At 47.1% G+C, this 115,343-nt stretch carries 101 protein-coding genes and 3 pseudogenes (2 of these 104 running past the window's edge); 56 read left to right on the top strand and 48 right to left on the bottom strand.

All coding sequences use genetic code 11. The features are described from left to right. Window positions 1-1,182, top strand: partial view of a phosphatase PAP2 family protein gene (locus DW033_RS00725; protein ID WP_229036829.1) — the 3' portion only. 45 nt of this gene lie to the left of the window's left edge; only the last 1,182 of its 1,227 coding nucleotides appear in the window; its start codon lies beyond the left edge, outside the window; its stop codon occupies window positions 1,180-1,182. Between the two features lie 9 nt (window positions 1,183-1,191). On the opposite strand, the gene panB is transcribed toward DW033_RS00725, so the two are convergent. Next, a complete protein-coding gene (gene panB, locus DW033_RS00730; RefSeq protein ID WP_005857401.1) occupies window positions 1,192-2,013 on the bottom strand; it encodes a 3-methyl-2-oxobutanoate hydroxymethyltransferase in 822 nt (273 codons plus the stop codon). A 45-nt stretch (window positions 2,014-2,058) separates the two neighbouring features. Next, window positions 2,059-2,505 (bottom strand): cold-shock protein, encoded by a 447-nt coding sequence (locus tag DW033_RS00735; protein ID WP_005857403.1) that lies wholly within the window; start codon window positions 2,503-2,505, stop codon window positions 2,059-2,061. A 245-nt stretch (window positions 2,506-2,750) separates the two neighbouring features. Between DW033_RS00735 and DW033_RS00740 the strand changes: the two genes are divergently transcribed. The 5 genes from DW033_RS00740 (at window position 2,751) to DW033_RS00760 (ending at window position 9,197) form a co-directional block, all read left to right on the top strand. Next, complete coding sequence (locus DW033_RS00740; RefSeq protein WP_005857406.1) at window positions 2,751-3,329, top strand: 3'-5' exonuclease; 579 nt, start codon at window positions 2,751-2,753, stop codon at window positions 3,327-3,329. A 77-nt stretch (window positions 3,330-3,406) separates the two neighbouring features. Continuing rightward, a complete protein-coding gene (locus DW033_RS00745) occupies window positions 3,407-4,396 on the top strand; it encodes an N-acetylmuramoyl-L-alanine amidase (protein WP_008779768.1) in 990 nt (329 codons plus the stop codon). 180 nt (window positions 4,397-4,576) lie between these two features. Continuing rightward, window positions 4,577-5,263, top strand: coding sequence for a response regulator transcription factor (locus DW033_RS00750; RefSeq protein ID WP_005857410.1), 687 nt, complete (start codon window positions 4,577-4,579; stop codon window positions 5,261-5,263). A 14-nt stretch (window positions 5,264-5,277) separates the two neighbouring features. Beyond that, window positions 5,278-7,047, top strand: a complete 1,770-nt coding sequence (locus DW033_RS00755) for an ATP-binding protein (RefSeq protein WP_048928423.1) — start codon at window positions 5,278-5,280, stop codon at window positions 7,045-7,047. An 80-nt stretch (window positions 7,048-7,127) separates the two neighbouring features. Next, the gene (locus DW033_RS00760) at window positions 7,128-9,197 is read left to right on the top strand and encodes a sensor histidine kinase (RefSeq protein WP_048928422.1); all 2,070 of its coding nucleotides are present in this window, start codon (window positions 7,128-7,130) and stop codon (window positions 9,195-9,197) included. On the opposite strand, the gene DW033_RS00765 is transcribed toward DW033_RS00760, so the two are convergent. From DW033_RS00765 to DW033_RS00850, 18 genes are all read right to left on the bottom strand, one after another. Further along, window positions 9,192-9,956: a LytTR family DNA-binding domain-containing protein gene (locus DW033_RS00765; RefSeq protein WP_122382291.1), complete on the bottom strand. Its 765-nt coding sequence runs from the start codon at window positions 9,954-9,956 to the stop codon at window positions 9,192-9,194. The two genes, DW033_RS00760 and DW033_RS00765, sit on opposite strands and share 6 nt — an antisense overlap. Continuing rightward, entirely contained in the window at window positions 9,953-11,014 is a 1,062-nt protein-coding gene (locus DW033_RS00770) for a sensor histidine kinase (RefSeq protein ID WP_122382292.1), read from the bottom strand. The genes DW033_RS00765 and DW033_RS00770 overlap by 4 nt, the downstream gene beginning before the upstream one ends. Further along, on the bottom strand, window positions 11,011-11,937 hold the full coding sequence (locus DW033_RS00775; RefSeq protein ID WP_048928420.1) for an efflux RND transporter periplasmic adaptor subunit: 927 nt from the start codon (window positions 11,935-11,937) through the stop codon (window positions 11,011-11,013). The genes DW033_RS00770 and DW033_RS00775 overlap by 4 nt, the downstream gene beginning before the upstream one ends. 18 nt (window positions 11,938-11,955) lie before the next feature. Beyond that, a complete protein-coding gene (locus tag DW033_RS00780; RefSeq protein WP_122382293.1) occupies window positions 11,956-16,266 on the bottom strand; it encodes a CusA/CzcA family heavy metal efflux RND transporter in 4,311 nt (1,436 codons plus the stop codon). Window positions 16,267-16,480: 214 nt separating this feature from the next. After that, window positions 16,481-17,374, bottom strand: coding sequence for a 4-hydroxy-tetrahydrodipicolinate synthase (gene dapA / locus DW033_RS00785; RefSeq protein WP_122370351.1), 894 nt, complete (start codon window positions 17,372-17,374; stop codon window positions 16,481-16,483). A 52-nt stretch (window positions 17,375-17,426) separates the two neighbouring features. After that, entirely contained in the window at window positions 17,427-17,948 is a 522-nt protein-coding gene (locus DW033_RS00790) for a hypothetical protein (protein WP_005857421.1), read from the bottom strand. Then, complete coding sequence (gene ligA / locus DW033_RS00795) at window positions 17,949-19,943, bottom strand: NAD-dependent DNA ligase LigA (RefSeq protein WP_005857423.1); 1,995 nt, start codon at window positions 19,941-19,943, stop codon at window positions 17,949-17,951. A 1-nt stretch (window position 19,944) separates the two neighbouring features. Then, window positions 19,945-20,928, bottom strand: coding sequence for a PCMD domain-containing protein (locus tag DW033_RS00800; protein WP_005857426.1), 984 nt, complete (start codon window positions 20,926-20,928; stop codon window positions 19,945-19,947). Window positions 20,929-20,964: 36 nt separating this feature from the next. Continuing rightward, window positions 20,965-22,068: a sulfotransferase gene (locus DW033_RS00805; RefSeq protein ID WP_005857428.1), complete on the bottom strand. Its 1,104-nt coding sequence runs from the start codon at window positions 22,066-22,068 to the stop codon at window positions 20,965-20,967. Window positions 22,069-22,071: 3 nt separating this feature from the next. Then, the gene (gene cysN / locus DW033_RS00810; RefSeq protein WP_005857430.1) at window positions 22,072-23,514 is read right to left on the bottom strand and encodes a sulfate adenylyltransferase subunit CysN; all 1,443 of its coding nucleotides are present in this window, start codon (window positions 23,512-23,514) and stop codon (window positions 22,072-22,074) included. 12 nt (window positions 23,515-23,526) lie between these two features. Continuing rightward, on the bottom strand, window positions 23,527-24,435 hold the full coding sequence (cysD, locus tag DW033_RS00815; RefSeq protein ID WP_005857432.1) for a sulfate adenylyltransferase subunit CysD: 909 nt from the start codon (window positions 24,433-24,435) through the stop codon (window positions 23,527-23,529). 8 nt (window positions 24,436-24,443) lie between these two features. Further along, a complete protein-coding gene (gene cysC, locus DW033_RS00820) occupies window positions 24,444-25,055 on the bottom strand; it encodes an adenylyl-sulfate kinase (protein WP_005862790.1) in 612 nt (203 codons plus the stop codon). Then, a complete protein-coding gene (locus DW033_RS00825; RefSeq protein ID WP_005862792.1) occupies window positions 25,043-26,596 on the bottom strand; it encodes an SLC13 family permease in 1,554 nt (517 codons plus the stop codon). Before DW033_RS00825 ends, cysC begins: the two co-directional genes overlap by 13 nt. A 138-nt stretch (window positions 26,597-26,734) precedes the next feature. Further along, window positions 26,735-27,148, bottom strand: a complete 414-nt coding sequence (locus DW033_RS00830; protein ID WP_122382294.1) for a D-Ala-D-Ala carboxypeptidase family metallohydrolase — start codon at window positions 27,146-27,148, stop codon at window positions 26,735-26,737. A gap of 161 nt (window positions 27,149-27,309) precedes the next feature. Then, window positions 27,310-27,507 (bottom strand): hypothetical protein, encoded by a 198-nt coding sequence (locus tag DW033_RS00835; protein WP_036611555.1) that lies wholly within the window; start codon window positions 27,505-27,507, stop codon window positions 27,310-27,312. A gap of 13 nt (window positions 27,508-27,520) precedes the next feature. After that, window positions 27,521-27,730 carry a DUF4248 domain-containing protein gene (locus DW033_RS00840; RefSeq protein WP_122382295.1) on the bottom strand — a complete coding sequence of 70 codons (210 nt, stop codon included), beginning with the start codon at window positions 27,728-27,730 and terminating at the stop codon, window positions 27,521-27,523. A 113-nt stretch (window positions 27,731-27,843) separates the two neighbouring features. Continuing rightward, window positions 27,844-28,302, bottom strand: a complete 459-nt coding sequence (locus DW033_RS00845) for an HU family DNA-binding protein (protein ID WP_122370513.1) — start codon at window positions 28,300-28,302, stop codon at window positions 27,844-27,846. Between the two features lie 94 nt (window positions 28,303-28,396). Continuing rightward, on the bottom strand, window positions 28,397-28,861 hold the full coding sequence (locus tag DW033_RS00850) for a hypothetical protein (protein ID WP_122382296.1): 465 nt from the start codon (window positions 28,859-28,861) through the stop codon (window positions 28,397-28,399). A 368-nt stretch (window positions 28,862-29,229) separates the two neighbouring features. Between DW033_RS00850 and DW033_RS00855 the strand changes: the two genes are divergently transcribed. From DW033_RS00855 to DW033_RS24805, 6 genes are read left to right on the top strand one after another with little or no spacing between them, the layout of a single operon-like run. Next, complete coding sequence (locus DW033_RS00855) at window positions 29,230-29,979, top strand: hypothetical protein (RefSeq protein ID WP_147423660.1); 750 nt, start codon at window positions 29,230-29,232, stop codon at window positions 29,977-29,979. A 53-nt stretch (window positions 29,980-30,032) separates the two neighbouring features. Further along, entirely contained in the window at window positions 30,033-30,512 is a 480-nt protein-coding gene (locus tag DW033_RS00860) for a hypothetical protein (protein WP_122382298.1), read from the top strand. Between the two features lie 4 nt (window positions 30,513-30,516). After that, window positions 30,517-30,792 carry a hypothetical protein gene (locus tag DW033_RS00865; protein WP_036611587.1) on the top strand — a complete coding sequence of 92 codons (276 nt, stop codon included), beginning with the start codon at window positions 30,517-30,519 and terminating at the stop codon, window positions 30,790-30,792. Beyond that, window positions 30,767-31,084: a hypothetical protein gene (locus DW033_RS00870; RefSeq protein WP_057327318.1), complete on the top strand. Its 318-nt coding sequence runs from the start codon at window positions 30,767-30,769 to the stop codon at window positions 31,082-31,084. Before DW033_RS00865 ends, DW033_RS00870 begins: the two co-directional genes overlap by 26 nt. A 34-nt stretch (window positions 31,085-31,118) precedes the next feature. Beyond that, window positions 31,119-32,018, top strand: coding sequence for a DUF4373 domain-containing protein (locus DW033_RS00875; protein ID WP_051635675.1), 900 nt, complete (start codon window positions 31,119-31,121; stop codon window positions 32,016-32,018). Then, window positions 31,999-32,685: a hypothetical protein gene (locus tag DW033_RS24805; RefSeq protein ID WP_233554115.1), complete on the top strand. Its 687-nt coding sequence runs from the start codon at window positions 31,999-32,001 to the stop codon at window positions 32,683-32,685. The genes DW033_RS00875 and DW033_RS24805 overlap by 20 nt, the downstream gene beginning before the upstream one ends. Window positions 32,686-32,783: 98 nt before the next feature. Here the strand turns inward: DW033_RS24805 and cysQ are convergent, their stop codons facing one another. Continuing rightward, a complete protein-coding gene (gene cysQ / locus DW033_RS00885; RefSeq protein WP_122382299.1) occupies window positions 32,784-33,593 on the bottom strand; it encodes a 3'(2'),5'-bisphosphate nucleotidase CysQ in 810 nt (269 codons plus the stop codon). Window positions 33,594-33,952: 359 nt separating this feature from the next. Between cysQ and DW033_RS00890 the strand changes: the two are divergent. From DW033_RS00890 to DW033_RS00910, 5 genes and pseudogenes are all read left to right on the top strand, one after another. Continuing rightward, window positions 33,953-34,357 (top strand): annotated as a pseudogene (locus tag DW033_RS00890) (Arm DNA-binding domain-containing protein); the annotation flags it as partial. A gap of 278 nt (window positions 34,358-34,635) precedes the next feature. Then, complete coding sequence (locus tag DW033_RS00895; RefSeq protein WP_122382300.1) at window positions 34,636-35,460, top strand: serine protease; 825 nt, start codon at window positions 34,636-34,638, stop codon at window positions 35,458-35,460. A 484-nt stretch (window positions 35,461-35,944) separates the two neighbouring features. Next, window positions 35,945-36,292, top strand: a pseudogene (locus tag DW033_RS00900) (helix-turn-helix domain-containing protein); the annotation flags it as partial. A 58-nt stretch (window positions 36,293-36,350) separates the two neighbouring features. Further along, entirely contained in the window at window positions 36,351-36,665 is a 315-nt protein-coding gene (locus DW033_RS00905; protein ID WP_005862799.1) for a nucleotidyltransferase domain-containing protein, read from the top strand. Then, window positions 36,662-37,069: a HEPN domain-containing protein gene (locus DW033_RS00910; RefSeq protein WP_122382301.1), complete on the top strand. Its 408-nt coding sequence runs from the start codon at window positions 36,662-36,664 to the stop codon at window positions 37,067-37,069. The genes DW033_RS00905 and DW033_RS00910 overlap by 4 nt, the downstream gene beginning before the upstream one ends. Before the next feature lie 13 nt (window positions 37,070-37,082). On the opposite strand, the gene DW033_RS00915 is transcribed toward DW033_RS00910, so the two are convergent. Both DW033_RS00915 and hypD read right to left on the bottom strand, forming a co-directional pair. Then, window positions 37,083-37,988: a glycyl-radical enzyme activating protein gene (locus DW033_RS00915; protein WP_122382302.1), complete on the bottom strand. Its 906-nt coding sequence runs from the start codon at window positions 37,986-37,988 to the stop codon at window positions 37,083-37,085. A gap of 3 nt (window positions 37,989-37,991) precedes the next feature. Further along, window positions 37,992-40,424: a trans-4-hydroxy-L-proline dehydratase gene (hypD, locus tag DW033_RS00920; protein ID WP_122382338.1), complete on the bottom strand. Its 2,433-nt coding sequence runs from the start codon at window positions 40,422-40,424 to the stop codon at window positions 37,992-37,994. A 345-nt stretch (window positions 40,425-40,769) separates the two neighbouring features. Here hypD and DW033_RS00925 point away from each other — a divergent pair, with 345 nt between their 5' ends. Next, the gene (locus DW033_RS00925) at window positions 40,770-43,217 is read left to right on the top strand and encodes an ABC transporter permease (RefSeq protein WP_122382303.1); all 2,448 of its coding nucleotides are present in this window, start codon (window positions 40,770-40,772) and stop codon (window positions 43,215-43,217) included. Window positions 43,218-43,291: 74 nt separating this feature from the next. Here the strand turns inward: DW033_RS00925 and xylE are convergent, their stop codons facing one another. The 4 genes from xylE to DW033_RS00945 all read right to left on the bottom strand — a co-directional run bounded on the left by xylE (window position 43,292) and on the right by DW033_RS00945 (window position 48,537). Next, window positions 43,292-44,839 carry a D-xylose transporter XylE gene (gene xylE / locus DW033_RS00930; RefSeq protein ID WP_122382304.1) on the bottom strand — a complete coding sequence of 516 codons (1,548 nt, stop codon included), beginning with the start codon at window positions 44,837-44,839 and terminating at the stop codon, window positions 43,292-43,294. Window positions 44,840-44,935: 96 nt separating this feature from the next. Further along, window positions 44,936-46,264, bottom strand: a complete 1,329-nt coding sequence (gene xylA, locus DW033_RS00935; RefSeq protein WP_121956782.1) for a xylose isomerase — start codon at window positions 46,262-46,264, stop codon at window positions 44,936-44,938. Window positions 46,265-46,299: 35 nt separating this feature from the next. After that, window positions 46,300-47,784: a xylulokinase gene (locus tag DW033_RS00940; protein WP_005862812.1), complete on the bottom strand. Its 1,485-nt coding sequence runs from the start codon at window positions 47,782-47,784 to the stop codon at window positions 46,300-46,302. A gap of 12 nt (window positions 47,785-47,796) precedes the next feature. Continuing rightward, window positions 47,797-48,537 carry an NUDIX domain-containing protein gene (locus DW033_RS00945; protein ID WP_048928412.1) on the bottom strand — a complete coding sequence of 247 codons (741 nt, stop codon included), beginning with the start codon at window positions 48,535-48,537 and terminating at the stop codon, window positions 47,797-47,799. 240 nt (window positions 48,538-48,777) lie between these two features. On the opposite strand from DW033_RS00945, the gene DW033_RS00950 reads away from it, so the two are divergent. After that, window positions 48,778-50,598 (top strand): TrkH family potassium uptake protein, encoded by a 1,821-nt coding sequence (locus DW033_RS00950; RefSeq protein WP_048928411.1) that lies wholly within the window; start codon window positions 48,778-48,780, stop codon window positions 50,596-50,598. Between the two features lie 12 nt (window positions 50,599-50,610). Next, window positions 50,611-51,297, top strand: coding sequence for a TrkA family potassium uptake protein (locus DW033_RS00955; protein ID WP_122369387.1), 687 nt, complete (start codon window positions 50,611-50,613; stop codon window positions 51,295-51,297). A 69-nt stretch (window positions 51,298-51,366) separates the two neighbouring features. Here the strand turns inward: DW033_RS00955 and DW033_RS00960 are convergent, their stop codons facing one another. Both DW033_RS00960 and DW033_RS00965 read right to left on the bottom strand, forming a co-directional pair. Continuing rightward, window positions 51,367-52,248, bottom strand: coding sequence for an aldose 1-epimerase family protein (locus DW033_RS00960; RefSeq protein WP_048928409.1), 882 nt, complete (start codon window positions 52,246-52,248; stop codon window positions 51,367-51,369). Beyond that, a complete protein-coding gene (locus tag DW033_RS00965; RefSeq protein ID WP_048928408.1) occupies window positions 52,248-53,027 on the bottom strand; it encodes a hypothetical protein in 780 nt (259 codons plus the stop codon). Before DW033_RS00965 ends, DW033_RS00960 begins: the two co-directional genes overlap by 1 nt. 237 nt (window positions 53,028-53,264) lie before the next feature. Between DW033_RS00965 and DW033_RS00970 the strand changes: the two genes are divergently transcribed. Genes DW033_RS00970 through DW033_RS00985 form a run of 4 tightly spaced genes read left to right on the top strand, consistent with a single transcriptional unit; the run spans window position 53,265 to window position 58,067 of the window. Next, on the top strand, window positions 53,265-54,197 hold the full coding sequence (locus DW033_RS00970; RefSeq protein WP_005862822.1) for a DUF362 domain-containing protein: 933 nt from the start codon (window positions 53,265-53,267) through the stop codon (window positions 54,195-54,197). Window positions 54,198-54,203: 6 nt separating this feature from the next. After that, window positions 54,204-55,802: a 4Fe-4S dicluster domain-containing protein gene (locus tag DW033_RS00975; RefSeq protein ID WP_048928407.1), complete on the top strand. Its 1,599-nt coding sequence runs from the start codon at window positions 54,204-54,206 to the stop codon at window positions 55,800-55,802. A gap of 36 nt (window positions 55,803-55,838) precedes the next feature. Continuing rightward, window positions 55,839-56,969, top strand: coding sequence for a tRNA guanosine(34) transglycosylase Tgt (gene tgt, locus DW033_RS00980; RefSeq protein ID WP_005857473.1), 1,131 nt, complete (start codon window positions 55,839-55,841; stop codon window positions 56,967-56,969). Between the two features lie 12 nt (window positions 56,970-56,981). Further along, complete coding sequence (locus DW033_RS00985; RefSeq protein ID WP_005857475.1) at window positions 56,982-58,067, top strand: LptF/LptG family permease; 1,086 nt, start codon at window positions 56,982-56,984, stop codon at window positions 58,065-58,067. A gap of 91 nt (window positions 58,068-58,158) precedes the next feature. Here DW033_RS00985 and DW033_RS00990 read toward each other — a convergent pair whose 3' ends face one another. Next, complete coding sequence (locus DW033_RS00990) at window positions 58,159-59,163, bottom strand: DUF4925 domain-containing protein (protein ID WP_122297265.1); 1,005 nt, start codon at window positions 59,161-59,163, stop codon at window positions 58,159-58,161. A gap of 163 nt (window positions 59,164-59,326) precedes the next feature. On the opposite strand from DW033_RS00990, the gene DW033_RS00995 reads away from it, so the two are divergent. After that, window positions 59,327-59,716 carry a putative quinol monooxygenase gene (locus DW033_RS00995; RefSeq protein WP_048928253.1) on the top strand — a complete coding sequence of 130 codons (390 nt, stop codon included), beginning with the start codon at window positions 59,327-59,329 and terminating at the stop codon, window positions 59,714-59,716. A gap of 73 nt (window positions 59,717-59,789) precedes the next feature. On the opposite strand, the gene DW033_RS01000 is transcribed toward DW033_RS00995, so the two are convergent. Beyond that, window positions 59,790-61,115, bottom strand: coding sequence for a PhoH family protein (locus DW033_RS01000; protein ID WP_005857480.1), 1,326 nt, complete (start codon window positions 61,113-61,115; stop codon window positions 59,790-59,792). A 167-nt stretch (window positions 61,116-61,282) separates the two neighbouring features. Here DW033_RS01000 and DW033_RS01005 point away from each other — a divergent pair, with 167 nt between their 5' ends. Continuing rightward, entirely contained in the window at window positions 61,283-61,894 is a 612-nt protein-coding gene (locus DW033_RS01005; protein WP_005857556.1) for a MarC family protein, read from the top strand. 76 nt (window positions 61,895-61,970) lie between these two features. On the opposite strand, the gene DW033_RS01010 is transcribed toward DW033_RS01005, so the two are convergent. Then, a complete protein-coding gene (locus DW033_RS01010; RefSeq protein WP_048928251.1) occupies window positions 61,971-64,337 on the bottom strand; it encodes an outer membrane beta-barrel family protein in 2,367 nt (788 codons plus the stop codon). 183 nt (window positions 64,338-64,520) lie between these two features. On the opposite strand from DW033_RS01010, the pseudogene DW033_RS25265 reads away from it, so the two are divergent. The 5 genes and pseudogenes from DW033_RS25265 to DW033_RS01035 form a co-directional block, all read left to right on the top strand. Beyond that, window positions 64,521-64,601, top strand: a pseudogene (locus tag DW033_RS25265) (cysteine hydrolase); the annotation flags it as partial. Between the two features lie 295 nt (window positions 64,602-64,896). Further along, on the top strand, window positions 64,897-65,778 hold the full coding sequence (locus DW033_RS01020; RefSeq protein WP_005862871.1) for an AraC family transcriptional regulator: 882 nt from the start codon (window positions 64,897-64,899) through the stop codon (window positions 65,776-65,778). Between the two features lie 95 nt (window positions 65,779-65,873). Next, window positions 65,874-68,255 (top strand): response regulator, encoded by a 2,382-nt coding sequence (locus DW033_RS01025; RefSeq protein ID WP_121960740.1) that lies wholly within the window; start codon window positions 65,874-65,876, stop codon window positions 68,253-68,255. An 83-nt stretch (window positions 68,256-68,338) separates the two neighbouring features. Then, the gene (locus DW033_RS01030; protein ID WP_005862875.1) at window positions 68,339-69,859 is read left to right on the top strand and encodes a sensor histidine kinase KdpD; all 1,521 of its coding nucleotides are present in this window, start codon (window positions 68,339-68,341) and stop codon (window positions 69,857-69,859) included. A gap of 24 nt (window positions 69,860-69,883) precedes the next feature. Further along, window positions 69,884-70,567: a response regulator transcription factor gene (locus tag DW033_RS01035; RefSeq protein WP_005862877.1), complete on the top strand. Its 684-nt coding sequence runs from the start codon at window positions 69,884-69,886 to the stop codon at window positions 70,565-70,567. Here the strand turns inward: DW033_RS01035 and DW033_RS01040 are convergent. Next, on the bottom strand, window positions 70,557-70,814 hold the full coding sequence (locus DW033_RS01040) for a TIGR03905 family TSCPD domain-containing protein (RefSeq protein ID WP_005862879.1): 258 nt from the start codon (window positions 70,812-70,814) through the stop codon (window positions 70,557-70,559). The genes DW033_RS01035 and DW033_RS01040 overlap by 11 nt on opposite strands. An 83-nt stretch (window positions 70,815-70,897) precedes the next feature. Between DW033_RS01040 and DW033_RS01045 the strand changes: the two genes are divergently transcribed. Next, the gene (locus DW033_RS01045) at window positions 70,898-72,214 is read left to right on the top strand and encodes a folylpolyglutamate synthase/dihydrofolate synthase family protein (RefSeq protein WP_121960741.1); all 1,317 of its coding nucleotides are present in this window, start codon (window positions 70,898-70,900) and stop codon (window positions 72,212-72,214) included. A 23-nt stretch (window positions 72,215-72,237) separates the two neighbouring features. Beyond that, window positions 72,238-73,653 (top strand): MFS transporter, encoded by a 1,416-nt coding sequence (locus tag DW033_RS01050; RefSeq protein WP_005862883.1) that lies wholly within the window; start codon window positions 72,238-72,240, stop codon window positions 73,651-73,653. A 148-nt stretch (window positions 73,654-73,801) separates the two neighbouring features. Here DW033_RS01050 and DW033_RS01055 read toward each other — a convergent pair whose 3' ends face one another. Beyond that, the gene (locus DW033_RS01055) at window positions 73,802-74,206 is read right to left on the bottom strand and encodes a hypothetical protein (protein WP_005862885.1); all 405 of its coding nucleotides are present in this window, start codon (window positions 74,204-74,206) and stop codon (window positions 73,802-73,804) included. A 272-nt stretch (window positions 74,207-74,478) separates the two neighbouring features. Between DW033_RS01055 and DW033_RS01060 the strand changes: the two genes are divergently transcribed. The 6 genes from DW033_RS01060 (at window position 74,479) to DW033_RS01090 (ending at window position 82,395) form a co-directional block, all read left to right on the top strand. Beyond that, on the top strand, window positions 74,479-74,871 hold the full coding sequence (locus tag DW033_RS01060; RefSeq protein ID WP_121960742.1) for a helix-turn-helix domain-containing protein: 393 nt from the start codon (window positions 74,479-74,481) through the stop codon (window positions 74,869-74,871). Window positions 74,872-75,503: 632 nt separating this feature from the next. Continuing rightward, complete coding sequence (locus DW033_RS25270) at window positions 75,504-76,757, top strand: DIP1984 family protein (protein WP_306439183.1); 1,254 nt, start codon at window positions 75,504-75,506, stop codon at window positions 76,755-76,757. 387 nt (window positions 76,758-77,144) lie between these two features. Continuing rightward, window positions 77,145-77,960, top strand: a complete 816-nt coding sequence (gene ispE / locus DW033_RS01075; protein WP_122382305.1) for a 4-(cytidine 5'-diphospho)-2-C-methyl-D-erythritol kinase — start codon at window positions 77,145-77,147, stop codon at window positions 77,958-77,960. After that, on the top strand, window positions 77,957-78,538 hold the full coding sequence (locus DW033_RS01080; RefSeq protein ID WP_048928246.1) for a class I SAM-dependent methyltransferase: 582 nt from the start codon (window positions 77,957-77,959) through the stop codon (window positions 78,536-78,538). Before ispE ends, DW033_RS01080 begins: the two co-directional genes overlap by 4 nt. A gap of 11 nt (window positions 78,539-78,549) precedes the next feature. Next, window positions 78,550-81,042 (top strand): prolyl oligopeptidase family serine peptidase, encoded by a 2,493-nt coding sequence (locus tag DW033_RS01085; protein WP_122382306.1) that lies wholly within the window; start codon window positions 78,550-78,552, stop codon window positions 81,040-81,042. A gap of 198 nt (window positions 81,043-81,240) precedes the next feature. Then, window positions 81,241-82,395: a carboxymuconolactone decarboxylase family protein gene (locus DW033_RS01090; protein ID WP_121960854.1), complete on the top strand. Its 1,155-nt coding sequence runs from the start codon at window positions 81,241-81,243 to the stop codon at window positions 82,393-82,395. 84 nt (window positions 82,396-82,479) lie between these two features. On the opposite strand, the gene DW033_RS01095 is transcribed toward DW033_RS01090, so the two are convergent. Then, window positions 82,480-83,481, bottom strand: coding sequence for a malate dehydrogenase (locus tag DW033_RS01095; RefSeq protein ID WP_005862899.1), 1,002 nt, complete (start codon window positions 83,479-83,481; stop codon window positions 82,480-82,482). Between the two features lie 154 nt (window positions 83,482-83,635). Here DW033_RS01095 and DW033_RS01100 point away from each other — a divergent pair, with 154 nt between their 5' ends. Next, window positions 83,636-85,486: a YgiQ family radical SAM protein gene (locus DW033_RS01100; RefSeq protein WP_121960744.1), complete on the top strand. Its 1,851-nt coding sequence runs from the start codon at window positions 83,636-83,638 to the stop codon at window positions 85,484-85,486. Window positions 85,487-85,612: 126 nt separating this feature from the next. Here DW033_RS01100 and DW033_RS01105 read toward each other — a convergent pair whose 3' ends face one another. The 3 genes from DW033_RS01105 to DW033_RS01115 are packed head-to-tail and all read right to left on the bottom strand — an operon-like array spanning window position 85,613 to window position 87,407. Further along, window positions 85,613-85,993 carry a RidA family protein gene (locus DW033_RS01105; RefSeq protein ID WP_005862903.1) on the bottom strand — a complete coding sequence of 127 codons (381 nt, stop codon included), beginning with the start codon at window positions 85,991-85,993 and terminating at the stop codon, window positions 85,613-85,615. A 27-nt stretch (window positions 85,994-86,020) separates the two neighbouring features. After that, window positions 86,021-86,767: a 23S rRNA (guanosine(2251)-2'-O)-methyltransferase RlmB gene (gene rlmB / locus DW033_RS01110; protein ID WP_036628747.1), complete on the bottom strand. Its 747-nt coding sequence runs from the start codon at window positions 86,765-86,767 to the stop codon at window positions 86,021-86,023. A gap of 49 nt (window positions 86,768-86,816) precedes the next feature. After that, window positions 86,817-87,407 carry a thymidine kinase gene (locus DW033_RS01115; protein WP_005857603.1) on the bottom strand — a complete coding sequence of 197 codons (591 nt, stop codon included), beginning with the start codon at window positions 87,405-87,407 and terminating at the stop codon, window positions 86,817-86,819. A 283-nt stretch (window positions 87,408-87,690) separates the two neighbouring features. On the opposite strand from DW033_RS01115, the gene DW033_RS01120 reads away from it, so the two are divergent. From DW033_RS01120 to DW033_RS01140, 5 genes are read left to right on the top strand one after another with little or no spacing between them, the layout of a single operon-like run. Then, a complete protein-coding gene (locus tag DW033_RS01120; protein ID WP_122382307.1) occupies window positions 87,691-88,731 on the top strand; it encodes an efflux RND transporter periplasmic adaptor subunit in 1,041 nt (346 codons plus the stop codon). A 5-nt stretch (window positions 88,732-88,736) separates the two neighbouring features. Continuing rightward, complete coding sequence (locus DW033_RS01125) at window positions 88,737-91,778, top strand: efflux RND transporter permease subunit (RefSeq protein ID WP_122382308.1); 3,042 nt, start codon at window positions 88,737-88,739, stop codon at window positions 91,776-91,778. A 10-nt stretch (window positions 91,779-91,788) separates the two neighbouring features. Next, window positions 91,789-93,099 (top strand): TolC family protein, encoded by a 1,311-nt coding sequence (locus DW033_RS01130; RefSeq protein WP_121960844.1) that lies wholly within the window; start codon window positions 91,789-91,791, stop codon window positions 93,097-93,099. A gap of 3 nt (window positions 93,100-93,102) precedes the next feature. Next, window positions 93,103-94,143 (top strand): sensor histidine kinase, encoded by a 1,041-nt coding sequence (locus DW033_RS01135; protein WP_005862913.1) that lies wholly within the window; start codon window positions 93,103-93,105, stop codon window positions 94,141-94,143. Continuing rightward, on the top strand, window positions 94,136-94,915 hold the full coding sequence (locus tag DW033_RS01140; protein WP_199712360.1) for a LytTR family DNA-binding domain-containing protein: 780 nt from the start codon (window positions 94,136-94,138) through the stop codon (window positions 94,913-94,915). Before DW033_RS01135 ends, DW033_RS01140 begins: the two co-directional genes overlap by 8 nt. Here DW033_RS01140 and DW033_RS01145 read toward each other — a convergent pair. The 10 genes from DW033_RS01145 to rpmB form a co-directional block, all read right to left on the bottom strand. Continuing rightward, on the bottom strand, window positions 94,912-95,544 hold the full coding sequence (locus DW033_RS01145) for a hypothetical protein (RefSeq protein ID WP_005857615.1): 633 nt from the start codon (window positions 95,542-95,544) through the stop codon (window positions 94,912-94,914). The two genes, DW033_RS01140 and DW033_RS01145, sit on opposite strands and share 4 nt — an antisense overlap. A 75-nt stretch (window positions 95,545-95,619) precedes the next feature. Further along, entirely contained in the window at window positions 95,620-97,284 is a 1,665-nt protein-coding gene (gene recN, locus DW033_RS01150; protein WP_005857617.1) for a DNA repair protein RecN, read from the bottom strand. A 7-nt stretch (window positions 97,285-97,291) separates the two neighbouring features. Beyond that, a complete protein-coding gene (locus DW033_RS01155; RefSeq protein ID WP_008772391.1) occupies window positions 97,292-98,203 on the bottom strand; it encodes a DUF4835 family protein in 912 nt (303 codons plus the stop codon). Next, window positions 98,200-99,405, bottom strand: a complete 1,206-nt coding sequence (gene coaBC / locus DW033_RS01160) for a bifunctional phosphopantothenoylcysteine decarboxylase/phosphopantothenate--cysteine ligase CoaBC (protein ID WP_034531317.1) — start codon at window positions 99,403-99,405, stop codon at window positions 98,200-98,202. The genes DW033_RS01155 and coaBC overlap by 4 nt, the downstream gene beginning before the upstream one ends. A gap of 49 nt (window positions 99,406-99,454) precedes the next feature. Beyond that, a complete protein-coding gene (locus tag DW033_RS01165; RefSeq protein ID WP_087344867.1) occupies window positions 99,455-100,606 on the bottom strand; it encodes an iron-containing alcohol dehydrogenase in 1,152 nt (383 codons plus the stop codon). Between the two features lie 4 nt (window positions 100,607-100,610). Then, window positions 100,611-101,381, bottom strand: coding sequence for a 3'-5' exonuclease (locus DW033_RS01170; RefSeq protein ID WP_005857624.1), 771 nt, complete (start codon window positions 101,379-101,381; stop codon window positions 100,611-100,613). Window positions 101,382-101,391: 10 nt separating this feature from the next. Beyond that, on the bottom strand, window positions 101,392-102,516 hold the full coding sequence (gene dnaN, locus DW033_RS01175) for a DNA polymerase III subunit beta (RefSeq protein ID WP_005857626.1): 1,125 nt from the start codon (window positions 102,514-102,516) through the stop codon (window positions 101,392-101,394). 219 nt (window positions 102,517-102,735) lie between these two features. Next, a complete protein-coding gene (locus tag DW033_RS01180; protein WP_005638125.1) occupies window positions 102,736-102,888 on the bottom strand; it encodes a DUF4295 domain-containing protein in 153 nt (50 codons plus the stop codon). A 16-nt stretch (window positions 102,889-102,904) separates the two neighbouring features. After that, a complete protein-coding gene (rpmG, locus tag DW033_RS01185) occupies window positions 102,905-103,093 on the bottom strand; it encodes a 50S ribosomal protein L33 (RefSeq protein ID WP_005857628.1) in 189 nt (62 codons plus the stop codon). Window positions 103,094-103,112: 19 nt separating this feature from the next. Continuing rightward, window positions 103,113-103,352, bottom strand: coding sequence for a 50S ribosomal protein L28 (gene rpmB, locus DW033_RS01190; protein WP_005857630.1), 240 nt, complete (start codon window positions 103,350-103,352; stop codon window positions 103,113-103,115). A 234-nt stretch (window positions 103,353-103,586) separates the two neighbouring features. Between rpmB and DW033_RS01195 the strand changes: the two genes are divergently transcribed. From DW033_RS01195 to htpG, 11 genes are all read left to right on the top strand, one after another. Then, a complete protein-coding gene (locus DW033_RS01195) occupies window positions 103,587-104,189 on the top strand; it encodes a nitroreductase family protein (RefSeq protein WP_036615787.1) in 603 nt (200 codons plus the stop codon). Between the two features lie 14 nt (window positions 104,190-104,203). Next, the gene (lpdA, locus tag DW033_RS01200) at window positions 104,204-105,553 is read left to right on the top strand and encodes a dihydrolipoyl dehydrogenase (protein ID WP_122382339.1); all 1,350 of its coding nucleotides are present in this window, start codon (window positions 104,204-104,206) and stop codon (window positions 105,551-105,553) included. A 28-nt stretch (window positions 105,554-105,581) separates the two neighbouring features. Then, complete coding sequence (locus DW033_RS01205) at window positions 105,582-106,325, top strand: lipoate--protein ligase family protein (RefSeq protein ID WP_122268214.1); 744 nt, start codon at window positions 105,582-105,584, stop codon at window positions 106,323-106,325. A 104-nt stretch (window positions 106,326-106,429) separates the two neighbouring features. Further along, on the top strand, window positions 106,430-107,764 hold the full coding sequence (locus DW033_RS01210; RefSeq protein ID WP_036630459.1) for a dihydrolipoamide acetyltransferase family protein: 1,335 nt from the start codon (window positions 106,430-106,432) through the stop codon (window positions 107,762-107,764). A gap of 23 nt (window positions 107,765-107,787) precedes the next feature. Beyond that, window positions 107,788-109,821: a thiamine pyrophosphate-dependent enzyme gene (locus tag DW033_RS01215; RefSeq protein WP_122369407.1), complete on the top strand. Its 2,034-nt coding sequence runs from the start codon at window positions 107,788-107,790 to the stop codon at window positions 109,819-109,821. Between the two features lie 33 nt (window positions 109,822-109,854). After that, window positions 109,855-110,358 (top strand): flavodoxin, encoded by a 504-nt coding sequence (locus DW033_RS01220; RefSeq protein ID WP_005857641.1) that lies wholly within the window; start codon window positions 109,855-109,857, stop codon window positions 110,356-110,358. A 324-nt stretch (window positions 110,359-110,682) separates the two neighbouring features. After that, window positions 110,683-111,123 (top strand): MarR family winged helix-turn-helix transcriptional regulator, encoded by a 441-nt coding sequence (locus DW033_RS01225; protein ID WP_005857644.1) that lies wholly within the window; start codon window positions 110,683-110,685, stop codon window positions 111,121-111,123. Next, the gene (locus DW033_RS01230) at window positions 111,104-112,423 is read left to right on the top strand and encodes a TolC family protein (RefSeq protein ID WP_008772398.1); all 1,320 of its coding nucleotides are present in this window, start codon (window positions 111,104-111,106) and stop codon (window positions 112,421-112,423) included. The genes DW033_RS01225 and DW033_RS01230 overlap by 20 nt, the downstream gene beginning before the upstream one ends. A 15-nt stretch (window positions 112,424-112,438) precedes the next feature. Continuing rightward, entirely contained in the window at window positions 112,439-113,509 is a 1,071-nt protein-coding gene (locus DW033_RS01235) for an HlyD family secretion protein (protein WP_122382310.1), read from the top strand. Then, window positions 113,506-115,110, top strand: a complete 1,605-nt coding sequence (locus DW033_RS01240; protein WP_199712361.1) for an MFS transporter — start codon at window positions 113,506-113,508, stop codon at window positions 115,108-115,110. Before DW033_RS01235 ends, DW033_RS01240 begins: the two co-directional genes overlap by 4 nt. Window positions 115,111-115,280: 170 nt before the next feature. Further along, window positions 115,281-115,343: the beginning of a molecular chaperone HtpG gene (htpG, locus tag DW033_RS01245; protein ID WP_122114934.1), read on the top strand. The gene runs 1,992 nt beyond the window's last position; 63 of the gene's 2,055 nt are visible here — the first part of the coding sequence; it begins with the start codon at window positions 115,281-115,283; the stop codon falls past the right edge of the window.

Here is a 115,343-nt window from a genome sequence, read left to right on the forward strand (position 1 = left end):
AAAAATGAGGACGATCATTTTCAGAGTTTGCGCAATACATATATTCCAAATTTCCGATACCATTACGACGATTACCTGCAATATCTACCTGCCGTAGCGATGCTTGGCTTAAAAATAGGCGGTGTACAAGGAAGAAGCTCTTGGTCCCGAATGCTCGTATCCGAAGCCATCACCGCCAGTATCATGGGAGCAACCATCAATACGGTGAAACATACGGCAAATGTCACCCGTCCGGATGGTTCGAACAATCATTCTTTCCCTTCCGGGCACACGGCCATGGCATTTATGGCCGCCACCATGTTGCATAAAGAATACGGGACGACCCGTAGCCCTTGGTATAGTATAGGAGGCTATACGGTAGCGACCGCCACGGCCGTATCCCGTATGCTCAATAACAAGCACTGGCTATCGGATGTAATGGTTGGTGCCGGAATCGGGATCTTATCGACCGAGGTCGGATATTTTCTAACGGATCTGATCTTCAAGGACAAAGGTATCACCCATAGCTATCTGGGATTCGAGACATTCAAATACCAGCGAAATCCCTCTTTTTTCGGAATCTATATGGGGTTTAGCTTGATGCCGACAAAGTTTAATCTGGCTCCGGATGTGCGATTAAAAGCATCGCCGGGAAGTACGGCCGGATTTGAAGGCGCTTGGTTCATGAATCGTTATATAGGCTTCGGCGGACGCATCTCGGCGACAAGCATGCCTTTATCCCTTACGAAACCCTTAGCGAATCCGACAGTTCCCGGTACGACCTATCAAGTGAACGCCCTAAAATCCGATCCTCTCGACATGATCGGCGGATACATCGGCTCCTACCTATCGTATCCGGTGACCAATCGATTTCTCTTGGGCACGAAACTGCTAATCGGATGTAATTACAGCCCAGCCTCCCGAATATCAGCATTGGGCGTGGAGGAAGGCAAACCGGAAACGATTGAGAAAGAGATCGTAAACACGAATAAAGCGTTTAATATAGGATATAGCACAAACTCCTCTTTCTCATACATATTGCATCCTAATCTAAATGTGCGGGTATTTCTCGATTATACTTTTATCCCCTCACGATTCGTATCATACATAGCCAACCCCAAAAAAGAAACCGATCGCTTCGAGCATCATAAGACCTTACAGGCCTTGACGCTCGGAGCATCGGTAAATATCATGCTTTGGTAGATTTAAAAATCAATATTGCTCCTTCTCGTTCGGGAAATCTTGAGATTTCACGTCCTCGATGTACGCTTGTACGGCACGGGTAATCTCCTCCCCTAAATTAGCGTAGCGACGTAAGAAACGGGGAGAAAAGCCTTGATTGATACCGAGCATATCATGCATAACCAACACTTGACCATCTACGCCTCCACCGGCGCCAATGCCGATAACCGGGATCGTAAGCTCCGAAGCGACACGAGCCGCCAACTCCGCCGGGATCTTCTCCAACACCAAGGCGAAACAACCTATCTCCTCTAGCAAATGGGCATCCTCGATCAGTTTATTAGCCTCGGCCTCTTCACGGGCACGTACCGTATACGTACCGAATTTATTGATCGATTGCGGCGTCAATCCTAAATGTCCCATAATTGGAATACCGGCACACAAGATACGTTCGATAGATTCCCGAACCTCAGCCCCGCCTTCCAACTTGATACAATCGGCATGCGTCTCTTTCATCACCCGGATAGCGGAGGCCAAGGCTTCTTTAGAGTTTCCTTGGTACGTACCGAAAGGCAGGTCTACCACCACCAGCGCACGATTCACCGCTTTCATGACCGATTTACCATGGTAAATCATCTGGTCGAGCGTAATCGGCAAAGTGGTCACGTTTCCAGCCATTACGTTAGAAGCGGAGTCTCCCACCAAGATCACATCCATTCCTGCTTGATCGATCAATTTCGCCATCGAATAATCATAGGCGGTAAGCATGGATATTTTCTCGCCACGCTGCTTCATCTCTATCAGGCGATGCGTGGTCACCTTTCTATTATCATCTACTTTTGCGACAGACATATTATATTTTTTTATTAATTGTTTCGGCCGCAAAGGTAAGTATTATTATTTATTTTCAAGACAAACATTCACGGCACTTAAGCCTCTGTCGCCACGTTCAAGGTCGAACGTCACGATATCGTTCACGGAGATATCATCCACAACATTGTTCACGTGAAAGAAATACTTTTCCGTCCCCGACAAGTCACGGATAAACCCGAACCCTTTTGCCTCATTAAAATAGTCTACCCTGCCCCTTAAGATAACGGGAGCCACATCCTCTTTCTTAGGAGTCGAGATCAAGATATCTTCCTGATTTATCTCTTCTTTTTGACGAAGTTCGGGAGGGACAGAGGTGATCATCCCATTTTCATCCACATAAGCGATCATATCCTCAAAGCTAGTCGCCTTACCGGATGATTTTCTTTCCTCTTTCCTGTTCTGTTTCTCTACTCGGCGGGCTTGTTTCTTTTTCTCGTTTTCACGTTTACCAAATGATGCGTATTTTGCCATACAGTCGATTTTAATTTATACTAGGGCCTCACGTTCCGTGAAGCGTTGTTTATACTAACTTAGCGTGAGAATTGATGATTAAAGGTGAGATCCGCTTAATAATAATATAAAAAGAAGAACTATGTCGATAATGATTCTAGACTCAAACTTTCGCAAAGATAATAAAATAAACGGAGAAAACCTTATAGATCCTCTCATTTAAGAATAAAAAAACTTACTTTTGCATCCTATACCAAAAAGCATTTATGAAACTACTTTTTTTTGATTTAGAGACTACCGGCATAAAATACTGGAGAAATGGCGTCCACCAAATAAGTGGGGAGATCGTAATTGATGGGGTTACGAAGGAATCTTTTAATTTCAATGTCTGCCCACATCCCCAATGTGAGATAGAGGAAGAAGCGCTTCGCATTTGCAACGTGTCCAAGGAACAGATACAAGCTTATCCTCCCATGCGAGAGGTGTACGTTAAATTCGTGAACATGCTGTCCAAATACGTGGACAAGTTTGATAAAAAAGACAAGTTCTTTCTCGTAGGATACAACAACGCCTCTTTCGATAATCACTTCTTGAAAGCCTTCTTCGTACAGAACGGAGATAATTATTTCTACTCATGGTTCTGGGTGAACTCGATCGACGTAATGGTATTGTCTACCCAGCATTTGATGCGCAAACGGCATGAGATGACAGATTTCAAGCAGGAAACAGTGGCAAGGGCTTTAGGCATACAAATAGATTCCGCTAAATTGCATGACGCATCCTATGATATTCAATTAACCAAAGAAATTTATAATAGGATATCCTCCCTCTCATTTATGGGTTGATTGATTCTTTTTATAAATTATCGTTTTTGACTATAGGTTGATTTAATTATCTTTACGGCGTAGAATCAATTTTTAAGATGTCTGTGAAACATAGTATCCGTATTTTCTTCTTTATTATCGCTCTCGTATATACAGGTTCCTTGACTGCCCAAGAAAAGGCGTATCCGAAAAACGGAGAGGGCATCACTCTTTTTCTCAAACGCTTCAACCGTACCGGCGGGACGTATCAGAAAGAGTTTATCGAGCTTAATAAAGGGAAGTTGGGTAAAAATAACACTCTGCGCATGGGCGTAAAATATACCTTGCCTCCGCTCGCCTCCGCCCCTCAGAAGAAGAATTATCAGCCCCTATTCGGCAAGTCGCTAGCCAGTTACAAAGTAACCTCTTCCGATTTAAAGGGAGCTTGCTTTTATCTGGTCAGCGGTCATGGCGGTCCGGACCCCGGAGCGATCGGTAAAATGGGCTCCCATGAATTGCATGAGGATGAATACGCTTACGACATCATGCTACGTCTGGCACGCAATCTTTTAACGCGAGGCGCAAAGGTACATATTATCATCCAAGACGCAAAGGACGGAATACGTGACCAGCAATTTCTCAATAACAGCAAACGGGAAACTTGTATGGGTAGTCCGATCCCCCTCAGCCAAGTAAGCCGTCTGGATCAGCGTTGCGCCAAGATAAACAGCTTGAGCCGGAAAGATAAAGAAACTTATAAGAGAGCGATATTCATCCATGTGGACAGCCGGAGCCGGCATCAAAGGACCGATGTCTTTTTCTATCATAAGCCCAAGGATCAAGCGAGCAAGCGCTTGGCTAAAACGATGAAATCCACTTTCTCGCGCAAATACAACCGCCACCAGCCGGGCCGGGGATTCTCGGGCACGGTAGACGATCGTAACTTATATGTATTACGTCACACGACCCCGACCTCCGTATTCGTCGAATTGGGCAACATACAAAACCAATACGACCAACAACGGATCATCCTCAGCAACAATCGGCAAGCCTTGGCCAACTGGCTTTGCGAAGGTTTTGTCACGGATTATAATTATTATAGGAAGTAGCATCCCTAATGATCTATTATACTAACACATATCCTGCGGCAGAAATGTTATATGAGCGATCTTAACAGCAATGTAACATATATTTCATTTCTCCGAAATAAGAATATCCGTTCTTTGCCAAAAATAATTATATTTGTATATGGAGAGCCGTAAGGCACTCTTTTAAAAACAGAACAGCTTATGGCAACAACTCGTATTCTTGTAGTGGATGATGAAGAGGATTTGTGTGAGATCCTTAAATTCAACTTAGAAATAGAAGGTTATGAAGTAGATACCGCCTATAGTGCGGAAGAGGCATTAAAAAAGGATCTGACCGTTTACAATTTATTATTGTTGGATGTCATGATGGGAGAAATCTCCGGTTTCAAGATGGCACGTATCCTGCGACAAGATGAGAAGACGGCCAATACCCCTATCATCTTCCTCACGGCCAAAGATACGGAGAACGATATGCTCACAGGGTTCAATCTCGGGGCGGATGACTATATCTCCAAGCCTTTCTCCATCCGCCAAGTGATAGCGCGTGTTAAGGCCGTACTAAGAAGAACTTCCGAGAAATCAAAAGAAAAAGAGATTGAGAAACTCGAGTATGAGACATTAGCTCTTGATACGAAACGCATCAAGGCTACGGTAGACGGGGTGGAAGTTCCATTGACCAAAAAAGAGTTTGAGATACTAAAACTTCTATTGGAAAATAAAGGGAACGTCTTCTCCAGAGAGGAAATACTATCTCGCATCTGGAAAGACGAGGTATATGTTCTAGACCGTACCATCGATGTCAACATCACCCGGTTACGTAAGAAAATAGGTCCTTATGGAAAGAACATCGTAACTCGCTTAGGTTTCGGTTATTGTTTTGAATGCTAATATTGTCGTGAATCATGGTAAAGATAGATGGTGAGAAAAGACACCGGATACCGTTTAGCCAACGGCTTTTCTGGTCGGTCTTTTTTATGTTCTTGGGCTTTACGGTCTGTTTCCTGCTATTCCAATATCAGCGGGAAAGGGAGTTCGCGCAAGAAAAGTTGAACAATGTGTTGAGTAACTATAATTACCAATTATTCCGCAAATGCCAACAAAGTACGGACATCAACAAGACCGTAATAAGTTTCATGGACGATATCCCTCAAAAGGATTTGCGGGTAACCATTATAGATCCATCCGGCGACGTATTGTTTGATAATAGCGGGACGGACGAGTTTAATAACCATAACGACCGGAGCGAGGTACGCAAAGCCCGATTATATAATGAAGGGTTCGCTATCCGTTCCTCGGAATCTACGGGAAAAAGGTATTTCTATTCGGCATCAAATATAGGAGGTTATATTTACCGCTCAGCCCTGCCCTATGATCCATATGTAAGAGGGATATTGACGGTAAACAAGGACTTCATTTATTTCATGGCATTGATGACCTTGATTTTCTTCTTTGTCCTTTCCCGTTTTACTTTCAGCATAGGTAAAACGATATCCAAACTAAGGGATTTCGCCTTAAACGTAGAGAAAGATCGAATGCCTGCGGTCGATTATGTTTTCCCGAATGATGAGCTAGGTGATATCTCACAGAATATCGTAACCTTATACCATCGGCAACAGAAAGCGAAAAACGAGTTATCCATGGAACGGGAAAAGCTTATCAAACATTTCCAATATTCCAAGGAAGGCTTCGCTATGTTTACAAGTGAAGGGCGGGAGATTCTTTCTAACATCCTATTCATTCAATTCATAAATGTCATATCCGACACCCAGATCCACCAAGTGGAAGACGTTACTGATATAGCCGAATTAGAACCAATCCGTACCTTCTTGAATAAGAATATCCGGAATCTGAATCGGAAAAAGAAAGTATTAAGAGAGTCCGTGACTATTGACAAGAACGGTAAAATATTCTTGATCGAATGTATTTTATTCCTCGATAATAGTTATGAGATCTCTATTAATGATATATCCCGTCAAGAAGAAGAAAGCCGGATGAAACGACAGCTTACGCAGAACGTCTCTCACGAGCTGAAAACACCGGTCAGCAGCATTCAAGGGTATTTGGAAACAATCCTATCCAACCCAGATTTGAGTTCGGACAAACGTCAATTTTTCTTGGAACGCTGTTATTCCCAAAGTACCCGCCTTACAGGATTATTACGAGATATTTCCGTATTAAACAGACTTGACGAGGCATCCGAGATGTTCGACCTCACGGAAGTAAATATCACGAAGCTTATCGCCGAGATACAAAAAGAATGCTCCCAAGATATGGAAGAAAAACACATCACGTCGGAAATTATCCTCCCGGGAGATCCGACCGTGTTCGGGAATAACTCCCTACTCTATTCCATATTCCGGAATCTATATGACAATGCGATCGCTTATGCGGGAGAAAACATAAGGATTACCGTCAACTGCTATAAAGAAGATCCTAAATATTATTACTTTAGCTTCTCCGATAATGGAGTGGGTATCCCGGAAGAACATATCAATCGCATATTCGAGCGCTTCTACCGGGTAGACAAGGGACGCAGTCGTAAGATCGGAGGAACCGGATTAGGATTATCCATCGTTAAAAACGGGGTTAATTTTCATAAAGGACAAATATCGGCGAAGAGCAGTCCGGGAAAAGGGGTTACTTTTTTCTTCACTTTGAAAAAGAAACTATAAGGCAGACCTCTAAAATTCCATAACATACGCTTGATATTTAATATTAAAATGTATTTTTGTATTGAACATCATACAATATCATGAGAAATACCTATTTAGTATTATTTATCTATTTAATGATCCCAATGTTTTCTTTAGGGGAAAACACCTATACTACCCAACAAAGGGAAGACAGCCTTTTATCCCTATTAAAGTCCTCGCCAGCCATAAATGAACAGATCGAGTTATATAAGGATTTAGCGACAATGTACAGGCAAATGCCCAAGGAGATTGTTTACCTAAACAAAATGGCAGATGTGGCAAGCTCCACTTCGAAAGGTCATGCTTCCTTATATTACGCATGGGCCAATTTATCCCGCCATTATTACAATATACAAAACAGGGATAGCCTGATTTACTGGTCGCATAAGATAGATTCATTGGCCGCGGCCAAGAATGAGGTTCCGGACGCATTATTCGATGCGCGAGGATTCATTTGCCAAATGGATCTATGGGACGGCAATTATGAGTTAGCGATGAACGGGGCGATCAGCCTATACAACTATGCCCGTGATACAAAGAGTGAATATGGATTGATTTGTTGCAATGAGAACTTAGGTTTAATCTATCAAGAAATACATCGGGATAGTGACGCGATAGTAGCTTATCGGGAAGGTCTCGATTTATTACAGAAACGAGGTGACAATCCGAAATTCGAGATGCAATACATGGGAAACCTCATCGAATCTTATCTACGAACCGATCATTTCACCGAGGCCGAGGAATTATTAACCCGTTACGATGAAATGATCCAAGATAGGGAAAGAGAGAATGAAGAACAAGGCACCGCATTCCCCGTGGATCGTTGCCGTGCGCTAATGTATGTTTTTTATGCGGATATGTATGTCCTTCAAGACAAGCCCAAGAAAGCATTGGAGACCTTGTTGAAGGCGACACCGATCGTAGAGAAAACCGGAGATGATTATACGGAATTCTGCTACAACTTCGTTTTCGCCAAGTATTACTATTTAATAGGTAAGTATGGAAAGGCGCTGAATATCATAGACACAAATAAATTAACAGAAGAAGATATACGAACCTCGGAGCTGAAAGTCGAGATACTCGAAGCATTGGGACGTTATAAAGAAGCGCTCGCATTTAGTAGAGAAGTTGTAGAACATACCAAGATGTTGCATGACGAGGCCTTCAACCGGCAGATCAATCAGCTCCGGACATTACATGATCTAAACAATCAAGAGATGCAGGCATACGAGCTACAGCTACGTGAACAACAACTGCATACCCAAAGGTTGTTAATGATTATTCTACTCGTAGTATCGATCGTTCTTTTAGTGATGCTATACATCGTATACAAGTCCTATCGCTCCGCACGCCGCTACCAACGAGAACTTATGGAAGACAAGGAAGCCTTAGTAGAGTCCGAGCGTCAACTTCGTACAGCCAAAGAGATAGCGGAACACGCCAACCAGATGAAAAGCACGTTTATCGCCAATATCAGCCATGAGATCCGTACGCCGCTTAACGCGATTGTCGGCTTTTCGGAATTAATATCCGATGAATCTATTTCCGCTGGCGAAAAGAAAGAGTTTTTCTCCATTATCAACAATAACTCTTATTTATTACTTAATCTGATAAATGACATTCTTGACCTTTCTCGCCTAGAATCCGGGAATATGAAGTTCATTATAGAGAAGACAAACTTATCGGATTGTTGCCGGAACGCTTTAGCAAGTGTAGAGCACCGGGTCTTTCCGGGTGTTCAATTGACCTATACACCTTCTGAAGACCCCTTACATATCCAGACAGATTCGATACGTCTCCAACAATTATTGATAAACTTATTGACCAATGCCTGCAAGTTCACGAAAGAAGGAGAGATCAACCTATCTTATCAAATAGATGAGGACAAGCAGCATGTACGTATCACCGTAACCGATACCGGATGTGGAATACCGGAGGATAAGCAGAAAGCCATATTCGAGCGTTTCGAAAAGGTAGATGAATACGCGCAGGGTACAGGCTTAGGGTTATCCATCAGCCAAACAATTATCGAGCATTTAGGTGGCTCCATTCAATTAGACCCGACGTATAAGCATGGAGCCCGGTTCATCGTACTCCATCCCTACAACCCTCTTGATAATCCATCATGACGTAAACCACGTCTTGAAATCCGGCACTCTCGCCTTGCTAACCAATATACGGTCCAAGGTCGGTACGATCAAATTGATCGCAAGGCGTCCGTTAAACCAGAGATCGATATCTTGCACCGCCTTTCTGGATATCAAGTATTGACGATTGATCCGGAAGAACAAGGCGGGATCAAGGCTATCGGCGAGCTCATCCAAGGTCTGCGTGAAAAGGTATTCTTTCCCGTCCGTCATCACTGCCTTTACATTTCCGTCCGCTATATAGAAAAATAAGATCATATCCACGGAAACAGGTAGCAGCTTATCCCCTTTCATAGGGATCAAGAAATGCGTTTTATATCCTTCCACCCGCTTCAAGGCTTGCATGACAGCGGAATAATCGATCGCTTCTTTCTCCACAGCCGTCGATTGTAACCGTGACAGCTTATCCAAAGCTTTCCGTATATCATCCGCGTCGATCGGTTTCAGCAGATAATCTACGCTATTCACTTTAAACGCTTTCAGCGCATATTCATCATAGGCTGTCGTGAAAATGACCGGGCAAGAGATATCTACATGACCGAAGATCTCAAAGGCCGAACCATCCGCCAAATGGATATCCAGAAAGATAAGTTCCGGCATTGGACGCGATTGAAACCATTCAACACTATCCGTAATACTATCTAGGACATCGATCACCTCGATATCCGGATCAACCTCTCCCTGCAATGCCATCAAATTACGGACAGCCGCTTTCTCGTCTTCTATTATCAAAGCTTTCATATCAAAGGGATTGTTACGCTGAATATACTAGCATCTTCTTTTATGGAAATATCTTTCTTATACAAGAGGTTATAACGTTTACTCAGGTTCACCAAGCCAATACCGGTGCCTCCGCTATGTGTCAATTTCGGTTGGATGGGATTGCTAACCGTCAAGGAATCATGGTCCGAACGAACGGATATGGTCAATGAATGGCGGTTGCTGATCTCGTTATGCTTCACGGCGTTCTCGATCAAAAGCTGCACCGACATAGGAGGCAGTTGCTTAGACTCGTGCTCCTTCCCTAAGTCTATATCGAAGACCAGATTATCCTCATAGCGCATTTTCAAAAGGAAGATATAAGCGTTCACGAAATCCATCTCCTCCCGTAAAGTAACACTACGGCACTCATTCTCTTGCAAGGTATAACGTAAGACACGGGATAACTCCTGCAAATATTCTTGTGCCTTCCCGGGAGTCTCCCGGATCAAGGAACGGAGCGTATTCAAGGAATTAAATAACATATGAGGATTAAGCTGACTCTTCAACGCCTCATATTGGTTCAATAGATTCTCCGCCCGCAATTGCTGGTTCTCGACCTGTACTTGCTGGCTTTGACGAATCAGGTAAATCATATAGCAACTACCCGTAACGACACACGACATGATAAAATCCCTCAACGGATGCAGATAATGATGTACCAAGGCGTCGATCGCCGGAATATCAAACTGATGGTGCAAGAACACGAAACCTTTTCCTAATAAATTATTCACGCACCAAGTCATTACGAACGAGAGAAGGACCTTCTGCCAAGAGATACGCGCTTTCTGCCGATTGAAACCAAAGACATACGTGTTCATCGCAAATAGCAGCAAGAGGGACACGAAGGTGAAAAAGACCTCATTCGCTACATCCAATACCGACATATCCGGGAAAAGAGCGTTCTGCCCGGTAACGTCAAACAACGACACCAATTCCGGGAAATGGATCAAGAAGGCCACCATGATCGATATGATGACCAACGAGAACACATATTTATTCTTTATATTCATTTTCTTCATGAAGACAAAGATAGTCATTTCTTCTCTACCCGTGCGGAAACATACATACCGGGACGAAAACGGGGATTCGTCTCTTTCACCCGAGCGTACATTTCCAAGGAACGGCTCGTCTCGTCCACCTCCTGTCCGATCGAGATCAAGACCGCATGGAAGGTCTCCTTCCCCATTCCATTCACCCGGAACTGCACTTGGTTCCCAATGGATAAGTCCGCTAAATCCTTCTCATAAGCGGTCAGGCAAAGAAGAGTCTCGCCTTTATCGATCACATCACAGATCGGTTCGCCCGCGTTCACGTATTTACCGAGATTAATGGACAGCCCGGCGACATAACCGCTCAGTGGCGCTTTTACCTCCAAATAAGGTTGGATACCGTCTTCCAGAAGATCGCCGGCGGAGACACCTAGGATAGCAAGTTGCGCGGCGGCGGCATCTTGACGGCTCTTCATGGAAAGATAATCCGCCTTGCTTTGCTGGAAACGTTTTTGCGAGGCCGCTTCTTGCTCACTCAAACGCTGTTGCCTTTTATACTCAGCCTCTAAGTATTCCGTTTGGGCATGGGCATCCAAATAGGTCTGTTGCAACGTGATAAAATCCGGATTCTCCAAGCTGACGATCACCGAGCCCTTCTTCACATAATCGCCCGGAAGCAGCGTAGTAGCATGAACCGTGCCTCCCATCGTCAACGTAACCGTAGCCTGCCGCTGCGGGGGAACTACCATGATCCCGTTGAAAGAGGAGTGATTCGGAAGGGCCGTTGCCGAGGAAATCCCATCCACCTCTACGCTATCCACGGATGGTTCGGACGGTACGCTTTCCGCTACTTGAGTAATAGCGGGCCGGGCAGTTATGTCTTGCGAATCGCCCTGTCCTTTCTCCGCGTTGTTTGTCATACTGCATGCGGCCAATGCCATAAGAGCCGCAGGAATCCATATCTTTTTCATCTTATACTATTTTTCTGGTTATCTACTATACAACTCCAACTCAAGCGCCGATATATTATAGGCATATACGGCCTCGATATATCCCCGCCGGATCTCCCGGGCGGCGTTCAGGCTTTGAACAAACTGCGTGATATCTGTCTCGCTCTCTTTGAACTGTACCGTCGCGCTCTTCAACAAAGCATCCGCTTCCGGTAAAGCGCCGGTCGTATAATAGCGGATATGCTCTCCTTCCTTACGAAGCGCGACGCTCAACTCCTCCACCTTATTGTTCAACTGACGGATGTTGCTCTCCGCTTCCGTGCGGGCGATATAGGAATCGATCTTCGCTTGCCTTACCCGGCTATGCTGCGGGAAGAACAATACCGGGAACGAGATCCCGACCATCCAAGAGTCCAGACCGCTCAACGGGGCTATTTTCTGACGCACATATCCTACCGATAGTTCCGGGAAGAAACGGCTTCGTTCGATACGAAGCATGGCTTTCTTCTCATCGGCCACGCTCCGGAAGTAATTCAGATGGATATCGGACGGAGCGATCTCGGCTACGCGAGCGGGGAATAAAACCAATGTCGTATCCATAGGCAGCAATGGGGAATCCGAATAACAAGTCCATGAGAAACGACGGGCAGCCAATTGCAACTCCTCCTCCGCCTGCGACAAACGGGTTTGCAGATCGGCGACCAAGGTAGATGACATATTCCGCTCCAATAGCGTGATATCCCCTTGCTCATAACGCAACTGACTTGCCTTTCGCAAACGTCCGGCCCACTCGATCTGCTCTTTATACAAGGCACATAGATGAAAGGCATATTGATAATAAGCCCATGCCCGTTTTACCTCGGCCGTAATCTCCTTCTTCACCAAGTCCCGGTAATATTCTCCCGTGGCGACTTGACGGTTCACCAAGGCGTTCTTATAAAATGGGGTCAATAGAGAGCCTAAGGATTGCGTGATCTCCATCTGATTGTCGTTTCGTGTCTCACCGTTGATCTGTCCCCATGAATAATTAAAGGTGGTCGGTGACACCTCCCAGCTCTCTCCCCGTGAAGCACGACTACGTTCAATGGATGCCGTGGCAGTCTTCAGGCGAGGATGATTCTCCAAGGCGATCGTCACGGCTTCTTCCAACGACACCGTCTGTTGGGCATGCGTGGGGAATAAGATACCTAAAAAAAGAAGAAACGGCAATAGGCGCTTCAACCAGCGTTGGCGCTTCCAAGCGGCCGAGCTATTTACCAACCGATAAAATACCGGGATAATAATCAACGTCAAGATCGTGGAGACAATCAAGCCTCCGATCACGACCGTCGCTAACGGACGTTGCACCTCCGCACCCGCGGACTTCGCTATCGCCATCGGCACGAATCCTAGAGAAGCTACCAAGCCGGTCAAGAATACGGGGCGAAGTAGATGCGGACATCCTTTTGCGAGGATACGGTTCGTTGTCATTTGATATTTAGTTTGTTTCCGTAAGTTATTAAAATGATTAATCATTAATATACCATTCAAAACCGCTACGCCAAACAAGGCGATAAAGCCGACCCCCGCCGATATACTGAATGGCAACCCTCGTAACCAAAGGGCCAGAATACCCCCTATCAAGGATAACGGGACGGTAGAAAATACCACCAGCGAGTAGGTAACACTCTTAAAGGCAAAGAACAATAGCAATAAGATCAATGACAAGGCAACCGGTATCACGATCGTAAGCGTATCGATCGCGTTCCGCAAGTTCTCGAACTGGCCGCCATACTCAAAGTAGTATCCCGGTTCCAGCTTGATATGCTTGTCAAGGGTTTCTTGGATAGTACGCACGACTTTCTGGATATCAGCGTCACGGACATTCACCCCGATCACGATACGGCGTTTCGTGGCATCCCGGTTAATCTGTAGAGGCCCGTTGACCAACTCGATCGTAGCGACCTCGCTAACCGGGATCTGGATTCCCTCGGCAGTCCGTACAAAGAGCTTATCCAAATTCAGATCCGCCACTTTATCGTTATCCAGACGAAGCACCAAGTCGAAACGTCGCTCATTCTCGAAAACGACACCCGCCGCCTCTCCCGCATAAGCCGTACGGATGATCGTGTTCAACTCCTCTATATTCATCCCGTAACGGGCGATCTTGGCACGATCGTAGTGTACGACCAATTGCGGTAGCCCCATCGCCTGCTCCACGATCACATCGGCGGCTCCCGGTACTTGCTCCACGAAAAGAGAGGCTTCCTTCGCCTTCTTATAAAGCTCCGCCATATCCTCTCCATATAGCTTGATCGCGATATCCGCCTTGGCTCCCGTCATCAATTCATTGAAGCGAAGCTGGATCGGCTGGCTGAAATTAAACTCCGCCCCCGTAATCGGTTCCAAGGAGGCCTTCATCTTCTCCACCATCTCCGCACGGCTGGAGGCCGAGGTCCATTCCTTGAAAGGTTTCATCACGATCATGATATCCGCGTCTTCCACCGCCATCGGGTCGGTCGGAACCTCGGCCGTTCCGATCTTGGCTACCACATGCTTGATCTCCGGGAAATTCTTCATCAAGGTCTCTTCCGCTTGCTTCGATAGCTCGATACTATGCGTCAGGGAACTACCGGCGGGAAGCGTCATCTGCATGGCGAAATCCCCCTCATCCAGCGTAGGGATAAACTCCGCCCCTAACCTCGTGAATAAGAAAAGGGACACAGCCAGAGCCGCGAAAGAACAAGCGATCGTTCCCCAGATATGACGCAGACAGAAATGAAGCGTACGCCTGTAAACCCCGTTTAATTTCCCGAAGAAACGATCGGCGAATGTAGGCTTCGAAGAGATCGTACGCTTTAGGAACAGGGAGGCCATCATCGGCACGTAGGTGAGCGAAAGGATCAAAGCCCCGATAATACAAAACACCAAGGTCTTCGCCATGGGGGTAAAATATTTGCCCTCTATCCCGGTCAGCGTAAGTAGCGGGAAGAAGACGATCAAAATGATCAATACGGCAAAGGTAGCGCTCCGGGCGACATGACCGGCTCCGGCCTCGACCTCCCGGTCCATCTCCTCGGCAGAGAGCGTACGCCCCATCAACCGCCTCGAATAGATATGCGCCAATATCCCCTCCAATATAACGATCGATCCATCGACCACGATACCGAAATCGATGGCCCCTAAACTCATCAGGTTGGCGGAGACCCCGAAAACACGCATCAAGATAAAAGCGAAAAGCATCGCCAACGGGATCACGGAAGCCACGATCAAGCCGGCCCGCACATTCCCCAAGAAGATGATCAATACGATAAAGACGATCAACGCTCCCTCTATCAAGTTACGGATCACGGTGGATATATTTCGGTCTACCAATTCGGAACGATTCAAATAAGGTTCTACACGAACACCTTCCGGCAACATTTTCTGTACCCTTTCGACCCGTGCCTCCAGTTCCTTGGTCACGACATTGGCGTTCGCACCCTTCAACATCATGGCGATACCGCCCACGCACTCTCCCTCGCCATCCTTTGTCATGGCGCCAAAACGCTTGGCGGAACCAAAGCGAACCGAACCGACATCGCTTATATGAATCGGTATCCCTCCACGGTTCGTGATCACAATGCGCTCGATGTCCTTTATCTTGCCGATCATTCCCTCGCTACGGATGTAGTAAGCCTTATTGATTTTCTCGATATAACTGCCCCCTGTATTCTGGTTATTCCGGTTGAGTGCCTCGAACACCTCGCCGATCGTAATATTCAAGGAATAAAGGGCATCCGGATCTACCGCCACCTCATACTGTTTCAGATAGCCGCCAAAGCTATTGATCTCCACGATACCCGGTATACCGCTCAGTTGCCGTTTCACGATCCAGTCCTGAATGGTACGGAGTTCCATGGCGTCGTATTTCTCCTCATAACCGGGCTCCACGCTCAATACATATTGATAAATCTCGCCCAAGCCGGTCGTGATAGGCATCAGCTCCGGCGTACCCAGTTCCGTGGGGATTTCTCCCGCCACGGTTTGTATCTGCTCGTTTATAAGTTGGCGGGCATCCAAGGTAGGCACGCTTTCCTTAAACACGACCGTTACCAATGACAGGCCAAAGCGGGAAACGGAGCGGATCTCTTCCACGTTCATGATATTACTCATCGCTATCTCGATAGGCATGGTGATCAATTGCTCTACCTCTTGCGGGGCCAAGGTTGGCGATACCGTCACGATTTGCACTTGATTGTTCGTTATATCCGGTACGGCATCTATCGGTAAAGTCATCATGGCATAGATTCCCCCCAGAAGCAGAAACAAGGTTGTCAACCCAACGAATAGTTTCTTCTGAATAGAAAAATGGACAATCGCTTTAAACATCACTTCATTTATTTAATATAATGGTTACAAAAATAAAAGGTAAGCGTTTGCCTGCCCGACATAAAATAATGAAGTGACCGAAATCAAGGTTGAAGTATCGGTATGAGGAGTTGGAGCATATCTATAGAAAAAGGCTTCACATGCCCTCTATGACACATGAAGCCCCTTTTGTTATCCTATATAAATAATAAGAATCGTTGCCGTTAAAAGCGGATCAGCACTTAATGCTCAACTGTCGCAACACCTCACGGATCTTCTCATACGTGACGATACGTGTAGGAACCAAAGGCAAACGAAGCTTATTCTCGATAAAGCCCATCATATTTAACATACTCTTCGCTCCGGCAGGATTTCCATCCACGAACAACAGGCTGAACAGCTCCGTGAAGCTATGATGGATCGTACGTGCGCTATCATAATCACCCGCCAAGGCCAGACGTACCATACGGCTAAACTCACGAGGGAAGGCGTTACCGATCACGGAGATCACTCCCACCGCACCTAATGTCATTAAAGGGAAAGTAATACCATCGTCACCGGAGATCACGTTGAAACGGGCCGGCTTGTTCTTGATGATATCATCCATCTGGGTGATATTGCCGGAAGCCTCTTTCACGGCGATCACGTTATCGAACTCACGGGCGATACGAAGCGTAGTCTCGGCCGTCATGTTCACACCCGTACGCCCCGGTACGTTATAGAGTACGATCGGTAAATGAGTAGCGTTGGCGATCGCCTTGTAATGCTGGTAAATCCCTTCTTGGGAAGGCTTATTATAATAAGGTACGACCGAGAGGATAGCGTCGATACCCTCGAAATTATCTGTCTTCAATTTCTCGACAACCGACCGTGTACAATTACCTCCCACGCCTAATACGATAGGGATACGGCCCCGTACACGAGTCACTACCAAGTTTATAATGTTTTTCTTTTCTTCTTCCGTAAGTGTAGGGGTTTCCGCTGTAGTTCCCAGCACTACCAAATAATCCGTACCGTTCTGCACCTGATAATCCACCAGCTTGCCTAACGCCTCGTAATCTACACTCTCATCTTCCTTGAATGGCGTGATCAACGCCACACCCATTCCTTTTAAATTTATGTCTGCCATGGGGAAAATATTCCTTTTTGTTATTTAGCACTGCAAAAATAAGGAAATTATATCATTTAGCACGGATGGAACGCAAATAAAATAATATCTGTCCGAATAAATACTGAATATCGTCCTTATCTGTTACAGTCAAGCCTAAGTCGTACCATTCTTGGCCCGGATACTTAATCCCGACCTTGAAGGCGGATGGATGCCGGAGAGCGATGTATTGCAAGGCATAACAACCCGGCCGGGTGATATCGATCAAGATATCCGCCTTGAGAGCGCCCACCTTTTCCAAGACACTATCTGAAGGGAATCCCCACGCGTTGAGATCGCTCTTTGAATGTACAGGAATATTGGAATCGTCGAAAGGAATATCCGCTCCTCCGGACGGCACATACACACACGTCTTGATATCCTTCTTCGCCTTGCGCAAAGGCTCCAAGGCCCTCATGACGTCCTCGTGATCCTCTATATTATACAAGACCAAAAGCGAACGTGCCTCATCCAAGGAAAGGGAACGATGCGGACGCCCCCCAGCGTCCGACACTAAAGCCTGTATCTTCTTCTTGATAAAATAATTGGTGAACATTTATTCCAGCATATTTAAGAACGCATCCTCGTTGATAATCTTCACACCCAGCTTCGCCGCTTTCTCCAGCTTGGCCGGTCCCATATTCTCGCCGGCAAGGATATAATCGGTCTTCCCTGAGACGGAGCCGCTATTCTTGCCGCCATGTTGCTCAATCATCGCCTTATACTCGTCACGTGAATGCTTGGAAAATGTCCCGCTGATCACGATCGTCAATCCTTTCAACTTCTCGGAACGGTTCGCCAATTGCTCCTCGGAAACCGCCATCCGCAAGCCCTGTTCCTTTAATCGGTTCACCAACGTACGGTTCTTCTCGTCCGAGAAATAACTCAATACACTCTGGGCGATCCGCTCGCCGATCTCGTCCACGGCTACCAAATCCTCTAAGGACGCCTGCTCCAATGCCTCGATCGAATGGAAAGCCGAGACCAAGCGTTTAGCGACCGTCTCTCCCACGAAACGAATCCCCAGACCGAACAAGACCCTCTCAAAAGGAACTTGCTTGGATTCCTCCAGACTCGACATCAGATTCTGGGCGCTCTTCTCCGCCCACCGTTCCAGACGCAATAAATCGGCAACCGTCAACGTATATAAGTCCGCCGAGTCTTTGACATAACCGGCGTTGTACAAATCCTCCACCGTTTCCGGGCCTATATTGATATTCATCGCCTTCCGGGTCACGAAATGCTCTATACGCCCCTTGATCTGAGGAGGACAGCCCGACTCGTTCGGACAGTAATGCGCCGCCTCTCCCTCCGGACGCACCAAAGGAGTCCCGCACTCCGGACACACACGGATAAAGCGGACCTTATCCCCCATCAGCATCGAACGAGCCTCCACGTTCACTCCCACGATCTTCGGGATGATCTCCCCGCCTTTCTCCACATACACTTGGTCGCCGATATGCAAGTCAAGCCCCTCGATAATATCGGCGTTATGCAAGGAAGCCCGCTTCACCACCGTCCCCGCCAACAATACGGGCTCGAGGTTCGCCACCGGAGTGACCGTCCCCGTCCGTCCCACTTGGAAAGAGACCGAGTTCAAGCGAGTCTCGGCACGCTCTGCCTGAAACTTATAAGCGATCGCCCAGCGAGGGCTTTTCGACGTAAAACCTAAGTTCCTCTGCTGACGAAGCGAGTTTACCTTCAACACGATTCCATCCGTCGCCACGGGCAGGTTCTTACGTTCCACATCCCAATAAGCGATATAATCGAATATATCCTGTAGGCTCTGGCATTTACGGATCACGTCCGGAATCTTAAAACCCCATGCGCGAGCCGCCTGCAAATTCTCATAATGCCCTTCGGCCGGCAGGTTCTCACCCAATAAATAATAGAAATAAGCATCCAGCTTACGGGAGGCCACGATAGCCGGATTCTGCTGTTTCAACGTACCGGAAGCGGCATTGCGAGGATTGGCGAACAAGGGTTCCTCCTGCTCCTCCCGTTCCTTATTCAAGCGATCAAACTCCGCCCAAGGCAGCAATACCTCGCCACGGATCTCGAACTCCTCCGGAAAATCAGAACCCCGGAGTCTTAATGGAACCGAACGGATGGTCTTGATATTCGCCGTCACGTCATCACCACGAGTACCGTCGCCACGGGTCACGGCACGCGTCAAGCGTCCTTTCTCATAGGTCAAAGAGATAGAAGTGCCATCATATTTAAGCTCCGCCACAATCTCGAAAGGCTCATTCAAGGAGCGGACCGTACGATCATAAAAATCTCGGATCTCATCCTCGGAGTACGTATTACCCAACGAAAGCATCGGATATTTATGTACCACTTGCTCAAACTCTTTCGAGAGGTCGCTCCCCACCCTCCGGGTCGGGGAATCCGGATCGGCGAACTCGGGATGCGCCGCCTCCAGTTCCTGCAACTCTTTCATCATCTTATCAAACTCAAAGTCTGATATTGTCGGTGCCGAAAGCACATAATAATTATAATTATGCCGCTCCAGCTCATCACGCAGGGCTTTTATCTTTGCTTCGACCATATTAGTATATTAATTCTACGTTGTCTATCCAAAACGTATTTCCCGGAGAGCCGATATAGGCCCCTCCGTGGCTGGAGGTGAACTGCAACACCATATGCGTAGGTGCCTCGCCCGGCTCCGCCCAGCCTACCTCTTGGATAGGAACGCTTTTTCCTTTACTATTTAACGTATAACGTTCCTCTACTTGTATACGCATATACGGTTTATATTCGGGCTTGGATGTTATATTTCCATAAAGGATCGGGTAAGTAGCGTCATTTACCCAATCAGGGGTAGATTCCGTATAGCGTTGCACCATCGTACCGACCCGCTTGGAATAAACATTCCCTTCCTCGTCTTCCCATCGTTTCTGCAACAACAAGATCACCGCCAAGGAATCCTGCCCGGCCACCGTACTCTTACGGCTGAACCCCGTACTACGTACCCGATTCTTCTCGGGAGCGGCTTTCACCTTATAATCAAACCGCAACGCTTTCGGCTTCTTGGAGAAAGGCACTCCTGATTGTAACATCGCTTGAGGGTTTTTTGTTCCCTTGATCGGCTCATGCACCGTACCCAAGAAAACGGAGCCGGCGGCGATCACCTCGATATCCACCAAACCGAAAACCTTCACGCTCTCATAACGGGTCTCCATGCGGGCGCACATCCCATCCCCCCGTTTCTCCGGGAAAACAGACGTATTGGTTTTCACCACTCCCGCCACTTTCGCCATCACGTTGGAAGTAGCCCACGGAGAACCGCCCATATTACGAAACGCCGTATTACCGACAATCGTATCCGAGGGCCCCAGCTCATAAAGCCATTTCGTATTTCCCCCGATAATGCCAGACTCATGAATCTCACGGACAATCCAATTATCCATGTCTCCATAAGCGAAGGGCACCACATTCTCCGATGTCACCCCATCCCCGTCCGCGAGAACCACGGACAAAGGCATACAAGCGATTGCCAAAAATAACGCTTTCTTTCTTAAACTCAAACCCATCCCTCTATCAATTTAATACCTATCTAACCCTTTTATTTATAAGCTATAGCCCCATTCCTTCAAGGCCATGCCCCAATTTTCCTCTACGAGCCGGACCGTACGATCCTCGTACTTGTATTGGTTCTTCTTGTAGCCCTTCTTCTTGCCCAGATACTTCTCTATATCCGCCTTAGACTCCTTAAAGCCGGGTAAGTTTAATGACCCGTAAATATTTTCCGTCATGGCGAAAGCGTCTTTCTCGAAATCCTCGAACTTCACTTCCACCAGATTGCCTTCCGGTATCAGGTGCTTCTCTTCCTCGTACTTGTAGAAAAGACGGCGATATACCTCGATGAAGTTCGCCTCGATCTGCTCGTTCGTGATATCCTGCAAACGCAATGGCTGGATCGTATTCGTAAAGAAACTGCGGGTACTCTCGAATACCGTATACGGATTTCGCTTCAAGTAGATGAACTTAGCGTTCGGGAACATCTCCAGCAATGTCTTCACACGCCCCGTATGCGGTGGGTTCTTGCTCAAATACTGCGTACCGTTCGTATTCCAGAGGGAAACCTTAACCAGACGCATGAAAGTATCCATGAAGATCCGCCGCTCCTCCTCCGTGATATCGTTAAACAATAAGTAACGATCGCAATACTCCATCCAGCGTTTCGGGAAGAACCAGAAATTATAATATGTATAAGGCATCATGTTCGACAAGGCGAACTCCTCCTCTTGCGGAAGATCCACCTTCAACTCCATATTATCGGTCGGACGCTTATCCGGCATCAAGAAAGCCATGTTCTTCTTGAAGAAAGGCTGCCCCCAGAGCATCAGGTGCGGGAATACCGTCTGGTACGTCGTGGTATAACCGAAATGCTTATCGCAGGCGAAGATGTTATGAACAAAAGTCGTACCACTCCGCCAATGCCCCAAGATAAACAAGGGGTCCATCTCGAGCGGCTTATCGGCCAATTTCTTGAACCGGCTATCCTCGATCGGCTTCAAGGCGCTCAACAGGCGGCAAACACCGGTCGTAAGGCGATACTTACCCTTAAAGCCCTTGTCTATCTGCTGCCGGGCCGTCACCTTCCTGAACGTATCCCAATCCGCCCCGACCAACGTATTGATCGGTAGCTTATCAAACTCCAACAATCCCATATCCTATCGTTTTTCCGTTATACATTTCACAGATACGCCCTGCCGGCCCAACTCCTCACAAACCTTACGGATCGCCTCATAATGCTCCTCTCCGATTCCCATCTCCGGGAGGTTCAAGGTAGCCAAAGCGTCTTCCGTCACCATATCTTTAGCGTCCACACGGTCGATGATCATACCCACGGCGGACGTATTATTCGTAATCGGATCGATCAAGATAAACGAGCCGGTCTGCTTATTCCTCCTATACGGATCGAAGAACAACTCCTTGCCGGTAGTAAATACCACACGGCCGATCTCGTTCAGCTCCAGATGATCCACGGAAGACTGCTCCATCGTGTTCACGTTCACCTTATAGCGGATACTATCCACACGGGCACGTGTCGTATGAGTGGTCTGCTTGATGTAGAACTGCTTGTTCACGTCCATGGCTTCCTCATCCATCCACACCAGCATGGCCTCGAAATTACGGTCGCGGATCGGCAAGTTATCCGGGTGCACCAGCATCTCCCCACGGGAGATATCGATCTCGTCCTCCAAGGTGATCGTAATACATTGAGGCGGGAAAGCCTGCTCCAACTCACCCTCGTAGGTGACGATGCTCTTTACCTTCGAGGTCTTCCCGGAAGGCAACGCCATCACCGTATCTCCCTTACGCACGATACCGCTAGCCACCTTGCCGCTAAACCCACGGAAATCCAGATTCGGGCGCAACACGTATTGCACCGGATAACGGAAGTCCTCGTAGTTACGATCCAAGTCGATAGGCACGTTCTCCAGATAATCCAATAAAGACGTACCCTCGTACCAAGGCGTACGATCACTCTTCTCCACCACGTTATCGCCATCCAAGGCCGATAAGGGGATATACGTGATATCCGGGATATCCAGCGGCTCCACGAAACGTTTATAATCCGCCACGATCCGGTCGAACGTATCCTTGTCGAAGTCCACCAAGTCCATCTTATTCACGGCCAGTACCACATGTTTGATCCCCAGCAAAGATACCAGATAGGTGTGACGGCAGGTTTGCGTGATCACGCCCGTGCGGGCATCCACCAAGATGATCGCCAGATTCGCCGTGGAACCACCCGTGATCATATTCCGGGTGTACTGCTCGTGCCCCGGGGTGTCGGCGATGATGAACTTACGGTTGTTCGTGCTGAAATAGCGGTAAGCCACATCGATCGTGATACCTTGCTCACGCTCGGCCTTCAAGCCATCCAGCAACAAAGCGTAGTCGATATGCTCGCCGGCGTTGCCCATACGCTTGCTGTCACGCTCCAAGGCATCCAACTGATCCTCGTATATTTTCTTACTATCAAACAGCAATCGGCCTATCAAGGTCGATTTGCCATCATCCACCGAGCCGGCGGTCAAGAATCTCAGCAGGTCCTTCTGCTCGTCCTTATCTAGGAATTCCTTTATATTTAATTTTGTATCTGCCATGTCTCTTCTGTGTTAAAAATACCCTTCCCGTTTCTTCTGCTCCATACTAGCGTCTTGATCGAAGTCGATCACACGGGTCGTACGCTCGCTCTTCGTCGTGGTCATCATCTCCTCCACGATTTTCTCGATCGTATCCGCCTCGCTCTCCACGGCGCCGGTCAGCGGCCAGCAGCCCAACGTACGGAAACGGACCATACGCATACGGATCTGGTCCCGGTATTGCTCCGGCAAGCGGTCGTCGTCCGCCATGATCAAATTACCGTCGATCTCCACGCACGGACGCTCCTTGGCGAAATACAGGGGAACGATCGGGATATTCTCCAGACGGATATATTGCCAGATATCCAGCTCCGTCCAGTTCGATAGCGGAAATACACGGATGCTCTCGCCCTTATGCACACGGGCGTTATAGATATCCCACAACTCCGGGCGCTGGTTCTTCGGGTCCCATTGATGGAACTTATCGCGGAACGAGAAGATACGTTCTTTCGCACGGCTCTTCTCCTCGTCACGGCGGGCGCCGCCGAAAGCGGCGTCGAACTTATATTTATCCAAGGCATGAAGCAAAGCCTGCGTCTTCATCAAGTCCGTATGCACCTTGCTTCCATGCGTGAACGGGCCCACGCCCGCGTGGAAAGCCTCCATATTAGACTCCACGATCAAGTTCCAGCCGAATTTCTTCGCATAAGAATCACGGAACTCTATCATCTCCTTAAACTTCCATTTCGAATCGATGTGCATCAACGGGAAAGGAACCTTACCCGGAGCGAAAGCCTTCTCGGCCAGACGGACCATCACGGAAGAATCCTTCCCGATGGAATAAAGCATAACAGGATTCTCGAACTCGGCGGCTACCTCACGGATGATGTGGATAGACTCGGCCTCCAGCTCCTGTAAATGACTTAACTTGTAATCAGACATATCTTTTTTCAGTGTTTAATTTCTACTTTCGGTATGATCAACTCCAACAACCGGCTCACGGATTGCTCCACGCTCAATACGGAGGTATCCAAGGACAGGTCCGGACGCTCCGGCGCCTCGAACGGGGCGGAAACCCCGGTAAACTCCTTGATCTCGCCTTTCCGGGCCTTGGCATACAGGCCTTTCACGTCACGGCGTTCGCACTCGGCGAGCGGCGTACTTACGTAAACCTCCAAGAAATCCGCTTTACCGATGATAGCGGACGCCATCTCTCTCAACTCGTTGTTCGGGCTGATAAAAGCCGCTATGGTTATAACACCCGTATCGACAAACAGTTTACCCACCTCGGCGATCCGGCGTATATTCTCCACCCGGTCCTCCGGCGAGAACCCGAGATTATTGTTGATACCACTACGGATATTATCCCCGTCGAGGATGCGGCAAAGCAATCCCCGTTTATGCAACTCACGCTCCAAGGCGATAGCGATCGTGCTTTTCCCCGAGCCACTCAAACCCGTGAACCACACCATCACTCCCCTTTGCCCCAGAAGCGCCTCTTTATCCTCACGACCCAGCATACGGTCGAAAATCGGATAGATATTATTTTCTAAAACTTCCATATCATAGGTATTACAAACACGGAGATCAAGAACGTGATCAAGTTCAAGGGCAGGCCCACCTTCACGAAATCCGTGAACTTATAGCCTCCCACGCCTTGTACGATCAGGTTGGTCTGGTAGCCGATCGGCGTACTGAAACTAGCCGACGCCGCCATACAGATCACGACAAAGAATGGGGTCGGATCAACGCCTAATTGCGTAGCCACCGACAAGGCGATCGGGAAACTCAATGCCGCCGCGGCGTTGTTCGTGATCAACTCCGTAAATATATTGGTAATAATAAATATAATCGCCAGCAACGCATACGGTCCTAAATCGTCGGCCATACTAATTATATGGCGGGCTATCATGGAGGCAAAGCCGGAATTCTCCATGGCCTTGCTGATAGCGAAGGCACAAGCGATCGTTATCAAGATATCCCAAGAGATGTATTTCGTGTATTTCTTCGGCGGGAAGATCTTAGTCCACGCCATGATGATTGTCGTAATGCAGACAAAGAAGAACATATCCAAGCGCATACTTGGAACGGCCTCTTTCACGACTGGCAACTCTCCTACCGTCGCCCCCGTAATCATAAAGATCAACAGTCCTAAAGCCAGCCAACGTTTCTTCCTCGATACCGGCTCCGTTGCCTCATTACCATTCGCCAACATCAAGAAGACACTAGACTCACCCCATGTAGGGATAAAAGAATCGTCCGCCCACAACACCAAGGTATCGCCCTCATGCAACACCACCGTATCCAGATTACGGGTAAAACGCTGTCCGCCGCTTTTCACCTCTTTCACGATCGCCCCGTAATGGCGGGTAAAGTTAAACTCTCCCAAGGTCTTGTTGATACCCGGGAAGCGTGCGCCCAGCACGGCCTCCACCCGGTGGAAATTCCCGGGATTCTCATCCTCCCCGTCTTCGGATACCGTATCCGTCCTCGAGTCCGGAAGCAGTTTATTCGAGAAAGCGAACAAATATAAAATACCGGCGATAGCGATAAAAATACCGACTTTCCCCAGCTCAAACATCGTAAAGCCCTCATATCCCGCCTCCAGAATCATGCCGTGCACCACCAGATTCGTAGAAGTACCGATCAAGGTACATATACCGCCCAATATCGTGACATACGAGAGAGGGATCAAGAATTTCGTGGCCGGAAGCCTCACCGCCTCCGCCCATCGCTTGATGATCGGGGCAAAAATAACCACCACCGGCGTATTATTCAGGAACGCCGACACGAAAGCCACGGGCGGGAGCATCCTCGCCTGCGCCTTGAAGACGGTGGTCTTCCCCTCGGGAAGCAGTTTCTTGATCAATTGGCCTAAAGCCCCGCTCTGCCGCACTCCCTCACTGACAAGGAAGAGCATGGCTACGGTTATCATCCCTTTATTGCTAAAGCCCTCCAGCATCTCCTTGGGAGTAAGAATGCCTACGCAGAGAAAAAACACGACCACTGTCAGAAGAACCATTCCCGGCCGCATCTTATCCCATACCAAGGCTGCGATCATGCCGATCAGGGCCAGCAACACAAACACTATATCAAAATTCATGTATTTACTTTTAAGAGCGCAAAAATAATAAGAATACTCAAGTGCGCACTCCTTTCGCTAACCTATTTTTAGGATTATATGGGATATAGACCAATAATGATTGATTCTGGGCCAACTTATTGCGTATATCCAGAGCTGTCATTCTCGAATTATTTGTTTCCTGTTCGCTCCATTTTTGTAAGACAAGTGCAAGAATTTCTTTTTCCTGTACACGATCGCTTGGTCGAACGACAGGCCGCTATCTATCAATACTTCCAGCAATCGCTCCGGGCCGCAGGCGGCGTAGCAATCGGCGGCCTCGCCCCTTGTGTGCTGGGAGTTGACGACACCGCCTACCAAGCGATTTACCTCCGGGCAACGATAGCCGCTGGTAATGGCGATAGGCTCGCCGAGGCGGTCTCGCAAAGGCTGGATCAATTGCGTGATAAGCAGCCGGATAGCAGCTATCTGAGATTCGCCGGGCATGTTGTCGATACCGTTCTCTATGGCTTTACGACTATATGTGAACTCTTCTACTGTAAAATTTTTTGAGATTTGATTATTTTTATTCATGTTGCTAAACAGGTATTTTATTCGTGATATGATTTGTGAGTGAAAAAAATTAGCGCTTACTTTACATCGTAAGATTTAAGAAAAAATATAAATAAGATATTTCCTCCCTAAGAAGGAGGTCATAGTTAAGGTTTTGGTTGGAGAGGGCAAACCTGCGAAGGTCAGCCCTCTTGTTTTTTATCCCCAGACCTATACTTATAATCCACCCCGAGCAACGCCCCTGCGAACGTGGAGACCTCGCCGAAAGCGACCAATACGGAGGAATGGATCTCGCCCCGTGGAGGCATCCAGAGGCCCATGAAAAGCAATGTTATTCCCGCCAGACATAAGAGCGTGGCGATGACTAGTTGTAATCTCATGCCGATTTATTTTTCAAGGTTCCCCTAGATACTCGAATACTAACTGTACCTGCTTGGGAGTAAACACACGCTGGCCGTTCACGTACCCCGCATCCGACAATGCTTTCATCAGCGCCTTATTATACATAAACCATCTCTTTATCTGAGTGTTCGCCGACCGGGGCGTACTGTTAGGGAAGTACATCCCGGCGATTTCCTTTAAATGCAACGCTTGTATCTTCATAATACAAATTTACATTTTATTTCTTAATTTAACAATATTTCCAAACAAAAAATCAAGAATTGAGAATCGAAAACCAGAACACCCCCAATTCTCAATTCTCAATTTTCAATTCCCTAGATCTCGTCCGGACTCTCGCTATCCGAGCCGCCGCCGTTCTCCCCGGTAGCGACATTCGTGATATCCTTTACGTGGGCGAAACTGACGTTCGCCTTCGAGCCTTGAAGGGCCTTGCCGGGATAAAACAGGATGCGAGCCCCCGTGATATTGCCCGTGGCGTTGAACTTCGCCGCAGGATCAGCGGCCTTGGATGAGAACGACATACGGAAGTTGCCCAACTCGCCCATGCGGACGATACGGCCACCACGAAGCTCTAAATCGAGCACGTAGTTCAGCGAGTCCAGCACGCCCTTCACATCGGCGCTTGAGAGGGCCGATCGCTCGGAGATCGCCTTGCAAATGTCCTCCAACTCCGTGTAACCCGTGTAGACCGGGGTAGCGAACGCCTTGTCTGTCTTAGCCCCACCTTTCAAATCAGATACCTTTCTCGTGATGATCTTGTAATTTAATGCCATAAGATTTTAGACTTTAAGATTTATAAATTCGTTGATGATTGATTAACGTCAGCAAAGGTAACACCATCGGAAACCCACACCGTTGGCTTACGTGTCACTTCCTGCCCCAACGGACGCATATAAGCGCCAATAGGGCGAGAAGCGGCAGGAAGACAAGCCGTGAGGCGAGCGATTTGCGCTCGGTATGTCGCTCCGAGACCGTCCGTGTGTCTTGCCGCTCCGAAAGTAGCCGCTCATACTCCCAGACCACTTGCTGAAGGCTGTCGCAGGTAGCGTCGATATACAAGGTATCACGCAAGACACGTGCGGAGACCGTCGCCCCACCCTTACGCCCGGTGTAGGAGGCCCCGGCGGGCAATGGCCTAAGTCCCTCGGAGAGCGGGATACGCAGGCCCACCTCGCTCCCCGGTACGCTGAGGGTACGACAGACGAGACGTTCCGTCCCGAGCAGGCGCTTCTCCTCGTCGTGGCGATCGACGGCTTGACGGTCGCTAACGCAAGAGATTAAAAACAGGCTTCCGCCCACGAACAAAGAAGAAATAACAACAAGGTCTCTCATATGCTTTTTTTAGATCAATAATAAGCCAGAGCGTTCGTTCCCGGTTGGCTTATCAAACAGGAACCGTCTATTTCCGTTCGGATCGGAGCTTATTTTCATTCGGATCGGATTCGTAGTTTATCCGGATAAACATTCCGTTTCTCCCGGACAAAATAATCAAACAAGCACTTATAATTAATAAATATTAATCAATGAAGACTTTATATACTAGGATATAGAATCAAATAAAGACTCATTTATAAATTATTGATAAATATTTGATTTTATCGCTATTTAATTTGCTTCATATTAAAGTTTGATTTATATTTGCCGCAAATAAAGTTGTTAACCAACAAATTTACGTAATATTAATTTTATAAATTAAAGTAATGAAGAGTAACGAAACAAAACAAAAAACTATGTTGATCCAAACCCCGTCTATGGAAAAATGCGCTATCGCATTGAACCAAAACGCAGAGAATAGCGTACGTTTTATCCGATTCGGGCAAGAGTTGATCCGGCGTGCCGAGCACGAGGGCATGGACGAGGGGATGGCCGACGAGATCCGCAGCTACAACTCCCAATGCGCCAGCCAGATCAAGGCGATGCACGAGATGCGCCGCCCTTTCACCGAGATCTTGGCCGACCTGCAAAAACGGTTCGTAACCTTGGAGAACGCCATTGATCCACGCAAGCCCGGGACACCGGCGCATACCTGCGGCCAATACCTCGACTCTTTCCTGCGTGACCAGATGGACGAGGCGTTCAAGCAGCGGGAGCGTCTGGAGAAGAACCTCCGGCAGACGCAACGCCGTATCGAAGGCCGCCAAGACCTGTCTGAGGAAGAGAAACACACGGCGCTGGAGCGGGCAGAGAAGCGCCGGCTGCTCGGCGAGTGTGACTTGAGCCTGCGGGCCATCGACTCAGAGCTGATACCGGAACCCCTATCTCCCGAGGGCTACATGGCCCTTCTGGCCTTCTGGTGGGAGAACCGTGGCAAGGGGCTGCCGGACGACGAGTTGCGCAAGACCTTCCACCCGATACTCATGTACGCCAAGGCGCAAGCCCGCAAGGGCATACTCGTGGACAGCCCGCACGTGAGCTACCTAGCCGAACCCAAACGCAAGAAAACGGCTTGACAAATCCAAGGCCAATCAATTTCCTATTATCAATTATCAATTTTCAATTACCTATGTCTAATATCAAACAAATCAAGCAAGTATCCATCAAGGATAATAAATTGAAAGCGACGGTCGAGGTGTACGATGAGCGTACCGCCGACAGCTACCAGACCTCTTACCAGAACGAGTGCCCTATCCATGAGGAATTTACGTTGGCCATGGCGAACCTAAACTTCCACGTGGAGAAGATCTGCGGCACCTGCTTCCCCGGCCTCCGGGCCGAGGGCTTCTACCGCCAGCCGTCCGGCGACTCGGAGTTGCTCACCATCTACGCCGTGAACCGTGCCGACGATAACACCTGCCCCGTCAACCTCGCCGCCCGGCTCCACCTCGGGCGTGACGAGTACGCATGGATAGACCGCCTGCTGGAAGACCTCTCGCTATGCGAGCGTGAGGCCCTGCTATACATCACGCAAGGCAAGCGCCTCGGCATGGAGCGTTTCGTCGAGATCGGGAACACGAGTGACGAACCTCTTAACACAGCCGCCTAAGACCATGACACACGCATCCACGCTTATCACGCCGACGGCCAAGAGCTGTCTGCTGGGCGACCAAGCCGCCGCCTGTTTCTTCCACCTCGCCTCGGGCGAGAGCCGCTCACGCAACTACCGCTTCGCACGGGGAAACGAGTACGGGTATTACTACGAGCCACGCATCCGCAAATGGATCACCTTCGACAACCGGATGGGAACCTTCTACGTGGAAATCTGCGACACGGACCGAGAGGCCGAACAACTCCTGACTGATGGGAACGGACTACTCGCCGCTTAGCGAGGCCGTCTTACGCTACACGGGGCTGCGGGTGGAACGGGAGTTCCCCTTCCACCCCACCCGTGAGTGGCGTTTCGACTTCGCCATTCCTCAAGCCCACGTAGCCATAGAGGTGGAGGGCGGCTTATGGAACGGCGGTCGCCACTTCCGCCCCGAGGGCTGGAAGCGTGACACGGAAAAATACAACGAGGCCGCCGCTTGCGGATGGCTCGTGATACGCACCACGCCCGCCGAGCTGCTCAACGTACGCACGCTGCAATGGATCGTGAGGGCGATCAAGACTCGCGATTAACTTTCAATTTTCAATCATCAATTTTCAATTAACCATGGCACGACCTATTAAAAAGGGACTGGATTATTTCCCGCTCAATACCGATTTCATGAATAATCGCACGATACGCCGCTTGAAGAGGAAAGGCGGCTTCAAGGCAATCGTCCTCTATATGGATTTATTATGCGACATTTACGCCAATAGTTATTTTATAGAAATAACCGACAACTATATATTCGATCTTTCGGATCAACTCGGGCTCGAAGAAAAAGACATCCGGAGCATGATCGAGATAATGATAGAACTCGGATTATTCCACGAGAGATCTTTTGACAAAAGCCATATCCTAACCTCCGAGACCATACAAGAGCAATATGCCTTTTCAAAGAGTAAAAGACCAGATAATAAAGCTGTTATTGAGTTGTATAAAATAGTTAACGATGTAAAAACCGAGGTTTTCGCAGACGAAACCCCGCAAAATGACACGAAAAGTGCATATAGTATAGTAAAGGAAAGGAAAGAAAACATTACTACTACTTCTTCTCCCGCACGCACGTACGCACGGGAAGAGATCCTCCGCTCTTATCGAGACGAACTATCCAACGATGAGGATTGGCGGGCCGCTATCGTCCGTATGAGCGGCAAAGGTCCCGCCGTATTGGACCTGTTACCGGGCGTGATGGAACTTTTCGAGAGTCACATCGTCTCTACCGGCGACATGGGAACGCTCCGCACCAAGAACGATTACGCCCGTCGTTTCACCTCTTGGTGGAGATGCCTCGATTACCAACCCGAGGCAGACATAATCAATCGTCCCGCACCAATCGCCCCGGCCGGAAACAAACGGCCCGCCGCCCCCTCACGCATAGAAGAAGCCATGAAAGCGAGCGAACGAGCGGCACAAATAGCATTGAACATCTTACAAGCCGACGGACATGACAGGTCTAGAGCTTAGGCTACGGGAATCCTTGTCCTCGGAACGGATCGAGGACATATCAATCGAACAACTCACGCAATCCGTCTCCCAGTTGATCGCACAGACGTACATCATGGTCGGCTACCAGACGTACAACGAGCGGGATATCGGGATATTGGCGGCCAAGTTATCGTCCGACCTCCGGGAATCATACGCCTACCTCACCTTCCCCGAGGTATCGCTTTGCTTCGAGTTGGGGGCGAAAGGCACGTTCGGCGACTACACGGGCGTAAACCTACGCACCTTCGCTCGCTGGCTGAAGAGCTATAAGACGAGCGACCTGCGCTATCATGCCGTCGTGGAACGGGAACGGGAGCGGCGGCAGAACGCCCTCCCACCCGTCAGCGAGGCTTACAAGGAAGAGCGTGAGCTTGCCTTTCTCCGCAAGGTATTCCAGCAATACAAGGCCGGTTACCCGCTGGAACGCCTTTATCCCGCCCGTGTCTACCAGTCCTTGCAAGAGCGGGGATTGATACACGATACCCCCGAGGAGAAACGCCACGCCATGGGCCTCTTCGCCCATTGGAGACCACCGGGTCACCTGCCCATCAGCGAGGACTATCGGCTGACGATGGTGCGACAGCAGGCCATGGCGTGGTTGCTGCGGAGGTATTTCGATGGGCTGATAACAGAAGAAAAAGCATAAGAACTAGTAGCATGGGCAGTGCCGATACTTGGGATAATACCGACATCGAAAAGAAGAAATAAGAGAGCGTAAGCACATACTCTCTTATTTCACCTCCCTCACTTCACGATAAACCACGGATTATGCAAATCTTCCTTGTTATAGCGAAGCGGGGTCTTGCCGTCGATATGATATATGTCGCAACCGGCAGACTTGACGATGGCGTGGCCGGCGGCGGTATCCCACTCCATCGTCGGGGCAAAACGGGGATAGATATCGGCCGAGCCTTCCGCTACCAGACAAATCTTCAGGCTGCTGCCGCTACTGATCAACGTAACGGGCTTTCCCTGCTTGCGGAGATTATCGATGAAAGCGGTGGTCTCCTCCGTTTGGTGAGACCGGGATGCCACTACCACGATTCCCTGATGCGCCAGCGCCATCGGCAAATGTATCGCCCGCTGCTTCATCTCGTCCATCGAGGGCTGGCTGCTGCTATCGATTCCTGTAAACTTATAAGCACCCACAGAGGAGGAGGCGAAATACAACTCCTTCCGGACGGGCACATAAATGACGCCCAACACAGGCACACCCTTCTCCACCAAGGCGATATTCACGGTAAACTCCCCGTTTTTCTTGATAAACTCCTTGGTACCGTCCAGCGGGTCCACGATCCACAGCGTCTCCCATTTGGAGCGCTCCTTGAACGGGATCTCCTTTCCTTCCTCGCTTAAGACCGGAAACGGGGTAACGGACAAAGCGTTTGTTATCAATCGATGGGCCGCCTTATCCGCCTTTGTCAACGGCGAGTTGTCTGCTTTTCTCTCTATCCCGAAGTCTGATTCGGGGTCGTTATAAATATCCATGATCGACTTGCCTGCGTCTACCGCGGCACGGATCGCTATGTAAAGATAATTGGCGTAGCTCATCATCACTTCTCGTTTTATTATTTGTTAATAAGCAAAGTTAGCAATAATCGGCGAGATATGGAAAAGTAGAGCAAAGTTATTGAGGGATAGGGCTATTGAAAAAGTTGCTTTTGCAATCGGATGACGGTAAAAGTCAGAGCCAAGCCAAGTTAAGACTTCGCTACGTTACCGATTCGTTACCCTGCAAAAATGAGGGTGTCGAGGCGTAGGAAGAATAGCGAAATGCGCTATTATATAGTGAGTTACTAACAACTCACGCAACAATTCCGGTAACGGATGAAAATTGCGCCGTTCCTCTGCGATTTGCGTATCGACGAAGGACTCTTCACCGAGTAATTTTGAAACCAAAAAAGTTCAGAACGATGAAGAGTACATTTTCAGTTATCTTCTACCTCAAAAGGCAGGTAGTGAAGAAAGACGGGACAGTGCCCGTCATGGGTCGTATCACAGTGGACGGAAGCCAGACGCAATTCAGTTGCAAGCTGACCGTCGATCCCAAGTTGTGGGACACCAAAGGCGGACGTGTCACGGGCAGAAGCACGGCGGCACTCGAAGCGAACCGCCTGCTTGACAAGATGCGGGTGCGTATCAACAAGCACTATCAGGAAATCATGGAGCGTGACAACTATGTCACGGCGGAGAAAGTCAAGAACGCCTTTCTCGGACTTGAACACCGCTACCATACGCTGATGCAGGTGTTCAGCCAGCACAACGAGGACTACGAGAAGCAGGTGGCGGCAGGCATGAAAGCCAAATGGGCCTTGCTTCATCAGTCTAAACGGTAGTTTAGGCGTGAGGCAAAGCCCTTTTCTTCGCTTATGCAGATAGTCGGCACACTATCGTATATAATCGCTTTTACGGAAAGAACATGTAGTAAGTCAAAAATGAGTAGATTTTATCCTCAATCTCCTTGAAATAGTTCATAACAAATTTGTGGTTAATTCGTAATTATAATCCACAAACTGCCATTTTGTCATAATAACTTATCAAGTCAATATTGGCACATTTTTTGCACCATTTTTAATAAACTATTTATATATCAATTATGGCTTTAATTCCAGATATTTATAAAAATGCTGTTGTTTCAATTGGCATAAAAAACAATAGTGGAGCTACCAACTGGATTGGTACAGGCTTCTTAGTTGTTAGGCAGATTGACAAGGACGGATACATTCCTTTCCTTGTTTCTAATAAACACGTTTTTCAAGGGGAAAAACGTATAGTTTTCAAAATGAAAGAGCAGGGCTCAAACAATTGGGTTGAGGTTCCAGCTGATCTATCTGAAGCTGATGGTTCAACTAAATATGTCATTCATAATAATCCTGCGATAGATATAGCCGTCTTACAACTCGATGGAGATTTTATAAATAGGAACAATCTTGAATTTCCGGCATTCGACATTGATAAAAATGCGATGAGCTCTTCGGAATTGTTGGAGAATGGCTTTGATGATGGATCTTTTATTTATATGCTTGGCTTCCCAATGGGCTTAGTTGTTAAAGGGGCGTCTCGCCCAATTTGTCGTATGGGCTGTATGGCTAGAATATGCTCCGAACAGATATCCGAAACTAACAATATCTTAATTGACATTCAAAATTTTCCAGGGAATTCTGGATCGCCGATAATATCAAAGCCTGAATTGGTTTCGATTACAGGAACCAAAAATCTAAGCCGTAGCCTACTGGTAGGAATAGTACATAGCTACATTCCTTATAATGACACATTGAGAAGCAGCCAAAGTGGGGAAATCGTAGAAATACGTAAAGAAAATAGTGGCTTGGCTTATGCTCATCCCGTAGAGTATATCCGCGAAATAATTGACCTCATTCAACCAACAGTACAAATTGAAGGCTCTACCACGACAGCATAAGAAAACCTCTGAAAATCCGTAAAAGCACCTCTGCGACATAAGCACAAAAGGAATGGGCCTTGCTTCATCAGTCTAAACATCGTTTAGGCGTGAGGCTAAGCCCTTTTTTTCGCTTATGCAGATAGTCGGTACACGTTTGTTCAAACTTGTTTGGGCAATGGTGTACCGACGAATATCAAATTGCTTTTACGGGAAATCCCGCTAAATTAAGGTGAAAAAATCAGGGAGATTTTGTCTTAATCTTCCGTTTTATTTGTACTTTTGTACTTGAAGAGTTCTTTGAAGGTTACGCAACGCACAGAAGTATATTGAAGGAGATAATTCTCTTATTCGTAACCTATTACCATAATGAGCAAATAACCTATGCTCTTTTTCAATATCTTAGACCTTTTTCATAACATCGATATGCAAATATATGGAAAAAAAACAAATTAACGCCCTGTCGCCTGTAAATATTCCATACGTTTGATCAAATAAGCCGTATAATATGCCGATCGAGGTGAAGAAGAGCCGGCAAGAGGAGTTGTTCGCAGCGTTCATACAAACGCTCGCCTTACATCATAAGCAGGAACGATCGGTAGCTTTCTACGCCGGGAAATTATGTGTGACTCCCAAATATTTATCTCTTTTGGTAAAGAACGTCAGCAACCGTACGGCCGGGGAATGGATCGATAATTACGTTGTCTTGGAGGCGAAGGCGTTATTATCCTCCTCCACCCTTTCCATCCAAGAGATATCAGACCGGCTAAACTTCGCCAACCAATCCTTCTTCGGTAAATACTTCAAGCAACACGTCGGGATATCGCCTACGGAGTATCGGAAGAAATGGTAATAATCAGAAAAATAATTATCTTTGTCTCACGACAGAAGTCATTTAATGAAAAGATAAAATGAAACGAACAGAAATTATAGATCAGATAAAAGATATCATGCGCCGGATAGCTCCCACGGCACAAACTATCTTATTCGGTTCGGAAGCACGTGGAGACGCTCGGATTGATAGCGATATCGACTTACTCATCTTGATAGACGGAGAGAAAATGACTTTGGAACGAGAGGAAGAAATTACTTTACCCTTGTATGAGCTGGAACTAAAGACAGGCGTAAATATCAGCCCCATCGTCATGTTAAGAAAACTCTGGGAAAACCGTCCCTTTAAAACTCCTTTCTATATTAATGTTATAAACGAAGGTATTATATTATGAAAGAGATTCTAGATGAAGAAAGTAAGAACGCATTGATTAACTATCGAATCCAACGTGCTTATGAGACATTGAAAGAAGCTCAAGTGATGATGCGTGAGTCTTTCTATAATGCTGCCGTTAATCGCCTCTATTATGCATGCTATTACGCAGCGGTTTCCCTGCTATTAAAATATGATCACCAACCACAAACACATAATGGAGTTAAGACTATGCTTGGATTACATTTTATCTCTACCAGAAAGCTTCCTATAAAAATCGGGAAAATATTCTCGACTTTATTTGAGAAAAGACATAGTGGAGATTATGACGATTTTGTTTATTGTGATAAGGAAATGTTGGATAACTTATATCCACAAGCCGAATTATTCATTCATACAATCAACCAATTATTGAAAGAAGAATAGTTCCCAAAGAGAACTATCCTCCGATCAACGCGGTTATCCCGTAGGAGGCGAATTGATCGATGCACCTTTGCAGGACTGCTTCGGAAGGGGTGGATAGCGGAAGGTGCCCGGGGTTGTAGAGGGTTCCTCGCTTATCGTGCTTACCTTTTCCGACGTCGTGATACGGGAGGAGATTGACGACTTTCCGCTCCCACGGCAAGGAGGCCAAGAAGATGGCGGAACGGGATATATTCTCCTCGTCCGCATTGACACCCTCGATCAAGGGGATGCGAATGAGGAAGTCCATCCCGGCCTCGGCGATCATCCGAAGATTGGAGAGGATACGCTCGTTCGGGACACCCGTGAAACGACGATGGCTACCGGAATCCATATGCTTTAAATCCACCAGAAAAAGATCCGTGCGCTCCATTACGCTCCGGACGGTATCCGGCGAGGCGAACAAGGTCGTATCCACCGCACGATGGATTCCCAACGCTCCGCAACGATCCAGCAGGGCAACCAAGTCCGATGGATGCGACAACGGCTCTCCCCCGCAGAAGGTAACGCCTCCCTCGGAGCGATCCATAAAGACCGTCTCTTTCTCGATCTCACGCATGACCTCGTCGATAGAATACTCACGGCCGGACATCTCCATCGCCAAGGTGGGACAAACCTCGGCGCATCTACCGCATGTCCGGCACAGAGACCGATCCGTGACGATACCCGCCTCCGTCAAGGTCAACGCCCCGGTGGGGCAGGCATTCACGCAGGCCCCGCAACCTATGCACTTCTTTCTCGTATACAGCTTCTCCGCCCGGGGCGAGATGCCTTCCGGGTTATGGCACCATACGCAGGCAAGCGGGCATCCTTTCATGAAGATCGTGACACGAATGCCCGGCCCGTCGTTTATGGCGTATCGTTTGATATCGAATAACAGCATGGCTCAGAAAGTCTCTTGCTCCGTACGTGCGATCACGTCCGCTTGCAAATCGGCGTTCATATCGTTGAAATAGTCGCTATAGCCCGCTACACGGACCAGCAGATCCCGGTAGTCCTCCGGACACTTCTGGGCGGCGTAAAGCGTTTCCGTATCCACGATATTGAATTGGATATGATGGCCACCCAAGGCGAAGTAGCTACGGATCAAGGAGGCCAGCTTCGAGATATCCTCCTCCCTCCAGAGCAGGCTGGGCAGGAAGCGTTGGTTCAGCAGCGTGCCGCCGCTCTTCACCTGATCCAGTTTGCCAAGCGACTTGATCACGGCGGACGGCCCGTGGATATCCGCCCCATGCGAGGGCGAGGTACCATCGGAGATGGCACGCCCGGCCAAGCGGCCGTTCGGGGTGGCTCCCATCACCTTGCCGAAGTAGACATGGCAAGTGGTGGATAACATATTCAAATGGAAACACTCCCCTTTCGTATTCGGCTTGCCCTCGATCGCGTCATATAAATCGTCGAAGACACGGACGGCGATCTGGTCGGCGTACGGATCATCGTTGCCAAAGAAAGGCGTACGGTTCAGGATCATTTGGCGCATCGGCTCATGTCCCTCGAAATTATCCGCCATCGCGTCCAACAAGGCTTCCATTGTGAAGGTCTTATCCTCGAAGACGTGTTTCCGCAAAGAGGAAAGGCTATCGGTTATCGTGCCTAATCCGGTACACTGGATATAAGTGGTGTTGTAACGAGGCCCGCAATCGTAGTAATCCTTACCCTTCGCGATACAATCGTCGATGAACAGGGAGAGGAACGTGGCGGGGGCGTACTTGGCGAACATGCGGTCGATATAGTTGCTGACCCGCACCTTCATGTCCACGAAATAATGGATCTGGCGCATGAATGCCGCATAAAGCTCCTCATACGTCCGGAAACCACGGGGATCGCCGGTCTCCAGACCGACCTTGCGACCGCTTACCGGATCTACGCCGTTATGCAGCGTCACCTCCAATATCTTCGGAACGTTCAGATAACCGGTCAACACGTACGCCTCCTTCCCGAAAGCGCCTACCTCGATGCAACCGCTGCAACCTCCCTCGCGGGCGTCACGCAGCGACTTGCCTTGCCGCATCAACTCCTGCACGTACACATCCGGGTTGAATACCGACGGGTAGCCATGGCCTTGGCGGATCACCTTGCACCCAGCACGAAGGAAACGCTCCGGCGTACGGGCACTGACGTGGATGGCGCTGCCGGGCTGGAGGATATGCAGCTCCTCGATCGTCTCCAACATGATATAGGAGACCTCGCTTACGCCATCGCTACCGTCCGCCCGGATGCCGCCGATGTTCAGGTTCGTGAAATCGTTATAGGTTCCGCTCTCCTTCGCCGTGATACCCACTTTCGGCGGGGCGGTATGATTGTTTACCTTGATGAAGAAGCAAGACATCAACTCTTTCGCCTCGTCACGGGTCAAGGTTCCGGCGGCGATTTCTTTCTCGTAGAAAGGCGCCAGATGCTGGTCGAAATGACCGGGGTTCATGGCATCCCAACCATTCAGCTCCGTGATCGTACCGAGGTGGACAAACCAGTACATCTGGATCGCTTCCCAATAGGTACGGGGAGCGTGGGCGGGAACCCGGCGGCATACCTCGGCGATCTTCCTCAGCTCAGCGGCACGGCGGGGATCTTTCTCGGTGAGAGACATCTCGTCAGCCAAGTCCGCGTGTCGCTCGGCCAGCAGGATAGCGGCGTCGCAGGAGATAGACATGGCCGTCAGTTCCTCCTGCTTGTCCGTGGCCTCGGGGTCGTTCATGAAATCCAAGGCGCTTAGTTCCCCCTCGATACGTTTCTTCAAGTCCAGCAGGCCATATTGGTAGACCTTGCCGTCCAAAGCGGTATGCCCGGGGGCACGTTGCTCCATGAACTCGGTGAACATACCCACCTCGTACGCCTCTTTCCATTCCTTGGGGACGTGGCTGAAGATGCGTTCCCGCTGGGTACGGCCTTTCCAGTACGGGATCACCTCCCGCTCGTAGGTATCGATATCTTCTTGACTGATGGTGTAACGTTGCAGCTCCCGGGTATTCAATATATGCAAGTCCTCCACGCTATGGCAGGTAAGTTCCGGGAAGGTAGGCACGGCTTTGGGGCGGGGCCCCCGCTCGCCGACGATCAACTCGTCCTCGCCGATATAGATCGTCTTCCGCTTGCAGATCTCAAGGAAGTTCAGGGCACGCAGGATAGGGATCGGATACTTCCCGTAATTCTCCTGATAGAAACGGGTCTCGATCAAGGCCCGCTCGATGGAGAGGGAAGGTTGGGCCTCGAAGGTCTGCCGGCGCAGACGTTTGATACGGTCGTTCATCCCGAAATTGTTCGCTCCTACGGAAGAGACGGTATCATGTACGCATGAATGTGTGTGATGGGTTGTATTCATAAAATTATATGTTTTATCGTAGAGGTAGGATCTATCCGCCCTCATCAAGGTTATTTTTTATTGTTACACAGGACGGGCATCCCCGCCCCCATGAGTTTATATAGGGAGAGTATCTGCTAGAGATAAAACATCAGGCAGTTGAAAAGCATCCGATAGCCTTTGTGTAACATAGCGCTTGTTTCTTTTTGAAGTATGATGGCAAAAATAAGGAAATTATTGATAATATCACAATTCATCAACAGAAAGTAACCGTTTGTCAAAAAAATAACACAGGAACGTAAATAAAGGAATAGCTTTGCTTTGTATTTCCAGATCAAAGGGTTTAAAATTAAAAGAACTTATACCATGCAAAGTACATTCAAGAACCTGCTTTATGTCTTGAGACATTATAAATTAGCGACGGTCACTAATCTTTTAGGACTTAGCTTCGCTTTCCTGTTATTCATGCTAATAAGCATACATGTCGGTCATGAATATAGCTTCGACGCTTCCCTCTTGAACAGGGAAAGGATTTTTCAGTTAGAAAACAAGCGGGATGACGGGATATGGGAGGCTAATTTCGCACGTCCACAACTCGAGCGTTTCATCGCCGCCTCCCCTTATATAGAAGCGGCCGCTATCACAAACAACCTTGTTTACTCCTCCGTACGTTTTGGGATATCAGCCAGTGAAGGACCCGACGCACGGAGCTATATGGAGCAGGTGGAACGGATCACCCCGGGATATACCAAGGTCTTTGGCTTCGAGCTGGTGGCCGGCGATACGGATTGCCTGAAACGTCCGGAAGGGACGCTGATCCCGGAGAGCATGGCCCGGAAACTCTTCGGCGAGGCAAATCCTATCGGGAAGCCGGTTTATCTGTCGGAGTTCGCCGGGGCCGAAGGCTCGATTATATATGGGCTTAGTTTTGAGCCGGCATATATCGTGGGAGGCGTCTTTCGCGATTTCCCGGAAAACACCCGGGTGAAGAATGCCCTGTATATCCCGATCATGGAGAAAGAGATGATGGAAAACTGGCATACCGGCCTTTACTATTGTTATCTGCTGATGTCGACGCCGGAATCCGCCTCTGTCACTACCGAGACCTATATGGCCGATAGCCGGGCTTTCCTGAAAAGTTTCACGATCGAGGATATGCGCCTCCGGCCCTTGTCAGATCTCTATTTCGGCCAGCCGGTCCGAGCGGACGCCGCTCCCATCGGTAATAAGCTACGGACGAATATGTTATTCTTTATCGCCATCCTGATCATAGGTATCGCCTTGGTCAATTATATCAACCTGTCGATAGCCTTGGCGCCGATACGCACCAAGTCGATCACCATCCAGAAAGTGCTGGGAAGCTCGGACGCCACGCTACGGAAGTATCTGGTCTTGGAGTCCTTGGGAATCTCGGTTGTCGCCTTCTTCCTCGCCTTGCTTTTCCTGTTATTTTTGAATAACGTGCAATGGGTCACGAATATGGTGGGGCATCCGTTGGATCTGTATGCCAACTGGAAGATTCCGGCATACACATTCTTCCTTGTCGCAGGCGGCGGTATACTGGCCGGTTTGTATCCCGCTTTCTATATCACCTCGTTTCCTCCTGTCATAGCGCTGAATAAGTCTTTTACCCTTAGCGACCGGGCCAAGAACACTCGCAAGTTACTTATAGGGTTCCAGTTCGTTATCTCGATCACGCTGATTGTCGCAGCGTTGTTCGTCTCCTTGCAAAACAGATATATAGGGAACGTGGACTTGGGATTTAACAAAGAAAACGTACTGGAGGTAAGACTAAGCATGGGGGCGGCCTTGAAAAAGGGCGAATTGTTCAAGGCACGTCTCTTGGAAAGCCCCGTTATCCGTGATGTTTCCTTTAGTGAGTTCAAATTTGTCTCGGACGAATCACGTTCTTTCATCGGGTATAATTACAAAGGCCAACATTATTATATGAGCTGGCTGGGAGTATCTGCCAATTTCCCGGAGCTAATGGATGTAAAGATGATCGCCGGAAGGAAGTTCCGGCCGACGGATGAGGCGGCGGATAACACGCAGGTCGTTTGCCTCCTTAGCGAGACGGCAGCGAGGGAGATCGCCTCGGGTCTTTCCCCCGAGAAACTGGACGACCTATCGGACTTGGTAGGGACAAGCATCACGGATAATGATATACCGGTACGGATTGTCGGTATCTTTGAGGATGTCCATTATGAATCCCTGTATAAAGAGTTACGCCCGATGGGACTTTGGACCTCGGCTAAGAATCATTACCGCCGTTCGGTGCCGGAAAGATACGCTTATGTCAAGATCGCCGGCGGAAATCCCCGGACGGCTATCGAGCATATCCGGAAGGTAACGGATGAATTGATCCCGGGTTATCCGGCCGATATCCATTTCTTTGATACGGCGCTGGAGGAGCTTTACAGTAAAAGTGGGCGGCAGGGAGCGCTGATTACCGCCCTTTGCCTGATGGCCGTCTTTTTATCTCTCGTGGGAGTATTCGGACTGGTTATCTTTGAGCTACAGGGACGGGAAAAGGAGATAGCCGTGCGGAAAGTACATGGGTCCACGGTCCGGCAGATCCTTTGGATGCTGAACTCGTCTTTCCTCCGGATCACGCTCGTCTGTTTTATTATCTCGATCCCGCTTGCTTATTACGGGGTGAATGTTTGGCTACGAAGCTTCGCTTATAAAACGCCGATCTACATATGGGTATTTTTAGTGGCTTTGGTAATCATAATGACACTGACCGTATCTACGGTTACTTTCCAGAGCTATCGGGCGGCGATGGCGAATCCGGCGTCTAAATTGGGGCATTAAGGTTCATTACGAAAAAAGGACGGGTAGATTGATCCGTCCTTTTTTACTCATATATTATCTTGTCTCAGGTTTGGTTACCGTTCCCAATAACCTTCCATCTCCTCCAGCGTCTTTCCTTTCGTCTCGGGGACAAATTTCCAGATGAACAACGCCGCCAATATACCCATCACGCCATAGATCCAATAGGCCATACCGTGATTGAACGTATCGGTCAAGTATTGATTCTTATCCAGCATTGGGAATGTCCATGATACCAAGAAGTTGGCAATCCACTGCGCCGCTACGGCGATACTCATCACCGTGGAGCGGATCGAGTTCGGGAAGATCTCGGCCAGCAGCACCCAGCAGACCGGGCCCCACGACATAGCGAATCCCGCCGTATAAACCAGCATGCAGACCAATGATCCCATACCCACCGAACGCGTATAGAAAGTAGTTCCCAAGATCAACATAGATACCGCCATGACGAGCGCCCCGATAATCATCAACGGGCGGCGTCCGAACTTATCCACCGTGAAAATAGCCAATACGGTAAACGACAGGTTCACCGCCCCTACCACGATCTGTTGCAAAAGGGCGGCGTCCGTGGCCGCTCCCATCGTCTTGAAGATCTCCGGGGCATAGTAAAGCACCACGTTGATCCCCACGAATTGCTGGAAACCGGAGAGCAGCACGCCCACCAAGATGATCAGCACGCCAAACGACCGGATCGGGAACAGCAAGGCGATACAGAAACTAGCCAACAAGGCGATCTCCAACGCATTCGTATTACCTGCCCACGACAACAACCCGTAGCCGGCCAAGAACAGCGCCAGCCAAGTCCCCATAAACCGGAAGTAAGGCTTCATCGACGGAGCTTTCTCCTTGAAACTATTCCGTATGTCCTCCAGCTCACGGCCAGCGTCCGCCCGATCCATCAAATGGCTCAAAACGCCCAACGCCTGCTCCGTACGCCCACGCATCACGAGGTAACGAGGCGTCTCCGGCACGAACATCAAGAACGAGAGGAACAATACCGCCGGAATAATCTCAGAAGCGAACATCCAACGCCAGCCGATCGTATTCAGCCAAGCAGCATCTCCTTGAAGGGCGATCGTATAATTCACGAAATATACCACCAGCATACCAAAGATAATGGCAAACTGGTTCCATGCCACCAGATTCCCCCGGCGATCGGCCGGAGCCACCTCGGCGATATACATCGGCGATACCATGGAGGCCAGCCCCACGCCAATACCTCCCAGAATACGATAAGCCACGAACGCATACATAAACGTATGATCGCCACTTCCGGGCATGCCGATAAACAGCTCCGGCCAAGCCGAGCCGATAGCGGAAAGCAAGAAAAGGATAGCGGCCAGTATCAACGTAGGCTTCCTGCCGTAACGCTGGCTGATCCACCCGGCGAACGAGGCGCCGAGGATACATCCGATCAACGCACTACTTACCACGAACCCCTCCAAGGCGTTGGCTTGATCCAACGGAAGCCCTTGCGGCTCGATGAAGAACTTACGCAAAGACTCTACCGTACCGGAGATCACCGCCGTGTCATACCCAAACAGCAGACCTCCCAAGGTAGCGACCAAGGTAAGAGCGAAAATATAAGTGTTGTTATTTTTCATGGAATAGATTTATTAATTAAAAACTGAGAATTGAGAGCTGAAAACTAGGGCTTACGCACGATAATTTTCAATTCCCAATTCTCGATCTTCAATTATTTAGATATGCAGATTTACAATCATCTCGTATAATTCCTGCTTACCGCTGATCTGTTTCGGCTCGCCGTCACGCAAAGCGATCGTACGAAGATCTTCCAGCGTAAGCTTGCCATCCTCGAATGCCTTGCCCTCGCCGGCATCGAAACTAGCGTAACGCTCGGCACGCATCTTGCGGTAGTCTGAGTTCTCAAGGATATCGGCGGCGATCATCAAGGCACGGGCGAAAGCGTCCATACCACCGATATGAGCGATGAAGATGTCCTCCAAGTCCGTAGAATTACGGCGGGTCTTGGCGTCGAAGTTCGTACCTCCGGTAGTTAGGCCACCTCCCTCAAGGATAACCAGCCAAGCCTGTGCCAGCTCATAGATATCCATCGGGAATTGATCCGTATCCCAACCATTCTGGTAATCGCCACGGTTCGCGTCGATACTGCACAACATGCCGGCGTCGGCGGCGGCTTGCAACTCATGCTCGAATGTATGTCCGGCCAAGGTAGCGTGGTTCACCTCGATATTCAAGGCGAAATCCTTGTCCAATCCATAATGGCGAAGGAAACCGATCACGGTCTCCGAATCCACGTCATATTGATGTTTCGTCGGTTCCATCGGTTTCGGCTCGATCAGGAACGTACCCTTGAAACCGTTCTTACGGCCATAATCACGGGCCATCGTCAACATCATGGCTAAATGATCCTTCTCTCGTTTCATGTTCGTGTTCAATAGGCTCATATAACCCTCACGGCCGCCCCAGAATACATAGTTCTCGCCCCCTAAAGCGATACAAGCGTCGATAGCGTTCTTGATCTGCGTGCCAGCGCATGCCACGGTCGGGAAATAAGGGTTCGTAGCGGCGCCGTTCATATAACGCTTATTGCTGAAGACGTTCGCGGTAGACCATAGAAGCTTCTTTCCGGTAGCGGCTTGATGCTCCTTGGCATGTTCCACCATCGTCTGCAAACGTTTCTCGAACTCGCCCAGCGTAGGAGCCTCGTCCACCACGTCCACGTCGTGGAAGCAATAGTAAGGAATATTACATTTGGTCATAAACTCGAAAGCGGCGTCCATCTTGTACTTCGCACGGGTGATAGCGTCCGTGCTGTCATTCCAAGGGAATGATTTTGTTCCACCACCAAACTGATCACCTCCCTCAGCACATAAGGTATGCCAATAAGCCATAGCGAAGCGCAAATGATCCTTTAGTGTTTTACCCATAACTACCTTATCCGCGTCATAATAATGAAATGCCAACGGATTTTTTGACTCACGTCCCTCAAACTGAATCTGTCCGATTCCCGGGAAAAATTCTTTCTCTCCTTTAAAGTAACTCATAATAATATATATTAAAAATGTAAATAATTCAGCCGTTAAATAGATTGTTCCAAGCGTTCTTTCCACGTCTCGAACGCCCCGCAATAAGCATTCGCCTTGAAACCGTCCGGCTCGATCACGTTGATCTTCTTCAAGGAAGCGAACGCTTCTTCCGCATTCTTGTAGATACCGGCACCAATACCGGCACCCTTGGCCGCGCCTACCGCGCCATTCGTATCATACAGTTCGATCACCGTACCCGTCACGCCCGCCAAGGCATCCCGGAAGATCGGGCTTAAGAACAAGTTCGCGTTCCCCGCACGGATTACCTGAATATCGATCCCCATCTCATTCATGATATCCATACCGTATTTAAAGGCGAACACGATACCTTCTTGCGCCGCCCTAGCCATATGGGCCTTGGTATGTATGTTGAAGTTCAATCCATGCACCGAGCAATCGATCTGCTTATTCTGCAACATACGCTCCGCCCCGTTTCCGAACGGCAAGATCGAAAGACCATCGCAGCCGATGGGAACCGTAGCCGCCAAATCATTCAACTCATTATAGTTGATGCCTTCCGGCGCTATATTCCGTTTGATCCAAGAATTAAGGATACCGACCCCGTTGATGCACAACAAGACACCCAAGCGGGTCTGCTCCGTCGTATGGTTCACGTGGGCGAACGTATTCACACGGGAAAGCGTATCGTAATTCACCTTGCCGTTCACACCATACACCACTCCGGAAGTCCCGCCGGTAGCCGCTATCTCACCCGGATTCAATACATTCAATGATAAAGCGTTATTCGGTTGGTCACCCGCACGATAGGTAACCGGCGTACCTTTCTTCAGTCCCAACTCGGCCGCGACCGAGGCGGTAACCTCGCCCTGCAAACCGAACGTCGGACGGATATCGGCGATCAGATCCTTACTGAATCCATAATAATTCATCAAATCCTCCGATAAGGCATTATTCTTGAAGTCCCAGAAAATCCCCTCCGACAAACCGGAAACCGTAGTCACGATATCCCCCGTCAGACGCATAGCGATGAAATCTCCCGGCAACATGATCTTATGGATACGGTCGTAGATATCCGGCTCGTACTCCTTGATCCAAGCCAGCTTAGAAGCGGTAAAATTACCCGGCGAGTTCAATAGGTGGGAAAGGCATCGCTTCTCGCCTATATTCTTAAACGCACGCTCACCATAAGGAACGGCACGGCTATCGCACCAGATAATAGATGGACGAAGCACCTCCATCTTCTTGTCCACCACCACCAAGCCATGCATCTGGTACGAGATACCGATCGCCTTGATATCCTCGCCTTTCACCTTCGCCTTGCTCATGGCACCTTTCATAGCGATCTTCACGTACGACCACCAATCCTCCGGATTTTGCTCCGCCCACCCCGGACGCAACGCCTTGATCGGGGCCTCTTCTTTGGGATAAAAATCCGCACCTATTGTTAACCCGGTCTCCTCATCGACGATAGAGACCTTGATGGAAGAACTTCCAATATCACATCCTAACAGACACATAATCGTATGGTTTTATATCTTATTAAACTTCGAACGTTGTTGATTATATTTCACCTTATCAAACCGATAATACCGGGCGGCACGATGGGCGACCCCATCTTGCATATCGTCCGTGGGCACCACGTAATCCAAGGAATTCATCTTCTTATGAAAATTGCGCACGTCCATCTCACGGTTATAGATCACCTCGTACGTGCGCCTAAGCTGGAACGCCGTGAACTTCATCGGCATATAGTCGAAAATGATGGCGGGCTCCTTCTCTACCCAATTACGGATCTCCTGTATGGCAGCCTCGATAATCTCTTTATGATCGAATGGCAAGCGAGGAAGCTCGTCGATAGGGCACCAACGGATCGACTCGGATTTATCGGCCGGACACGTCTTCCTGCTATTCTTGCACAAGGCGAGATAAGCGACCGTGATCAACCGTCCGATCTTCACCTTGGAAGTCGCCTCCAGCCACATCACGTCCAACCGGTTCGAGGTACGGGCGGGGGAACCGAAACAACGGAATTGTTTCAATTGGACACGCTTCAAGCCGGTCGAATCATTCAGTATCCGATAGGCGGCGTCATCTAAATCCTCGTTCTCATAGATCAAGCTGCCGGGTAATTTATAGCCAATCAACTCGCCTTCCTCACTTTTTCGCTCCGCCAACAGCACGGTGAGCTTGTCATCATTGATGCCGAGAAGAACACAGTCTACGGAAACATAAGGGGACAGCATCTCTCTATTCTCGTTTTGTGTATCCATGATATCAGTAATTAGATTTGCGCAAATATAAGTATTTTTCTAAACAAAGCAATTACAAAAGGTCTTTTTTGCATCTCCTAATTGATTATTTTTCTGATATTTCAGTATCGTACATCATACAATATGCTATACAACACATAATGTAAGTAAAACAATTAGTATGAGAACAAATAATGAAGGCGCTTTCACGTACCTCTAACTTTTATTTCCTACATTTGTTATATTTATAAAACATCGGACATGAATCTAAAAAACATATACTTCTCTTGGCTGATTTATTGGGGTAAAATGAAGGGATTATTGAACGGGATAGCGGAAGCGATTATCCTACTCGCCTCCTTAGCCTCTTTCTTCGTATTGATCTACCAATTCGGCTTTGTACAGACACCCGATTCCGTCCATATCCTAGAGCGCTCCCGCCCATTCATCCTGCTAGCTTTTTTCACGGGCATAACACTCCGGTACGTGGTGAGGTTCCAAGAAATCATACAGGAGAAAATGTTGTATCTCGATATCAGCATCTATTTCCTTTTATTCGCCGTATTATCCAGCAAGATATTTTTCAAGGATGCCATAGCGCACTCTTTGCCTTATTTGTCTTTCCTTACGAAACCTCTCTTCGTATATGTCTTATTATTGCTGCTTAGCACGATTCACTTATCCCGGCAGACGTTCACGCTGATGCAGACACGGATCAAGCCCTCGTTGCTTTTCTTGCTCAGTTTCGTGTTCGTGATATTGGTCGGGGCCGGGTTGCTATCGTTGCCGAACGCCACTACGCACCGGATTCCGTTTATCGACGCTTTGTTTATCTCCACGACCTCGGTATGCGTAACCGGACTAACCACCGTCGACGTAGCCACTAGTTTCACGCATATCGGGCATATTATCATCATGATTTTAATACAGATCGGCGGTATCGGGGTCATGACATTTACCTCTTTCTTCGCCCTCTCCTTCATGGGAAAATCCTCTTTTACGAGCAAGATGATGCTGAAAGATATGTTGAACGAGGATCGGACGGGAGGGTTGTTCCGGGTCATCTTAAACATTCTTTTCGTGACCTTGTTTATCGAGGGGATCGGCGCCTATTTTATTTATATGGACGTACGGGGAAGCCTGCCGGGAGGTACGCAGCAGGAATTATTCTACGCAATGTTTCATGCCGTGTCCGCTTTTTGTAACGCAGGGATCTCTACCTTGAGCGGCAATATGTACGATCCGTTAGTGGCGGATAAGTACAACCTCCATTTCTGGATAGCCATGCTGATTATATTCGGAGGCTTGGGCTTCCCGATCGTCTTCAATTACCTGAAACTCTTGCATCACTTGCTGATGAATGGTATCAAGATATTGATCGGTAAGCAAAAGCATTATATCCATACGCCCCGTATTATTAATGTACATACGTACATTGTTGTTATATCTACCTTGATCCTGTTAATTACCGGAACGGCTTTCTACCTCTTTTTCGAGTATGACAATACCTTGGGCGACCTTCCCCTGCGGGGGAAACTGGCAAATGCGTTCTTAGGCGCCGTCACGCCTAGAACGGCAGGATTCAACGTAGCGGATATGGCTACATTGGCCCCTCCGACCTTAATGCTGACGTTGATCCTTATGGTAATCGGAGCCGCCCCTATGTCCACCGGCGGCGGATTGAAAGTGACCACCGTTTTCGTAGCTCTGGTTACGACCTTGAACGCCGCACGTGAGAAAGATAAAGTGGAAGTGAGAAAACGGGAGATCGCCCCATTCGCCATCCGCCGGGCATTCGCTATCATCATGATGTACTTCATGTGGGTGGCGATCGCTACGTGGGTATTATCCTATACGGAAAAAGGGGCGCCGCTGTTCTCCCTATTGTTCGAGGTTGTTTCCGCCTTGAGTACCGTAGGCTTGAGCATCGATTATACCCCTCACCTCACCCCTATCGGGAAAATCATCATTATCAGCACGATGCTGGTCGGACGTATCGGGGTATTGGCCTTCCTCGTAAGTTTCTGCAAGGAATACACGAAAAAGAACTACACATATCCACAAGAAAATATATTAATGTAAAAATAAGATAGCATGAAATATTTAGTAATCGGATTAGGGAATTTAGGACGTGCGATAGCGAAAGACTTGACACGTGTCGGCAATGAGGTGATCGGCGTAGACATGGATCTGCATCGTGTCGATATGCTGAAGAACGACATAGCGGGGGCGGTCGCCTTGGACTCTACGGACAAAGAGGCATTGAGCACCCTGCCATTGAGTGAGATGGATGCCATTATCGTAACATTCGGTAAGGATTTCGGGACTTCCGTTCAGACCGTCGCTTTATTGAAAAGTCTGGATGCGGGCAAACTGATCGTGCGGGCGATCTCCTCGATCCATGAGACGGTGATCCGTGCGATCGGGGTAAGCGAGATTATTACCCCGGAAAAGGATTTCTCTACGATGTACACCTCCCAAGCCTCTTTAGGCGGCCTGTTCCGGCATTGGTATAAAGTAACCGACACGGAACATCTCTATAAGATCAAGACACCGGCCACTCTTGTCGGGCAAACCATCAAGAACATCGATTTCGAGGAGAATTTCGGCATCCATCTGGTAGCGATCGAACGTCCTTACGAGAAAAAGAACCTGATCGGGCTCACACAGACAGAATACAAGGTTATCAGCCGTATCACCGAGGAATTGATGATCGAGACGGATGATCTGCTGATCTTATTCGGAAAGATGGAGCTATTGAATAAAATAGCCAACATCTAAAACAAAACATAGGCAGACGATCACGATATAATCAGCGTCGTCTGCCTACGGCAAATATCAACGAAGCGATCAAGCCCCCGCTATCTCTATCGTATAGGAGGCATCGAAGACCTCTCCCGGTTCCAAATGCCATACCCAATCCCGGTCTTTATACTCACCCGTATAATCCACCCGGTCGCAACGCCCATACCAAGGTTCGATACAGACAAACGGAGCGTTTCTCGTAGGCGGAGACCATAAGCCTACCACCGGAGCCGTAAAGGTTAGCGAAAGGTACGGATGTTTCTCCACATCCAATAAGTCCACCCGCTTAATCTGGCTGTCCTCCAAGATAAACGTATCGATATCGAACGTATGGATATTCAACGGCAGCAACCCGTCCGCATCCAAAGGTACCGGACGAACCACGTCCCCTACGCACCCTTTCTCCACCAGCGCACGGTATACGAGCTCTTTTTTCACATCGAAAGCGAAATACCCCCGATCCGGTTGATCCACCTCATAATTCGGGTACAGGAAAGCCGGATGAGCGCCGATCTGGAAATGCATCGTCTTATCTCCCGTATTCTTCACACGCCAAAGCACCTCCACCTTATTGCCCTCCAAACGATACCCGATCTCCAGAAGGAAAGGGAACGGATAGGCTCTCAGCGTGTCCGGGGTACTTTCCAGTGCGAAACGCAACTCGTTCTCCGCCTCATCGATCAACGTAAAATCCATATCCCGTGCAAAGCCGTGCTGCGACAGCGGATACACGGTTCCCTCGTTCCGATACTCGGCCTTCCATACGCTCCCGACGATCGGGAACAATACCGGGGAATGACGTTTCCAGAAAGCGGGGTCCGCTTGCCAGAGATACTCCTTTCCCGTAGCGTTCGCCACGATACTACTCAACTCCGCTCCATGTTCGGAGACACGGATCGTTAGTTCTTGATTTGATACTGTCTTCATTATGATAAGTTTAGTAATTGTTCGGCGGGAAGTCCCTTGCTTTTCAAGAAACCGTTCAAAGTCCCGAATAATAAGGGCTGCCGCCGGAAATCTTCCAGATAAACCCGTTTCAGGCAGTCTACCGGCATCGATACCGGAACGTATGGGATCAAGTTTCCATGCTCATAACGATAGAGCACCTCGTCCGTAGCTTGCAGCGAGGCCAACCGCCATTCCTTATCCCCCACCGAGGAAGGCTGCTTCACCTCCAGACAGGCGTTACACAGCATCGAGAAAAAGCGGGAATCAGGCGTAAAGCCCGTGTGCTCCTCATCAAAAAAGAAGGTATCGTATTCCTTTTCCAATTGTGCCGTAAAATGGTTCAAGATAGGCTCCTTCTCATACTTGCAGGACAACAGGGAATAATTCTCGAACAGGCAAAGCTCGCCCAACGACTGATAGTCCAGCTCAAGGACCAGAGAAGGCTCGGCAGAGCGGGCCGGCTCACCGGGTTTCTCATACAAAGGGATCACGTACATGCCTATCTCCGGCCCCACCAGCATCCGGCTGTCCTGTCTGAAAAAGGGCATCGCCTTCTTGCTCTTTTCCACAGGTATCCCTTTGCGTTCCTCATACAAGCCGATAGACTCCCTAAGCAAGGAAAGCCCATACTCGATCTCCTCTTGCGGCACGATATGCATCAACCCCTTCGCCGGAAGCGTGAAAAAGGAATCAGGCCCCGAGGTAGTCCGAAAGCTTTCGACAAAAGCGTTCAATGATACTCTACAATATAAAACCATACAATCTGTTTTTTGCCTCGCAAGGTAGAAAAATATTATCAGAACCGATATGCCTTCCGACAAGAATTTATCTTATTACGCAAGATCACTGCAACCCGGGTTGCAGTAAAAAGCAGTTCTACTTTGTAAAAGGAGTTGACTCGCATATCAAAATAATCATTATCTTTGTTCGGAATAACAAGCGAGTAAAAAAAGACCGTACCGTAAATCAAGTATAAACCAATATAGTATACAATTATGAAACGTCGTGATTTTTTAAAGACCAGTGTCATCGCTAGCGCGGCTCTATCCTTAAATTTTGAAGGTCTGCAAGCGGCCCTTTCCACGAACACCGTAGCCGTAGAGAAGGCTCCCGATATGGTAGCCGTTATGGGTGGAGAGCCGGAGGTGATGCTAGATAAAGCCTTGGAAGCCCTTGGCGGTATCGGAAACTTCGTAAAGAAAGGACAAAAGATCGTAATCAAGCCGAATATCGGTTGGGACCGCTCTCCTGAATTGGCCGGTAATACGAACCCCAAATTAGTGAAAGCCTTGGTCAAGAAATGCTTGGAGGCCGGCGCCTCTAAAGTGACCGTATTCGACCACACCTGCGATAACTGGCAGAAATGCTATGAGACGAGCGGGATCGCCGAGGCCGTAAAAGAGGCCGGAGGTATCATCATGCCTGCCAACGATGAGAAATATTTTAAGGAAGTATCCATTCCGGGTGGCGTGAACCTGAAAAGCGCCAAGATCCATGAGGCCCTGATCGAGGCGGACGCATGGATCAACGTCCCCGTATTGAAGAACCATGGTGGGGCGAAGATGACTTGCGCCATGAAGAACTATATGGGAATCGTATGGGATCGCCGTTTCTTCCATCAAAATGATTTGCAACAATGTATCGCCGATATTTGCACTTGGCAAAAGAAACCGGTATTGAACATCGTGGACGCTTATCGCATCATGCACCAAAACGGCCCGCAAGGAAAGAGCGCGGCCGATGTGGCTACCTTGAAATCCTTGATCGCCTCCACCAATATCGTCGCTATAGACACCGCCGCCCTTCGCCTGTTCAACCAAGTGAAGAAGCTGGATATGGCCGCCGTAGGTCATATCGGTAAAGGCGAGGCTTTAAAGCTGGGTACAACGAATCTGGATAATGTCACGATCAAACGTATTAAGATATAATCGAGGATGAAGAAGCCTAATTACTTAAAAGGATTGCGGGTCGTACTCGCGATCCTCATTTTCGTACCCATACTTTTATTCTTCGTTGATTTCGCCGATGTATTGCCGGACAACCTGCACACGTTGTTGCATCTCCAGATCATGCCCGCTATTTTAGGGGGAATGGCGGGGTTGGTAGTCTTCCAATTCGTATTGGCTTTATTGTTCGGCCGGATCTATTGCTCGGTTATTTGCCCGGCGGGCGTATTGCAAGATATTATCAACCGGGTTTTCTGTATCGGAAAGAAGAAAAAGAAAGGAGTACGCAGGTTCAGCTATCATAAGCCCATGAATATCTTACGGTACTCTATTCTCGGGCTTACATTCGTACTGGCTGTTTTCGGGATGATCGAATTATGTACGTTGCTAGATCCGTACAGTAACTTCGGCCGTATAGCGAACAACCTGTTCCGTCCGGTCGTCATGTGGGTCAATAACCTGCTGGCCGACGGATTGGCACGGATGGATAACTATACGCTTTATCACGTCACGATTAGCAACGTGACGGTATTCGGCGTGATATCCGCTTTGGTTGCGCTACTCGTATTCATCATCATGGTCGTATTCCGGGGAAGGTTGTTCTGCAATACGCTTTGCCCGGTAGGAACGCTGTTGAGCCTGATCTCCCGGTATTCGTTTTTCCGGATCTCCTTTGACAAAGAAGCCTGTACGCATTGTGGTAATTGCGAGCATACTTGTAAGGCGGAGGCGATCGACAGCAAGAACCTCACCGTAGATACCTCCCGTTGCGTAGATTGCTTCAACTGCGTATCCTCGTGCGCTAAAGGAGGATTGCAATATCGTTTCAAGCCTTCCTTCAAGAAAGAAGCCGAAACAGCTCGCATACAAACGGACGTGATCCAACAGGCTACCGCTCCGAACAGCCGCCGTACATTTCTCTCGGCAGGGGCTACCGTCGCGGTCTCCCTCCCGATCGTATCCACCATTGCCCAAGGAATTGAAAAAGGGCATGGCAAAGGGCAGCACGGGCAAGGTAAGCACGGCAAGAAATGGCCCCCTATCGTACCGCCGGGAGCGATCAGCTTAGAGCGTTTCAAGGATGTATGTACCGGATGCCAGATTTGCGTGACCCAATGCCCGAGTCATGTACTACGTCCCACGGGACTGGAGTACGGCTTTGATTATATGTTGAAACCCCGTATCGCTTACATCGACAGTTATTGCAACTACGAATGCACGGTCTGCTCGGAGGTTTGCCCCACGCACGCTATAAAGCCGCTTACCAAGGAAGAGAAAGCGACTACGCAAGTGGGCATCGCCACCTTCTTCATCAACCGCTGTATCGTAAAGACGGAGGGGACGGACTGCGGGGCCTGCTCGGAACACTGCCCTACCCAAGCCGTGCATATGGTTCCTTACGAGGGCACGCTTACCATCCCGCAAGTAAACCCCGATCTTTGCATCGGTTGTGGCGGCTGCGAATCGATCTGTCCCGTACGCCCGATGAGAGCGATCATCATCAAGGCAAACGAGGTACACAAGTTCGTGGAGAAGCCCAAAGAGGAAGAGGTGAAAAAGGTAGAAATAGATGACTTCGGATTCTAAGAGAAAAATGCTACCTTTGTCACAAATTTTTGATACATGACATTTGAATTACAGTATAACGATACGAAATCGAACGCTAGGGCGGGCTTGATTACCACCGATCACGGGGTAATCGAGACGCCTATTTTTATGCCCGTGGGTACGCAAGGTACGGTAAAGGGTGTACATATGACCGAGCTAAAGGAAGATACCAAAGCACAAATCATCTTGGGGAATACGTACCATCTGTATCTTCGTCCCGGTATCCAGATCTTGGAGCAGGCCGGAGGCTTGCATAAGTTTAATACATGGGATCGCCCGATATTGACCGATAGCGGGGGGTTTCAGGTATTCTCCCTTTCCGACAATCGTAAGCTGCATGAAGAGGGAGCCGAGTTCCGCTCGCATCTCGACGGCTCCAAGCATATGTTCACGCCGGAGAAGGTGATGGATATCGAACGCTCTATCGGTGCGGATATCATCATGGCCTTCGATGAGTGTTGCCCGGGAGATGCCGACTACAATTACGCCAAGCAATCACTGGGTCTAACCGAGCGTTGGCTGGATCGTTGTTTCGCCCGCTTCAACAGCACGGAGCCGAAATACGGCTACCGGCAAAGTCTCTTCCCGATCGTACAGGGATGCGTCTATACAGACTTGCGGCAGAGGGCGGCGGAGAACGTGGCCCGAAAAGGCGCCGATGGAAACGCTATCGGGGGACTGGCCGTTGGTGAGCCTACCGATAAGATGTATGAGATGATCGAGGTCGTAAACGATATCTTACCGAAAGATAAACCTCGTTACTTGATGGGCGTAGGTACCCCGATCAATCTGCTGGAAGGGATCGAACGGGGCATCGATATGTTCGACTGTATCATGCCGACCCGTAACGGACGCAACGGCCAACTCTTCACCCGCTTCGGTACTATCAATATGCGTAACAAGAAATGGGAGAACGATTTCTCGCCGGTCGATCCGGACGGACATTCCTACGTGGATACCTTATATAGCAAGGCTTATCTGCACCACTTAATCAAGGCGAAAGAAATGCTTGGCTTACAGATCGCTTCTATCCATAACCTCGCTTTCTACCTATGGCTGGTGAAAGAAGCGAGGGCACACATCATCGCTGGCGATTTTACTACATGGAAAAGTGGTATGGTCCGTCAATTAGCGAACCGGTTATAAAAAACGAGACAGATGAAATTTAAACTAAAACGGATCGATTGGTATATCATTAAGCAGTTTCTGGGCACGTACGTGTTCGCTATCGCCTTGATTATCTCTATCTCCGTCGTTTTCGATATAAACGAGAAGATCGATAAGTTCTTGAATCCGGATGTCCCCTTGAAGGCGATCATCGTGGATTATTACTTGAACTTTATCCCCTATTTCGCCAATTTGTTCAGTCCGTTGTTCACATTTATCGCCGTGATCTTTTTCACGTCGAAGCTAGCGGATCGTTCGGAGATCATAGCGATGCTTGCCAGCGGTATGAGTTTCCGTAGGTTAATGCTTCCTTATGCGGTCTCGGCTACGATTATCGCTATCGTGACGTTTATCCTGAACGCTTACATCATTCCCCCGGCGAATGAGACTCGTATCGATTTCCAGAACAAATATATCCGTAACAAGAAGGTGGATTACGTAAAGAACGCCCAATTGGAGATCGAGCCGGGTGTTATCGCTTATTTCGATAGCTATGACGCTCGCTCGAACATGGGATACCGTTTCTCTTTGGAGCATTTCGAGGATAAGAAATTGATCTCCCGCCTGACCGCCAAGTCGATCAAATACGACTCGCTTTATCAATGGACCGTTATCGATTATATGATCCGTGATTTCGATGGCATGCGGGAACATATTTCCCAAGGCTCCCGTAAGGATACGACCTTGACCATCGTGCCCTCGGACTTCCTGATTTCCGTGAATGATTGCGAGACGATGACAACGCCCGAACTGAATACGTATATCAACCGGCAGAAAAAAAGAGGTATCGGGAATATACAGACCTTCCAGATCGAGTATCATAAGCGCTTCGCCACGATTATGGCGGCGTTTATCTTGACTTCTATCGGAGCGTCGTTGTCTTCCCGAAAAATAAAGGGAGGTATGGGTATGAATATTGGTATCGGATTGGCGTTGAGTTTTTCTTACATCCTGTTTATGACGGTTACTTCCACCTTCGCTATTAATGGTTATGTGAGTCCTGCCGTAGCGGCCTGGATACCGAATATAGTTTATACATTTATAGCGATATTCTTATATCAGAAAGCACCAAGGTAATTGATTAACTCCTATATTGGTATAACTCTGCCAAATTTCATCCAGTTGTAGAGACGGGGCGTGCCCCGTCTCTACAACCTAGGATTTTCAATTATTTCGTGAAATTAAGTCCAAACTCTAACGTTTTTGCGTTCGGAAGTAGTTGCAATACCATATCTACCATTTGCTGATAATTCTCCGGAACCATCGGTTTCAAGATAGGAGCTATCATGGTCAAAACCGGTACGATTAAATCCTTATCCGCATAAAAAGTAGCCTCACTTCCATCCACCTTCATGTTAAGAGGTAGACCATAATAACCTCCTAAATCAACCAAAAGCTTCATGATCTCGTCAATAGAGATACCAGCGGCCTCCAATTTGTCACCAGCAGCCTGTTGTAATAAAGTAGTCAAGACTGTCACATAATTTTTATCCACAGCCACCATAAATTTCCCGTCTACCACACAATATTGGATACTTGCCATTTTCGTGATCTCACCGATTCCTTTATCCTCAGAAGCCCCTATAGGTCTCCAAGAAACATCGAAGATTCCATCTTCCGGTAAGTTAACATTTACAGCGCTTACTTTGCCCCAAATCAAGTTACCGATAGCAGGTTTTATCATAGGCACGAGATTATCGATAGTAGAATTCCCGGTAACTATATTCGCATAAATAGCTCCCGCACCCGCTTTCAAGCTCCAATTACCTACGATAGAAGAAGTTAATTTACGAGTATAAACAACAGAAGCTACGCCCCCTTTCACCGTACCATTTACCGATACCACGCAATCGCCAACCGTACTCTCGCCGGTAAACGTATAAGTGCCGTCCGCTTCCTTCAATGCGGCATCGATAGCGACCGACTTATTTTCGGGGATGATATTGTTCAAGGTTACGGATGCCTTCTCCGCAGAGGAAGCGGCAATCACGACCGATTTACCGTCAACAGGGATTGTCACTTCACCCATTACCAGATAAACGCTCTTACCCTCGTACGTTTTCGACAGATCTTGCCAGTTACCGGAAGAACTTGAATCGTCATCATCACCACATGCCGTAAAAAAACCCATCGTGCAAATCACGGCAAATACATACAACAAACTCTTTCTCATGACTCTTGTTTTAAATTTAACATAAATAGCTATTAATATTATCACAAATATATCCATTCCAACTTCCACTAACAACAATAATTTAATATCAGATGTTCGATTCCTGTGTTTAGATCAAAAATTCACTACTTTTGTCGTATCAAATACTTAAAAACAATCTATCATGAAGAAAGTGTTTATCTCAATGGCCTGCGTATTAATCGCTCTATCCGGTTGCACGAATGGAGGAAGCAATAAAGAATACATGGAAGTCGTACTGAATATCAAACGGAAAGTAAAACCCGAATGTGTCTCCGCCTTAAAGGAATCATTCTTGAAATGCAAGGAAAGCACGTTGCTAGAACCGGGATGTATCGACTACGGCATGTACCAGTCCCTCACCGATAGCACCGAATTCTTTATCGCCGAGACTTGGAAAAACGACGGGGAATTACAAAAGCACGGCGAAACCGCCCATCTTAAACAACATCTGAATGAGATCAAAGATATGGGAGACCCTTCCTGTAAAGGTAGTTTCCGGAAGATTTATGTCTGCCCGAGTGTAAATGACTAATCATTAAGAATTGAAGATTAAAAATCAAGCTTCACATAAGCGTTTATTTTCAATCTTCAATTCCCTATATTAATTACAAAAGATCTGACGCTAACTCAGATAATTCGCTTCGCTCGCCTTTTATCAAGTTGATATGGGCGAACAAGTCCTGTCCTTTCATCTTGTCGATCATATAGGCCAAGCCATTACTTTGGGCGTCTAGATACGGGGAGTCAATCTGTTGGATATCTCCCGTGAAGACCATCTTCGTTCCCTCTCCCGCACGGGTGATAATCGTCTTGATCTCATGCGGCGTGAGGTTCTGGGCCTCATCGATGATACAATAAGTCTCGGACAAGCTACGCCCCCGGATAAAGGCCAACGCCTCGATCACCAACTGATTGTTCTTCTGCATATCGTCAATCTTACGAACATCGGGATTACCCGGGGCAAACTGAGTCTTGATCACGTTCAGGTTATCGAATAGAGGTTGCATATAAGGAGCGACCTTTTGCTTCTCGTCACCCGGAAGGAAACCGAGATCCTTATTCGCCAAAGCGACGATCGGACGGGCCAAAAGTATCTGTTTATACGTGCCGGCTTGTTTCAAGGCAGAGGCCAACGCCAACAACGTCTTTCCGGTACCGGCCTTTCCGGTCAGCCCCACCAGCTTGATATTCGGATCGTTCAACACCTCGAAAGCGAAACTCTGCTCGGCATTACGGGGCTGGATACCAAAGTTCGTGCCTTTATCCACCTTCTTGATCTTATCCGTAAACGGATTGTAGCGAGCCAATACACTATTACGTACGCTTTTCAAGATAAAGCATTCGTTCGGGTCGAGCTTAGACTTGATATCCAACGAATCTGCGTCCACGCCTTCCGGAGAGCTGTAGATCTTGTCGATCAAATCGGGGTCTATATTCTCATAGGTCTCTTGCGCACGCTCGAAAATATCTACATTCACGACCTTATCCGTGATATAATCCTCAACGGGAATACCCAAAGAACGAGCCTTCATACGAAGGTTCACATCCTTGCTGACCAAGGTTGTCTTGATCTTCGGATTCTTCTCGGCGATCGTCAACGCACAAGACAAAATACGGTGATCTGGCGTTTTATCCGGAAAAGAATGCGCTATTTTCTCCTGGTACTTATCACCGGTCACGATATAGAGTGTACCTTTTCCCGGTCCTAGTGAGGCGCCTTTCAAGAACAGGTCATTACTGGTCAATAAGTCTAGCTCCCGAACAAACTCACGGGCATTATAATTGATCTGCTCACTCCCCTTCTTGAACTTGTCCAACTCTTCTAATACCACGATGGGTAGATAGATATCATTTTCCTGAAAGTTCTCGATGCACTTATAGTCATGTAATATGACATTCGTGTCCAACACAAAATTCTTCTTTGCTCCCATGGCCTTTCGATTTAATGATTATTGCTTCTAATATAAGAACAATTCTGACACGTTGATAGTTCAGGCCTGCTAAAATTAGTTACACACACCAATAATTTCGTCATATTGACCAATTCAAAGAAAATATGTATCTTTACGAGGATAAAAAAACACAGGAGGATAACATCATGTTCACAAATTTCAATTTCCAGCAAATACTTAGCGCCTTTATCGTATTATTCGCTGTTATCGATATAATCGGAGCTATTCCCATCATCATAGACCTAAAGGATAAAGGCAAGGATGTCAATGCGTTGAAGGCAACCCTAATCTCTTTTCTATTGTTATTAGGGTTCTTCTACGCCGGGGATATATTACTCAGGCTTTTCCATGTGGACATCGAGTCGTTTGCCGTGGCCGGCGCTTTTGTGATCTTCCTCCTATCTTTAGAGATGATTCTCGACATAGAGATTTTCAAGAATCAAGGGCCAATCAAGGAGGCTACGTTGGTGCCGCTGGTATTCCCGTTGCTAGCCGGAGCGGGATCGTTCACCACTTTATTATCGCTCCGTGCGGAATATGCCAGCGTGAATATTATCGTGGCGTTAATACTGAATATGCTATGGGTATATTTCGTGGTTCGTATGACACGGAAGGTGGAAAGGGTTTTAGGAAAAGGCGGTATTTACTTGATCCGTAAATTCTTCGGTATCATTTTATTGGCGATATCCGTAAAATTATTCATGAGCAATATCACCCTGCTAATGGAACAGATAGAAGCGAGTACGAAAGCAATATAGGATTTCCTTTAAAAGAGCATCCAGTTTCATCCTATTGAAACAAAGAGTTCATTAGGATGAAACTACAAGGCATCTATTATTTTCCGAAACGGGATGTGTCTATCGAATCATGTTCCTTCTCCTTGTAACCACCAAACTTCCAGACAAAAGATAATTTCAGACATCTCTCATCATTCAATTTCCTCATCCGGCTCCATTGATTGCCTTGGTTTATCTTGATGGTACGTGGAATGCTGCTGGCGAAAATATCGTCTCCTTTAAGTGTCAAGCTGGCACGGTCATTCAAGAAAGTCCATTTTAATCCAGCGGATATCTCATACATGGAACCCAAGTCGTATATACCTTGGATGGCACCGGGAGTCACGTATTGGCCGTCTATCGTCATTTTTAAATTCGGTTTATCACATAGGTTAAATGTGTTACTCATATGCGCTAACCCTAGATAAGCCTCACGGTTATATGAGATGCCGTGGAAGTTATCATTCTTCTCTTGCATCCTCCAACCTCGCAGTGTGATGCGGCTATTCCAAAAACGACCCACATTAAAAGGAATGATCACCGCCAATCCCGCTTCCAGACTATAATCCATATTCTCGAAACGAAAAACGGTCTTCAGTTCCGTATCGCTTTGATAAGGAAGTTGGGCGAAATAATCCGGCGTGTATTCACAGAACGCTACCAGCATATACTTTTGGCGGAAGATATAGACCATCTGCCCCTCATACGTGCGATAAGGTTTCAACAAGGGATTTCCCGCCACCTCCGAGTAAGAGTTTAGAGGCGTTACTTGCGGGGAGACTTGCCAATAACCGGGATAGGTCTTATCGCTACTTATATCGAATTGTAAAATATGTCGGGGAGAAAACGTATAGCTCAGGGATACGGTGGGAAACAACGCCCCCTCATTCCATAGGTTCATATTTTCCCGGCTAGAGGCGTAGTCAGACTTAAAATACTCCCCTTTCAGCCCGACCGTAGCAGAGAAACGCTCTCCGAAGCTTTTCGATACCTCGGCGAAAATATCAGCGATGTATTCCTTTTGTGTATTATCCTCCAACGCTTCCTCGTCCATCTCATAGCCAGCACCTTGCTCATATAAATACTCCGAATAGTTTTTCGACGAGGCGTAACCTCCATGCACGCCGTAATTCAATCCCCACCCGGAAGCGAAACTATGTGTCTTATTTAGGAATACGGACCAGCGGGATACATCCTGTCTCGTATTATTTATCATATCAGTCCGGGAACCATTCGTATTCGTATCCTGGTAATCAAGTACCGAGGGCGAATGATAACGGGTGAAATCCGCTCCTGCCGATATCCCGGCATGTCCGTCATATTGTAAACGTATATTATGAATAGCGGAGTGCCCGTCATCACGGACCAAGCTCGTACTCTCACTTTTATTTTCCGGCTTCGACAGATCCAGATATGAGGTAAAGGCATCACGGTCCGATAAGACTTTATCTCCCTTCAGATAATATGCCAAAGAGAGTTTATCCTCATTCGCGAACGTATAATCCATTCCCAGACGAACCGTTCCTCTATTTACATGGACAAGGGCCCGATTATGTTGGCTTATTTCCGTCATACCACTATTTAATGTATGGCGGGCCAACATATCCTCCCCCATCACATCCCGTCTCTTATTACCATTCAACAGGAAATCTATGCTAAAGCCCTTATTCGTATAAAGTAAATTCACATGCGCATCTCCCCCCGCATGGCGATATTGGGTGTAATCCACACCCGTTTCACCTTGCCAAGAAGGAGTCTCGGACTCATTCTTACTCAATACGACATTGAGTAACGCCCCCTTGACATTATATTTAGCTGGAGCGTTATACATCACCTCAGCCTTTTCGACCCTTGAGGCCGGCATAGTTTTCAGTAACTGGATTAATTGATCTGCCGACATTGTCGTCAACTGCCCATTCAAGATTATATTCAAACGACTGGCCCCTACCAGCTCCAGATTATCATTCCGCTCGATAAGCCCCGGTAAGTCCTTGATGATCTCAAAAGCGTTCGTGGCAGTCTTATCCTTCATCAGTTGAGGGACATCATACGTCAGCTTGCCTCCCTCCAGTTTCACTTGCGGGCGTTCTCCCTTTACGGTAATCTCGGCCAACTGATAATCTTTCTCCTCCAGCACCACCGTACCTACGTTGGCGGTAGTTATCTCTTTCTCTACCATATTATATAAGATGTGTTGGAAAATAAGTCGATACGACTGGTCTAGCGGATGATTCAATCGAAAATCCCCAAGCGTATCGGTAACCACGGCATCCACATATACAGAGTCGAGGGTCTGTAAAATCACCGCCACTCCATCTACCGGCTGTTCCTTGCCATCCATCACCTTCCCGGAAATACCTTGTGCCATAATCTCACCGAGACTCATCAGCAAGCATAAAATCATGTAGTAAATAGTACGTTTCATATCGGTTTGTTTTTATCATTTTTCGTTCATACAAAAGAAACGTATTCTTAAAAGAAACTATGTTACCACTCACTTACGAAGTCTTACCTTGTCTTATCAGGAATGTTATTTAGTCTTATCGCCATTTATCAAACCCAACAAAGAGGAACAAGGTAATCTAGAAAACACCTTCGGAAAAGTAGTATGAGTGGTATCCTTTATGCTAAATCTCACCTAAGGGAATTGCAGGAAAAAGGTTTCAAGGCCGCCGTACTCTTTGACGCGAAAACGTAAACTGAACATTAAGAGGTTCTAACTGTTGATATATCAATCAAATATTTGAAGATAACCTATTAAAAGTTGAAAATCATGTGTACAAGAGTAGTTTATTCGGGAACAAACGGGATGGTAGCGACTGGTCGCACAAGACTTTAAGCCGGCGCAACCGTTCAAGTTTATGGGTGTAAAGGATCTTATTTAGTCTTGGCTAACTATTTTTTGGGATAATATGTTCCATATTTCCTTTTACAACATTTGAGTTTCAATTAATATTTATATTTGACGTCAAAAATCTTACAATATGGATAAACAGTTCCTCTGCCTTGATTCACCTACGGACTTTATGGTTGGTAAATACATATCCGCCGACGAACTCAAGGAGTTTATAAATATTCCTTGTAAGATAAAAGCTGGGGTCTTTATCCTTTGCATGGAAGGGCAAATACGCTCAACTATCAATATGTCAGAATTGACCACTTCGAAACTCAATGTTGTAACGCTATTGCCCAATAGTCGCATACAAATACATGAGATATCCCCCGACATCTTGATCTATTTCATAGCGTTCTCTTTCGATTTTATGTGTTACACCAATTTTATCAAGAGCACGATGGGTTATCTACTGATGATTTACAGGTATCCGATTATAAAAATATCCCAAAACAGGGCCAACCTGATCACGAACTTCTACGAGCTTCTCTATCAATATGCCGTATATCCCGATATCTTGAACAATAAAGAGATGATAAAGGCCATTTTCATGATGTGTAGTCAAGGTATCATAGAAATATACAGTAAAATTTACCCATTAGAGAAACAGGAACTTACACGTCCGTTACAAATCTATCAAGAGTTCCTAAATATGGTATTGAGATACTATACGAAAGAGCATAACGTATCGTTTTATGCCGAGAAGTTGGGCCTCACGTTCTCTTATTTCTCGACATCCATCAAAAAAGCGATCGGAGAGACTCCTCAAGAGATCCTCACGCAAACAATAATCATAGACGCTAAGGCTCAGTTGAAAGGGACCAACCGAGAAATCAAGAACATAGCGATGGACCTCGGTTTTAATAATCTATCGTTCTTTAATAAGTTCTTCCGTCGAAATGTAGGCATGACTCCACAAGAATACAGGGGTAAATCGTATACCTATTCTTGTTACCAGAAAACATCCGACTAGCCGAAAGCAAAAACGGAACATATTATCAAAAAGAAGAATTTCAAGGGTACCTTTTATAATTTTTACTTTTGTAGGATAATATAAAAAGACATACGATGGAAGGGCGAGAGACGGATCTAGAATACAACTTATTGATGGGGCTTACGGGAGCTAGCGTTAGCAAACATTTATTGGATGAGCATTTCACACTTTTATGGGCAAATGACTTCTATTACGATATGATAGGTTACCCCAAAGAAGAATATGAAGCTCTTTTCCACAATAAACCCGATTTGTATTTTAAAGGTTATGATGAAGCTTGGAATATATTATCCAAGAATGTTTACGAGACGATAGCTAATAAAGCCAGCGGTTACGAAACCGTTATCCAGATGCCAACGAGAAAAGGAAAAAGATGGACTAAAATCACCTCAACGTTTACCGACCAACTACAAGACGGCATCCCTATCTCCTATACGGTAATGACCGATGTAGAGGACGTAATGCGAAGGCGGATCGAGCAAACGATCACTTATGATAATATCCCCGGCTTCATATCCAAGCATAAAGTACATAAAGACGGCAGTTTTACATTGCTGGAGGCAAATGATAAATATATGGACTTCTCTGGTATCGATAAAAATTCTTTTTTATCTTTCAGTCCTTTCTCCCGTTTAGATGAAACAAGCCGTAATACGATGAACGCACATATCTCCTGTATGCTAAAAGGGGAACCTGTACATTTCGTTATCCAGTCGAAAGACAAAAACGGAAACGACGCTTGGCTACAGTTGAACGGGGAATGTATTGGCTGGGAAGGTGACGAGCCTATCTATCTTATCGTTTACATCAATATCACCGACATTACCGAACAGAGGGAGTTGCAAAAGAAACTGGAGAAACAGTCAAAGCAACTTAAAGAAGCACTAAAGTCGGCGGAACAAGCCAACCAAGCCAAATCTGATTTTCTCGCCCGCATGAGCCACGATATCCGTACACCCATGAACGCCATCATGGGAATGGCGACTATAGCCAAAGCCCATGTAGATGAACATGAAAGAATACTAGATTGTATGGAAAAAATCAATGGAGCCTCTAAATTATTATTGAGTCTGATTAATGAGGTTCTCGATATGTCCAAGATCGAGAGTGGCAGGTTAATTCTTTCGGAGGATGAGTTCAATGTGGGTGAGCTCTTGCAAGACTTGGTCGTTATGATGCAACCGGAGATCAAAAACAAACAACAAACTTTAAATATACACGTCAAGAACCTGAGGCATGAGAATGTAAAAGGCGATACGCAGCGTATCAAGCAGGTATTGATGAATATCCTCTCGAACGCAATTAAGTATACGCCGGAGAATGGGCGAATCACGATAGAGATCTACGAGAAGGCCCCTCATAATGGCATCGGAAATTATCAATTCGTGTTTGAGGATAACGGAAGAGGTATGAAACCGGAGTTTCTGGATAAGATTTTCGAGCCTTTCGAGCGTGCGAGCGATGATGAGATCAAGAGGATACAAGGTACTGGCCTCGGGATGTCGATCAGCCATAAGATCATTCAGATGATGGGAGGAGATATCAAGGTGGAGAGTGAATATGGCAAAGGTTCCCGCTTCACCATCGACATGCCATTGGTTTGCCGGGATCAGAAGCCCGATGATAAGATAGAGGTAGAAGGTTTAGAGGTTCTTGTGGTAGATGATGATAAGATCGCTTGTCTAAACACGTCTAGCTGTTTGCGAGAGATCGGGATAAACAGTGAATGCGTATATTCAGGTAGAGAAGCTATAGAAAAAGTACGACAGCATCATTTAGCGGAGAAAGAGTATTTCGCCGTGATCATTGACTTGAAGATGCCTCAAATGAACGGCATTGAAACAACCCGGCAAATCAGACGTTTCGTGGGAGCGGACGTACCGATCATCATTCTCTCCGCATACGATCTTGAGGAATATGAGGCAGAGGCTAAGGAGGTTAAGGCCAATGGATTCATCACCAAGCCTCTCTATAAGTCCAAGCTACTCCAAGTATTGAGATCTTTCCTTGACGAAGGAGACCAGCCGGAACCGATCCGCCCATTCAAGTTATCAAACGTCGATTATTCCGGCAAGCGCATCTTGCTGGTGGAGGATAACGAGTTAAATCGTGAGATCGCCGTAGAGATCATCGGCAGCACCGGTATCACTATCGATACGGCGATAAATGGGCTCGACGCCGTACATAAAGTCTCCCAATCGGAAGAAGGATTTTACCAGATAATACTGATGGATATCCAGATGCCTATCATGGACGGTTATGAGGCGACCCGGCAGATTCGTTCCCTCCAACGAAGGGATATCGCACATATGCCAATTATAGCCATGACCGCCAACGCTTTTTCCGAAGACGTGACAAACGCTATCAAAGCGGGCATGAATTATCATTTGGCTAAACCGATTGATATTGGGGCGTTGATGGGCATCCTTAGTAAATATTTACAAGCGCCCGCATAAAGTTTATCTTGCGTATTAAAAGTTCATGTAATAAAATTGTCTATTTTTAGCGATCAATTCGATTATAAGCATAAAGAGACTTCATGAACATCAGACTTCGTTTTAAGTTAATCGCTTTGTTGATCGTCCTATCGCTGGCCGGGCTTTTGGTTTTCCAAGGATACTGGCTGAAAGGTTTATATGATACATTATATAAACAGATGGAGATCAATATAGAGGAAGCGATGAAGATCGCCGACTATAAGGAGTTGTTCCTGCGCATCCGATCTATCAAAAAAGAACAGGGAGCGCTGGGACCTCAAACCCAAGATGTGTACTTCAGCTCAGAGCTAGATCCGTCTAATAAGCAGAAGATGGACGCAAAAGCTTCGATCCATCCGCAGAAAGAAGATCCTGACCTTAACCGGGAAGATATCTTCAAGACGGCAAATCCCGACTCACACATGAAACTACATATCGATTACGGGGATGAGGAGGACTTTAGCTCGATAGACTCTACCCTAACGGATTACCTATATGTAATCGGCGAGGTGGAGGACATGGTGCAGCAAGCGATGCACGCGAATATAGATTCTATAAAACCAATTGATTTCAAGACCTACAACAAATTATTAACCTCGGAGCTGGAGGCAAGAAACATCGTAACGGAACATGAGCTGGTAACGATTTATAAACCAAACAACGGGGACGAGAAGGGTTGGATGCATCTGGACAAGCCGGAACGATTCACTACGTGGAAAAACCCCGTGCATTTCGATTACCCGCTCCATAACGAGAGCACGTTACAATATCGCCTGTTCCTTAAATCGCCGGCTAGCGTGATACTCACCCAGATGAAAGGCATCCTGATCTCCTCCTTCCTATTACTTTTGCTGATCATTTGCGCTTTCATATACTTACTCCGCACCATCTTAAAGCAAAAGACCGTGGAAGAATTGAAGACCGATTTCACCAACAATATGACGCATGAGCTGAAAACCCCGATCAGCGTCAGCTATGCCGCCGTAGACGCATTATTGAACTTTAGCGATCCCGTCAACGAGAAACAGAAGAAATACCTGACGATCGTTAAAGACCAACTTATCCATCTTACCGGATTGGTGGAACAAATCTTGACACTCGCCGTAGAGAACCGCAGTACCTTCCGCTTGCGCCCCGAAACCATCTCATTAAACGAGTTGGTGAACTCCCTCATCGAGCAATACAAACTGAAAGCGAGCAAACCCGTGGAGTTTACTTACTCCATCCCCGAGGATATAGAATTGGTGGCCGATCGTACCCACCTATATAATATGTTGAGCAACCTTATCGATAACGCAATCAAATACGCCGACAAGGAACCTTGCCGCATCGAAGCGACAGCCCGGCAAGACGATCACGAAACGACAATCTCCATAACCGATAACGGCCCGGGTATCAGCGAAGCCAACCAGCGGCAGATATTCGACAAGTTCTTCCGGGTTCCCAGCGGGAATATCCACAACGTGAAAGGTTATGGCCTAGGATTATATTACGTAAAAGACATGATGGGTAAACATGGAGGAACAGCCCGTGTGGAAAGCGTCCCCGGCAAAGGCTCCACCTTTACCCTGCATTTTAAATAATAATCCGAAAATCAAGTATCAAATATGGAAAAGATAAAAGTACTACTAGTAGAAGACGAGCCTACATTGGCCATGATCATCAAGGATACGCTGGATGGGAACGAGTTCGATATCACCCTAGCGGCGAATGGCGAGGAGGGCCTCTCCCGTTATGCGGAGATCAACCCGGACATTATCGTAGCGGATATCATGATGCCCAAGATGGATGGTTTCACGATGGTCAAATTGATCCGTAAGACGGATACGCACACCCCTGTCCTATTCCTATCGGCCCGTTCCGCGGCCAACGACGTGGTAGAGGGCTTCGAGACAGGCGGCAACGATTACCTGAAAAAGCCTTTCGGCATGGCGGAATTGATCGTGCGCATCAAGGCGTTACTGCATAAGGTGTCCGTCCAAAGACCGGAAGCCACCTCTTTCCGTATCGGGCTTTATACGTTCGATTCCATCACGCAGACATTGGTCTACCGGGGAGAGAAACAACTCCTCAGCAACCGGGAATCCGAGATATTGAAGCGCCTTTGCGACAATAAGGACCAAGTATTACCGATGAAAGAGATCTTGATAGACCTTTGGGGAGATGATTCTTTCTTCAACGCACGCAGCCTGCATGTCTTTATCACCAAGCTACGTCATAAGTTATCGAAAGACGAGTCTATCAAGATTTTGAATATCCGGGGAATCGGATATAAGCTGATCATCGATTGAATTGCTTCAATGCCTGTGCCATCTGGTCCGGGCATGAAGTTCCCCTTCCATGACAATCGATGCCAGACAAACGGCCGATAGCGTCTTCGATGCGCATACCTTTCAATAAGGCGCACATGCCTTGCCCGTTACCGTGGCAACCTCCTACAATCTGCACATTCTCGATCACGTCCTCCTTCGCGTCGATCACCATCAACTTAGAACAAACGCCTCCTTGAGGCGTATAGGTTATACGTCGTGTTTCCATTTTCTTTTTCTCTCCTTTTTATAAACGAGTCGCAAAGGTATAAATAAATTTAACTACATTTGTAGCATCTAATTTACAAAAACATGACATACGAGGAAACGCTACACTATCTATATACCAGCATCCCGGTCTTCCAACACAGCGGAGCTTCCGCTTACAAACCCGGTCTTGGTACAAGTATCGCCCTAGATGATTATCTGGGAAATCCGCATAAAGCCTATAAGACCATCCATGTAGCCGGGACAAACGGCAAAGGCTCGGTCAGCCATCTATTGGCGGCCATTCTCCGGCAATCCGGTTTCAAGGTCGGGCTTTATACCTCTCCCCACTTAGTGGACTTCCGGGAACGCATCCGGGTGAACGGGAAAAAGATCTCCCAAGATTACGTGGTCGATTTCGTCGAGCGTCATCGTTCTTTCTTCGAGCCTCTCCATCCTTCTTTCTTCGAGCTGACGTCCAGTATGGCTTTTGAGTATTTCCGCGACCAGCAGGTAGATTACGCGGTTATCGAGGTCGGGCTTGGCGGTCGTTTGGACAGTACGAACATTATCACTCCGATCTTGAGTATCATCACGAATATCAGTCTGGATCATACGCAATTCTTGGGAGATACGGAGGAGAAGATAGCGGCGGAGAAAGCCGGCATTATCAAAAAAGGCGTACCCGTCCTTCTGGGGGAGGCAGAGAAACGCTCCGTTTTCGACCTCTTCCAGAACGAGGCGAGAAAGGCAGGAGCACCTTTCCACTACGCCTTGAGCATGGGAATGCTGGAGGGGACCGGAGGGTTGTCGATGGTACACTGGAAGTTCCCCTCCGTAGAATACGGCGAGGTGATCGGCGAGCTTGCCGGAGAGGTACAACAAGCCAACGCCATCACGGTGTTCTCCGTCCTGCACCTGCTCCGCGAGAAGTGCGGCGTTGACATCCTGCCCGAGGCCGTCCATGAAGGGTTCGGGCACGTGACCCAACTGACGGGTTTGATGGGCCGCTGGCAAACCTTGCGGACAAAACCGACCGTCATTTGCGACACCGGGCACAACGTGGGTGGATGGAAACACATAGCGGAACACCTGAATGCCATGAGAAGCCGTTTCCGCGAAATTTATATGATCGTCGGTATGGTGAACGACAAGGATATCGACGGCGTATTATCCTTGATGCCACCAGATGCTTCTTATTTCTTCACGCAAGCCTCCGTGGAGAGAGCGATGCCCGTAAAGGATTTCGCCATGAAAGCCATGCGGAAGGGACTGCCCGGAGTCCTTTGCGAAACGGTGGAAGAGGCGGTCGAGAAAGCGTTAAAAAGTGCCGACAAGGATGACTTGATCTTTATCGGCGGAAGCACCTTTATCGTAGCGGACGCTCTCCCCTTGTTCATGAAAGAAGACGAATACAAATAATATAACTCTATAAAACAAATATCATGATAGAAAAAATTCATCAGAAACTAAGTGACTCGAAAGTCGCACGCTGGAGTGTACTCGCTTTGGCGGCATTCACGATGCTTTGCGGATACTTCCTTACGGATGTAATGGCTCCGCTTAAACCGATGTTGGAAGAACAGCTAAGCTGGACGAGTACGGAATATGGTTGGTTCACCAGCGCTTACGGTTGGTTCAACGTATTTCTTTTCATGTTGATTATTGGTGGTATCGTTCTGGATAAGATGGGTGTCCGTTTCACGGGTGTCGCTTCCTGTATCTTGATGATTATCGGTTGTTCCATTAAATATTACGCCATCTCGGACGCGTTTACGATGGAAGGAGAGCTTTTCGGATGGAAGGCGCAAGTGATGGTGGCCGCCCTCGGATACGCGATCTTCGGTGTCGGCGTGGAGACCGCCGGTATCACGGTATCTAAGATTATCGTACGGTGGTTCAAGGGAAAAGAGATGGCGTTGGCTATGGGCTTGGAGATGGCTACGGCTCGTTTGGGTACGGCCTTGGCTTTATCTATCACGGTTCCCGCCGCCAAGTACTTCGGTAGTATCTCCGCTCCTATCTTGCTTTGTCTTTGTATGTTGTGTATCGGTTTGATCGCCTTCCTCGTATTTTGCGTGATGGATCGCAAGCTGGACGCTTCGATGGACGCTATCGAGCAAGCCGAGGAGGAAGAGCCTTTCCGTTTGAAAGATATCTTATTGATCGTTACCAATAAGGGTTTCTGGTTGATCGCTCTGCTTTGCGTATTATTCTATTCGGCCGTATTCCCCTTCTTGAAATACGCTACGGACTTGATGGTCAATAAATATAACGTAGATCCGGAGTTGGCGGGAAACATCCCGGCTATCTTACCTTTCGGCACGATTCTTCTGACTCCGTTCTTCGGTAACTTATACGACCGCAAGGGTAAAGGGGCGACGATCATGATCTATGGTGCCTTGATGTTGATCGGCGTGCATTTATTATTCACGCTTCCGATCTTGAATCAGTGGTGGTTCGCGACAATCGTGATGATCGTATTGGGTATCGCTTTCTCCTTGGTTCCATCGGCGATGTGGCCATCTGTTCCGAAGATTATCCCGGAGAAGCAATTAGGCACGGCTTATGCCTTGATTTTCTGGGTACAGAATATCGGTCTGAGTATGGTTCCCTTATTAATCGGCTGGATATTGGATACGTATTGCAAAATAGACAATGGTACGGGCAAACCGGCTTACGACTATACGATACCGATGGCAGTCTTCACCTGCTTCGGTGTACTCGCCCTCTTCATCGCCTTGATGTTGAAACGTGAGGACCGGATCAAAGGCTACGGCCTTGAATTGCCGAACATCCAAAAGGACGCCGATAAAGCCGAGGCCGAGATAATCGCTAAAGAGATGATCGCGGAGCCTTAATAAAGCTCATAACCCTAAATAAATGGAAGGCGCTGTAAACTTGATTTACTGCGCCTTTCTTTTTGATGACTGAAAACCATCGTCATTGGAACACACAAAAAGTTCGTTTGAAAAAGAGGAGTAGCGAAACAACTACAATATGCCTTATTCATAAAATCTTTTTTAGCGGTAATATTAATAAAAAGCACCCTTGATTTTCGGAACGGCATATTGAAATGTGGCATTTATCCGTGGTCCAGCCATCCAAAAGGAAATCATATGTATAGGTCTTAACGCAGTGGCTTATATATTTCATTAGATCCTTATTATCAGTTAAGAATAGATATACAGCTTCACAAATGTCGTTTTGATTAAAAAGGCAAGTGAGCGTGGAGGTTTTGAACACGACTTCCAATGTAATCTGGCTTACGTCATTCCACGTATAAGTGATCATACATAAATCCAGATCCTTCAACAATATCTGCGCTTTCCTTACCGGCAAACCAATTACTTGATGGGATAAGCTAATCATCTCGGAATAATCCCTTTGAGGATATTGATTTTGAGTTTCCATTGATTTCTGTGTTTATCATTCGCAGACAAAATAAGCTTACCGCCTGCTGATATACCATCAATCCCCTTGATAAAATATCAATGTCACGACTAATATTATCAGATGACAGAGATAAATGATATATCTGACTACGTATTTACGGTCGGTAACAATGCCCATCGTAATTTGTAGTTATAAATAAAATTAGGTGCGGTTGCTCTGGATATCTGATACAATAGTAAGATAACTCAGATTTAATACTTATTTTTGTGACAGGATCAATAAGAACTGACATGGAAACAACATTTACCAGAAGAAATAGTCATGGAGCCAACTTAAAACGTTGGAGAGAATGGAGAGGCATCAAACAAGAAGTGCTCGCCGACAAAATAGGGGTATCACAAGCCACCTTATCCGGCTACGAGAAAAAAGACGAATTGGAACCTGAAGTATTGGAAAAGATAACTAAAGCTTTGGATATTCCGATAGAGGCGATCACGGAGCTTAATGAAGGAGCGCTTATCAATATTTATTCTGGCACATGGCAAGATAACGCAACTGTAGCCGGAAGCATTCAAAATCAAATTTTTAATCCCATCGATAAAATAGTCGAGCTTTACGAACGATTATTAAAGGCCGAGCAAGAAAAGGTTACCATGCTCCATGATATCATAAAGGATAAATAAGTATCAATTGTGGAGACCGTAAGCTAAAACACTATAATCTTGACATTATGATCAAAATAACAGAATAACGATGTCAAGACCTTTTTACGAATAGAGGAAATGAGGGAGAAGCCTATGATGAAATCATACGTTTTCCCTCATTTCTTTGCCTAAATACCCCTGTTTGGACTCAAAAGTAATAGAGTTAGGTAACACAAAAGGCTGTATTAGGCAACACGACCGTATGTATTAGGTAACGCAACCGTATGTATTAGGCGATACATAAGGAAGAAACAGCACTCACATCCTATAGAATCGGAAAACGCACCCGTATAAAAGGCTATTTTCACCTAAGAATATGAGATAAGATGAATTAATTTCGCTAGAATGAAAGGGCCTATTTCCATAAAGAGCTATAAGACAATTAGATGCTATTATTTTATGTCATTTTCGGAAGCAAGGCGTACCTCAGCCCGGAAAAAACGCTTCTCCGGGAGTTCAGATTACAGAATGTCAAAACGTCAAACCTGCTCTTTTACGCGTGATGCCTACGACTATATCCGTAAGAAGAAAACTAAAATCAAATTCAAATAATATACTTACAACATTATTATATATAATAAAATGTTTATTTTTACACAAAATCTGTTGTTATGACAAAAGAACAATTCCTAAACGATCAGTATGTATCTGGATTTATCCAGTGGCTTCGTGATAAACTATCTAATTTCACCCATTCATATTACAATCAGAAAGAGAAGGAGGAATGGCAATGTACCTCTTTTTATGATGCTTGCCACAAATATAAATGGGGAGGTCTAAATTGGGAGGAAAACAATGCCTTATTGGAAAGTTATGCCAAACGACTTAAAGCGAGTATCCGAAATAATGACAACGAAGCTTGCCAAGATGCTTGCCTCGATATATTAAAATGGGGAGGCGTTATACGGGAAAATCAAGAAAGGATCAAGGCACAAACCAACCTTGTGAATTATCTAATGAAGGCAGAAGGGGTCTTAACCCGTGACTCTTTAGATATAAAGGATGAGATAATTATTATGAACTCAGGATTCACCAAGATTTATTCTTTATATATAAATGATTTTATCATCTACGATAGTCGTGTAGGAGCCGCTTTATGCTATTTGGTGAAACTATATTGTATAGAGCAGAAACAAGGCGGTGTCCCTTCTTCATTAAAATTCGCCTATGGTGATGCCCGAAATCCGGAGGTTAATCGGAATCCTAACAGCGACATTTACAAATTCTCTAAACTTGATCGAGGAAAAATCCATATTGAATGCAACCTTAAAGCCAATTGGCTATTAAAAGAAGTATTAAACTTCCCAGAATGCCAATTTAAAGACATGCGTTCTCTGGAAGCAGCCCTCTTCATGATCGGGTATGCAATTCCAAAAGAGCAAGAACAGCAAACATTAAAAACATACCGAATTATGAAATTAGCAGAAGCTCTCAGCTTACGAGCTGATTTACAAAAAAGAATATCACAACTGGAAGTCCGGCTAAAAAACAATGCCCGGATTCAAGAAGGTGAAGAACCCGCAGAAGATCCACGGGGGCTTATGGATGAGTTGAATAATAATCTGAATGATTTGGAGACACTGATTTTCAGAATCAACCGAACCAACATGGCTACCCTTGCAGAAGGTACAAGCCTTACGGAAATGATCGCAAAGAAAGATATCTTAGCATTGCGCATCTCCGTCCTTCGTTCCGTCACACAATCGGCAACGGGCAGTTTAGAACGTTATTCGGCAAATGAAATCCGTTATGTCCGCACAATAAATGTGGCAGATTTACAAAAAGAAATAGATTCATATTCCAAGCAATTACGTGAATTGGACGTGAAGATCCAACAGCTAAATTGGTTGACGGAACTGATATAAAGCATAATTCAGGTAGTTCTTTTTAAATAGGGCGAGTATATCTCTGGCAATTGAGAATGAATTGTCGAACTTACTGCGAATGGAAGCGAGAGCGGAGCATAGCGCAAAAAGAATCGTAATGCTCAGTATTGTTACAAGCTCAAGCCACAGGTTGCATTGTTACTACCGCATACTGACTATAAAGAGAATGAGGGCGGGTCGGAGGGATTTTCTTTTAAGCAGGCATTTAATTATGGGCATCCTAATGGATATGGAGAAACAGGTCGCTGGCGGTATGACACTTATGGAGAAATTTTGGTGTGATTATCCTATTTGCCCATCAGATTAAGGTAATTCTGATCGGTAAACATTATCTTTGCGTATCATATAAAACAAACATTAAATACTATGATCTGTTTCCCGAATGCCAAGATAAACCTAGGTCTGAACGTGGTAAGCAAACGTCCGGACGGTTATCATAATATAGAGACCATCTTCTATCCGATCCCCGTGAGGGATGCCCTCGAGATCGTCGCCTCGGATCGGACCTGTTTCACGCAAACCGGAATCCCGGTAGACGCTCCCCAAGAGAAGAACCTCGTCATAAAAGCGCTGAACGCCCTAAAGACGAGATACGAGATTCCCCCGCTAGAGATCCATTTGTTGAAAGCGATACCTTTTGGCGCCGGGCTTGGAGGAGGTTCCGCCGATGCCGCTTTTATGTTGAAGCTGGTCAATGATTTCTGCGGTTTGGATATTCACCCGGATGAGTTGGAGGCGATAGCGTCCACCATCGGAGCCGATTGCCCGTTCTTTATCCGTAACACGCCGGTATTCGCGACCGGCACGGGAAACCAATTCGAGCCCGTGGACTTGTCCTTGAAGGATTATTATCTATGCTTGGTAAAACCGGATGTAGCCGTCTCCACTCCCGAAGCCTATTCGATGGTAACACCCGCCGCGCCCGAGACCTCCTTGAAAGAGATCATCCGGCTACCGGTATCCGAATGGAAAGAGCGGATGGTGAACGATTTCGAGCGAAGCGTATTCCCGAAGCATCCCGTGATCGAGCGGATCAAGGATACCTTATACGAGGGAAGCGCCTTATATGCCGCCATGTCCGGCTCCGGATCGTCCGTGTTCGGTTTGTTCGAAAAACCAACCCATTTCAAGGAACAATCCCTGTTCAGCGATTGTTTTCTATGGGAAGGACAATTATCATGAATCAAATAGAGATCTTTTTTGATACGATGGCGGAACGCTGGGATGCTGTCTGCGTACATGATCCGGGAAAGATCCGGACGATATTGGATCGTACCAACCTGCGGCAGAACGCCCGCATCCTCGATGTCGGTTGCGGCACGGGGATATTGGAAAGTTACCTGCTGCCGTACGAACCCCGCCAAATCGTAGCTATCGATATAGCGGGCCAAATGATCGAGAAAGCACGCATGAAATATCCGGATCATCCGCTCATCGAGTTCCTCCAAGAGGACGCTATGAGCTACGAGGGGAAAGGATTCGACTATATTATCCTATATAGCGCTTACCCGCATTTCATGCGGCCGGAACGGTTGATCGAGCATATGAGCGACTTGCTCGTGCCCGGCGGTAAATTGGTTATCTGCCACAGCGAGAGCAAGGAAAAGATCAATACGCACCACCATCGGCACGCCGATCGATTATCGCTGCCCTTGCCCCCGGCCCGAGAGGTGGCGGCATTGATGGAGCCTTATCTTCTTCCGCTCGTCGTAGAGGATACCGAACAGCTTTACATCGTTTGCGGAAAACGTTTATCCTAAACTAATTATATATGAACAGAAAAACTAACTTAATTCCGGCATTGCTTCTTTCCGCCCTTTCGCTTTACGCCATGGAAGACGTGAAAGTAACGCAATTCCAGCACGCAGGCCCGTTCACGGTCAACAAGCCGATCCTAGCGGACAGCCTCAACGTAAACGGCAAGCCTTTCGAGGCGAAGAATCTATTAAAAGCGACCTTACCGTTCGAGCAAACGCTTGCGAACGCCACGGTACTCGACGCCGACACGGCAGGCGCGATCACCTTCGCCGCCCCGCAAAAGGGATATGCCCTGCATCTATTTTCTTTCTTCTTGAACAGCGACCGGTACGTAAAAGGCACGCTCGATATATCGGGTCCCGGGGCGTTCGAAGTATTCGTCAATGATAAACCGGTCGGAGCCTCTTCCGAGTTGGTGATGGACCCCCGCCGCTATCAAGTAGTCGTTAAATACCTGACAGCGGAAACAGACACTTGTCCTCCCAGCCTAAAGGCTACCTTCAAGAGCGAGGCGGAAGCGAAAGTCGTAGCTTCCTTGAACCCGGAGAAACGCTACACCCTTCTGAATATCCTAGAAGGAAAGGATTTCCAAGGCGTAAGTGTCTCCCCGAACGGGAAGTATGCCTTGGTAAAATACGTCAATCGATTCCCGGAGGGCAAGAGCGAATCGTACGGGCAATTGATGGATGCCGCTACGGGACGGGTCTTATTGCAAGACGGAAGTTTCTTGACAACCGCCAAATGGATGCCTAAAAGCAATCGATTGTATTACACCCGCACCGGTCTGGACGGTACGGAGTTGGTAACCGTAGATCCGGCGACCTACCAACAAACGGTATTAGTCCCGAACCTTCCGAAAGGGCGGTTCGTATTCACCCCCGATGAGTCCACGCTTCTCTATACCGTAGAAGAGGAAGGTCCCAAGGAAGGGACGGAATTGATCCGTGTATTAGAGCCGGCAGACCGTATCCCGGATTTCCGTGACCGCTCCTTTATCTGGCGGTATGACTTAAAAACAGGTTTGTACGAGCAACTTACTTTCGGGCATACGGACACTTATATCAATGATATCAGCGCTGATAGCCGCTATCTATTGTTCAGCACCAGCGACCGGGTGTACACCTCCTTACCGCACTCCCGCAACTCCCTTTATAAATTGGATTTGCAGACCATGGCGATCGATACGATCTGGGAGAAAGCCCCGTACGTAAACCAAGCCGCCTTCTCGCCCGACGGTAAACAGTTATTGGTAGCTGGGGCAGGCGACGCTTTCGACGGGATCGGACAAAATATCAAGCAAGGACAGATCTCCAACTCGTACGACGGGCAGTTATTCCTATACGATCTGGCAAGCCGTAAAGCCTCCCCTCTCACCAAGGACTTCAATCCGAACGTGATCGATGCCGTATGGAACCGCTTCAACGGGCAAATCTATATCCTCTGTGAGGATGAGGATTATCAACGGATCTATACGTGCGACCCGGCAAACGGAAAGATCAAGCAAGTAGCCGCCTCCGAGGATATTATCATGTCGTATGCGTTGGCCGACAACGCCCCGGTTCTTTTCTATTACGGACAGAGCGCATCCAACGCCAACCGCCTTTACGCTTACGACCTGAAAGGTGGAAAGAACCGCTTGGTGTATGATCTCTCGCAAGATAAATTAAAAGATATCGCCTTGGGCGAGGTACACGACTGGAACTTCAAGTCGGATGACGGTACGACTATCCAAGGCCGTTATTACCTACCGCCTCATTTCGATCCGAATAAGAAATATCCGATGATCGTTTATTACTATGGCGGTACTTCCCCGACGAACCGTGCGCTGGAGATGCGTTATTCCATGCATATGTACGCCGCTCTCGGATACGTGGTCTACACCTTGAACCCTAGCGGAACGACGGGCTTCGGACAGGAATTCGCCGCCCGCCACGTGAACGCATGGGGCCTGAAGACCGCCGATGAGATCATCCAAGGTACCAAGCTGTTCTGCAAGGAGCATTCTTTCGTGAACGAGAAGAAGATCGGTTGCATCGGTGCCAGCTACGGCGGATTCATGACACAATACCTACAAACCCGTACGGACATTTTCGCCGCCGCTATCAGCCATGCCGGTATTAGCGCGTTGAGTAGCTATTGGGGAGAAGGTTATTGGGGATATGGCTATTGCTCCGTAGCGAACGCCGGGACTTATCCTTGGAACGCCCCGGAGTTCTTTACCAAGCAAAGCCCGTTGTTCAACGCCGATAAGATCAAGACCCCGCTCCTGTTGCTTCACGGCAACGCCGATACGAACGTACCCATCGGGGAAAGTATCCAAATGTTCGCCGCCTTGAAGATCCTAGGGAAAACCGTGGAATTCGTGCAGGTGGATGGCGAGAATCATGGTATCGTAGGCTATCAGAAACGTATAGGCTGGCAAAATACCATCTACGCATGGTTCGCCAAATGGCTGAAAGACGAGCCGGAATGGTGGAAAGCCTTATATCCGGATCGTACTTTATAAGAATATTTATTTGAACGAAAGCGTCTGTGTCTCCCGCAAGGGAATCGCAGGCGCTTTATTCGTTTGCTCAACCCCGGCTGTCATCCGGATCAGCTCCGTTTACGAACGGTAATTTTGATACAAAGATCCGTAATATATATACATATACTTGAGATAAATCCGAATATCTTTGTGATGTCAAACAATAACGATATCCTCATGAAAACAAAAGCAATCGTACTCTTCCTGCTAGGCTTCATACCAGCCTTCGCACAAGATATCCCAACTTCTAAAACAGAACAAAATATGGACAGAATCGAACGCTGTAAAAAGAATTACACCGAGCTATTCGGAGGCGAGGCATTGACCGGACAAGGAACAGATCCGGAAATGATGGACATTCTCCAGAAATTCATCTTCGGGGAGGTATTCCGCACAGGAGATCTTGATAAAAAGACCCGGGAGCTTATCACTTGCACCATATTAGCCACGATGCAAACCTTGCCCCAACTGAACGCCCACGCCAAAGCGGCGCTAAACGTAGGCGTCACTCCCATCGAGCTACGGGAGGCAATATATCTATGTGCCCCGTTCATCGGTTTCCCGAAGACATTGAATGCCTTAAATACCATCAATGAAGTCTTTAAGCAACAAGGCATCGCTTTGCCTCTGGAGAGACAAGCTACCGTTACGGAAGAAGATCGCCACGAGAAAGGACAAGCCATACAAAGCCGGCTTTACGGCGAGGGAATCAAAGAGGCCATGAGGAACGTCCCGGGAAATATGGGTCCGGAAGTAGAGCGATTCCTCACCGAATTCTGCTTCGGAGATATCTATACTCGCAACGGGCTAGACCTCAAAACCCGGGAGTTACTGGCTTATTGCATACTAACGACCCTTGAAGCCGAAAGCCAACTACACTCGCATCTCGAAGGGAACTTACTGGCCGGCAATAGCAAGGAGACCTTAACGGCGGCGGTTATACAATGTCTTCCTTATATCGGCTTCCCTTCCGCTATCAAAGCGTTGAAGATCATTAAGGAGTCCTCTCAGCCCGCCCCTGAGAAGAACTTAGTCCGCCTATCCAAGATCACGGTCGATCCCGCCCAGTTGGAACGTTATAACGCCTTTCTGAAAGAAGAAATCGAGGCTTCCATGCGTCTAGAGCCGGGTGTTCTTACACTGCATGCCATATCGGAGAAAGAACATCCAAATAAAGTAACCATCCTAGAGATTTACGCGGATCAAGACGCTTATAAAAGCCATATCCAAACGCCCCATTTCCAGAAATACAAACAAGGAACATTACAGATGGTGCAAGAGTTGGAACTGGTAGATAGCACGCCCCTGATCCCCGGACTAAAGATAAAATAAAACAAGAATCCCCGCTTTCCGGCACGAAGCCATCTAAGCGGGGATTCCATATATCCATGAAAATCTAAATTACTTGTTATTCGATCATTTGATATTCGGATTCAATTTATGCCATTCGGAAATAGCGGGAAGCACGCCCATAGCGATCACCTCGTCACGTAAAGCGCAAAGGTGCTTGTAGCTCTTCTCCAAGGCAGCCTCTTCTTCCGGTGTACCATGCACCTCTTTCAACGTTACGCCGTCTTTCGTAATCGAGGTCTCCCAAGCCATCATGATATGATCGAACTTACCGTTTGATACATAAGCGCCAGCCGGCCAACGGAACGGTTTACCACCCATTGCCGCAGCGATCATCTCGATAGATACATACGACGGGCTTTGGAAGGAAGAACGGCCACGCAAGGCGATAATGTTCGCGCCACCCTTCGTAACCTTTGTCTGTATCTCCGCCCATTGATCTTTCGTCAAGGCATCCGTACCGATAAGCTCAGTTAAAGGTTTACCATCCACTTTAGCGGTAGAGGCGAAAACAGCCATTTGCTCGCCATGGCCACCATACGTACGGCAATTCTCAACCTGATCCATAGAGATACCGAAATGTTTTGCCAACTCACTGCGTAAACGAGTAGAATCCAATGCGGCCAACGTCGTAACCTGAGAAGGTTTCAAGCCGGAATACAATAAGGTAATCAAACCGGTAATATCCGCCGGGTTAAAGATAACCACGATATGCTTTACGTCCGGGCAATAAGCCTTTACGTTCTTGCCGAACTCCTCGGCGATAGCGGCGTTTCCTTTTAGGAGATCCTCACGGGTCATACCTGCCTTTCTTGCGGCACCACCGGAGTTAACGATATATTTAGCGCCAGTCAAAGCCTCCTTGATGTCTGAGGTAAAAGTGATGTTTACACCCTCGAAACCACAATGGAATAATTCCTCGGCAACTCCCTCCAAACCCGGTGCGTAAGGGTCGTACAAACAAATGTTGGAAGTTAGTCCCATCATAATAGCGGTCTGTGCCATATTAGAACCGATCATACCTGCTGCGCCGACAATCGTCAGCTTCTCGTCTGTGAGTGTTTTCATAAGAAACCTTGTTTTTAAATGTTTATTTTTCTTTTCGACACAAAGATACGAGATTGAGAACTCTTGTCCTAATCATAAAAACGAATCCCCCATAAATAAAAGTTATGAATAGCGTCTCTATGATTATTCCAAGATTATCACGTACCTTTGCATTATGAAAACATTTAAACTAGACAATTGGTTGCCCACAACGAAGAAAGAAGTCGAGGCACGGGGATGGGATTACCTCGACGTGATCCTTTTCTCTGGAGACGCCTATGTGGATCACCCCTCTTTCGGGGCGGCCGTGATCGGTCGTGTATTGGAAGCGGAAGGATTACGGGTAGCGATCGTACCGCAACCGGATTGGCGGGGAGATTACCGGGATTTCAAGAAGCTCGGCGTTCCCCGGCTTTTCTTCGGTGTATCCGCCGGTGCCATGGATTCAATGATCAACCATTATACTGCCAATAAGCGATTACGCAGCGACGACGCCTATACGCCGGACCAACGTCCGGGAATGCGCCCGGATTATCCGAGCATTGTCTATACTAAAATACTGAAAGAATTGTATCCGGATGTCCCCGTCGTATTGGGTAGCATCGAGGCCTCATTACGCCGGCTTACGCATTACGATTATTGGCAAGATAAGCTATTACCGGGAATCCTTGCCAGTAGCCCGGCCGATTTATTGATTTACGGCATGGGCGAGAAGCCGATCAAGGAGTTGGTGCGCCGCCTAAAGTCCGGCATTCCTTTCAACGAGATCAAGGACATCCGCCAAACGGTTTATCTGGCAGACAAAGAGGATGCGAAAGACGATGATATCGTGCTCTTCTCACACGAGGAATGCCTAAAAGATAAATTGAAACAAGCGAAGAATTTCCGGCATATCGAAGAGGAATCCAACAAATACAATGCCTCACGTATCTTGCAAAAGGTAGGAAAACAGGTGATCGTAGTGAATCCTCCTTTCCCTCCAATGACGGAAGCGGAGATAGATGCTTCCTACGACCTCCCCTATACCCGCTTGCCGCATCCCAAATATAAAGGGAAAGTGATACCGGCTTTTGAGATGATCAAGTTCTCAGTGAATATCCACCGGGGTTGTTTCGGAGGATGCGCGTTCTGTACCATATCGGCGCATCAAGGGAAGTTCATCGCCTCCCGAAGCAAGGAATCGATCTTGAAGGAAGTGAAAGCGATTACCGAAATGCCGGATTTCAAGGGATATCTAAGCGATCTGGGAGGCCCTTCCGCCAATATGTACCGTATGAAAGGGAAAGATGAGCGGATTTGCGCCAAATGCAAGAAACCGTCTTGTATCTCCCCCGTCGTTTGCAAGAACTTGAATGCGGACCATACGCCGCTACTGGATATCTACAAAGCGGTAGATAGACTTCCCGGGATCAAGAAGTCGTTTATCGGAAGCGGTGTACGCTATGACCTGTTATTGCACCGTTATGCGGATGAGTCTTTAAACAAGGCAGCTCAAACCTATACCGAGGAATTAATCGCCCGCCACGTATCCGGCCGTTTGAAAGTGGCCCCGGAGCATACGCAAGACGAGGTGTTGAAACAAATGCGTAAACCGTCTTTCTCGCAATTCGGACAGTTCAAGAAGATATTCGATAAGGTAAACCGGCAATATGGGTTGAACCAGCAACTCATCCCCTATTTCATTTCCAGCCATCCAGGATGTACCGAGGCGGATATGGCGGAGCTGGCGGTGATCACCAAGAGCTTGCATTTCCAGTTGGAGCAAGTACAAGACTTCACGCCTACGCCGATGACATTGGCTACGGAGATGTATTATACCGGATATCATCCTTATACGTTGGAGAAAGTATATACGGCCCGCTCAAAAGAACAAAAGTTGGCACAACGCCAGTTCTTCTTCTGGTATAAACCCGAGTCACGCCGTCAGATCATGCAAGTATTGCAAAAGATGGGACGAAAGGATTTGATTGAGAAATTATTCGGACAGAGGGGTGACATGAATCCCGCTCCCAGAAAAAGAAGATAATAGGCTTTTGAGATTAGCTGTATCGATGAATTACGAGAGTAGTCGCATCGTATCACGGGAGTAGTCTTGATGGATAACGAGAGTAGTCTCGACTAGCGATGAGACTACTCTCGTTATTCCTTATGATTATTCTTTCACGGCGATCACCTCGATCTCTACCAAACCATTCTTCGGCAGTGTCTTAACGGCTACCGCCGAACGTGCGGGAAACGCACCTTCGAACTGAGAGGCGTATACCTCGTTCATAACGGCGAAGTCGCCCATATCCGCTAAAAATACGGTTGTTTTTACGACATCATTGATGCTATAACCTGCCTCTGCCAAGATAGCGTGAACATTCTTGAACGCTTGGGCGGTTTGTTCCTTTACGGATCCCTCAACGAAAAGTCCCGTAGCAGGATCGATACCCAGTTGTCCGGAAGCGAACAGCATATTACCTACTTGCACCGCTTGGCTATACGGACCGATAGCGGCGGGAGCGTTTTTTGTAGCGATAACTTTCTTCATTTTCTTCTTTAGTTTATATACATATTATTATTGTTGCTCGTTCATACGTTGGCGAACCACCTCGTACACCAAAATGGAAGTGGCTACGGACACATTCAAGGAACCGATCGTTCCGAATTGCGGAATCTTTACCATATTATCGCAGATGCGCAAGTTCTCCTGAGACACACCCGTATCTTCCGCTCCCATCACGATCGCAACCGGTCCTTCATACTTCACCGCCGTATAATTCTCCGCCGCTTTCTCGCTGGCGGCAAATACCTTCACCCCGCTTTGCTGCAAGAAACGGATCGCTTGGTTGATACTCTTCTCCTTACAAACCGGCAATACATGCAAGGCGCCGGCAGAGGTCTTGATCGCGTCGGCGTTTACCGAAACGCTTCCTTTTGCCGGAATCACGATCGCATCGACTCCCGCACACTCGCAGGTACGGGCAATAGCGCCGAAATTACGCACGTCCGTAACCCCATCCAGCAATACGATGAAAGGATCTTTTCCTTGCTCATACACAAAAGGAATGATATCTTCCAAGCTCTGGTAGGTAACCGCCGACATAAAAGCGATCACCCCCTGATGATTCTTTCGAGTCAAACGATCCAAGCGTTCAGCCGGAACACGTTGTACCGGTATCTCACGGCCTCTCAGTACCTCAAATAACTCTTTGGATAGATCCCCTTGTAAATCCCTTTTCACAAGGATCTTATCTACCTCCTTATCAGCCTGTATAGCCTCAATCACGGCACGAATGCCGAACACCATCTCGTTTTCTTTCATACTTTATATAACGCAAAACTATTAATTTCACAAATGTAGGGATAAATAATCAATTCTTCAAACCTTCAGCCTTCGCATAGCATTCCCGGCATAAAGGCTCGTATTCGGATTGTTCCCCTAAAAAGACCCGTTTATCATTTCCCACGATACGATGGGATACGTAAGCCAAACGTCCGCATTTCACGCAGATGGCATGCACTTTCGTCACCTCATCGGCGATAGCGCATAGCTCCGGCATAGGACCGAAAGGAACTCCCTTATAGTCCATGTCCAACCCAGCCACGATCACCCGGATACCGTTAGCGGCCAATTGATTGCACACGTTTACCAATCCCTCATCGAAAAACTGGGCCTCGTCTATCCCCACCACATCGATCTCGGAAGTGAACAATAGGATACTGGAGGAAGAATCCACCGGAGTAGAAGGAATCGAATTACTATCGTGCGAGACCACGTTATCCTGCGAATAACGGGTATCGATCGCAGGCTTGAAAATCTCCACCCGCTGCTTGGCGAATTTAGCCCGTTTCAAACGGCGGATAAGCTCCTCCGTCTTACCGGAAAACATGGAACCGCAAATCACCTCGATCCGCCCTTGTCCCGGATACTGGAATATATGTTCTTCTGAAGGCAATGTCATTACTTTCTCCTTTTTTGCCGGCAAAAGTACATAAAAAAGCGGAACCGCGGAAGTTTACTCACCGTATCACCGGTTCTAATTGTCACTGCACAGGCGTTGCAGTGGGCACTGCCTATAGTGATACACGGTGTAAGGCATCCATCGTCCGCCTCGTTATAAATTAAGGTTGGGCCGGTCTATTTTCCAGTTGAGCGACGGTATCTTCCGGTTCAGTAAAAATCCGCCTTATTCCTTCATCCATTGCCTCTATTTTTGCCCGGTAACAAATAACTAGGTATATCTTATGAGAAGAATTTCATACATCCTGCTTCTGGGCATCCTTTTATCGGCATGCCAAAAGAACACAAAGTCCGAAGGCACGAACTTACCTGTCGAGGTGATCTCTCCAATAAAAAAGACAGAGATCGGCAGAAGTCGTGAATACACCTTTTTATCAAGGCCCTACAATGAGACGGTCCTATCTTTCCGCATCAATGGCCCCGTCTTGAATTTCGACTTACGGCCCGGACAAGCGTTCTCCAAAGGCAGCACGATCCTCTCGATCGATAACCGTGACTTCTTGATTCGCAAGCAGCAAACAGAGGCGCTCTATTCGCAAACCAACCAAGAGTATAGACGGATCGAGGCCCTTTACAAAAAGAATAACATCTCCGGAAGTAATTATGAGAAGGCGAAAGCGGATTTCCTTGTTGCCAAATCCAATTACGAGACCGCCGTCAACGCCCTAAGCGATACCCATCTGTCCGCCCCTTACGACGGATATATCCAAAATATCCATATCGAACCTTTCCAAGACGTGAAAGCGACCGAGCCAATCCTTACCTTCATAGAACTGGACAGGCTCAAGATCGAGACCTATATACCAGAGGAAGTCGCCTTACACTTATATGATAAAGAAAAACAAAAGCTATGTCAAGTAGGAATCCATTTCGATACGGCTCTCGAACGGACAATCACCCCTTCCGATTTATATGTGTCTAAAAGTACGACAAACAATAACCTCTCTTATCTGCTGACCGCCATTGTCCCAAATCCAGATATGGAATGGCTGGGCGGAATGAGTGGAATCCTCTCGATCGACCTACCCAAAGAAGAGCGGTCTCAAAATCTATGGCTTCCCTTAACGGCTATCTGTCATCGCCCCCAAAAAGGAGATTATGTATGGGTGGTTAAAGGAGACAAGGTTAACTCCGTTCCCGTCAAACTCGGTGAGCAAAGAAATAACCAGATAGAGATCGTGGAAGGAATCACGGAAAATGACCTTGTCGTATTGACAAGGCAACGTTTCCTTTCCGAAAATAGTACCGTAACCATCCAAAAATAAGTAAGATGCAAAAATTCATCAAATATTTCCTGAAAAACAAAGCGGTTACATGGCTCCTGCTAGTCCTGATCTTGGCAGGGGGACTGTTCTCTTACGCAAAGATGGGAAAACTGGAAGATGCCCCGTTTACGATCAAGCAAGCCTTGGTACTTACCCCTTATCCCGGCGCCTCCCCCTCGGAAGTTCAGTCCCAAGTGACGGATGTGCTGGAAGAAGCCATTCAATCCTTAGGCGAGTTATACTATCTGAAGACAGAGAACCGGGCTGGACTTTCCAAGATCACGGTCTACGTGAAAAAGGAAATCCGGGCCGACGAGATGCAGCAGTTATGGGATAAACTACGCCGAAAGGTAAACGACGTACAAGGCAAATTACCTTCCGGAGCGGGAACCTCCATCGTCAATGATGACTTTGGCGATGTATTAGGTGTTTTCTACGGATTGACCGGAGAATCTTATACCTACCGGGAACTGGAGGATCAAGCCAAACTGATCAAAGACGATTTACTGAAAGTAAAAGACGTGGCAAAGGTAGAGATCTACGGCATACAAACTCCCGTAATCGATATCCGGATAAACCCCACGATCTTATCCAATCGGGGTATTACGACAGCTGATATCAAACGGGCGTTCGACGGACAGAATAAAGTGGTAGACGCCGGGAGTATTCGCAACGGGGAGACTCGCATACGTATCGAATCCACCGGTAATTTTTACTCCTTGGATGATATCCGTAACCTTACGATCGTATCTCATTCCGGCGAGCATTTCCGGCTAGGCGATATCGCCCGTATCGAAGAGGGTTACCAGACTCCGCCCCAAAACTTCATGCGCATCAATAACAAGCAAGCGGTCGGTATCGCTATCTCTACCATACCGACCGGGAACGTGGTCGATATGGCCAAAGCCGTGAAAAAGCGTATTCAATCATTTTCGGAGACCATGCCCAAGGGTTTTGAGCTCACCTCCATATACGACCAAGGATATGAGTCCGCCGTGGCCAACCAAGGATTTATCTTGAACTTGATCATCTCCGTCGTGACCGTAGTAGCGATCTTATTGTTCTTTATCGGTTTCAAAAACGGCCTTTTGATCGGTAGCGGATTGGTTTTCTCTATCTTCGCCACTTTAATTGTCATGTTCGCCAACGGGATCGCCTTGCAACGAATGTCTCTTGCCGCTATCATCATCGCGATGGGTATGTTGGTAGATAACGCCATCGTAGTATCGGACTCTGCCTTGGTAAATATGCAACGAGGCATGCGCAAACGTATCGCGATCATGAGGGCTTGCTCATCCACCGCCCTGCCTCTACTGGCGGCTACGGCTATCGCGATCCTCACGTTCTTGCCCATTTACTATTCACCGCATATCACGGGCGAATTACTTTCATCCTTAGTGATCGTGATCGGAGTATCCTTGATGTTCAGCTGGGTGTTCGCGCTTACGCAAACCCCATTCTTCATCCAAGAGTTTGTACGGCGCCCCAGACCGGACGAGTTAACAGGGGAATTATTCTCCGGAAAATACTATGATTATTTTCGGTCTTCCCTACGCCTTGTCATCAAATACCGATACGCTACAGTAGGTATCTTATCCGTTCTATTGGTTATCTCCGCATGGAGTTTCCAGTTTATCCCGAAAGTGTTCGTGCCCTCGCTCGATAAGCAGTATTTCACTTTAGATATGTGGCTACCGGAAGGTACAGCCATCGAGGAAACCGATCGATACGCTACCGATATGGCCGAATCCATCCAAGAATATTCGCAGACGGAAATGGTTTCCTCTTATATCGGACGGACACCGCCCCGTTATTATCTATCGAACGTTAGCTTCGGTCCCCAACCAAACTATGCCCAATTATTGGTAAAATGTAAGACATCCGGAGAGGCCCGGGAATTGCATGCCTTGCTACAAGACTCTATTCGCTTAAAATATCCGGAACCGCTCATCAAGGTGAACAAGTTTGAGTTAAGCCCGCTTACGGAAGCCTTGATAGAAGCCCGTTTCCTCGGGCCGGACCCGGCGGTATTGGACTCTTTGGCTGGAGTAGCTATCGACATTATGCGAAGGAACCCGAAAGTAGCCGATGCCCGGAATGAATGGGGTAATATGACCTATATGATACGCCCGGTATATGATCCGGTAAAAGCCGGTTCCTTAGGTATCACCAAGGCCAATTTGATGGAATCCGTCAAATCCATCGAGGAAGGTGCGGTTATCGGGATTTACCGGGATGAGGAAAAGAAAGTCCCGGTCTTATTGAAATCGGAGACGAGCGGGATCAACGATCCCCGTTCATTAGGTGATTTCTCGGTGTGGAATGGAGAGAAATCCGCTCCTTTGTCGCAAGTAACCCGACAGGTAACCTCCGCATGGGAATATCCGCAGATCAAGACCTACAACCGGCAATTGTCTATGGCAGCGATGTGTGGCGTGAAAAACGGTTACACCATGTCTGAGGTACACGGTGAGATTCGGGAAGAGATCGAGAAAATGAACCTGCCCCAAGGATATAGCTTCTTCTGGGATTCACAATACAAAGACCAGACGGAGGGATTACAAGCCCTTGTCAAATTCTTCCCGTTGGCTTTCTTGATGTTGGTTGTTATATTGGTCGCTTTATTCTCCAATTTCCGTCAACCGATAATCATCCTTTGCGTGCTCCCTCTCTCCTTAATCGGGGTAGCGATCGGTATGTTACTTACCGGGTTCGATTTCGGCTTTTTCCCGATCGCCGGATGGTTGGGGCTCTTGGGTATGATTATCAAAAACGTAATCGTATTATTAGACGAGATTAACACGCAACGTCGTAACGGTATCTCTCCATACGACTCGATCATAGAGGCAACCATCTCAAGGACTCGCCCGGTCTTGATGGCGGCTACCACGACTATTCTAGGAATGGTGCCTTTACTTTTCGACGTAGCGTTCGGTGGAATGGCGGCGACTATTATCTTCGGACTCACCTTCGCCACCTTACTTACGTTATTCGTAACCCCGACGTTATACGCATTGTTTTACCGGATTCATTCACCTCACAAATAAACGATTAAAAATGGACAAAGTATATATTATCAGCGGTCTCTTATCCTTCCTATCCTTCCCGTTAATCGCACAAAACAGCGATTATCAAGCGCAATATAGGGAAAAAGTCTTGGAATACAACCAAGACTTGAAAGCAGCGGGATACAACGAGGCCATGAAACAGGAAATGATCAAATCGGCCCGTGCGGATTTCAAACCGAAACTCTCGGCGGGAGGTAATTTCAATTATACCGGTAATCCTCTAGAACTATCGATTGATTTGCCATCTATGAGTTCCCCCCTTTATTTTCAAGGTAAAGATCTGAAATATGGGGCGACTCTCTCCCTATCACAACCGATTTATACCGGAGGCGGCATTCGTGCCAACTACCAAAAAGCACGGAAGGAAAAAGAGTTGGCATCCAATGAATCCAATCGTATAAAAAGCAATACCCTACACGACGCCGATATCTACTATTGGAACGCGGTAGCCCAACACGAGCTGGTTTTCGTGGCACAGGCATTTCGTACATCTATACAGCAACTGGTAGAGGTCGTACGCCACCGGGTAGAAGTCGAATATATCGATCGAAACGATCTTCTTATGGCGGAGGTAAAACTAAACGACGCGGATTTCCAGTTATTGCAAACTCGTGATAACGCCGAGATCGCACGTTTAGCCCTTAATTCTTTCGCTGGTGTAAACCCGAGCGATACCTTGCCGATCGATCATTCCGTAATCGCCCTCAAACAATTTATCCCTTTATCGGATGAGATAGATAATGCGATAACCAGCAGGCCGGAATACCGGATCGCCCAAAACAAGATCGAGTTACAGGAATCATCCCGGAAAATAGCAGATGCCCGTTTCTTACCCCAATTCCATATTGGAGTAGATGGAAGTTATTCCTCACCGGGCTATAACTTCAAATCCGACCTAGATCCGAACTATGCGATCTACGCCAAGCTCAGTATCCCGCTCTTCGAATGGGGAAAACGTAAGAGTACCCGCAACGCTTCCTCGTACGCCATCAATATGGCTCAACAGAATCTCAGCAAGGCGCAAGATAAGATCCGGCTGGAAATACAAACCGCCCATTACAACTATAAGCAAGCTATCGATAAAGTCAAACTAACCGAGAGCTCATTATCAAAAGCATCCGAAAGTGAACAAATGGCCATGGAGCGTTATAAGGAGGGGAATGTTTCCATCGTCGAGGTTATCAACGCTCAACTATATCATCAGCAAGCTCAGGTTAATTATATACAATCCAAACTAAACGCACAGATGGCGAAGACGGATTTCGAACGGGCAATTTATTATCTTCGCGAAAAAGAATAGGTCATGAAAGAAATATCATACGGGAAATCGGCATGTATCCTTTTGTTTTCGGCATTAGGGGTCTTTTCCTATTTCTTGCTGTTATATCATACGGAGCTACAAGAGCGCATCCCCGATATAAAAATTTCATTGATCGCTTTGTCCATCACGATAGCGGTATTCAACCTGTTCGGTTTCAGTTTACTGGTCAGCAGTAATTGGATGGCTACCAATTACCCATTGTATTATATCGATAAGAGCCGGATGTTATGGCATTATCTACTGGTAGCGATCCTATTGCTACTTATGAATTGTACCCTGTTTATCTCGTTGAAATGGATCACAAGCATTGGCGATCCTTTCGTGATCCGGGCAAAAGGGGCCGGTTTAGTAATAGCCGTCTGGTTCGTGGAGATGATCATTTTCAGCCTTCTCTTGATTAATTATTCGATGCGTTATACATTGAATTTATATAAGGAGAAACAAAGATTGGAAGCAGAATCTATACAAGCTAAATATACCGCTCTCCAAAGCCAGCTAAATCCTCATTTCCTGTTTAATAGCTTGAATACATTGATAGCGGAGATAGAGTATGATCCATCTACGGCGGTCAAGTTTACGCAGCATCTATCCGAGGTATACCGTTACGTGCTCCGCCAGCAACAGTGCCAGATCGTCTCTTTAAAAGAGGAGCTTGATTTTCTGGATTCCTATATATTCCTCCATCAAGTCCGGCTGGGAGATTGTTTGTCGTTGGAACGCGATCTTCCCGACAACGTCATTGACCATCAATTGCCCCCACTGACACTGCAACTACTAGCCGAGAATGTCGTGAAACATAATTATATCGACGATTTTAACCCGATGACCATACGAGTATATACTGAAAAGAACGGTCGATATCTATGCGTCAGCAATACATTACGACCTAAAAAAGTCTCAAACGCATCCGGTAAAGGATTAAAGAATTTGTCGGAGCGTTATCAATTACTATGTAAGCAGGATATCCAGATCCGAAAAAATGATCACCAATTCACCGTATCAATCCCACTTATTTATGAATAATATCCAAGTAGCCATTATCGAAGATGAGAAACCGGCCGCCCGGTTACTGGAAGGTATGATAAAGAAATTACGCCCGCAATGGGATATCATCAAGATACCCGGAAGCATCGAATCATCCGTGGCTTGGTTCGCTTTCCATCCGCATCCGGATATCGTTTTTCTGGATATCCAGTTGTCGGATGGAAATTCTTTTTTATTTATAGAACAGGCTTGTCCTACAAGTCTCATTATCTTTACGACCGCTTACGATGAATATGCGGTCCGGGCCTTTACGGTAAACAGTATTGATTATCTACTCAAACCGATACGACAAGAGAGATTGGAGGAAGCCATCCAAAAATTCGAGCATGTCACGTCTAAGTACAATCAGAAGCTCTTAGAGCAAAATGATTTATTGGAAGTACTCCATTCCCTCACGTATCCCGGCAAGAAATACAGGACCCGTTTCCTTATTTCCGGCAACGAGAAACTGATCACTTTACAGCTGGAGGATATCGCCTACTTTTATTCATTAAACAAGATCACCTTCGCTGTCACACGCCAAAACAAGGAGTACATAATCGATTTCCCGCTGGATAAACTCATGGAACAATTAGATCCCGATAAATTTTTCCGGACGAACCGGCAGACGATCATAAATATCGAATCCATCGTGAAAATAGAGCCCTATTTTCAGAATAAGGTCATTGTCCACATAAAGCCGGAACATAAAGAGAAAATATTGGTCAGCAAAGAAAAATGGGCCTCTTTCAAGCTATGGTTGAATTATTAGACCTTTCGCCCATTGCTATAATACCGTTCTTTTCTATCGTCCCGATCCTTCTTATTCTTTTTAGGTTTGGGCTTATCCGGTTTCGCTGGTTTCCGATAGTCATGACGATGGTTGTCACGATCCCAATGTCTATCTGAGTCATGCCGGTCGTCTCTCCAATGATTGTCATGGTGAATGGTACCCCAGCGGTAATTCCAATAGTTATCCTCATAGCGACGGCAGTCATGGGACGGGCGGCGATCCGGATATCTCGGATTCGCATACCATCCCCGATAATCATGGATACGTTGCGGATGCTCCCTTACAAAACGGACATATAGATTGAACTGGGCCGGAGTCAATATACGTTGGATCTTACGATCCCTTTCCATGCGCAAATCGTAAATACGACGAGCTGCCCGGTCCCAATACCGATAGTCACGGCGGGCCTCCTTCTCTATTTTCTGTCCGTACTTATGGATGATCTTATGGTATTCCGCTGCTTGGCGAGCGGGCAAATGCATCGCTTGCTCCATCCAAAGACAATTTTGACAATGCGGTTCATTCCACCCAAAACTGATCCAAAACTGGCTGTAAGCGGGTAAACTGCACAATATAGCCAACACACATAGTAAGCTGAATCGTTTCATGTCTTTTCAATTTTAAGTTAATAATAAAGCGAATCGTTTGTTCTTTTATCTAAGACTGCCCTACTTCAGAAAGGTTTAATCCTTGATACCCAACAAATCTTTCGCATTGGCAAGAGAAGCCTCTGTCAACGAGGCTCCGCTCAACATACGGGCCACCTCGTTCACACGTTCCTCCCCCTCTAATTGCTTGATACGGGTCAGCGTACGGTCTTTGGTATCCTTCTTATAAACAAAATAATGAGCTTGCCCCTTCGCCGCTATCTGAGGTAAGTGAGTGATAGCGAAAACTTGCATCTTTGTTCCGAGTTCTTGCATGATATCCCCCATTTTATCGGCGATATCACCCGATACCCCCGTATCTACCTCATCAAAGATAATAGTAGGTAAAGCGGTGAACCCGGCAATCATAGCCTTAATGCAGAGCATCAACCGGGAGATCTCACCTCCGGAAGCGGTTTGGGCTACCGGCTGCAATTCTGCGCTCTTATTGGCGGAGAACATAAATCGGATATCGTCCATTCCATCGCTCTCCGGCTCTTTGCGAGGAAGGATGTCCACACGGAAACGGGTATTCGGCATCCCCAACGGAATAATCATCTTGACCAATTGCGAGGCCATCGCCGTGGAAGCGACTTTACGCTGCTCGCTAAGCACGGAGGCCTGTTGAAGCAACTCTTTATACGAGGCATCCAATTGACTCTCTAACAAACCGATTTGCTCATCGAAAGAATCGATCGCACGCAATTGCTCTTGGTATTGATCCCGTATAGCGATCAATTCATCCACGGTGGAGACACGGTGTTTTTGCTGGAGCGTATAAAGGGTATTCAAGCGTTCATTCACCCATTCCAATCGTTCCGGGTTGAACTCTACATCTTCCTTTAAAACGTCTGTCTCGGAAGCCAGATCATTCAAGTCGATATAAGCCGAGCGGATTCGCTCGGAGATCTCCTTGGCTTTCGGGAAATATCTTTCTAAGGAATCCACGGTGGAAAGGGCTTCCTTGAGTATTTGGATGGCTCCTTGCTCCTCGCCGTCCAAGAGTTCGGTTACCTTATATAAAGAACTTTTGATCTCCTCCGCATGCGAGAGAGTTTCTTGCTCTTGCTCCAACTCATCCTGCTCATCCGGTTGAAGGTTGGCTTCGTCCAATTGTTCCAATTGAAAACGGATATAGTCTTCCTCCTGCTTGCTTTGAGCCGCTTTGTCCCTCAAATCTTTCAGTTCCCTTCGCAACGCCTGATAACGGGTAAATTCCTTCTTATAAAGAATGAGCAAGATCTCATTTTCGGCCATTACATCGATCACTTTCAGCTGGAAACGGTTATCGCCCAACAATAGGTTCTGATGCTGCGAATGGATATCGATCAAGCGGCTTCCCAACTCTTTTAAGATCGTAAGGGAAACCGGAGAATCATTGACGAAGGCACGGGATTTGCCGGAGGCATAAAGCTCCCGACGCAAGATACAGCTATCCGCATCGTACTCAAGATCGTTACTTAGGAAGAAAGGCTCCAACTGATATTTTGAGACATCAAATACGGCCTCGATCACACATTTATCCGAACCTTTCTTTATACTCTTGCCATCCGCACGTTGTCCCAGCACCAATGACAAGGCTCCTAATATAATAGATTTTCCCGCTCCGGTCTCACCCGTTATCACCGAGAAGCCTTTATCAAAGCGGATATCCAAATTGTCTATCAAGACAAAGTTCTGTATAAATAAGGATTTCAACATAACTATTTTACCTTACTGGTTTTTGAAGCTCTTCCAAGCGAGTGGATTGTGCCGGATAGATCTCGAACAGCATCTTATAGCCCTCTTGCCGCTCTTGTGTGGTCGCTTTCGAATAAATTGCGATAATCTCATCTAATTTAGCGTCGGCGAACATTTGTAGAAGCACAGAAGTAGGCCGGGCTTTCTTTACTTCCTGCAAGGCGGGAAGCGCACCGATGATCGTCGTACGTCCGCGATCCGGATTTGCTGCCATTTCATCGAGTCCTTTCCGGTGATACGTGTACCACATTTCCCGGAAAGCGTCGGATGCGTTATCTTGCAAAGCCGTCGCTACGGCATGGCGGTTCTGGTTGCTATCAAAAGCTTTCCAGCCCGTCCACGACATCTCAGACTGGGCCATGTTCACGATTTGCTGGGCTTGTTGTATATAGGTAGTTCCACCTTTCGGAGCGAAACTATCGAAATCAAGCCCCAAGATCACATAGACGTAAAACACGATAGTGGCCGTAAGATTGCTGGTCAGCGTATTTGAGTTATAGTCCAACGGCTCGCCCTCCGTATACTCAAAATCCAACTGTTGGTCCCGGAAATTCAAAAGAGTGGTCGTATAACTGGAATTATAGACCGGACGGCGGGCTTGTATCTGGATCTCGCTCTTGAAGTTCGTCTCATCCAATTCATTCACGATAATCGTCATCGTACAATCGATCTTCTCATTGACGGCAAACGTGGCATCCGTCCATTTCCGGTTATTCACGAACTCAGTCAAGGAGTTCTGTAAGGTCGTGAAGATTTGCTTGTTAGCGGTCGCGATCTTGTCTCCGTTTACCGTGATACGGGCGTTCAACTCTTGCGCCTTCCCACAAAAAGGAGCGGCGCAAAGCATGAATAGATAAAACAGTCTTCTTACTTTTCTCATTTCAATAATGTTACCAACTTATTTACGATATCAGAGGCTACCTCCCGCTTCGTTTTGAGCGGATAGCTCGTTACTCCTCCGGCATTGTCGATAATCGTGATCTTATTGGTATCGCAACGGAAACCGGCACCTTGGTCTCGTAAAGAATTCAAAACGATGAAATCGAGATTCTTCCGCTTCAGTTTACCTTCGGCATGAGTGGCCTCGTCGTTCGTCTCCAGGGCGAACCCCACCATGACCTGTCCTTCCCGCTTGATCGCACCCAAAGAGGCGGCGATATCCGGGTTCGGAACCAAATGAAGCGTCATCTCTCCCTCTGTTTCCCGTTTGATCTTCTGCTCGGAAGCATTCTCCGGACGGTAATCGGCGACAGCGGCACATAATATGGCAGCATCGCTACTCGGGAATGCGGTCATCGCCGCTTGGTACATTTCCCCGGCAGACTCAACATCGATTCGTTTAATAGCCGGATGATGTGTTTTTAAAGAGACCGGACCAGCGACCAAAGTCACCTCCGCCCCTCTCTCCGCACAAGCTTCCGCTAAAGCGAACCCCATCTTACCGGAAGAGTAATTACCTATAAAACGTACGGGATCTATCTTTTCATATGTCGGACCTGCTGTTATTAAGATCTTTTTTTTTTCAAGATCTTTTTGAGCGAAAAAGAAGTCTTCCAAAACCTCGATAATCTTATCGGGTTCTTCCATCCGGCCTTTACCAACCAAATGGCTCGCCAATTCCCCCTCGGCAGGTTCGATAATCCGGTTACCGAATGAACGCAAGCGCTCCAGATTCTGTTGGGTACTCGGATGAGCGAACATATCCAAATCCATGGCCGGAGCCACGAATACAGGGGATTTGCAAGAAAGATAAGTAGTTATCAGCATATTATCGGCGATTCCGTTCGCCATCTTACCGATCGTGGAAGCGGTAGCCGGAGCAATCAACATGGCATCCGCCCAAAGCCCCAGATCCACATGGCTATTCCATGTACCATCCCTATTGGAAAAAAACTCGCTGATTACAGGGTGGCTACTCAACGTCGATAACGTAAGCGGAGTGATAAACTCTTTTCCCGCCGGCGTGATAACCACTTGTACCTCGGCTCCTTTTTTCACCAATCCCCGGATGATATAAGCGGCTTTGTATGCGGCTATACTCCCCGTAATCCCTAATATAATATGTTTATCTTTCAATGTCATATATCGAATCAATTTATCTTTGCCAGTAGAGACGTAGCACGTTGCGTCTCTACAACCTCAACAAAAGAATCTCTTTGGCTACTTTTGAGTTTATATTGCCATATTCGCCAAGTTTCCATCCCATTCGATCGATAGGTTCCACCAAAGCATCCAAGTCGGACTCCTTGATCCCATAGTCGGAAAGACGGGTCTTTAATCCCATGAAATGGAAAAAATCTTCCGTAGCCTCTATTGACTTTTGCGCCTTTTCATCGGCAGATCCTTCGGTAATACCAAATACGACCTCTCCCATCCGGATCAGTTTCGCCGCTTTCTCCTTACGCATATAGGTCATGACACCCGGCAAGATAACCGCTAAAGTCTGGGCATGATCCAAGCCGAACTGCGCCGTCAATGCATATCCCATACGGTGTGAGGACCAGTCTTGGGGTACTCCTTGGCCGATCCAACAGTTCAAGGCATTCGTAGCCGCCCACATCAAATTAGCACGAATATCATAATCATTCGGTTTTTGCAAGACCTTGCGGCCTTCTTCCACGATTGTCTTCATCAATCCCTCGGCAAAATAATCTTGAACCTTAGCGTTCACCGGATAAGTCAGGTATTGCTCGACCACATGGATAAACGAGTCAACGACACCGTTAGCCACCTGTCGCTCTGGTAAAGAATAAGTTACCTGCGGATCTAAGATAGCGAACTTAGGGAACACCAACGGAGACATGAAATTCAATTTCTCATGGACAGATTCCCGGGAAATTACCGCCCGTTCATTCATTTCCGAACCGGTAGCGGCCAAAGTCAGCACTACTCCTAAAGGAAGCGCTTTCTTTATCACGCCACCTTTCGATAAGATATCCCAAGGATCTCCCTCGAAAAACGTAGCCGAAGCGATAAATTTCGTAGCGTCGATCACTGATCCGCCGCCTACCGCCAGCAAGAAATCGATATTCTCCCCCTTCACCAACTCAACAGCCTTCATACAAGTCTCATAACGGGGATTCGCCTCAATACCACCAAACTCATAGGTATGGAAGTCTTTCAAAGCTGCCGTCACCTGCTCATAAATGCCATTTTTCTTAATGCTACCGCCACCGTATACCACCAGAACCTTACTTCCTTCTGGAAGTAACGCAGACAAACGGGCAATACTTCCTTTGCCGAACACAACCTTTACAGGATTGCAAAACTCAAAATTATTCATCGCCTTATTTTGAATTAAAGTCTCTCAAACGGATCTCTGTCAACATTTTCTTCGTATTCAACGGGAAATCGCCATTCATGATCCAAGAATAATAACCCGGATCCGACTTCAAGATCTCCGTTACCAAACGGCCTTTATACTTACCGAAGTTAATAACCTCCTCGCCTTTATCGTTGTAAACCATACGTCCGGCGAAATCCACATTATTCGAGTAGCAGGAATATTGGGAAAGGAAAGCAACGTCATTCTTCAAATCCGGATAGCGATCCAGCTGCGCTTTCAACACCTCATATGTAGCCAACGTATCAGCCTCAGCCGTATGAGCGTTCTCCAAGCTTTTATTGCAATAGAATTTATAAGCGGCAGATAACGTACGTTGCTCCATCTTATGGAAAATCGTCTGTACATCGATAAATTTGCGCCGGTTCAAATCGATATCCACACCCGCACGCAGAAACTCCTCGGCAAGCATGGGTATATCAAAACGGTTGGAATTATATCCGGCCAAATCACAACCCTCGATCTGGGTTGCCAAAGATTTAGCGATCTCCTTAAAGGTCGGACAATCTTTTACATCTTCATCGGTTATGCCATGAATAGCGGTAGATTCGGGGGGAATAGGCATACCGGGATTTATCCGGCGTGTCTTCGTTTCTTCTTTCCCATTTGGGAAGACCTTCACGTAGGAAATCTCTACGATACGGTCCTTTACGATATTTATACCCGTGGTCTCTAAATCAAAAAAGACCAGCGGGTTCCTTAAGTTTAACTGCATTATTTATTTATTAGTCATTCAACATCATCGGCATCAGCAACATGAGCAAGTCCTCGTCCTCATCATTCTCAGAAGGAACGATCAAGCCGGCACGTGAAGGGTCCGCTAATTCTAATACAACCTCTTCCGAGCTGATATTTCCAAGGATCTCGATCAGATATGTAGCCTTAAAACCGATGCTTAACTCCGTCCCGTCAAACTGACAAACAATACGCTCTTCCGCAGAAGTGGAGAAATCGATATCTTGGGCGGAAACCGTAATCAAGCTATCCTTCAAGTGCAACTTCACCAAGCTGCTCGCCGGATTAGAAAAGACAGAAACACGCTTTAAAGCATTCAAGAAAGAGATACGATCGATCGTTACCTTAAACGGGTTTTCTTGAGGAATCACACTATTATAGTTCGGGTAACGCCCCTCGATCAAACGACAAACCATCTCGAAGTTCGTGCAAGTAATATACGCATTGTTATCATCAAACTTAATCAATACTTGCTCCGACTCCTTCGCCAACAAATTCTTCAATAAATTAGCCGGCTTCTTCGGCAAAATGAAAGAAGCCCGTTCCGGGGATTTCACCGCCAAGTTACGCAAGCGAACCAATTTATGTCCGTCTGATGCCACAAACGTCAAATCATCCGTATGGATATCGAAATAGACACCATTCATTACAGGGCGAAGCTCATCATCGGCCGTGGCGAACAAGGAACGACTGATGCCGTTTAACAGCATCTGGGCATCCATCGAGATAGAGATAGCGTTATCATTCAACGGCTTCTGCTGCGGATATGTGTCCCCTTTCTGACCGATAAAATTATACTTACCATTCTGGAAATGAATGAAAATCTCCAAATTCTCATCATTGATATCAAAAGTAAGCGGTTGTTCGGGAAGCTCTTTCAGCGGATCGAGCAGTATCTTAGCGGAAACCGCAAAGAGTCCGGCACCTTGGGCATTCATGACGTCTACGGAAGTCACCAACCGGGTCTCGGCATCGGAAGCTGTCACCGTAAGCGTATTTCCTTCTAGGTTAAAAAGGAAGCTGTCCAGAATCGGTAAAGAGTTCTTGGAAGCGATAACCTTGCTTATAGACTGTAAACGTGATAATAGCGCAGTGCTGGATACATCGAATCTCATAGCTTTAATATTTTATCTTGTTATATTATTATTTCACACAAACTACCATTTGGATGGGAAGAGACACGGCATGCCCCATCTCTACAAATTAACCCAACAAAATTAAGAAAATATTTTATTTGTAACCAACTATACTTTCAAAAGTTTAGGGTACAAAAAAAGCTTCCCTCCGCTTTATCGGAGAGAAGCCTCTTATATTCTTTATTATTCGCTACTTAATTATTTAGCGAAATAATCTTTTACTGCTTCGTTAGGGATCATTTCTTCTTGGAAGATGTATGCACCTGTTTTCGGAGACTTAACCATTTTAATCACTTTGGAATAAGTACGACCGTCACCTTTCTTAAATGTTGCAACTGCTTTTTTTGCCATCGTTTAAAATCTCCTATTACTTAATTTCTTTGTGTAACGTCATCTTCTTCAAAACCGGATTGTATTTCATCAATTCCAATCTCTGAGTAGTATTCTTTCTATTCTTCGTAGTGATATAGCGAGACATACCCGGCATTCCACTTTCCTTGTGCTCTGTACACTCAAGGATTACCTGTACTCTATTTCCTTTTGCTTTTTTTGCCATTTTCTATATCCTCCACAAATTATGCGTTCAAATAACCTTTTTCAGCCGCCATCTTGATAGCCGCATCCAAACCTAACTTATTGATTGTACGTAAGCCAGCCGCAGATATATTCAAGCTAACCCAGCAATCCTGCTCTACCCAGTAGAACTTCTTCGTAAACAGGTTGACATTGAACTTACGCTTCGTTCTTCTCTTCGAGTGAGAAACGTTGTTTCCAACCATTGCTCTCTTTCCAGTAATTTGACAAATTTTAGACATTTCTAATCTGTTCTTTTAAATTATACGAAATTTAAGTCAACTCCTGCTATGTGTCTTCCCTTTCTGAACTAGCATCATGAACAAAAACGAAGATTCTAATAGAGTCTTATCTTTACAGGGTGCAAAGGTAAGAATTATTTTGATTTATCCGCAAGAATTCTCAAATATTTTTTCCTCAACAAATCATGTCTTAAATTAGTTATAGGTATATAACAACATAACATGATATTCATTATGGCAAGAAGTTTTAAAGAAGCGATCCAGCATCGCCGGACACATTATGGAATAGGTAACAACTCTCCCATTTCCGACAACGAGATTCATGAGATTATTAAGACAGCGGTCACTCACGTTCCCTCCGCATTCAATTCGCAGTCTACGAGAATCGTACTGCTACTGGGTGAAAGCCACAAGAAGCTTTGGGAAATCGTAAAAGACACGCTTCGTAAAATCGTCCCCGCCGAAGCCTATAAGGCTACCGAGGCAAAGATAGATAATTCTTTCGAGGCTGGCTATGGCACGGTCCTCTTTTTCGAGGATACAGCGGTAGTAGAAGGCTTACAGAAGCAATTTCCTTCTTATAAAGAGAATTTCCCGGTATGGTCCCAACAGACATCGGCTATGCATCAATTCGCGGTATGGACTATGCTGGAAGACGCCGGCTTCGGCGCTTCTTTGCAACATTACAACCCGTTGATCGACGAGGCGGTCGCTAAACAATGGCATATCAATCCGAACTGGAAACTGATCGCCGAGATGCCGTTCGGAACCTCTACCCAGGAACCGGGAGAAAAACAATTCGCTCCATTAGAGGAACGAATTTTAGTATTCAAATAATTATAATAATGTATATGGAATATGACATAGCAATCATAGGCGGTGGACCTGCGGGTTACACCGCCGCCGAAAGGGCTTCGGAGAATGGATTAAAAACGATCCTTTTCGAGAAGAACGCTATCGGTGGCGTCTGCCTAAACGAGGGATGTATCCCGACAAAAACTCTTTTATACTCCGCCAAGATACTAGACAGTATCAAAAGTGCCTCCAAATATGGTATAGTGGCGATGAAAGACCCAAGTTTCGACTTGGCAAAGATTATCGACCGGAAGAACAAGACCGTCCGTAAACTTACGCTCGGGGTAAAAGCCCGGCTTACGGGTAACGGCGTCACCATTGTAGAAGGAGAGGCACGAATCACCGGAGAGGAGTTTGGAAATATACGGATTCACTGTGATGGAAAAGAGTATTTAGTGAAGAATGTGTTAGTATGCACAGGCTCTGAAACCGTGATCCCTCCTATCAAAGGGTTATCAGAGGTCAAGTATTGGACTTCCCGGGAAGCCCTTGATCTCAACGATTTGCCAAAATCGTTAGCGATTATCGGTGGTGGCGTGATCGGAATGGAGTTCGCCTCATTCTTTAACAGTATGGGCGTAAAGGTGAAGGTAATCGAGATGCTACCCGAGATATTAGGGAATATGGATAAAGAAACCTCAGCGATGCTTCGATCCGAGTATAAGAAAAAAGGCGTAGAGTTTTTCTTGAATACCAAAGTTACAGAGGTATCGGCAGAGAAAGTCTTTGTTGAGAAAAACGGTAAGGCAGACACGATTGAAGCCGATAAAATATTGGTGAGCGTGGGCCGCCGTCCGATTACAAAGAGTCTGGGACTCGAAAATCTAGCGATCGAAATACAAGGGGCCGGCGTAAAGGTAAACGAACATATGCTGACTTCCCATCCACATGTATATGCGGCTGGAGATATTACCGGTTTTTCCCTGCTGGCACATACGGCTTACCGGGAAGCGGAAGTTGCCATACACCATATCCTAGGCATACCGGACGAGATGAGCTATAAAGCCATTCCGGCGGTAGTTTATACGAATCCGGAATTGGCGAGCGTGGGTAAGACAGAAGAGGAATTGGTAGCGAACGGGGAAAGTTTTCGTGTTCAAAAGATCCCGATGACCTATTCCGGACGTTTCGTCGCAGAGAACGAGAATAGTAATGGTTTATGTAAACTGATCACGGACGACGAGGATCGTATCATCGGTTGCCATCTACTAGGGAATCCGGCATCCGAGATTATCGTCACCGCCGGAATCGCTGTCGAGAATGGTTATACAATCGATGAATTTAAGAAAAATATTTTCCCGCATCCGACAGTCAGTGAGATCCTCCACGAAAGTTTATATATCTAATAAAACGCCTAACTAAAACAGTTTCCTGATGCTTTGCATTCACAATACACAAACGGATCCATACTTCAATTTGGCCGCCGAAGAGTATCTGCTCAAGAATTTCAAAGAGAATATTTTCATGCTTTGGCAGAATGAACCATCAATCGTGATCGGTAAGCATCAGGATGTATGGGCCGAGGTAAATCTCAAATTCGTACAAGACCAACAAATCAAGATAGCACGCAGGTTTTCCGGTGGTGGTGCCGTTTACCATGATCCGGGAAACCTGAATCTTACATTTATAGAGACCGGCCAGATTATGCAGACCGACAAATATACCATCCAGATCATGAATTTTCTCAAGACATTGGGAGTACATGTCGAGGTGGATGAACGGAAAGGATTAACTATCGGAGGATTTAAAATATCGGGTAGCGCACAGAGTATCCATAAGAATCGGTATATGCACCATGCTACCTTATTGTTTTCCACCGATCTGGATAGGCTCGTCACCTCCTTGAAAAGTACATCCCATCAAACACCAAAGAAAACAGGAGGTAAACGATCGACATTCGTTAAATCTGTACGGAGTCCGGTCACGAATATCAGCGCCCATCTTCCGGCTTCTATCTCCATCCAGCATTTTAAGAAAGCGCTTCTTTACTATTTCACGATCAATAATCCCGGCATACAGGATTATTCCTTCACGCAAGCAGACTTGGAAGCCATCTATCGGCTTAAAGAGCAGAAATATGCTACAGCCAGCTGGAACTTTAACACTTATACACTATAATACAGAAACTTACCTTCTTGATCTTTGTTCTTATTATATACCGTTTGTAGAGACGGGGCACGCCCCGTCTCCCCACTATATAACAGTAATTAAAAAATCAAAATATGGCTACATTTGAGATAAAGATGCCTAAGTTGGGCGAAAGTATTACAGAAGGAACCATCATCTCATGGTCGGTAAAGGTAGGTGATACCGTAGAGGAAGATGATGTCCTTTTCGAAGTAAGCACAGCGAAAGTAAGCGCTGAGATTCCATCCCCCGTTGAGGGAAAAGTAAAACAACTTCTTTTTAATGAGGGAGACACCGTAGCGGTCGGTACAGTCGTAGCGATCCTTGAGATCGAAGGTGAAGGAGAGGATAACGGAGCTCAGCCGGAAACCTCGGAGGCTACTCAACCGAAAGAACAAGTCCCCGCTCCCGTCCCAGAGGAATTATCAAAGAATTCCCAAGAGGAAGATCGTTGGTATTCTCCCGTCGTATTGCAATTAGCGAAAGCTGCCGGTGTATCGCAAGATGAACTGGATCATATTCCGGGTACCGGATATCTGGGACGTCTCAGTAAGAAAGATATTCAAACGTATATCGATCACAAAAATAAAGGTACGGAAATGCCGAAGCCGAAACAGGCTCCTGTTTCTTCCATGCAGCAAACGGCTACGAGCACGCCAACAATTACGGTAGCGCCGCCGACCGCTCCTTCCATGCCTATGACAGCGGCCACTCCATCTGCTCCACTCGCCCAAGGAGACGAGGTGAGAGAAATGGATCGTGTACGTAAGATCATTGCGGACCATATGGTATTATCGAAAAAAGTATCTCCGCATGTGACGTCGGTTATCGAGGTAGACGTGACCCGACTGGTTAACTGGCGTAAAAAAGTGAAGGATCAATTCTTCAAGCAAGAAGGCATCAACCTAACTTATATGCCGGCTATTACCGAAGCGACCGCCAAAGCGTTGAAAGCCTATCCATTAGTAAATTCATCCGTGGACGGTTACAATATCATCCTAAAGAAGCCTATTAATATAGGTATAGCGGTTTCCTTAAACGACGGAAATTTAATTGTCCCGGTTATACACGATGCCGATAAGCTGAACCTAAGTGGCCTCGCCTCACAAATAGATACCTTGGCGGCTAAAGCCCGTGAGAATAAGCTCGCCCCGGATAGCATCCAAGGCGGAACGTTCACGATTACGAATTTCGGAACCTTCAAGAGTCTGTTCGGCACCCCGATCATCAATCAGCCTCAAGTAGCGATCCTAGCCGTCGGTTATATCGAGAAGAAGCCTGCGGTAGTAGAGACGCCCGAGGGAGATACGATCGCTATCCGTCACAAGATGTACCTCTCACTCTCCTACGACCATCGTATCGTGGACGGAGCTTTGGCGGGAGCCTTTTTACGTTCCATCGCCGACGAACTAGAGAATTGGAACGCTTAATACATTATATATAATAGAACAACATGAAAAAGTATGATATAAAAACAACAGATAAGGAGACTCTCAGGAAATGGTTTTACCTTATGACGCTCGGAAGGGCGATCGATGAGAAGGCTCCCTCCTATTTATTGCAATCTCTCGGCTGGTCTTATCATGCCCCGTATGCCGGGCACGACGGGATACAACTCGCCATGGGACAAGTATTCGATAAGGATACGGACTTTCTCTTCCCCTATTACCGGGATATGTTGACGGTTCTCTCGGCGGGAATGACCGCTGAGGAGATCATCCTGAACGGTATCTCCAAGGCGACCGATCTGACCAGTGGCGGCCGCCACATGTCTAACCACTTCTCTAAGATGGAATGGCATATCGAGAACGTTTCTTCCGCTACGGCGACTCACGATCTCCATGCCGCCGGCGTGGCACGGGCGATGGTTTACTATGGACAGAAAGGCGTAGCGATTACCTCGCACGGTGAATCGGCCGCTTCCGAAGGCTATGTGTATGAGGCAATCAATGGCGCCAGCAATGAGCGACTGCCGGTTATCTTTGTCTTCCAAGACAATGGATATGGTATCTCTGTCCCCAAAAAGGACCAGACGGCCAATCGTAAAGTTGCCGATAACTTCTCTGGCTTCAAGAATTTACGTATTATCCATTGCAATGGAAAAGACGTGTTCGATTCCATGAATGCCATGACCGAGGCCAAAGAGTACGCGATCGCCAACCGGACTCCCGTAATCGTTCAGGCCAATTGCGTACGGATAGGCTCCCACTCAAACTCCGATAAACATACCTTGTATCGTGATGAGAACGAGCTTACCTATGTAAAATCCGCCGATCCTTTATACAAATTCCATCGCATGCTGATTCGTTACGGACGTTTCACCGAGGAAGAATTGAAAGAGATCGCGGATCTAGCGGCTAAAGACCTGAAAGCCGCCAATCGGAAAGCGATGGCCGCCCCCGATCCCGATCCGTCTACCGTCAAGGATTACGTCCTCCCGGAACCTTATCAACCTCAGAAATACAAAGAAGGTGTTCAAAACAAGGAAGGAGAGAAAGAAACGCTAGTTACGGCGATCAACAAGACGTTGAAAGCGGAGTTCCGGCACAACCCGGATACGTTTATCTGGGGACAGGATGTAGCCAATAAAGAAAAGGGTGGCGTATTCAACATCACGAAAGGCATGCAGCAAGAATTCGGTATCGAGCGAGTCTTCAACGCCCCTATCGCCGAGGATTATATCGTAGGGACAGCGAACGGTATGTGCCGCTTTGACCCGAAGATCCATGTAGTGATCGAGGGCGCGGAATTCGCCGATTACTTCTGGCCGGCCGTCGAGCAATACGTGGAATGTACGCATGAGTATTGGCGCAGCAACGGGCAATTTACCCCAAACATCACTTTGCGCCTAGCCTCCGGAGGCTATATCGGAGGAGGGCTTTATCATTCCCAGACCATTGAGGGCGCATTGACCTCACTGCCCGGTGCCCGGATTGTTTATCCCTCTTTTGCGGATGATGCCGCCGGACTGTTGCGGACAAGTATGCGTTCTAAAGGCTTTACGCTCTATCTGGAACCGAAAGCGCTCTACAACGCGGTAGAAGCCTCCACCTTTGTCCCCGAGGATTTCGAGGTTCCGTTTGGGAAAGCCCGTATCCGCCGTCCGGGAAAAGATCTGACGATCATCACTTATGGCAATACGACCCATCTTTGCCTCAACGTAGCCGAGCTTCTTTACAAAGAAAAAGGCTGGGAACTGGAGGTTATCGATCTTCGTACCTTGATACCATTGGATAAAGAGGCGATCTTCAACTCGGTGAAGAAAACCAGTAAAGTATTGATCGTACATGAGGACAAGGTCTTCTCTGGCTTCGGAGCGGAAATTGCCGGTATCATCGGCTCGGAACTATTCCAGTACTTGGATGCTCCGATCCAACGGGTAGGTTCCCTATTCACTCCGGTTGGTTTCCATCCGGTCTTGGAACGGGCCATCCTCCCCAACGAGGAGACCATCTATCATGCGGCAAAAGAACTGCTGCTTTATTAGATCCACATTCGTTAAATCTTTAAAAGCATCACAATGAAAACAGGATTATTTTACGGAACGGGCACAGAGAAAACAACCTTTGTCGCCAATAAAATAAGAAAAGCTTTCGGGGAGGATCAGATCGATATCATCCCTATTGAAAGCGCATGGAAAAGAGATTTCGAGGCTTACGACCATATAATCGCAGGAACCTCTACTTGGTTCGATGGCGAGCTTCCCACCTATTGGGACGAGATCATCCCGGAACTGGTCACTTTAGACCTTAAAAATAAGAAGGTCGCTATTTTCGGTCTTGGAGATCAAACGAATTATCCGGATAATTTCGCCGATGGAGTCGGCATATTGGCGGACGCTTTCACCTCCTGTGGAGCGACTTTAGTAGGCGAGACCTCTTCGGATGATTATTTCTTTAATGCCTCCAAAGCCTTGAAAAATGGCAAATTACTAGGCTTAGTCCTCGATTTGGAAAACCAACCGGATCAAACCGACAAACGAATCGAGCGATGGGTGAAGCAATTGAAGGAGGCGTTTGGATAAAGAAGAATGCATCTTAAACTCGTAAACGAGAACTAAACAGAAAGCGTAACGAATCACTCCACGGGTTTGTTACGCCTTCATTCTATACACCTGTCTTTCATACACATACTGTGCCAACATCTACCATCGCCTTGGCACAGCTGTGCCACGCTGATGGCATACCCGTGCCATAGTGATGGCAAGCCCGTGCCACGCCGATGGCAAAGCTGTGCCACCTAGATGGCAAACATACTTTATTAGCGAGACACTAATTAGTTAAACATTTGACTAATCCGAGAAAAAACGCTATCTTCGCGCCCAGCAAGTTTAAAAGAATTATAAGTAATGGTAGAAGGTAAAGAATTCCGGGAACTTATGTTACAAGTTGTCCGCACACGCATGGCATTTCGTCGGTCTATGCAACGAACGCTGAAAAAGAACAACGCCGGTATAACATTTGAGATGCTTCAAATCTTGAGTTGCCTATGGCACGAACAAGGTATCACCCAACAGGTCTTGGCAGAGAGAACGGCAAAGGATAAGGCTTGTCTGACAAACCTAATGAACAATTTAGAGAAGAAAGGCTACGTCCATCGGAAAGAAGATCCCGAGGACCGGAGGAACAAACTGGTTTTCCTAACCCCGGAAGGAGAAGAATTCAAAAAGCAAATTCGCCCGATCCTTGATCAGGTTTATGTACATGCGGAGCATATTATCGGAATAGAGAACGTAGAAACCATGTTATCCGAATTAAAAGCAGTACATAATGTCCTTGAGAATATATAAAAAGCACGTATTGAGCCTCTTTTGTATGACGGTCGCTACATTTCCGGCAATCGCCCAAACCGATTCGCTCTTCTTGACCATCGACCAGCTTTTCGAGAGAGGCGTACGGCATAGTCTGCAGATCCAAGCAGACGTCTTAAAAGAATCGATAGCGCAAGAGAGAACCCATACGGCACGTTCCGCACAATTGCCAGACCTGCAAATCGGCTTGAAAGGTGGATATGTAGGGCAACCGATCCTCTTTGAGCAAGGACTCGCCCATCCGACTCGCCCGGAAGCGCCCGATTGGTCCCAGAACTATGCCATCGACCTTACCCAACCGATATATCAAGGCGGTAAAATCCGGTATTCCATTCGGAAAGCGGATCTGGAGAAAGAAGTCGCCTCTTTACAAACGCTCACAGACCAGAGTGAGATCAAGCTCGGTCTATTAAACCAATACATCGGTCTTTTCAGCCTGTTTAAACAACGTGAGGTGCTTTCCCGTAATATCGAGGAATCGGAACGCCGCCTGCAAGATATCCGGCGTATGAAAAAAGAGGGACTGATAACCAATAACGACGTATTAAGAAGCGAGATGCAATTAACCAACGACCGCCTATCCTTGCAAGAAACGGATAATAGCCTCATACTGGTATCACAGCAATTGGATATCCTGATCGGTCTCGATGAAAATCTATTGCTCAAACCAGATACCACGTTACTGGACCAAACCGTATCTTTAGAAACTTACGAAGATTATGTAGCCCAAGCCTATTCCAATGATCCGGCGATACGTCTACTCCGGAAACAAACAGAGTTAGCCCAAAATGATATACGTTTGACTAAAGCCTCCTCGCTACCCAGCCTATCGCTATATGCGTCGAACACATTGGCACGTCCGGTCTCCCGAACATTAGCGGATATGTACAATAACAACTGGAACATAGGGCTGTCGCTCTCCTACCCTTTATCCTCTTTATATAAAAACAACCATAAAATAAAGGAAAGCAAATGGATGGTCTCGTTACATAAAAACGAGGAGGAACAGAAAAAGCAGAAAATCCGCATGGAAGTACGCACCGCGTTCTTACGTCATAAGGAGGCCCTACAAGAAGTGGAAGCCTTGAAGTTATCCGTACGGCAAGCTCAAGAGAACTACAGGATCATGCAAAACCGGTATTTAAACCAATTGGCGATCCTAACCGACTTACTCGACGCGAACTCGGTTCTCCTCAACGCGGAGCTACAGCTCACGAATGCCCGTACCCACGTGATTTACACTTACTATCAACTACAGAAGGCTTGCGGCCGTCTCTAAAAAGAAACAACGACTATGGCAAACGAATTAAAAGAGAAACATCAAAGACTAAAGAAAGTAAGGACACGGAATATAGTATTAAACTCCATATGTATCCTTTTAGCCGGTTCCGGCATTTGGTGGACAGCCAATTATTTCTGGCGTTACATCAATTATGAGGTGACAAACGATGCCTTTGTGGACCAATATATCGCCCCACTAAATATACGTGCCTCCGGCTACATAAAAGAGGTCCGTTTCAAGGAACACCAGTACGTTCACCAAGAGGACACACTTCTCATACTGGACGATCGGGAATATCGGATCAAGGTAAAAGAGGCAGAGGCCGCGTTGATCGATGCCCAAGGATCACAAGACGTACTTCGTTCCGGTATCGAGACCTCCCATACGAACATCGCCGTACAAGACGCCAACATCGCCGAAGCTAAAGCCAAGCTTTGGCAACTGGAACAGGATTATCACCGATTTGGGCGGCTGCTGAAAGAAGAATCGGTCCCCGAGCAACAATACGAGCAATCCAAAGCCGCTTTCGAGGCGGCGCAAGCCCGATATCAGGCGTTGGTGGAACAAAAGAAAGCCGCTTTCTCCCAATTCACCGAAACCAGCAAGAAGACAACAGGAGCCGAGGCGGCGATCTTACGAAAAGAAGCGGATCTGGATTTAGCGAGGTTAAACCTTTCCTATACCGTTATAACCGCCCCTTACGACGGTCATGTAGGCAGACGGACCTTAGAGCCCGGACAATACGTGCAAGCCGGACAAACGATATCCTACCTCGTACGAGATAAAGACAAATGGATCACGGCCAATTACAAGGAGACCCAGATCCCCCACATCTATATCGGGCAAAAAGTACGTATCAAGGTAGACGCGTTGCCGGGAAAGATATTCAACGGGGAGGTAACCGCAATCTCCGACGCCACAGGCTCCAAATACTCATTGGTCCCGACCGACAATTCCGCCGGAAACTTCGTCAAGGTACAACAACGTATCCCGGTACGGATAGACTTGGAAAATCTATCGCAAGAAGATACGCAATACCTAAGAGCAGGCATGATGGTTGAAACAGAAGCCTTACGCAAATGATCACGATGAAAGAGCTTGGGGCACCGATCCGCCAATGGGTGCCGGACTGGTTAGGATTGATTTGCATCTTCATCGTTATCCTTCCGGTTACGATGCTAAACGGTTCGTACACCGGCAGTATGCTGGAGGTATCAAACACGCTAGGCACGAACACCGAGGATATAACCATGGGATATTACGCGGCAGCGGCGGGAATGGCGGTATCCTATCCGATTATTCCGAAGATATTAGAAGCCTTCTCTATAAAATTCTTATTGTTAGCGGATTTAGTCGCCCAGTTCTTCTTAAGCTGGATCTGTGCCCGCTCCCAGAACGCCGACATATTGATCGTCTGTAGTTTCGCGATCGGTTTCCTGAAAGGGTTTCTCATGCTGTGGTTTATCCGGTACGCACAAAAGATATTCAGCCCTAAAAATATACGTAGCCAATTCTACTCCTACTTCTATCCTTTTGTTTTCGGAGGGGGACAAGCGTCCATGCTTGTTACCGCACAGTTAGCCTACCATTATGACTGGAAATATATGTATTATTTCATGATGCTGATGATCTTATTGGCCATACTAGTGGTAATCATCTGCTTCCGCCATAACCGGCCGATCAAGTCCATCCCCTTGGCCGATCTACACATCCGAAAAATGTTCATCATATCCACCGGATTGTTAATGCTTATGTATGTCATTAATTACGGGAAAGTACTCGACTGGATGGCATCCCCCAAGATTTGCCTTTATATCATGATCGCCCCGATATTGATCGCTTTATTTATTTGGTATCAATATCATTCGGAACGTCCGTACGTGAATCTGGCGCCTTTATACCAGCCGAAAGCCATTATCGGTTATTTCTATATGATGCTTGTCATGTTTTTCAGTACTTCGACTACCTTGTTGACCAGCTACCTGACCAGTATCTTAAAGGTAGACAGCACCCATACCTATTCCCTTTATACTTATTTGCTTCCGGGATATGTCTTGGGGGCGTTCATCTGTTTTTGGTGGTTCCGGTGGCAACGTTGGCGGTTTCGTTTCTTGATAGCGGGAGGAATGAGTTGTTTCGTCCTGTTCTTCGGGAGCCTTTATTTCGGGATCTCACCGGATAGCAGATACGAGATACTCTACTTTCCTATATTCCTCAGGGGATTGGGCATGATGATTCTAATCATAGCTTTCGCCTTATTTGCCGTGGAAGATTTAAATCCTAAATATTTATTGTCAAACGCTTTCTTTCTCATCATTTTCCGTTCGGTACTATCCCCTATCATGGCGACTTCTTTTTACAGTAATATACTATATCGCTTGGAACAAAAATATATGTATTCCTTATCAGAAACCGTTACGCTGGCCGATCCTCTAGCCGCCTCACGCTATAATCAGGCGCTTGGCAACGCCTTGACCCAAGGGCATCCCTACGACGAGGCAGCGCAAATGGCTACCAATACACTCTATAATACGTTACAGCAACAAAGCTTATTATTGGCGTTAAAAGAGATACTGGGGTATTTATTAGTCATCTCCTTATTCATAGCGATCGTATCCCGTTTTATCCCATTCCATAAAACCATCCGTGTTACATTCGCCAAGACAGGAGATGATATGGTTTGATCAAACTATGCCCGGCTGCAAATCTATCAGCCGGCATCTGCCTTTTTGTCATTTATAGTTTATCCGAAACATTTTGGCATTCGTTTTGTATAGGAATAGGCAGATCTTGAGAATGATCAGGATCAGGAATACGCACAAAATAACAATAAAAATAATAAGATATTCAGACTATGAGCAGTAAACAAGGTAACATCGGAGTAACATCGGAAAACATCTTTCCGATTATCAAGAAG

This window comes from Parabacteroides sp. AF39-10AC, assembly GCF_003635405.1.
GTDB classification, from domain to species: domain Bacteria; phylum Bacteroidota; class Bacteroidia; order Bacteroidales; family Tannerellaceae; genus Parabacteroides; species Parabacteroides distasonis.

Bases quoted from the DNA above. Each gene is read 5' to 3' on its own strand.
- panB (WP_005857401.1), bottom strand. From the start codon at position 2,013: ATGTCTGTCGCAAAAGTAGATGATAATAGAAAGGTGACCACGCATCGC.
- DW033_RS00735 (WP_005857403.1), bottom strand. From the start codon at position 2,505: ATGGCAAAATACGCATCATTTGGTAAACGTGAAAACGAGAAAAAGAAA.
- DW033_RS00740 (WP_005857406.1), top strand. From the start codon at position 2,751: ATGAAACTACTTTTTTTTGATTTAGAGACTACCGGCATAAAATACTGG.
- DW033_RS00745 (WP_008779768.1), top strand. From the start codon at position 3,407: ATGTCTGTGAAACATAGTATCCGTATTTTCTTCTTTATTATCGCTCTC.
- DW033_RS00750 (WP_005857410.1), top strand. From the start codon at position 4,577: ATGGCAACAACTCGTATTCTTGTAGTGGATGATGAAGAGGATTTGTGT.
- DW033_RS00755 (WP_048928423.1), top strand. From the start codon at position 5,278: ATGGTAAAGATAGATGGTGAGAAAAGACACCGGATACCGTTTAGCCAA.
- DW033_RS00760 (WP_048928422.1), top strand. From the start codon at position 7,128: ATGAGAAATACCTATTTAGTATTATTTATCTATTTAATGATCCCAATG.
- DW033_RS00765 (WP_122382291.1), bottom strand. From the start codon at position 9,956: ATGAAAGCTTTGATAATAGAAGACGAGAAAGCGGCTGTCCGTAATTTG.
- DW033_RS00770 (WP_122382292.1), bottom strand. From the start codon at position 11,014: ATGACTATCTTTGTCTTCATGAAGAAAATGAATATAAAGAATAAATAT.
- DW033_RS00775 (WP_048928420.1), bottom strand. From the start codon at position 11,937: ATGAAAAAGATATGGATTCCTGCGGCTCTTATGGCATTGGCCGCATGC.
- DW033_RS00780 (WP_122382293.1), bottom strand. From the start codon at position 16,266: ATGTTTAAAGCGATTGTCCATTTTTCTATTCAGAAGAAACTATTCGTT.
- dapA (WP_122370351.1), bottom strand. From the start codon at position 17,374: ATGGCAGACATAAATTTAAAAGGAATGGGTGTGGCGTTGATCACGCCA.
- DW033_RS00790 (WP_005857421.1), bottom strand. From the start codon at position 17,948: ATGTTCACCAATTATTTTATCAAGAAGAAGATACAGGCTTTAGTGTCG.
- ligA (WP_005857423.1), bottom strand. From the start codon at position 19,943: ATGGTCGAAGCAAAGATAAAAGCCCTGCGTGATGAGCTGGAGCGGCAT.
- DW033_RS00800 (WP_005857426.1), bottom strand. From the start codon at position 20,928: ATGGGTTTGAGTTTAAGAAAGAAAGCGTTATTTTTGGCAATCGCTTGT.
- DW033_RS00805 (WP_005857428.1), bottom strand. From the start codon at position 22,068: ATGGGATTGTTGGAGTTTGATAAGCTACCGATCAATACGTTGGTCGGG.
- cysN (WP_005857430.1), bottom strand. From the start codon at position 23,514: ATGGCAGATACAAAATTAAATATAAAGGAATTCCTAGATAAGGACGAG.
- cysD (WP_005857432.1), bottom strand. From the start codon at position 24,435: ATGTCTGATTACAAGTTAAGTCATTTACAGGAGCTGGAGGCCGAGTCT.
- cysC (WP_005862790.1), bottom strand. From the start codon at position 25,055: ATGGAAGTTTTAGAAAATAATATCTATCCGATTTTCGACCGTATGCTG.
- DW033_RS00825 (WP_005862792.1), bottom strand. From the start codon at position 26,596: ATGAATTTTGATATAGTGTTTGTGTTGCTGGCCCTGATCGGCATGATC.
- DW033_RS00830 (WP_122382294.1), bottom strand. From the start codon at position 27,148: ATGAATAAAAATAATCAAATCTCAAAAAATTTTACAGTAGAAGAGTTC.
- DW033_RS00835 (WP_036611555.1), bottom strand. From the start codon at position 27,507: ATGAGATTACAACTAGTCATCGCCACGCTCTTATGTCTGGCGGGAATA.
- DW033_RS00840 (WP_122382295.1), bottom strand. From the start codon at position 27,730: ATGAAGATACAAGCGTTGCATTTAAAGGAAATCGCCGGGATGTACTTC.
- DW033_RS00845 (WP_122370513.1), bottom strand. From the start codon at position 28,302: ATGGCATTAAATTACAAGATCATCACGAGAAAGGTATCTGATTTGAAA.
- DW033_RS00850 (WP_122382296.1), bottom strand. From the start codon at position 28,861: ATGAGAGACCTTGTTGTTATTTCTTCTTTGTTCGTGGGCGGAAGCCTG.
- DW033_RS00855 (WP_147423660.1), top strand. From the start codon at position 29,230: ATGAAGAGTAACGAAACAAAACAAAAAACTATGTTGATCCAAACCCCG.
- DW033_RS00860 (WP_122382298.1), top strand. From the start codon at position 30,033: ATGTCTAATATCAAACAAATCAAGCAAGTATCCATCAAGGATAATAAA.
- DW033_RS00865 (WP_036611587.1), top strand. From the start codon at position 30,517: ATGACACACGCATCCACGCTTATCACGCCGACGGCCAAGAGCTGTCTG.
- DW033_RS00870 (WP_057327318.1), top strand. From the start codon at position 30,767: ATGGGAACGGACTACTCGCCGCTTAGCGAGGCCGTCTTACGCTACACG.
- DW033_RS00875 (WP_051635675.1), top strand. From the start codon at position 31,119: ATGGCACGACCTATTAAAAAGGGACTGGATTATTTCCCGCTCAATACC.
- DW033_RS24805 (WP_233554115.1), top strand. From the start codon at position 31,999: ATGACAGGTCTAGAGCTTAGGCTACGGGAATCCTTGTCCTCGGAACGG.
- cysQ (WP_122382299.1), bottom strand. From the start codon at position 33,593: ATGATGAGCTACGCCAATTATCTTTACATAGCGATCCGTGCCGCGGTA.
- DW033_RS00895 (WP_122382300.1), top strand. From the start codon at position 34,636: ATGGCTTTAATTCCAGATATTTATAAAAATGCTGTTGTTTCAATTGGC.
- DW033_RS00905 (WP_005862799.1), top strand. From the start codon at position 36,351: ATGAAACGAACAGAAATTATAGATCAGATAAAAGATATCATGCGCCGG.
- DW033_RS00910 (WP_122382301.1), top strand. From the start codon at position 36,662: ATGAAAGAGATTCTAGATGAAGAAAGTAAGAACGCATTGATTAACTAT.
- DW033_RS00915 (WP_122382302.1), bottom strand. From the start codon at position 37,988: ATGCTGTTATTCGATATCAAACGATACGCCATAAACGACGGGCCGGGC.
- hypD (WP_122382338.1), bottom strand. From the start codon at position 40,424: ATGAATACAACCCATCACACACATTCATGCGTACATGATACCGTCTCT.
- DW033_RS00925 (WP_122382303.1), top strand. From the start codon at position 40,770: ATGCAAAGTACATTCAAGAACCTGCTTTATGTCTTGAGACATTATAAA.
- xylE (WP_122382304.1), bottom strand. From the start codon at position 44,839: ATGAAAAATAACAACACTTATATTTTCGCTCTTACCTTGGTCGCTACC.
- xylA (WP_121956782.1), bottom strand. From the start codon at position 46,264: ATGAGTTACTTTAAAGGAGAGAAAGAATTTTTCCCGGGAATCGGACAG.
- DW033_RS00940 (WP_005862812.1), bottom strand. From the start codon at position 47,784: ATGTGTCTGTTAGGATGTGATATTGGAAGTTCTTCCATCAAGGTCTCT.
- DW033_RS00945 (WP_048928412.1), bottom strand. From the start codon at position 48,537: ATGGATACACAAAACGAGAATAGAGAGATGCTGTCCCCTTATGTTTCC.
- DW033_RS00950 (WP_048928411.1), top strand. From the start codon at position 48,778: ATGAATCTAAAAAACATATACTTCTCTTGGCTGATTTATTGGGGTAAA.
- DW033_RS00955 (WP_122369387.1), top strand. From the start codon at position 50,611: ATGAAATATTTAGTAATCGGATTAGGGAATTTAGGACGTGCGATAGCG.
- DW033_RS00960 (WP_048928409.1), bottom strand. From the start codon at position 52,248: ATGAAGACAGTATCAAATCAAGAACTAACGATCCGTGTCTCCGAACAT.
- DW033_RS00965 (WP_048928408.1), bottom strand. From the start codon at position 53,027: ATGGTTTTATATTGTAGAGTATCATTGAACGCTTTTGTCGAAAGCTTT.
- DW033_RS00970 (WP_005862822.1), top strand. From the start codon at position 53,265: ATGAAACGTCGTGATTTTTTAAAGACCAGTGTCATCGCTAGCGCGGCT.
- DW033_RS00975 (WP_048928407.1), top strand. From the start codon at position 54,204: ATGAAGAAGCCTAATTACTTAAAAGGATTGCGGGTCGTACTCGCGATC.
- tgt (WP_005857473.1), top strand. From the start codon at position 55,839: ATGACATTTGAATTACAGTATAACGATACGAAATCGAACGCTAGGGCG.
- DW033_RS00985 (WP_005857475.1), top strand. From the start codon at position 56,982: ATGAAATTTAAACTAAAACGGATCGATTGGTATATCATTAAGCAGTTT.
- DW033_RS00990 (WP_122297265.1), bottom strand. From the start codon at position 59,163: ATGAGAAAGAGTTTGTTGTATGTATTTGCCGTGATTTGCACGATGGGT.
- DW033_RS00995 (WP_048928253.1), top strand. From the start codon at position 59,327: ATGAAGAAAGTGTTTATCTCAATGGCCTGCGTATTAATCGCTCTATCC.
- DW033_RS01000 (WP_005857480.1), bottom strand. From the start codon at position 61,115: ATGGGAGCAAAGAAGAATTTTGTGTTGGACACGAATGTCATATTACAT.
- DW033_RS01005 (WP_005857556.1), top strand. From the start codon at position 61,283: ATGTTCACAAATTTCAATTTCCAGCAAATACTTAGCGCCTTTATCGTA.
- DW033_RS01010 (WP_048928251.1), bottom strand. From the start codon at position 64,337: ATGAAACGTACTATTTACTACATGATTTTATGCTTGCTGATGAGTCTC.
- DW033_RS01020 (WP_005862871.1), top strand. From the start codon at position 64,897: ATGGATAAACAGTTCCTCTGCCTTGATTCACCTACGGACTTTATGGTT.
- DW033_RS01025 (WP_121960740.1), top strand. From the start codon at position 65,874: ATGGAAGGGCGAGAGACGGATCTAGAATACAACTTATTGATGGGGCTT.
- DW033_RS01030 (WP_005862875.1), top strand. From the start codon at position 68,339: ATGAACATCAGACTTCGTTTTAAGTTAATCGCTTTGTTGATCGTCCTA.
- DW033_RS01035 (WP_005862877.1), top strand. From the start codon at position 69,884: ATGGAAAAGATAAAAGTACTACTAGTAGAAGACGAGCCTACATTGGCC.
- DW033_RS01040 (WP_005862879.1), bottom strand. From the start codon at position 70,814: ATGGAAACACGACGTATAACCTATACGCCTCAAGGAGGCGTTTGTTCT.
- DW033_RS01045 (WP_121960741.1), top strand. From the start codon at position 70,898: ATGACATACGAGGAAACGCTACACTATCTATATACCAGCATCCCGGTC.
- DW033_RS01050 (WP_005862883.1), top strand. From the start codon at position 72,238: ATGATAGAAAAAATTCATCAGAAACTAAGTGACTCGAAAGTCGCACGC.
- DW033_RS01055 (WP_005862885.1), bottom strand. From the start codon at position 74,206: ATGGAAACTCAAAATCAATATCCTCAAAGGGATTATTCCGAGATGATT.
- DW033_RS01060 (WP_121960742.1), top strand. From the start codon at position 74,479: ATGGAAACAACATTTACCAGAAGAAATAGTCATGGAGCCAACTTAAAA.
- DW033_RS25270 (WP_306439183.1), top strand. From the start codon at position 75,504: ATGACAAAAGAACAATTCCTAAACGATCAGTATGTATCTGGATTTATC.
- ispE (WP_122382305.1), top strand. From the start codon at position 77,145: ATGATCTGTTTCCCGAATGCCAAGATAAACCTAGGTCTGAACGTGGTA.
- DW033_RS01080 (WP_048928246.1), top strand. From the start codon at position 77,957: ATGAATCAAATAGAGATCTTTTTTGATACGATGGCGGAACGCTGGGAT.
- DW033_RS01085 (WP_122382306.1), top strand. From the start codon at position 78,550: ATGAACAGAAAAACTAACTTAATTCCGGCATTGCTTCTTTCCGCCCTT.
- DW033_RS01090 (WP_121960854.1), top strand. From the start codon at position 81,241: ATGAAAACAAAAGCAATCGTACTCTTCCTGCTAGGCTTCATACCAGCC.
- DW033_RS01095 (WP_005862899.1), bottom strand. From the start codon at position 83,481: ATGAAAACACTCACAGACGAGAAGCTGACGATTGTCGGCGCAGCAGGT.
- DW033_RS01100 (WP_121960744.1), top strand. From the start codon at position 83,636: ATGAAAACATTTAAACTAGACAATTGGTTGCCCACAACGAAGAAAGAA.
- DW033_RS01105 (WP_005862903.1), bottom strand. From the start codon at position 85,993: ATGAAGAAAGTTATCGCTACAAAAAACGCTCCCGCCGCTATCGGTCCG.
- rlmB (WP_036628747.1), bottom strand. From the start codon at position 86,767: ATGAAAGAAAACGAGATGGTGTTCGGCATTCGTGCCGTGATTGAGGCT.
- DW033_RS01115 (WP_005857603.1), bottom strand. From the start codon at position 87,407: ATGACATTGCCTTCAGAAGAACATATATTCCAGTATCCGGGACAAGGG.
- DW033_RS01120 (WP_122382307.1), top strand. From the start codon at position 87,691: ATGAGAAGAATTTCATACATCCTGCTTCTGGGCATCCTTTTATCGGCA.
- DW033_RS01125 (WP_122382308.1), top strand. From the start codon at position 88,737: ATGCAAAAATTCATCAAATATTTCCTGAAAAACAAAGCGGTTACATGG.
- DW033_RS01130 (WP_121960844.1), top strand. From the start codon at position 91,789: ATGGACAAAGTATATATTATCAGCGGTCTCTTATCCTTCCTATCCTTC.
- DW033_RS01135 (WP_005862913.1), top strand. From the start codon at position 93,103: ATGAAAGAAATATCATACGGGAAATCGGCATGTATCCTTTTGTTTTCG.
- DW033_RS01140 (WP_199712360.1), top strand. From the start codon at position 94,136: ATGAATAATATCCAAGTAGCCATTATCGAAGATGAGAAACCGGCCGCC.
- DW033_RS01145 (WP_005857615.1), bottom strand. From the start codon at position 95,544: ATGAAACGATTCAGCTTACTATGTGTGTTGGCTATATTGTGCAGTTTA.
- recN (WP_005857617.1), bottom strand. From the start codon at position 97,284: ATGTTGAAATCCTTATTTATACAGAACTTTGTCTTGATAGACAATTTG.
- DW033_RS01155 (WP_008772391.1), bottom strand. From the start codon at position 98,203: ATGAGAAAAGTAAGAAGACTGTTTTATCTATTCATGCTTTGCGCCGCT.
- coaBC (WP_034531317.1), bottom strand. From the start codon at position 99,405: ATGACATTGAAAGATAAACATATTATATTAGGGATTACGGGGAGTATA.
- DW033_RS01165 (WP_087344867.1), bottom strand. From the start codon at position 100,606: ATGAATAATTTTGAGTTTTGCAATCCTGTAAAGGTTGTGTTCGGCAAA.
- DW033_RS01170 (WP_005857624.1), bottom strand. From the start codon at position 101,381: ATGCAGTTAAACTTAAGGAACCCGCTGGTCTTTTTTGATTTAGAGACC.
- dnaN (WP_005857626.1), bottom strand. From the start codon at position 102,516: ATGAGATTCGATGTATCCAGCACTGCGCTATTATCACGTTTACAGTCT.
- DW033_RS01180 (WP_005638125.1), bottom strand. From the start codon at position 102,888: ATGGCAAAAAAAGCAGTTGCAACATTTAAGAAAGGTGACGGTCGTACT.
- rpmG (WP_005857628.1), bottom strand. From the start codon at position 103,093: ATGGCAAAAAAAGCAAAAGGAAATAGAGTACAGGTAATCCTTGAGTGT.
- rpmB (WP_005857630.1), bottom strand. From the start codon at position 103,352: ATGTCTAAAATTTGTCAAATTACTGGAAAGAGAGCAATGGTTGGAAAC.
- DW033_RS01195 (WP_036615787.1), top strand. From the start codon at position 103,587: ATGGCAAGAAGTTTTAAAGAAGCGATCCAGCATCGCCGGACACATTAT.
- lpdA (WP_122382339.1), top strand. From the start codon at position 104,204: ATGGAATATGACATAGCAATCATAGGCGGTGGACCTGCGGGTTACACC.
- DW033_RS01205 (WP_122268214.1), top strand. From the start codon at position 105,582: ATGCTTTGCATTCACAATACACAAACGGATCCATACTTCAATTTGGCC.
- DW033_RS01210 (WP_036630459.1), top strand. From the start codon at position 106,430: ATGGCTACATTTGAGATAAAGATGCCTAAGTTGGGCGAAAGTATTACA.
- DW033_RS01215 (WP_122369407.1), top strand. From the start codon at position 107,788: ATGAAAAAGTATGATATAAAAACAACAGATAAGGAGACTCTCAGGAAA.
- DW033_RS01220 (WP_005857641.1), top strand. From the start codon at position 109,855: ATGAAAACAGGATTATTTTACGGAACGGGCACAGAGAAAACAACCTTT.
- DW033_RS01225 (WP_005857644.1), top strand. From the start codon at position 110,683: ATGGTAGAAGGTAAAGAATTCCGGGAACTTATGTTACAAGTTGTCCGC.
- DW033_RS01230 (WP_008772398.1), top strand. From the start codon at position 111,104: ATGTCCTTGAGAATATATAAAAAGCACGTATTGAGCCTCTTTTGTATG.
- DW033_RS01235 (WP_122382310.1), top strand. From the start codon at position 112,439: ATGGCAAACGAATTAAAAGAGAAACATCAAAGACTAAAGAAAGTAAGG.
- DW033_RS01240 (WP_199712361.1), top strand. From the start codon at position 113,506: ATGATCACGATGAAAGAGCTTGGGGCACCGATCCGCCAATGGGTGCCG.